The 113,176-nt window shown below is 73.2% G+C and carries 103 protein-coding genes and 2 pseudogenes (1 of these 105 running past the window's edge); 53 read left to right on the forward strand and 52 right to left on the reverse strand.

The features are described 5' to 3' along the window. The 4 genes in view from IE251_RS24970 to IE251_RS24985 are tightly spaced (at most 7 nt apart) and all read right to left on the reverse strand, a layout consistent with a single transcriptional unit that may run on beyond the window. On the reverse strand, positions 1-901 hold the 5' portion of the coding sequence (locus tag IE251_RS24970; protein ID WP_189755242.1) for an alpha/beta fold hydrolase. Its footprint begins 11 nt before the window's first position; the window shows 901 of its 912 coding nt (coding positions 1-901); its start codon is at positions 899-901; its stop codon lies beyond the left edge, outside the window. Continuing rightward, the gene (locus IE251_RS24975; RefSeq protein ID WP_189755243.1) at positions 894-2,546 is read right to left on the reverse strand and encodes an amino acid adenylation domain-containing protein; all 1,653 of its coding nucleotides are present in this window, start codon (positions 2,544-2,546) and stop codon (positions 894-896) included. The genes IE251_RS24970 and IE251_RS24975 overlap by 8 nt, the downstream gene beginning before the upstream one ends. Positions 2,547-2,553: 7 nt before the next feature. After that, positions 2,554-3,021: a GNAT family N-acetyltransferase gene (locus tag IE251_RS24980; RefSeq protein WP_229896919.1), complete on the reverse strand. Its 468-nt coding sequence runs from the start codon at positions 3,019-3,021 to the stop codon at positions 2,554-2,556. Next, positions 3,012-3,491, reverse strand: coding sequence for a hypothetical protein (locus IE251_RS24985; RefSeq protein WP_189755244.1), 480 nt, complete (start codon positions 3,489-3,491; stop codon positions 3,012-3,014). Before IE251_RS24985 ends, IE251_RS24980 begins: the two co-directional genes overlap by 10 nt. A gap of 713 nt (positions 3,492-4,204) precedes the next feature. Here IE251_RS24985 and IE251_RS24990 point away from each other — a divergent pair. From IE251_RS24990 to IE251_RS25015, 6 genes are all read left to right on the forward strand, one after another. After that, a complete protein-coding gene (locus IE251_RS24990) occupies positions 4,205-5,515 on the forward strand; it encodes an MDR family MFS transporter (RefSeq protein ID WP_189755245.1) in 1,311 nt (436 codons plus the stop codon). A gap of 125 nt (positions 5,516-5,640) precedes the next feature. Further along, the gene (locus IE251_RS24995; protein WP_189755246.1) at positions 5,641-6,939 is read left to right on the forward strand and encodes an ATP-grasp domain-containing protein; all 1,299 of its coding nucleotides are present in this window, start codon (positions 5,641-5,643) and stop codon (positions 6,937-6,939) included. A 3-nt stretch (positions 6,940-6,942) separates the two neighbouring features. Further along, on the forward strand, positions 6,943-7,455 hold the full coding sequence (locus IE251_RS25000) for a GNAT family N-acetyltransferase (protein ID WP_189755247.1): 513 nt from the start codon (positions 6,943-6,945) through the stop codon (positions 7,453-7,455). Between the two features lie 34 nt (positions 7,456-7,489). Beyond that, positions 7,490-7,723 (forward strand): hypothetical protein, encoded by a 234-nt coding sequence (locus IE251_RS25005; RefSeq protein ID WP_189755248.1) that lies wholly within the window; start codon positions 7,490-7,492, stop codon positions 7,721-7,723. 51 nt (positions 7,724-7,774) lie between these two features. Beyond that, positions 7,775-8,170: an Imm7 family immunity protein gene (locus IE251_RS25010; protein ID WP_189755249.1), complete on the forward strand. Its 396-nt coding sequence runs from the start codon at positions 7,775-7,777 to the stop codon at positions 8,168-8,170. A gap of 462 nt (positions 8,171-8,632) precedes the next feature. Further along, the gene (locus IE251_RS25015; protein WP_189755250.1) at positions 8,633-9,772 is read left to right on the forward strand and encodes a hypothetical protein; all 1,140 of its coding nucleotides are present in this window, start codon (positions 8,633-8,635) and stop codon (positions 9,770-9,772) included. Between the two features lie 166 nt (positions 9,773-9,938). Here IE251_RS25015 and IE251_RS42170 read toward each other — a convergent pair. Continuing rightward, positions 9,939-10,148: pseudogene (locus IE251_RS42170) on the reverse strand (IS5/IS1182 family transposase); the annotation flags it as partial. Between the two features lie 5 nt (positions 10,149-10,153). Next, complete coding sequence (locus IE251_RS25025) at positions 10,154-10,918, reverse strand: GNAT family N-acetyltransferase (RefSeq protein ID WP_189755251.1); 765 nt, start codon at positions 10,916-10,918, stop codon at positions 10,154-10,156. Between the two features lie 227 nt (positions 10,919-11,145). Between IE251_RS25025 and IE251_RS25030 the strand changes: the two genes are divergently transcribed. The 6 genes from IE251_RS25030 to IE251_RS25055 all read left to right on the forward strand — a co-directional run bounded on the left by IE251_RS25030 (position 11,146) and on the right by IE251_RS25055 (position 17,155). Further along, positions 11,146-11,751, forward strand: a complete 606-nt coding sequence (locus IE251_RS25030; protein ID WP_189755252.1) for a sulfite oxidase-like oxidoreductase — start codon at positions 11,146-11,148, stop codon at positions 11,749-11,751. Further along, entirely contained in the window at positions 11,744-12,499 is a 756-nt protein-coding gene (locus IE251_RS25035; protein ID WP_189755253.1) for a ferredoxin reductase, read from the forward strand. Before IE251_RS25030 ends, IE251_RS25035 begins: the two co-directional genes overlap by 8 nt. 695 nt (positions 12,500-13,194) lie before the next feature. Beyond that, entirely contained in the window at positions 13,195-13,779 is a 585-nt protein-coding gene (locus IE251_RS25040) for an Rv1733c family protein (RefSeq protein WP_189755254.1), read from the forward strand. A 203-nt stretch (positions 13,780-13,982) separates the two neighbouring features. Next, positions 13,983-14,951 carry an acetylxylan esterase gene (locus IE251_RS25045; RefSeq protein WP_189755255.1) on the forward strand — a complete coding sequence of 323 codons (969 nt, stop codon included), beginning with the start codon at positions 13,983-13,985 and terminating at the stop codon, positions 14,949-14,951. 123 nt (positions 14,952-15,074) lie between these two features. Next, a complete protein-coding gene (locus IE251_RS25050) occupies positions 15,075-16,256 on the forward strand; it encodes a serine hydrolase domain-containing protein (RefSeq protein ID WP_189755256.1) in 1,182 nt (393 codons plus the stop codon). Positions 16,257-16,411: 155 nt separating this feature from the next. Further along, complete coding sequence (locus tag IE251_RS25055; protein ID WP_189755257.1) at positions 16,412-17,155, forward strand: GntR family transcriptional regulator; 744 nt, start codon at positions 16,412-16,414, stop codon at positions 17,153-17,155. Between the two features lie 33 nt (positions 17,156-17,188). On the opposite strand, the gene IE251_RS25060 is transcribed toward IE251_RS25055, so the two are convergent. Continuing rightward, complete coding sequence (locus tag IE251_RS25060) at positions 17,189-18,964, reverse strand: FAD-dependent oxidoreductase (RefSeq protein ID WP_229896920.1); 1,776 nt, start codon at positions 18,962-18,964, stop codon at positions 17,189-17,191. 262 nt (positions 18,965-19,226) lie between these two features. On the opposite strand from IE251_RS25060, the gene IE251_RS25065 reads away from it, so the two are divergent. From IE251_RS25065 to IE251_RS25075, 3 genes are all read left to right on the forward strand, one after another. Further along, complete coding sequence (locus tag IE251_RS25065; RefSeq protein WP_189755364.1) at positions 19,227-19,979, forward strand: SDR family NAD(P)-dependent oxidoreductase; 753 nt, start codon at positions 19,227-19,229, stop codon at positions 19,977-19,979. Beyond that, positions 19,976-20,986, forward strand: coding sequence for an alpha/beta hydrolase (locus IE251_RS25070; protein ID WP_229896921.1), 1,011 nt, complete (start codon positions 19,976-19,978; stop codon positions 20,984-20,986). Before IE251_RS25065 ends, IE251_RS25070 begins: the two co-directional genes overlap by 4 nt. Before the next feature lie 80 nt (positions 20,987-21,066). Then, entirely contained in the window at positions 21,067-21,732 is a 666-nt protein-coding gene (locus tag IE251_RS25075; RefSeq protein ID WP_189755258.1) for a TetR/AcrR family transcriptional regulator, read from the forward strand. On the opposite strand, the gene IE251_RS25080 is transcribed toward IE251_RS25075, so the two are convergent. The 11 genes from IE251_RS25080 to IE251_RS25130 form a co-directional block, all read right to left on the reverse strand. After that, positions 21,696-22,679 carry an LLM class flavin-dependent oxidoreductase gene (locus IE251_RS25080; protein ID WP_189755259.1) on the reverse strand — a complete coding sequence of 328 codons (984 nt, stop codon included), beginning with the start codon at positions 22,677-22,679 and terminating at the stop codon, positions 21,696-21,698. The two genes, IE251_RS25075 and IE251_RS25080, sit on opposite strands and share 37 nt — an antisense overlap. 214 nt (positions 22,680-22,893) lie before the next feature. Next, positions 22,894-24,417 carry an MFS transporter gene (locus IE251_RS25085; RefSeq protein ID WP_189755260.1) on the reverse strand — a complete coding sequence of 508 codons (1,524 nt, stop codon included), beginning with the start codon at positions 24,415-24,417 and terminating at the stop codon, positions 22,894-22,896. Positions 24,418-24,585: 168 nt separating this feature from the next. Next, positions 24,586-25,275 carry a TetR/AcrR family transcriptional regulator gene (locus IE251_RS25090; protein WP_189755261.1) on the reverse strand — a complete coding sequence of 230 codons (690 nt, stop codon included), beginning with the start codon at positions 25,273-25,275 and terminating at the stop codon, positions 24,586-24,588. Between the two features lie 91 nt (positions 25,276-25,366). Beyond that, positions 25,367-26,746 carry an LLM class flavin-dependent oxidoreductase gene (locus IE251_RS25095; RefSeq protein WP_189755262.1) on the reverse strand — a complete coding sequence of 460 codons (1,380 nt, stop codon included), beginning with the start codon at positions 26,744-26,746 and terminating at the stop codon, positions 25,367-25,369. A 5-nt stretch (positions 26,747-26,751) separates the two neighbouring features. Beyond that, complete coding sequence (locus tag IE251_RS25100) at positions 26,752-27,876, reverse strand: LLM class flavin-dependent oxidoreductase (protein WP_189755263.1); 1,125 nt, start codon at positions 27,874-27,876, stop codon at positions 26,752-26,754. A 48-nt stretch (positions 27,877-27,924) separates the two neighbouring features. After that, complete coding sequence (locus IE251_RS25105) at positions 27,925-28,410, reverse strand: flavin reductase family protein (RefSeq protein ID WP_189755264.1); 486 nt, start codon at positions 28,408-28,410, stop codon at positions 27,925-27,927. A gap of 62 nt (positions 28,411-28,472) precedes the next feature. Continuing rightward, positions 28,473-29,612 carry a 3-ketosteroid-9-alpha-monooxygenase, oxygenase component gene (locus IE251_RS25110; protein ID WP_189755265.1) on the reverse strand — a complete coding sequence of 380 codons (1,140 nt, stop codon included), beginning with the start codon at positions 29,610-29,612 and terminating at the stop codon, positions 28,473-28,475. A gap of 93 nt (positions 29,613-29,705) precedes the next feature. Continuing rightward, positions 29,706-30,680: an LLM class flavin-dependent oxidoreductase gene (locus tag IE251_RS25115; protein ID WP_229896922.1), complete on the reverse strand. Its 975-nt coding sequence runs from the start codon at positions 30,678-30,680 to the stop codon at positions 29,706-29,708. A gap of 56 nt (positions 30,681-30,736) precedes the next feature. Further along, positions 30,737-31,819 carry a ferredoxin--NADP reductase gene (locus IE251_RS25120; protein WP_189755266.1) on the reverse strand — a complete coding sequence of 361 codons (1,083 nt, stop codon included), beginning with the start codon at positions 31,817-31,819 and terminating at the stop codon, positions 30,737-30,739. Beyond that, complete coding sequence (locus IE251_RS25125; RefSeq protein WP_229896923.1) at positions 31,809-32,024, reverse strand: hypothetical protein; 216 nt, start codon at positions 32,022-32,024, stop codon at positions 31,809-31,811. Before IE251_RS25125 ends, IE251_RS25120 begins: the two co-directional genes overlap by 11 nt. Beyond that, positions 32,021-33,178 (reverse strand): 3-ketosteroid-9-alpha-monooxygenase, oxygenase component, encoded by a 1,158-nt coding sequence (locus tag IE251_RS25130; protein ID WP_189755267.1) that lies wholly within the window; start codon positions 33,176-33,178, stop codon positions 32,021-32,023. Before IE251_RS25130 ends, IE251_RS25125 begins: the two co-directional genes overlap by 4 nt. 370 nt (positions 33,179-33,548) lie before the next feature. Between IE251_RS25130 and IE251_RS25135 the strand changes: the two genes are divergently transcribed. The 3 genes from IE251_RS25135 to IE251_RS25145 all read left to right on the forward strand — a co-directional run bounded on the left by IE251_RS25135 (position 33,549) and on the right by IE251_RS25145 (position 36,108). Beyond that, complete coding sequence (locus IE251_RS25135; RefSeq protein WP_229896931.1) at positions 33,549-34,271, forward strand: IclR family transcriptional regulator; 723 nt, start codon at positions 33,549-33,551, stop codon at positions 34,269-34,271. A gap of 72 nt (positions 34,272-34,343) precedes the next feature. Further along, complete coding sequence (locus IE251_RS25140) at positions 34,344-35,240, forward strand: tyrosine-protein phosphatase (RefSeq protein WP_189755269.1); 897 nt, start codon at positions 34,344-34,346, stop codon at positions 35,238-35,240. Between the two features lie 97 nt (positions 35,241-35,337). After that, positions 35,338-36,108, forward strand: coding sequence for a glucose 1-dehydrogenase (locus IE251_RS25145; protein ID WP_189755270.1), 771 nt, complete (start codon positions 35,338-35,340; stop codon positions 36,106-36,108). 756 nt (positions 36,109-36,864) lie between these two features. Here the strand turns inward: IE251_RS25145 and IE251_RS25150 are convergent. Next, on the reverse strand, positions 36,865-37,326 hold the full coding sequence (locus IE251_RS25150; RefSeq protein WP_229896924.1) for a hypothetical protein: 462 nt from the start codon (positions 37,324-37,326) through the stop codon (positions 36,865-36,867). 504 nt (positions 37,327-37,830) lie between these two features. Between IE251_RS25150 and rho the strand changes: the two genes are divergently transcribed. Both rho and IE251_RS41195 read left to right on the forward strand, forming a co-directional pair. Next, positions 37,831-38,979, forward strand: coding sequence for a transcription termination factor Rho (rho, locus tag IE251_RS25155; RefSeq protein ID WP_189755271.1), 1,149 nt, complete (start codon positions 37,831-37,833; stop codon positions 38,977-38,979). Positions 38,980-39,217: 238 nt separating this feature from the next. After that, positions 39,218-39,913, forward strand: a pseudogene (locus IE251_RS41195) (D-alanyl-D-alanine carboxypeptidase family protein); the annotation flags it as partial. A gap of 59 nt (positions 39,914-39,972) precedes the next feature. Here IE251_RS41195 and IE251_RS41200 read toward each other — a convergent pair. The 15 genes from IE251_RS41200 to IE251_RS25230 form a co-directional block, all read right to left on the reverse strand. Next, complete coding sequence (locus tag IE251_RS41200) at positions 39,973-41,400, reverse strand: glycosyltransferase family 87 protein (protein ID WP_229896925.1); 1,428 nt, start codon at positions 41,398-41,400, stop codon at positions 39,973-39,975. Then, positions 41,397-42,800, reverse strand: a complete 1,404-nt coding sequence (gene mptB, locus IE251_RS25165) for a polyprenol phosphomannose-dependent alpha 1,6 mannosyltransferase MptB (RefSeq protein WP_189755273.1) — start codon at positions 42,798-42,800, stop codon at positions 41,397-41,399. Before mptB ends, IE251_RS41200 begins: the two co-directional genes overlap by 4 nt. A gap of 148 nt (positions 42,801-42,948) precedes the next feature. Beyond that, positions 42,949-43,887, reverse strand: coding sequence for a glutaminase (locus IE251_RS25170; RefSeq protein WP_189755274.1), 939 nt, complete (start codon positions 43,885-43,887; stop codon positions 42,949-42,951). Between the two features lie 50 nt (positions 43,888-43,937). After that, a complete protein-coding gene (gene aspA / locus IE251_RS25175; protein WP_189755275.1) occupies positions 43,938-45,347 on the reverse strand; it encodes an aspartate ammonia-lyase in 1,410 nt (469 codons plus the stop codon). A 41-nt stretch (positions 45,348-45,388) separates the two neighbouring features. After that, positions 45,389-46,405 (reverse strand): asparaginase, encoded by a 1,017-nt coding sequence (locus IE251_RS25180; protein WP_189755276.1) that lies wholly within the window; start codon positions 46,403-46,405, stop codon positions 45,389-45,391. Positions 46,406-46,446: 41 nt separating this feature from the next. Then, positions 46,447-47,886: an amino acid permease gene (locus IE251_RS25185; RefSeq protein ID WP_189755277.1), complete on the reverse strand. Its 1,440-nt coding sequence runs from the start codon at positions 47,884-47,886 to the stop codon at positions 46,447-46,449. Further along, positions 47,883-48,563: a FadR/GntR family transcriptional regulator gene (locus IE251_RS25190; RefSeq protein ID WP_189755369.1), complete on the reverse strand. Its 681-nt coding sequence runs from the start codon at positions 48,561-48,563 to the stop codon at positions 47,883-47,885. The genes IE251_RS25185 and IE251_RS25190 overlap by 4 nt, the downstream gene beginning before the upstream one ends. 172 nt (positions 48,564-48,735) lie before the next feature. Continuing rightward, a complete protein-coding gene (locus IE251_RS25195) occupies positions 48,736-49,572 on the reverse strand; it encodes an undecaprenyl-diphosphate phosphatase (RefSeq protein ID WP_189755278.1) in 837 nt (278 codons plus the stop codon). 76 nt (positions 49,573-49,648) lie between these two features. After that, on the reverse strand, positions 49,649-50,023 hold the full coding sequence (gene crcB, locus IE251_RS25200) for a fluoride efflux transporter CrcB (RefSeq protein WP_189755279.1): 375 nt from the start codon (positions 50,021-50,023) through the stop codon (positions 49,649-49,651). After that, entirely contained in the window at positions 50,020-50,400 is a 381-nt protein-coding gene (locus tag IE251_RS25205) for a DUF190 domain-containing protein (protein WP_189755280.1), read from the reverse strand. The genes crcB (IE251_RS25200) and IE251_RS25205 overlap by 4 nt, the downstream gene beginning before the upstream one ends. Positions 50,401-50,579: 179 nt before the next feature. Next, positions 50,580-51,041, reverse strand: a complete 462-nt coding sequence (gene crcB, locus IE251_RS25210; RefSeq protein WP_189755281.1) for a fluoride efflux transporter CrcB — start codon at positions 51,039-51,041, stop codon at positions 50,580-50,582. Between the two features lie 68 nt (positions 51,042-51,109). Next, entirely contained in the window at positions 51,110-52,069 is a 960-nt protein-coding gene (locus IE251_RS25215) for an SMP-30/gluconolactonase/LRE family protein (protein WP_189755282.1), read from the reverse strand. 49 nt (positions 52,070-52,118) lie between these two features. Then, positions 52,119-52,418 (reverse strand): helix-turn-helix domain-containing protein, encoded by a 300-nt coding sequence (locus tag IE251_RS25220; protein WP_189755283.1) that lies wholly within the window; start codon positions 52,416-52,418, stop codon positions 52,119-52,121. 190 nt (positions 52,419-52,608) lie between these two features. Beyond that, entirely contained in the window at positions 52,609-54,171 is a 1,563-nt protein-coding gene (locus tag IE251_RS25225) for a glycosyl hydrolase 53 family protein (protein ID WP_189755284.1), read from the reverse strand. A gap of 110 nt (positions 54,172-54,281) precedes the next feature. Beyond that, the gene (locus IE251_RS25230; RefSeq protein WP_189755285.1) at positions 54,282-56,303 is read right to left on the reverse strand and encodes a beta-galactosidase; all 2,022 of its coding nucleotides are present in this window, start codon (positions 56,301-56,303) and stop codon (positions 54,282-54,284) included. Between the two features lie 238 nt (positions 56,304-56,541). Here IE251_RS25230 and IE251_RS25235 point away from each other — a divergent pair, with 238 nt between their 5' ends. From IE251_RS25235 to IE251_RS25250, 4 genes are read left to right on the forward strand one after another with little or no spacing between them, the layout of a single operon-like run. Beyond that, on the forward strand, positions 56,542-57,858 hold the full coding sequence (locus tag IE251_RS25235; RefSeq protein WP_189755286.1) for an ABC transporter substrate-binding protein: 1,317 nt from the start codon (positions 56,542-56,544) through the stop codon (positions 57,856-57,858). After that, entirely contained in the window at positions 57,855-58,793 is a 939-nt protein-coding gene (locus IE251_RS25240) for a carbohydrate ABC transporter permease (protein ID WP_189755287.1), read from the forward strand. Before IE251_RS25235 ends, IE251_RS25240 begins: the two co-directional genes overlap by 4 nt. Then, positions 58,790-59,695 carry a carbohydrate ABC transporter permease gene (locus tag IE251_RS25245; protein WP_189755288.1) on the forward strand — a complete coding sequence of 302 codons (906 nt, stop codon included), beginning with the start codon at positions 58,790-58,792 and terminating at the stop codon, positions 59,693-59,695. Before IE251_RS25240 ends, IE251_RS25245 begins: the two co-directional genes overlap by 4 nt. After that, positions 59,692-60,723: a LacI family DNA-binding transcriptional regulator gene (locus IE251_RS25250; RefSeq protein WP_189755289.1), complete on the forward strand. Its 1,032-nt coding sequence runs from the start codon at positions 59,692-59,694 to the stop codon at positions 60,721-60,723. Before IE251_RS25245 ends, IE251_RS25250 begins: the two co-directional genes overlap by 4 nt. Positions 60,724-61,254: 531 nt before the next feature. Here the strand turns inward: IE251_RS25250 and IE251_RS25255 are convergent. Further along, positions 61,255-62,232: a TauD/TfdA dioxygenase family protein gene (locus IE251_RS25255; protein WP_189755290.1), complete on the reverse strand. Its 978-nt coding sequence runs from the start codon at positions 62,230-62,232 to the stop codon at positions 61,255-61,257. Between the two features lie 528 nt (positions 62,233-62,760). Here IE251_RS25255 and IE251_RS25260 point away from each other — a divergent pair. The 10 genes from IE251_RS25260 to IE251_RS25300 all read left to right on the forward strand — a co-directional run bounded on the left by IE251_RS25260 (position 62,761) and on the right by IE251_RS25300 (position 76,247). Continuing rightward, on the forward strand, positions 62,761-64,005 hold the full coding sequence (locus tag IE251_RS25260) for an ROK family transcriptional regulator (RefSeq protein WP_189755291.1): 1,245 nt from the start codon (positions 62,761-62,763) through the stop codon (positions 64,003-64,005). 49 nt (positions 64,006-64,054) lie between these two features. After that, positions 64,055-64,138, forward strand: coding sequence for a putative leader peptide (locus tag IE251_RS42175; RefSeq protein WP_350966838.1), 84 nt, complete (start codon positions 64,055-64,057; stop codon positions 64,136-64,138). A 299-nt stretch (positions 64,139-64,437) separates the two neighbouring features. Beyond that, positions 64,438-66,030, forward strand: coding sequence for an ABC transporter substrate-binding protein (locus IE251_RS25265; RefSeq protein WP_189755292.1), 1,593 nt, complete (start codon positions 64,438-64,440; stop codon positions 66,028-66,030). A 2-nt stretch (positions 66,031-66,032) separates the two neighbouring features. Then, positions 66,033-66,977 (forward strand): ABC transporter permease, encoded by a 945-nt coding sequence (locus IE251_RS25270; RefSeq protein ID WP_189755293.1) that lies wholly within the window; start codon positions 66,033-66,035, stop codon positions 66,975-66,977. A 4-nt stretch (positions 66,978-66,981) separates the two neighbouring features. Beyond that, complete coding sequence (locus IE251_RS25275) at positions 66,982-67,845, forward strand: ABC transporter permease (protein WP_189755294.1); 864 nt, start codon at positions 66,982-66,984, stop codon at positions 67,843-67,845. Continuing rightward, complete coding sequence (locus IE251_RS25280; RefSeq protein WP_189755295.1) at positions 67,842-69,716, forward strand: dipeptide ABC transporter ATP-binding protein; 1,875 nt, start codon at positions 67,842-67,844, stop codon at positions 69,714-69,716. The genes IE251_RS25275 and IE251_RS25280 overlap by 4 nt, the downstream gene beginning before the upstream one ends. Beyond that, positions 69,713-70,642, forward strand: coding sequence for a formylglycine-generating enzyme family protein (locus tag IE251_RS25285; protein WP_373302046.1), 930 nt, complete (start codon positions 69,713-69,715; stop codon positions 70,640-70,642). Before IE251_RS25280 ends, IE251_RS25285 begins: the two co-directional genes overlap by 4 nt. Beyond that, positions 70,639-72,477 (forward strand): sulfatase, encoded by a 1,839-nt coding sequence (locus IE251_RS25290; RefSeq protein WP_189755296.1) that lies wholly within the window; start codon positions 70,639-70,641, stop codon positions 72,475-72,477. The genes IE251_RS25285 and IE251_RS25290 overlap by 4 nt, the downstream gene beginning before the upstream one ends. Next, positions 72,474-74,786 (forward strand): arylsulfatase, encoded by a 2,313-nt coding sequence (locus IE251_RS25295; RefSeq protein WP_189755297.1) that lies wholly within the window; start codon positions 72,474-72,476, stop codon positions 74,784-74,786. Before IE251_RS25290 ends, IE251_RS25295 begins: the two co-directional genes overlap by 4 nt. A 252-nt stretch (positions 74,787-75,038) precedes the next feature. Beyond that, on the forward strand, positions 75,039-76,247 hold the full coding sequence (locus tag IE251_RS25300; protein ID WP_189755298.1) for a S8 family peptidase: 1,209 nt from the start codon (positions 75,039-75,041) through the stop codon (positions 76,245-76,247). A gap of 104 nt (positions 76,248-76,351) precedes the next feature. Here IE251_RS25300 and IE251_RS25305 read toward each other — a convergent pair whose 3' ends face one another. Next, complete coding sequence (locus IE251_RS25305; protein ID WP_189755299.1) at positions 76,352-77,035, reverse strand: response regulator; 684 nt, start codon at positions 77,033-77,035, stop codon at positions 76,352-76,354. Between the two features lie 229 nt (positions 77,036-77,264). Here IE251_RS25305 and IE251_RS25310 point away from each other — a divergent pair, with 229 nt between their 5' ends. Together IE251_RS25310 and IE251_RS25315 are read left to right on the forward strand one after the other, a co-directional pair. Next, a complete protein-coding gene (locus IE251_RS25310; protein WP_189755300.1) occupies positions 77,265-77,615 on the forward strand; it encodes a VOC family protein in 351 nt (116 codons plus the stop codon). Positions 77,616-77,681: 66 nt separating this feature from the next. Next, positions 77,682-78,080: a MarR family winged helix-turn-helix transcriptional regulator gene (locus tag IE251_RS25315; protein WP_189755301.1), complete on the forward strand. Its 399-nt coding sequence runs from the start codon at positions 77,682-77,684 to the stop codon at positions 78,078-78,080. 107 nt (positions 78,081-78,187) lie between these two features. On the opposite strand, the gene IE251_RS25320 is transcribed toward IE251_RS25315, so the two are convergent. The 3 genes from IE251_RS25320 to IE251_RS25330 form a co-directional block, all read right to left on the reverse strand. Continuing rightward, positions 78,188-78,586 carry an SseB family protein gene (locus IE251_RS25320; protein ID WP_189755302.1) on the reverse strand — a complete coding sequence of 133 codons (399 nt, stop codon included), beginning with the start codon at positions 78,584-78,586 and terminating at the stop codon, positions 78,188-78,190. A gap of 228 nt (positions 78,587-78,814) precedes the next feature. Continuing rightward, a complete protein-coding gene (locus IE251_RS25325) occupies positions 78,815-80,320 on the reverse strand; it encodes a purine-cytosine permease family protein (RefSeq protein WP_229896926.1) in 1,506 nt (501 codons plus the stop codon). Between the two features lie 62 nt (positions 80,321-80,382). Next, entirely contained in the window at positions 80,383-81,261 is an 879-nt protein-coding gene (locus tag IE251_RS25330; protein ID WP_189755303.1) for an AraC family transcriptional regulator, read from the reverse strand. Positions 81,262-81,403: 142 nt separating this feature from the next. Between IE251_RS25330 and IE251_RS25335 the strand changes: the two genes are divergently transcribed. Continuing rightward, the gene (locus tag IE251_RS25335) at positions 81,404-82,201 is read left to right on the forward strand and encodes an alpha/beta fold hydrolase (RefSeq protein WP_189755304.1); all 798 of its coding nucleotides are present in this window, start codon (positions 81,404-81,406) and stop codon (positions 82,199-82,201) included. Between the two features lie 222 nt (positions 82,202-82,423). Here IE251_RS25335 and IE251_RS25340 read toward each other — a convergent pair whose 3' ends face one another. Then, on the reverse strand, positions 82,424-82,747 hold the full coding sequence (locus tag IE251_RS25340; RefSeq protein WP_189755305.1) for a DUF2795 domain-containing protein: 324 nt from the start codon (positions 82,745-82,747) through the stop codon (positions 82,424-82,426). 9 nt (positions 82,748-82,756) lie between these two features. Beyond that, positions 82,757-82,900 carry a hypothetical protein gene (locus IE251_RS25345; RefSeq protein ID WP_189755306.1) on the reverse strand — a complete coding sequence of 48 codons (144 nt, stop codon included), beginning with the start codon at positions 82,898-82,900 and terminating at the stop codon, positions 82,757-82,759. A 173-nt stretch (positions 82,901-83,073) separates the two neighbouring features. Between IE251_RS25345 and IE251_RS25350 the strand changes: the two genes are divergently transcribed. Beyond that, on the forward strand, positions 83,074-83,268 hold the full coding sequence (locus IE251_RS25350; protein ID WP_030784217.1) for a DUF2795 domain-containing protein: 195 nt from the start codon (positions 83,074-83,076) through the stop codon (positions 83,266-83,268). A 114-nt stretch (positions 83,269-83,382) separates the two neighbouring features. Here IE251_RS25350 and IE251_RS25355 read toward each other — a convergent pair whose 3' ends face one another. Continuing rightward, complete coding sequence (locus tag IE251_RS25355; RefSeq protein ID WP_189755307.1) at positions 83,383-85,077, reverse strand: purine-cytosine permease family protein; 1,695 nt, start codon at positions 85,075-85,077, stop codon at positions 83,383-83,385. 477 nt (positions 85,078-85,554) lie between these two features. On the opposite strand from IE251_RS25355, the gene IE251_RS25360 reads away from it, so the two are divergent. Next, positions 85,555-86,466 carry a CAP domain-containing protein gene (locus IE251_RS25360; RefSeq protein WP_189755308.1) on the forward strand — a complete coding sequence of 304 codons (912 nt, stop codon included), beginning with the start codon at positions 85,555-85,557 and terminating at the stop codon, positions 86,464-86,466. Positions 86,467-86,556: 90 nt separating this feature from the next. On the opposite strand, the gene IE251_RS25365 is transcribed toward IE251_RS25360, so the two are convergent. After that, the gene (locus IE251_RS25365; RefSeq protein WP_189755309.1) at positions 86,557-88,308 is read right to left on the reverse strand and encodes a sigma-70 family RNA polymerase sigma factor; all 1,752 of its coding nucleotides are present in this window, start codon (positions 88,306-88,308) and stop codon (positions 86,557-86,559) included. Positions 88,309-88,490: 182 nt separating this feature from the next. Next, entirely contained in the window at positions 88,491-88,889 is a 399-nt protein-coding gene (locus IE251_RS25370; protein WP_189755310.1) for a winged helix-turn-helix transcriptional regulator, read from the reverse strand. Positions 88,890-88,999: 110 nt separating this feature from the next. Between IE251_RS25370 and IE251_RS25375 the strand changes: the two genes are divergently transcribed. The 3 genes from IE251_RS25375 (at position 89,000) to IE251_RS25385 (ending at position 92,015) form a co-directional block, all read left to right on the forward strand. Further along, positions 89,000-89,866, forward strand: coding sequence for an alpha/beta fold hydrolase (locus IE251_RS25375; protein WP_189755311.1), 867 nt, complete (start codon positions 89,000-89,002; stop codon positions 89,864-89,866). A gap of 304 nt (positions 89,867-90,170) precedes the next feature. Beyond that, entirely contained in the window at positions 90,171-91,244 is a 1,074-nt protein-coding gene (locus IE251_RS25380) for an NAD(+)/NADH kinase (RefSeq protein ID WP_189755312.1), read from the forward strand. Positions 91,245-91,514: 270 nt separating this feature from the next. Further along, on the forward strand, positions 91,515-92,015 hold the full coding sequence (locus IE251_RS25385) for a peptidylprolyl isomerase (RefSeq protein WP_189755313.1): 501 nt from the start codon (positions 91,515-91,517) through the stop codon (positions 92,013-92,015). Between the two features lie 61 nt (positions 92,016-92,076). Here IE251_RS25385 and IE251_RS25390 read toward each other — a convergent pair whose 3' ends face one another. Further along, entirely contained in the window at positions 92,077-92,856 is a 780-nt protein-coding gene (locus IE251_RS25390) for a thioesterase II family protein (RefSeq protein WP_189755314.1), read from the reverse strand. 161 nt (positions 92,857-93,017) lie between these two features. On the opposite strand from IE251_RS25390, the gene IE251_RS25395 reads away from it, so the two are divergent. The 3 genes from IE251_RS25395 to IE251_RS25405 are packed head-to-tail and all read left to right on the forward strand — an operon-like array spanning position 93,018 to position 95,895. Continuing rightward, positions 93,018-93,695, forward strand: a complete 678-nt coding sequence (locus IE251_RS25395) for a helix-turn-helix transcriptional regulator (protein ID WP_189755315.1) — start codon at positions 93,018-93,020, stop codon at positions 93,693-93,695. Between the two features lie 14 nt (positions 93,696-93,709). After that, the gene (locus IE251_RS25400; protein ID WP_189755316.1) at positions 93,710-94,879 is read left to right on the forward strand and encodes a DSD1 family PLP-dependent enzyme; all 1,170 of its coding nucleotides are present in this window, start codon (positions 93,710-93,712) and stop codon (positions 94,877-94,879) included. Between the two features lie 47 nt (positions 94,880-94,926). Beyond that, entirely contained in the window at positions 94,927-95,895 is a 969-nt protein-coding gene (locus tag IE251_RS25405) for a threo-3-hydroxy-L-aspartate ammonia-lyase (protein WP_189755317.1), read from the forward strand. A 28-nt stretch (positions 95,896-95,923) separates the two neighbouring features. Here IE251_RS25405 and IE251_RS25410 read toward each other — a convergent pair whose 3' ends face one another. The 3 genes from IE251_RS25410 to IE251_RS25420 form a co-directional block, all read right to left on the reverse strand. After that, complete coding sequence (locus tag IE251_RS25410; RefSeq protein WP_189755372.1) at positions 95,924-96,673, reverse strand: PIG-L deacetylase family protein; 750 nt, start codon at positions 96,671-96,673, stop codon at positions 95,924-95,926. 458 nt (positions 96,674-97,131) lie between these two features. Next, the gene (locus tag IE251_RS25415) at positions 97,132-98,229 is read right to left on the reverse strand and encodes an enoyl-CoA hydratase/isomerase family protein (protein WP_189755318.1); all 1,098 of its coding nucleotides are present in this window, start codon (positions 98,227-98,229) and stop codon (positions 97,132-97,134) included. Positions 98,230-98,428: 199 nt separating this feature from the next. After that, positions 98,429-99,166: an SAM-dependent methyltransferase gene (locus IE251_RS25420; RefSeq protein ID WP_189755319.1), complete on the reverse strand. Its 738-nt coding sequence runs from the start codon at positions 99,164-99,166 to the stop codon at positions 98,429-98,431. 297 nt (positions 99,167-99,463) lie between these two features. Between IE251_RS25420 and IE251_RS25425 the strand changes: the two genes are divergently transcribed. The 6 genes from IE251_RS25425 to IE251_RS25450 all read left to right on the forward strand — a co-directional run bounded on the left by IE251_RS25425 (position 99,464) and on the right by IE251_RS25450 (position 106,096). Beyond that, on the forward strand, positions 99,464-99,802 hold the full coding sequence (locus IE251_RS25425) for an antibiotic biosynthesis monooxygenase family protein (protein ID WP_189755320.1): 339 nt from the start codon (positions 99,464-99,466) through the stop codon (positions 99,800-99,802). Further along, the gene (locus IE251_RS25430) at positions 99,799-100,686 is read left to right on the forward strand and encodes an NAD(P)-dependent oxidoreductase (protein ID WP_189755321.1); all 888 of its coding nucleotides are present in this window, start codon (positions 99,799-99,801) and stop codon (positions 100,684-100,686) included. Before IE251_RS25425 ends, IE251_RS25430 begins: the two co-directional genes overlap by 4 nt. Next, the gene (locus IE251_RS25435; RefSeq protein WP_189755322.1) at positions 100,683-101,777 is read left to right on the forward strand and encodes an amidohydrolase family protein; all 1,095 of its coding nucleotides are present in this window, start codon (positions 100,683-100,685) and stop codon (positions 101,775-101,777) included. Before IE251_RS25430 ends, IE251_RS25435 begins: the two co-directional genes overlap by 4 nt. After that, positions 101,774-103,018, forward strand: a complete 1,245-nt coding sequence (locus IE251_RS25440; protein ID WP_189755323.1) for a cytochrome P450 family protein — start codon at positions 101,774-101,776, stop codon at positions 103,016-103,018. Before IE251_RS25435 ends, IE251_RS25440 begins: the two co-directional genes overlap by 4 nt. A 176-nt stretch (positions 103,019-103,194) precedes the next feature. Continuing rightward, positions 103,195-104,775, forward strand: coding sequence for a benzoylformate decarboxylase (gene mdlC / locus IE251_RS25445; RefSeq protein WP_189755324.1), 1,581 nt, complete (start codon positions 103,195-103,197; stop codon positions 104,773-104,775). A 61-nt stretch (positions 104,776-104,836) separates the two neighbouring features. Continuing rightward, positions 104,837-106,096, forward strand: coding sequence for an MFS transporter (locus IE251_RS25450; protein ID WP_189755325.1), 1,260 nt, complete (start codon positions 104,837-104,839; stop codon positions 106,094-106,096). A 30-nt stretch (positions 106,097-106,126) separates the two neighbouring features. Here the strand turns inward: IE251_RS25450 and IE251_RS25455 are convergent, their stop codons facing one another. Continuing rightward, positions 106,127-108,208: a SpoIIE family protein phosphatase gene (locus tag IE251_RS25455; RefSeq protein WP_189755326.1), complete on the reverse strand. Its 2,082-nt coding sequence runs from the start codon at positions 108,206-108,208 to the stop codon at positions 106,127-106,129. Positions 108,209-108,701: 493 nt separating this feature from the next. Between IE251_RS25455 and IE251_RS25460 the strand changes: the two genes are divergently transcribed. After that, positions 108,702-109,757 carry a class I mannose-6-phosphate isomerase gene (locus tag IE251_RS25460; protein ID WP_189755327.1) on the forward strand — a complete coding sequence of 352 codons (1,056 nt, stop codon included), beginning with the start codon at positions 108,702-108,704 and terminating at the stop codon, positions 109,755-109,757. Positions 109,758-109,941: 184 nt separating this feature from the next. On the opposite strand, the gene IE251_RS25465 is transcribed toward IE251_RS25460, so the two are convergent. From IE251_RS25465 to IE251_RS25475, 3 genes are all read right to left on the reverse strand, one after another. Further along, a complete protein-coding gene (locus IE251_RS25465) occupies positions 109,942-110,373 on the reverse strand; it encodes a tetratricopeptide repeat protein (protein WP_189755328.1) in 432 nt (143 codons plus the stop codon). A 156-nt stretch (positions 110,374-110,529) separates the two neighbouring features. Continuing rightward, complete coding sequence (locus IE251_RS25470; RefSeq protein ID WP_189755329.1) at positions 110,530-112,041, reverse strand: glycoside hydrolase family 43 protein; 1,512 nt, start codon at positions 112,039-112,041, stop codon at positions 110,530-110,532. A gap of 81 nt (positions 112,042-112,122) precedes the next feature. Next, positions 112,123-112,329: a hypothetical protein gene (locus IE251_RS25475; RefSeq protein ID WP_194552777.1), complete on the reverse strand. Its 207-nt coding sequence runs from the start codon at positions 112,327-112,329 to the stop codon at positions 112,123-112,125. Positions 112,330-112,500: 171 nt separating this feature from the next. Between IE251_RS25475 and IE251_RS25480 the strand changes: the two genes are divergently transcribed. After that, the gene (locus IE251_RS25480; RefSeq protein ID WP_189755331.1) at positions 112,501-113,151 is read left to right on the forward strand and encodes an NUDIX hydrolase; all 651 of its coding nucleotides are present in this window, start codon (positions 112,501-112,503) and stop codon (positions 113,149-113,151) included. The last annotated feature ends 25 nt before the right edge of the window (positions 113,152-113,176 follow it).

A 113,176-nucleotide genomic window follows, 5' to 3' on the forward strand; every position in this document is an offset into this window, starting at 1 on the left:
CGTCCGAAGGAAACGCGGTCCGCGCGATCTCCGCCACGGCGGTCCTGGCCGACGTCAGCTTCCCGGCGTACAGGCAGAAGTCGTGCGGGAGATCCGGGAAGTGCCGATGGCGTACGTCGGCCCGGCGATCGGTCATCCGCTCCACCCAGGCGAGTCCTTCGTCCCGGAGCACGTCGCAGCCGGCCGTGACGACCGAGCAGGCCGGCAGGCGGGCGATGTCGTCCGGCGGCAGGGCCATCGGGTCGAAGCCGGCCTGCGAGCAGAAGGGGGCCAGCACCGACTTGAACAGCCGCATGCTGTCCCGGTCCAGGAAGTGGCCCTCGCCGAACTGCCGGTAGGAGTCGCGTTCCGTGTGCAGGTCGAGGACGGGATAGATCAGTACGACGCGCGAGAACACCTCGGGCAGGACCCGCAGGGCGAGGTAGAGCGCGAGGAGGCCCCCGACGCTGTCGCCGGCGAGTACGAGGCGACGTCCCACCAGGTCCCGGCAGCGTTCCGCGACCTGCTCGGCGAGTTCCCGCACCGACTCCTCGGCGGTGTGCTCCGGGGCCTTCAGGTAGTCGAACGCCTCGACAGGGGCCCGGAGGTCCTCGGCCAGGGTGCGCAGGAAGGGTCTGAAGACGGCCGTGGAGTAGTAGACCATCCCGCCGCCGTGGACGTACATGACCCACGGGCTGTCCGCCGCCTCCTGCCGCGGCCGGATGATCACCGAGTGGTCACGCGCCTCGACCGCCGCACCGTCCGACGGCTCGGGGGCGCTGCCGAAGCGGGAGATCCAGCGCTCCGCGTTGATCCGGCCCTGGGCCGGTGAGTCCGTGGACACGGGGGCGCCGGCCAGTCTGCGGGCGACGGCCAGGCGGCCGAACTCGGCGTTCAGGGAAGGTACTCGGAGGTCAGACATGCGCGGGCCGGTCCATGGGTGCGACGTCCCCGGCGGGCGTGAAGACGAAATGGGTGGCGTTCGCCTTCCCGGCCGCCTCGGCGAGCCGCCGCATCAGCGCCTTCTCGTCCGTCTTGCCGGTCGAGGACACCGTGAGCTCGGGTGACCAGGCGAGGAGGGCCGGGCGCATGTACGCGGGCAGCAGATCGGTGAGCCGCTTCTCCACGTCGGCCATGACCGAGCGGTCCGCCGCCATCACGACGAGCGCGATCACGTCGTGGCCGTGGCTGGGCACCAGCGCCACGGCCGCCCGCTCGACGCCCGGACAGCTCAGCGCGGTCTGCCGGATCTCTCCGAGGTGGATCCGGCGGCCCGCCAGCTTCACCTCGTCGTCGTCACGGCCGCGGAAGACGATGTCGCCGTCCTCGTCATAGCTGCACAGGTCGCCCGTGCGGTAGTAGCGGACGCCGTCCACCTCGACCACGCGGCGCGCGGTCTCCTCCGGCTGGTCGAAGTAGCCGAGCATCACCTGCTCGCCGCCGATCCACAACTCGCCGACGCGGTCCGGTTCGTGGACCTCGGAGCCGTTCTCGACGATGCGGGCGGCCACGCCGCGCAACGGCCGGCCGATGGGGTAGGCGTTCACCCGTTCCGGTTCGGTCCGCTCGATCTCGTGGGCGACGCAGACGATCGTCGCCTCGGTCGGGCCGTAGACATTGATGACGCGTACCTCGGGAAGGTTGTCCTTCCAGACGTTGATGACGCCGGGGTCGCACACCTCCGCGCCCGTCATCACCATCTCCAGGCACGGGAAGTTCTCCCTGGTGACCTGGCATCCGCCCTCCGTGATCATGGTGAGCAGCGTGGACACCGCGATCAGGTGGGTGATCCGCTCGCGGGCGATGACCGCGCGCATGACGGCACCGGCGTGCACACCGCGGAACTGGTAGACGAAGGCGCCCAGGGAGAGCGGCAGCAGGGTGTCCTCGATCGACACGTCGAAGTGGAAGGGGGACAGGCTGAATCCCCGGGAGTCGGGCGTGAACCGCAGCACCTCGTTGTGGTTGCCGAAGTACGCGACGAGGTTGGCGGTGCTGATCTGCACGCCCTTGGGCTCTCCGGTGGACCCCGACGTGAAGATGATGTACGCCGTGTCCTCGGGCCGGTGCGCCACGGTCGGCCACTCGGGAGCCGGTCGCGACAGGATCTCGTCCACCCGCGTGCGACCCGCCCAGCGGACACCGTCCAGCGCGGGCTCGCGGTCGTCCGGCGCGAGCACGGCAGCGGGCCGCAGCCGGTCGAGCAGGCGGCGCAGCCGCGGGGCGGGCTGGGTGGCGTCGAGCGGGACGTAGACGGCGCCGCACTTCCAGATCCCGATGGCCAGGACGGGCATGAGGGCGGACTTCTCGGCGAGGACCACCACTCGGTCACCGGCGCGCACGCCCTGCCGGGCCAGCCACGCGGCGAGCGACCGGGCCCGCTGTTCCAGCTCGGCGAAGGTGAGGCCGAGGCGTCCGTCGTGGAGGGCCGGGCGGTCGGGCCAGTTGCTCGCCGCCGCGCGGACGAGGTCGCCGAGCGCGGGAGCCGGACCTGTCCGGTCGGCGGGGTCGGTCGACCACGGCGGCAGCGCGACGCGGGCGGCCGTCGGTACGGAGTTCGTCGTCATGAGACGCCTACACCCCCATGTCGTAGTGGAAGCGGATCTTGGGCCTGGCGTCGGCGCCCATACGCCGGTAGAAGCCGATGCCGGGTTCGTTGTCCGGTGGCGTCTGCCACTCGGCCCAGCCGCACCCCTGGTCGGCGGAGAACTCCCGCAACCGCTCGAGGAACAGCCGGCCGATACCCATCCGGCGGTACGGCTCGCGGAGGTAGAGGCAGTCCATGTAGGCGAACCGCTCGGCGCTCCACGTGGCGAAGTCGGTGGTGGCGGTCATGAAGCCGCACGGTTCCCCGTCGACGGTGGCGAGCCATCCGTACAGCGCCGGCGGGTCCGAGAAGAATGCCGAACTCCAGCGCCGCACCTGGCCGTTGTCACGGAAGGCCGCGTTCTCGTACGCGGCGTGTTCCCGGCACAGCTCCAGCAGGGCGTCCAGGTCGCCCGGTTCGACGGTTCGCACCGTGATGTCGTGGGTCATATCCATCCAGAGAAAGTCGTGCCGAGATACGCGTCGACGGCGTCGTTGTCGAGCCGGCCCTTGGTCATCACGGTGGTGACCCAGGCGTCCCGCTCGAACCTGATGACCTCCAGCTCCCAGACGCAGGCGATCAGATCGCGCTGGGCGAGCGGAGCGAACGTCGTGTCGCCGTCGGCACCGGTCACCGCGCCACGAACCCAGTGCTTGAGCATGTCGGCGTCGTACCACTGGCTCACCAGCAGATAGCTGCCTTCGAGACCGTGATGCAGGATCAGGAAGCCGACCGGGTGGTCCCCCTCCTGCGGGGGCTCGGTCAGCACCGAGGCGGCGTGCCGCCGCAGCCACTCCGGTTCCGGGAGGTCCGGGCAGGTTCCCGGGCCGTCCGCGAACATGGCGTAGGCCTTCAGGACGCGGCCGGACACCTCCACGGGTGGCAGCGCCTCGACCCGACGCGGCTTGTAGGTGAGTGAGTTCATCCGGCATCGCCCCTTGTCCTCGGGCCACAGCCCGTTGCTGTCACGACACGTACTCCTGCCTGCGCATCGCCTCAGGCGATCGGGCTGGGGGAATCCATCCGCCGACGACGTGCCGGGGTCCACTGCGCGTACCGCTCATGACCGTGCCCTGGTCGTGCCGTAGAGGCCGGCCGGACGCGCTGGTGCCGCGTTCCCGACGATCGGGCGGAGGCGGTCGGCATCCGTCTCCGCAAGCCCGGAGATCGTCCGAACGGGGAACGCGGTGCGCCATCGGCGACCGGGCGGTTCCTGGCGTCCCTTCGACGACACGGTCATCGTGGTTGCGCTCGCAGGACATCGCCGGTCGCGGCTGCCGACGTAGCGATCTTGCTGGCGCTGCGCGCACATGTCAAGCGGGAGATGCGGTAAACGACAGTAGAGACAGAGTAAAACTTCGAATTCCGTCGCTCAGAGCCCGTCCGACTATCGGAATCAGTACCCGACGATGGGTAACCGGTCTTGACATGCCCGTCCCGGCCCACTGATGATCACTGCGGCCGGACGGGCCGGACCCGGGACATCACACCCGGCGACTCGTGTCCCCCTCGCGCCGGTGCACCGAGCAGCACGAGGGCTTCCGGCGCCGGTACGAACGCGCCGCGACGTTCCCCACCACCACCACGGGAACCGCATGTCCCTGAGGGGAACCAACAGCGTCACGACGGAGGGAACGCATGCGATTCAGCCCACTGGCACGGGCACGGTCATCGGCCGTCGCCACATTCGGCGGCCTGCCGTCCGGCTTCTGGTGGCTGTGGACCGCGCAACTGGTCAACCGGGCCTGCGGCTTCGTCATGCCTCTGCTGGCGTTCTACATCACCGATGAGCTGCACCGCAGCGCCGCGTTCGCCGGCACGGTGGTGGCGGTCATCGGCTTCGGCTCCCTGGTGGCCGGGCCGTTCGGCGGCATCCTCGCCGATCGCCTCGGTCACAAGCCGACGCTGGTCGGCGCGCAGATCGCCACCGCCGTGGGAATGATCGTCCTCGCCTACACGCGTTCGCCCGCGGCCCTGGTGCCGGCGGCCTTCGCGGTCGGTGTGGTCAACAACGCGACGCGTCCGGCGCACAACGCGCTCATCGCCGAGGTGATCCCGCCCCAGGACCACGCCAGGGCCTACTCGCTCAACTTCTGGGCGATCAACATCGGTTACTCGGTGGCGATGCTCTCCGTAGGCCTGGTCTCCGTCACCGGGTACACCGCCCTGTTCTGGCTCAACGGCGCCACCTTCCTGATCGGCGCGCTGCTGATCGCGGCCCGGGTCCCGGGACGAGGTCCGGTCACCGCGCCGGCCGGCACCCCGGGCGGCGAGGGGTTCGGGAGTGTCCTGCGCGACCGCTCCTTCGTGGCGTTCGTCGCCGCCGAGTTCCTGGTGCTCACCATCCTCATGCAGAACGAGAGCGGTCTGCCGATCGCCATGGGCCAGGACGGCTTCTCGCCGAGCACGTTCGGTCAGGTCGCCGCGCTCAACGGAATCCTGATCGCCGCGGTGCAGCTGCCGCTCACCCGGCTCTACAAGCGCTTTCCCGAGTCATGGGCGCTGGCCGGTTCGTCGGCGCTCATCGGGGTGGGCTACTCGGTCCTGCTGTTCGGCCACTCGGCCTGGTTCTACGGTGCGTCCATCGTGGTGTGGACCCTGGGCGAGATCGGCAACACCCCGACCAGTTTCGCCGTGGTGGCGCGCGTCTCGCCGGAACACATGCGCGGCCGCTACCAAGGACTGTTCCAGGTCGCCTGGACGGGATCGGCGGTGGTGGCACCGCTCTTCGGCGGCTGGGTGATCGGCACCTGGGGATCGACCCCGCTGTGGATCGCCTGCCTGGTCGTCACCGTGGCAGCGGCGGCGGCGCAGTGGGGCATCGGCTCCCGGCTGACCCGGCGAGCGACGACCACACCACAGACGGACGGAACACCGTCCCAGGGGCCGGCTCTCGAGGTGTCACACCCCGGCCCGGCGGACCGGCGCCACGACGACCAGGCCGACTGAGCCCCGCCTTCCGGCTCCATCCTCGCGCACCCGGCACGCACCGGACGCCGCGTCACGCCCGCATGCCCACCCCGGCCGCCGTGACACACATCCGCATCGAACGACGTTCCCCTGGAGGGACTGTGTTGAACCGTCAGACCGAGCGACCGCCCGCCCTGATCGTCATGAGCGACCTGGCGGCCCTGGCCCGGCAGCACCGCCTGATCACCGACATCGCGGGGCGCGGGCTGACGCCGCTGGTCATCGTCGGGCCCACGACCGATCTGGCCCGTCTGAACGCGCACATCGAGGACCCCACGCACCCGCTGTCCCGGATCGCGGCCGTCCGCCGGCTGCCGAGCCCGGCCGTCGACGGTGTGTGGGCTTCCGTGCAGGACTGGATCACCGATTTCGACGTGCGCGGCGTGCTCTGCAGTGGCGAGGTGTTCGTCGACCCGGCGGGCGCGCTGGCGGAGGCCCTGGGCCTGCCGGGCCCCGGCTCCTGGGCGGCACGGGTGTGCCGGGACAAGGTCATGCAGCGCGTGGTCCTGGGCGACCACGGGCCGGCGTGGCGCGCCTTCGCGCCGCACGCGCGGGACACCGCGAGGTCCGAGGTATACCCGTGTGTCGTCAAGCCGGCGGGCCGGATGTTCAGCTCGGGTGTCGTCAAGGTCGCGGACGACGCGGAGCTGCGGGCCGCCCTGGCCGCCTACGAGCCGGACGAGACGATCCTGGTGGAAGAACTCGTCACCGGACCGGAGTTCTCGGTCGAGGCCCTGGTCCACCACGGCGAGGTGGTCTGGAGCGGTGTCACCGCCAAGCTCACCAACGAGGACGGCAGCCGGTACTTCACGGAGATCGGGCACACCAGCCCCGCGAGGATCCCGTCGTCCGACGCGGAAGCCCTCATCGCGGCGAACACCGCCATCCTGAAGACTCTGCGGTTCGGCAGCGGCATCACCCACGCCGAGTTCCGGCTCAGCGAGGGCCGGCCGGTGCTGATGGAGATCGCCGCGCGGCTGCCCGGTGACGCGATCACCATGCTGTGGCACCTCGCCACCGGCCGGCCCATCGAACCGGCCATGGTCGACCTCGCGCTCGGCATCGAGCCGCGGTACCCGGAACCCACCCGGCGAGCCGTGCAGCGCTTCGTCGACCACCGTGCGGGCCGGCTCGCGGATGTGCGGTCCGCCGCGCAGACGGTGTCGTGGACCGCGGACGACGGCTACTGGCCGACCGTGTCCGCGACCGACGCGGACGCTCCGGCGCGATGTGCCTCGATCATGGTCGGCCTGTCGCGCGGTGCCGTGCTCGGAGACCTGAACGACTCGAGCGGACGCTCGGCATCCGTGGTCGTCGACCTCCCCCTGGACGCCGACCCCGAGACGGAGACACGTGTCTTCGTGGACCAGGTCGAGCTGGACATCGACGCGGAAGCCCCCTGATCCATGGCCCGTGTCACCGGCACGCGCGGCCTCGTCGCCTACCGCGCCCCCACGCCACGGGACGCGCTGCCGGCCTGGCGGCTGGCCCGGAAGACGCCCCGCTCCGACTCCCCCGGCCCGCACTACTACGCGCGCTGGTTCCGGGACTTCGCCGACACCTCACTCGTCGCGGCCACGGGCCGGGACGTGCTCGGCTTCCTCATCGGATACAGGCGTCCGGACGCACTGGACACCTACTTCGTCCTGCACACCGAAGCCGGCCCGCACCACGGCGCCCCGGCCCTCGGTACCCATCTCCTCCGGGCCGCCGCGGAGCGGGAGGTCGCCAAAGGGGCGCGCTTCGTCGAGGCCGCGGTCCCACCCGGGAACACGGCCGGCACCGAGGCCTGCGAGCAGCTCGCGCGGTGGTACGGCGCGCACACCCACAGGGAGCCTCTGTTTCACGCCTCGTGGTTCCCCGGCGGAGAACACGACGGGATCCTGCACCGGATCGGCCCGCTGCACGGCAGCTCCTGAGCCCCGGGCGGAGGACCTGAGTGAGGTGGTCCTCGTGGGACATGGCTACGCCGGGCTGGTCGTCTGCCGGAGCACGCTGAGACCGCCGTCGACGTGGTACCGGCGGCCGATCGGCCTGGCCGTGCGGTCGGAGAGCGGCCGGCGTGTTCCGCCACCCGCCGAACTCCCCACGCCAGTGGGTCTGTTGTGGCACCTCCCGACCGGACACGACTGCGTGATCACCATGCCGGCGGAACTGAGCGAACTCCTGCTCGGACTCGTCCCGTAGGGGCCCGACGGCCCGAACCCGCGTCCCCGCCCCGGCCGTTAGGATCGTGGCGTGTTCGAGTACCACGGCTGGGTCACGGTCAGGGAGTCAGCGACCGACGACGAGGACGATGCCCGGCTTCGGCGGATCGTCGATGAACTCCGGCTGCGCGTCACCCGCATGGCCAGCCCCTATCTCCTCGACCTGAGGTGGATGAACGGCGAGCCGTTCATCCACCTCGGAGGCCATTCCAACCACCGCTCGCCACCCGATGTGGTGGGGCTGTTCCAAGAGGTGGCGGCGCTCGCCCCCGGTTCCTACGGGCTGCTGCACGTCCGCGACGACGAAGACCAAGGGCACGAGAACGAGTTCCGCGTGTTCAGGCTCGTTCGGGGCACGGTCACGGAGCACACGGAACCGTTGCTGTCCCCGTGCGTCCCGGCACTTGAGGACCCCTTCTCCGGCTAGCCGACGCCACCCGCGCCGACTCCGCAGGTCAGGGAAAAAGCCGCAGGTGGGCAACGAGTGGTGGTACCGCCCACTCGGCCGCCGCAGCCGGCGTCGCACCACCCAACGGTGCCCGGCACTCCCACGCTCCTTGTGCGCCGCACCCGACGTCCCCACCGGACCGGTGCGCGCACAGATCCGCTGATCAGGCGCGGTCGGTGCGCGCGTGGCCCTGCGGCACCGCCCGAGAGGCCGGCCGCTGATGTGCGTCTCGCGGTGTCCCCAGCCGTCGCTGCGCGCGTGCCTTCGACCACGTGGGAGGACAGGGGATCGACTGTACGGCCGAACCTCGCACCGTGACCGAGTGACATGTGTTCGCGCCGTGCCTTCGTGGGCGCGACCTGCGGGATTGCTTCCTGTGTCGGAAACGTGACGGTGCTGCCCCTGGCCTCGGCAAGGCGGCCCGGCATCTCAAGGAGAGTCATGAGACGCACTCTGTACGGCGTGGCCGCCGCGGTCTCGGCCCTGGCCGTCACCGGCTTGCCCGCCGCACCGGCCGTTGCCACGGCCCAGGCCACGGTGGGTTGCAGCACCTCTGCCCTGATCAACGCGATCGCGAAGGCGACGGCAGGGGACACACTGAACCTCGCCCGGCACTGCACCTACCACCTGACTGCCGCCTATGCGGGCGCTGACGGGCTGCCGGTCATCCGTAAGCGACTCACCATCCACGGCCACGGCGCCACCATCGTCCGCGATTCGGTGTCAGCCGGTGCGTTCCGGATCTTTCACGTCGCCTCCGGCGGTGATCTCCGCCTCGACGACGTCACGGTCCGGGGCGGCGACTCCCCAGGGGACGGCGGGGGCATTCTGGTCGAGAACGGGGGCAAGCTGAACCTCGAGGATGTCACGCTTCTCGGCAACACCGCGGCGGTCCGAGGTGGCGGGGTGGCCGTCCTTCAGGGAGCCACGGGCGTCATCACGCGCGGCTGGTTCAAGTTCAACAACGCGGACAGCGGCGGAGGTCTTCAGGCCGACGGCACGGTGCGTGCCGACGGCACCGAGTTCACGCGCAACCACGCGAGGCAGTTCGGTGGCGCGATCGATCACGACTTCGGTGCCTCCGTGTTCAAGCGGACCACCGCCACCGGCAACACCGCCGGCCTCGACGGGGGAGCCGTCGACATCGACCTCGGCACGATCGAGTTCGTCGACAGCAAGATCCGTGACAACACCAGCGCGGGAACCAGGGGCGGAGGCATCTTCAACGGCGCCACGCTGAAGCTGACGAGTACCGAGGTCAGCGGCAACGTCATCGGGGGCGTGAACGGCCGGGGCGGCGGCATCTACAACGCGAGCGGGCCTTCCACGCTCGTACTCAAGGACAGCACCGTGGAGCGCAACAGCGCCAACGGTTCCGGCACGTCGCAAGGCGGCGGCATCTACAACAACGGCGGGACTGTGACGCTTGATCACAGCACGGTCCGGGGCAACGCCTCCACAGTGGCCCCCGGTGGTGTGTTCACTCTCACCCAGTTCACGGTCGTCCGATCGACCATCAAGGAGAACATCCCCACCAACTGCGCGGGCAGTCCGGTCATCGTGACGGGGTGCGTCAACTGATCCGTGCGAAGGCCCCCATCGCTACGCGGTCGCAGCAGCCCCATGACATGGCGGGCTGGACACCCGGCGGTGGCACCACGGCGTCCCGGCCCGGGCCGGGACGCCGTCCCCATGGCCGTACGTGCGGCGTCAGCCCCGGCGCCGAACGGGCGACCAGCCCGCTGGCTCCTGCCTGACCGGCGGTGAGGACGGACACCAGCGGCCGGCACCGGCCGATGGCGTGACCATCCGGCTCGCCGGCCGGGGCCCCTTTTTGCGGGCCCCGGCAGCGTGCTGGTGAGCGCGCTCGATGGCGGAGTCCGCGAACACGGCCCGGCTGACGTCTTCCTCCGCGTCGGCGCTGAGCCACCAGAGCGGTGAACACCCGCACCCACGTGCGCCCTAAGGCACCGGTACCGCCGCGCGGTCGTCCGGCTGGTCCTGCGGTACCCGTGCCTCCAGGAACGTCGTGCGGCGGCGCAGCCGGAAGCCGAGGGACTCGTACAGCCGGATGGCGTTCGTGTTCCGGGCGCTGGTGTGCAGGAACGGCGTCTCCCCGCGCTCCCGGATGCCGTGCGCCACCGCGAGGATCAGCCGGGTGGCCAGGCCCTGGCCGCGGAAGGCGGGGTCGGTGCAGACCGCGCTGATCTCGGTCCAGCCCGGCGGGTGCAGCCGCTCCCCCGCCATGGCGACCAGCGCTCCGTCGCGGCGGATGCCGAGGTAGGTGCCGAGTTCCACGGTGCGCGGCAGGAACGGGCCGGGCTGGGTGCGCGCCACCAGGTCCAGCATCTCCGGCACGTCCGCCGGTCCCAGCCGCACCGCCTCGGCATCCGGCGCGGCGGCCAGTCCGTCGTCCACCAGCTGTACGCCCTCCAGCCGGAAGGTGACCTCCCACCCCGCCGGGAGCCGGCCGCGGAAGCCGGGCAGCGGGACCTCGGCGCCGGGGCCGGCCAGCGCGGCCAGGTCCGCCCAGTCCCGCTCGTCCGGGTCGTCCGGCAGCGCGAGCCACGGCGAGACGTCGACGGGGTAGCGCAGCACCCGGCCGCGCCGCTCGGCGAACCGGGCGTGCGGCCCGGTCAGGGAGGCGAGGGCCGGGTTGTCGAGGACATGCGGGTCGCCGTCGGCGGTCCGGCCGGGGCCGGCGTCCGGGCTGCTCACGACGCTCACGCGGCCCCCTCGATCACGGTGTCGGACACATACGCCTGGGGCATCCTCGGTTCCTCGCTTCTCTCGGCCGGTCGCTGCGTGTGTCACCGGCCCACCGGGGCCGGCACCGATCGGCAAGCAACGGCGCGGGGGGCGGTATTCCCGGGCCCCGGCAGAGTTCATACAGCCGCAACGATGGGGCGCCGGCCAGGAACGGAGCACCCGGAACGACAGCGTACGGTTGAACCATGAACGTCACGCGAGGCTTCACGGGCCGCCCGCGCGTCCACAACCCCGGGCTGCCCCCCGGGCAGTACGACGCGCGCGAGGACTGGCCCGTCCTGTCCGCCGAGGTCACCCCGGACCTCTCGCCCGCCGACTGGTCCTTCCGCGTGGACGGCCTGGTCGAACACCCGCACACCTGGGACTGGGACGCCGCACACGCGTTGCCGGCGTCGGCGTACGAGGGCGACATCCACTGTGTGACCGGCTGGTCGAAGTTCGGCGTGCGGTTCGGCGGCGTCTCGCTGGACGCCTTCCTCAGTGTGGCCCGGCCACATGGGTCCGCCACACATGCCCTCGCCTACTCCCACACCGGCTACACCACCAACCTGCCGCTCGCCGACCTCACCGGCGGGCGGGCCTGGATCGTCTGGGAGTACGACGGCGCGCCGCTGCCGCCCGAGCACGGCGGCCCGGCGCGGCTCGTGGTACCGCACCTGTACTTCTGGAAGAGCGCCAAGTGGATCGCGGGCATCACGCTCCTCGACCACGACGAGCCAGGCTTCTGGGAGCGCAACGGCTACCACGCGCGAGGCAACCCGTGGGAGGAGCAGCGGTACTCCGGTGACTGAGACGACGACTCCCGTGACACGGTTCGCGGTGCCCGGGCGGATCGCCGTGGGCGGCCAGACGGCGTCGCGCTGGCAGACCGCCACGCTGACGGAGATCCGCCGCGAGACACCGCGCGCGGCCACGTTCCGCCTGGCGGTGCCGGGGTGGGCGGGGCATCTGCCGGGCCAGCACCTGATGCTGCGGCTGACCGCCCCGGACGGCTACGCCGCGCAGCGCCACTACTCGATCGCGTCGGCGCCGGACCCGTCCGGGCACATCGAACTGACCCTGGACCGGGTGCCGGACGGCGAGGTCTCCGGCTGGTTCCACACCGTGGCCCGGCCCGGGGACACCGTGGAGGTGCGCGGCCCGCTCAGCGGCTTCTTCGCCTGGCCGGGCGACCGGCCCGCGCTGCTGCTCGGGGCCGGCTCCGGGGTCGTACCGCTGATGTCGATGGTCCGGCACCACCGGGCGCGCGGCCTCACCGTCCCGCTGCGGATGCTGGTGTCGGCGCGCAGCCCCGAGCAGCTCATCTACGCGTCCGAGCTGGGCCCGGAGACGACCCCCGTGTTCACCCGCAGCGCCCCGCCCGGGGTGCCGGTGGGACGTATGGCGGCCGCACATGTGGCGCCGCTCCTGGCCGACCGGCCCGAGGGTGGGTGGGAAGCCTATGTGTGCGGATCCAACGCCTTCGCCGAGCACGCTTCCCGGCTGCTGATCGCGGCGGGCCAGCCGGTGGACCGCATCCGCATCGAGCGCTTCGGCTGACGACGGCCACCGGAGCCCGGGAGCGGCACGCTGGGGCGTACCGGGTCTCCATGTCGAAACGGCTCCGCTCGTCGGCCCGGGAGCGGCACGCGGGGGGGGGACCCCAGGCTGAGCACCGCTACCGTCCGCCGAGCGGCACGCCCGCCGAGCACGCGGACCGCCGGCGAGCGACTGGGCCCTCCGCCGAGCAGCGCGTCCGAGCCGGGCAACGCGTCCGACGGGAGCGCGCGCCTCCTGGAGCGGCGCGCGGCCCCCGGCGCCCGGGCCACGCGGCGGTACGACGACGTGCCGGGGCGTGCGGCCACGGTGTCCGGCGCCCAGGCCGCTCGGCGGTACGCCAACCTGCCCGGGCGGGCGGCCGCGGCACCCGGCCGCCCGGGCCACGGCGATACGACGACCTGCCGGGGTGCGGCAGCAGCACCCGGCGCCCGGATCGCAACACCGCACCCGGCGCCCGAACCGTACCGCAGTACCCGGCGCCCGGGTCGCGCGGCGGCGCTCGGCGCGCGATCGTGGGGCGCGTGGTGTCCGCAGTGCGCCATATGGGCCAGAACTCGCGGTTCGCGGCGTGCGCGAGGTGCGCCGAACGGGGTACGAGACGGGTGTGGGCGTTCGTGCGCGTGAGCGGCGCGGGCGGTGGGCCGGGCATCCGGCCCCGCCGGCTCGGCGGCGCCTGCGGTGGCGAGGAGGTGGACATGCGTACCCGGGTGCGTGGCTGGCGCTGGCGGCGCAATCCGCTGCGGCGCCGGTCGGACGTCGTGGAGGCGTGGACGGTGCTGCTGGTCACCGTCCTGCTGTGCGTGGCCGCCCCCCTGGTCGGGGTGTTCGCCGGCCTGCACGCCCATGACCGGGCCCGGGCACTCGCCGCGGCACAGCGGGCCGAGCGCCACGAGGTGCGCGCCGTCGTGGTGGGCGACCCGGCCGAGCGGCCGTCCGCGCCGCAGGGCGACCGCCGGCAGGCCTACCGCGCCCAGATCCGCTGGACCGAGCCGGGCAAGGGCGTCCGGACGGCATGGGCCCAGGTGCCCGCCGGGGCCCGCGCCGGGGAGCCGGTCTCGGTGTGGTTCGACTCCCGGGGCCGCAGCGTGGCACCGCCGCCGGGCGAGGTGGCGGTGTGGCAGCACGCCGTGACCGTGGGGCTGTGCGCGGCGGGCGGCACGGCGACGGCGGTGTACCTCGGCCGGCTGATCCAGCGCCGGATCGCCCTGCGCCACCGGCTCGCCGAGTGGGAGCGGGAGTGGGAGCGGACGGGGCCGAGGTGGACCCAGCCACGCATGTGACCGGCGGGTGATCCGATCTCTGGAAGCCCGTCGTGTTCCTGCGCACCCCTGGGAACAAGCGCTTACTCAACCCGGGACCTGGCCCCTTGCCCCCTCGGCGGTGCGACGCGAAAGGGCCTGCGCGCCCCTGGATCCCTGGCCAAAGATCCGATCACCCACGTACCGTGAGACCGCATACCCTTCCTTCGCAAAGGCGGTTGTCGATGGCCCTGTTCGATCTCCCCCTGGACGAACTCCGCGCGTACCGCAGCGAGTCCACCGAGCCGGAGGATTTCGACGCCTTCTGGGAGAAGACGCTCCAGCAGGCCCGCGAGCACGACCTGGACGCGCGGTTCGAGCCGGTGGAGACCGGTCTGACCACGGTCGAGGTCTACGACGTGACGTTCGCCGGGTTCGGCGGCCACCCCGTCAAGGGCTGGCTGCGGCTGCCCGCCGGGGCCACCGAACCGCTGCCGCTGGTGGTGGAGTTCCTCGGCTACGGCGGCGGGCGCGGCCTGCCGCACGAGAGCCTGCTCTGGGCGTCGACGGGCCGGGCGCACTTCCTGATGGACACCCGCGGGCAGGGCAGCACCTGGGGCGGCGGAGGCGACACCGCGGACCCGGTGGGCTCGGCCCCGGCCCACCCCGGCTACATGACCCGGGGCATCGACGCGCCCGAGAACTACTACTACCGCCGGGTGATCACCGACGCCGTGCGCGCGGTGGAGGCGGCCCGCTCGCACCCGCTGACCGACGCGACGCGGACCGTGGTGCTCGGCGACAGCCAGGGCGGCGGCCTGTCGATCGCCGTCGGCGGCCTGGTGCCCGACCTGGTCGCGGTCGCCCCGAACGTGCCGTTCCTGTGCGACTTCCCGCGCGCGGTGACGCTGACGGACCGTCACCCGTACCGGGAGATCGGCCTCTTCCTCAAGACGCACCGCGGGCGCGCCGCGGAGGTGCGGCGCACGCTGTCCTATTTCGACGGGGTGCACTTCGCGGCCCGGGGCCGGGCGCCCGCCCTGTTCTCGGCGGCCCTGGAGGACCAGACGTGCCCGCCGTCGACGGTGTTCGCGGCGTTCAACGCCTGGGGGCACGAGGACAAGACCATCGACGTGTACGACTTCAACGACCACGAGGGCGGCGGCCCGTTCCACGAGGCGGCGCGGGTGCGCTGGCTGCGCTCGTACGCCTGAGCGCGGCCGGCGGGCAGGGCGGCCCGGATTCCCCCTTCCCCGCAGACCGGGCAGTCGGTACGTTCGGAGCCCCCCCGGGCCGCGGCCGCGCGGACCCGGGTTCCCGGCGACGACGGAGGCCCTATGTCCACGCAGGAGACACCGCCGACGACCCCGCTGATCCACGGCCACTGCGAGCCGCGGTTCGCCGCGGTACGGGATGCCTTCGAGGAGAACTTCCGCGCGCGTGGGGAACTGGGCGCCGCGGTGGCGGTCACCGTCGCCGGGCGGACGGTCGTGGACCTCTGGGGCGGGTGGGCGAACCCGGCGCTGACCCGGCCCTGGGAGCGGGACACCGTGGTCAACGTATGGTCGACCACCAAGGGGGTCGTGGCCCTGTGCGCCCACCTGCTGGCCGACCGGGGGCTGCTCGACCTGGACGCGCCGGTGGCCGCGTACTGGCCCGAATTCGCCGCCGAGGGCAAGGGGAAGGTGCTCGTACGGCACCTTCTGTCGCACCGCGCCGGACTGCCCGGACTGCGCGAACCCCACACCCTCCAGCAGTTGTACGACTGGGAGTCGACCACCGGCCGGCTCGCCGCCGAGGCACCCTGGTGGGAGCCGGGGACCCGGTCCGGGTACCACGCGCTGACGTACGGCTTCCTGGTCGGGGAGGTGATACGGCGGGTCTCGGGGCTGCGGCCGGGGGCCTTCCTGGAGCGGGAGCTGGCCGGGCCGCTGGGGGTCGGCTTCACGGTGGGCCTGCCGGCGCGGGAGGCCGGCCGGGCTGCCGAACTGGTGCTCGCGCCGGCCCGGCCGGCCGCCGAACAGGCCGCCGCCTTCGGCGCGTTGACGCCGGTCGCGCGGGCCGCTCTGGCCAATCCGGCCACCGGGCCCGCACAGGCGAACAGCGCCGGCTGGCGGGCGGCGGAGATCCCCGCGGCCAACGGGCACGGCACCGCGCGGGCGGTGGCGGCGCTGTACGGCGTCTTCGCCGGGCGCGGCGCGTTCGGCGGCCGGCGGTTCCTGTCACCGCGGGCCGCGGAGCGGGTGCGGGAGAGCGAGGGACCCGGCCGCGACCTGGTGCTCGGCGCGGCCTTGGAGGGGGAGACCGAGATCGGGCTCGGCCTGTGGCTGAGCGGCCCGCAGGGGCTGTACGGCCCGAACCCGCGGGCTTTCGGCCATGACGGCTTCGGCGGCTCCTGCGGGCTCGCCGACCCGGAGGCCGCGGTGTCGCTGGGCTACGTCATGAACCGCATGGGGCACCGCCTCGCCGATGATCCACGGAAGACGGCGCTGGTCGACGCCCTGTACCGCGCCCTGTGAGCGCGCGTCACGGCGCCCGGTGACCGCCGTGGCGGGGCGGGTGGATTTCGGTCGAAACCACCGGCCGCCCTTCCCTCGTGGTTTAGACCAATGCTAATTGTGGTCGCGCAATGAACCCGGACGACTACGTCTTGTCACCGACAGGAGGGCGCGGCATGGCCCGCACCACCCCGAACGATCCCCCGCCCGTCGACGGCCGCCCCCTGTACGGACGCATAGCGGCGCTGTTACTCGGCGAGCTGCGCGACGGCACGATTCCGCCCGGCGAACGGCTGCCGGGCGAACGGCACTTGGCGGCGCACTTCGGGGTCAGCCGGGAGACCGTCCGCCAGGCGCTGGAGGTGCTGCGCCGCAGTGGTGTGGTCGCCACCGACCGGCGGGGCAGCCACGCCATGCTGCCCGGCCGGCCGGTGGAGTCGCCCGACTCGCTCGCCTTCCCGGTGGGCGCCCGCCCGGCGGACCCCTGTGCCCTGGACGAGGCCACGGTGACCTGGGAGGTGCCGCCGCCGGAGCACGCGCGGGAACTGGGCCTGGCCCCGCACCGGCCGACGCTGGTGCACCGCTACCGGTCGGTCACACCGGACGGCCGGTCGCTGCGGACGGCGGTGACATCGTTCTCAGCCGTGGTCCTGGCCGAGGTGGCGGAGCTGGCGCGCTACCGGGACCGGGCCGACGGCGCCACGCCCGCGCAGTTGCGGCGGGCCTACGACTGGATGCGCAAGGCGGGACTGTGCCTGCACCACCGGGATTCCATCAGCCAGGTCTCGCAGGCCGCCTCGGTCCGGGTGACCCGGCGCGTGCACGACCAGTACGCGCGCCCGCTGGAGATCACGGACCTGGTGGTGCACGCCGAACAGGACGCGCTGGTCTACGAGTTCACGCTGCCGGCCGCGGTGTGACCGCCGGGTGCGGCACGCCGTGCTCGGCGTGGCTCACCGCCCTGAGGCGAGATCGTTGACGGCGATGTAGGCGAACGTCATCGCGGGGCCGATGGTGGCGCCCGGGCCCGGGTAGGTCTCGCCCATGACGGACGCGGCGGCGTTGCCCGCGGCGTAGAGGCCCCCGATGGCGGTGCCGTCCTCGCGCAGCACACGGGCGCGGGCGTCCGTCACGAGGCCGCCCTTGGTGCCGAGGTCGCCGGGGAGGACGGGGACCGCGTAGTAGGGGGGCTTGTCCAGGGCGGCCAGGTTGGGGTTGGGGAGGGTGGGGTCGCCGTAGTAGTTGTCGTACGCGCTCTCACCTCGGCCGAAGTCGGGGTCCTTGCCCTCCTGGGCGCCGGTGTTGAAGCGCTCGACGGTACGGGTGAGACGGTCGGCGTCGAGACCGGTGAGACCGGCCAGTTCCCGCAGGGTGCCCGCCTTCTTCACGAGGCCGCTCGTGAGCATCGGACGCGGGAAGGGCTGCCCGGGGAGCAGTCCCATGAAGGGGTAGCGGGCGCGGGACCGGGCGTCGATGACGAGCCAGGACGGAGCCGTCTCGGCGCCCGTCGCCTCGCGATGGGCGTACATCGTGTCCACGAACTCGTGGTACGGGGCGGCCTCGTTGACGAAGCGGTCGCCCCGGCCGTCCACGATGATCATGCCGGGGATGGCGCGCTCGGCGACCAGGAAGAAGGGGGCACCGGAACCGGGCGGGACGACGGAGGGCGCTCCCCACACCTTGTCCATCAGGTCGACGGCCGCGCCGAGCCGCAGTCCCTCGCGCAGCGCGTCACCGTCCTGCCCCTGCGGGGAGGCGGTCCAGTCGGCCGAGGTGGGCGCGGGCAGGTGGCGGTCCCGCAGCGTCTGGTTCCTGGAGAAGCCGCCGGAGGCGAGGACCACGCCCCGGCGCGCACGCACCTCGACCGGGCGTCCCGCACGGTAGGTCCGTACCCCCGTGACGCGGCCGGCGCCCTCGTCGTACAGCAGCTCGTCCAGCGGCGCGTCGAGCCAGAGGTGACCGCCGAGCCGGGCCAGGGAGAGGCGGAGCCGGGCCACCAGTGCCTCTCCCAGGGCGACCGGCTTTCGGCCGAGGGCCAGGTCCCGTACGGCGCGCAGGCCCACCTTGGCCGAGACGCGCCGGCCGGCCCAGGTCCGGGCCGCCATGTTCAGGTGGCGGAAGTCGTAGGAGGTGATGGTGAGGCCGTAGGTGGGCAGATGGGCGCGGCGCATCCGGCGGCGCTCGGCGGCCGGGAGCCGGCGCAGGTCGAAGACCTCGGGCTCGATCGACCGGCCGCGGGCGAAGCCGCCGGGGCGTTCCGGGTAGTAGTCGCTGTATCCGTCGATGTGGACGAAGCGGACGTGGGTGCGGACGTGGAACTCCCGCACCATGCGCGGCCCGTGCTCCAGGTACGCCTCCTTGCGCTCCGCCGGAACGCGGTCGCCCACGGTCGCGTCGAGGTACGCGCGTGCGTGCGCCCGGCTGTCGCCGAGGCCGGCGGCGGTGAGGTGGAAGTTGCCGGGCACCCATATGGCTCCGCCCGAGAGCGCGGTGGTGCCGCCGTAGTGGCCGGTCTTCTCCAGCACCAGGACGCTCAGGCCGCGCAGTCGTGCGGTGAGGGCGGCGGCGAAACCGGCGGCGCCCGATCCGGCCACCACCACGTCGTACTCGGCCGTCGTCCCGGCCTTCCCGCCGCCGGCGGCGCTCGGGAGGACTCCGCGCCCGCCCCGCTCGCCTGGTGTGCCGTGCTCCGCTTCCGTCATGTCAGCCGCCTCTCCACTCGCCGTCATGGCGTGACGGTACGGACGGGGCGTCGCCGGGGGCAGTCCTCGTCCCGCTGAGCGGAATTCCCGGCCCGCCGCCCGCCGAGCACTGTTAGGAAGGCTCCGCCCCGGATCGCCGGGGCCCCGGGCACCCGTCGCGACGCGCGGCGCGGCCGTCCCGTCGAACCCGAGGAACGTCGAACCCGAGGAACCCCGAGGAGATCCGGTGGAGCTCTCGATACCCGAAGACACCCTGCCCGTGGGCGCGACGCCCCCGGGCGCTTTCGATCTGACCGGGCGGGTGGCCCTGGTCACCGGTGCCGCGCGCGGCCAGGGGGCGAGGCACGCGCGTACGCTCGCCGCCGCCGGCGCGTCGGTGGTGCTGACGGATGTGGACGAGCGGGGAGGTGCGGCCGAGGCCGAGGCGATCCGCCGCGGGCCGGGGCGTACGGACGCCGCGCTCTTCGTACGCCACGACGTCTCCTCGGCCGAGGACTGGGCGCGCGTGGTGGCGTACGCCCGAGAACGCCTCGGCCGGCTGGATGTCCTGGTCAACAACGCGGCGCTGTGGAGCACGGCGCACGTGGCAGAGCAGTCCGAGGAAGAGTTCCGCGCGCTGTTCGCGGTGAATCTGCTCGGTCCGTTCCTCGGTATCCGGGCCGTGCTGCCCGCCATGCGTGCCGTGGGCGGCGGGTCGATCGTCAACATCTCCTCCACCGCCGGTTTGAAGGGCATTCCGGGGCACGGCGCGTACGGGGCCACGAAGTTCGGGTTGCGCGGATTGACCAAGTCGGTCGCGCTCGACGTGGCCGCCGAGGGCATCCGCGTCAACTCGGTCCACCCCGGCGTGATCGACACCCCGATGATCGCCACGGTGACCGGTGACGGCGACGCCACCCGAAAGGAGTGGCCGCACATCCCCGCGCGGCGGATCGGTACGCCCGACGACGTCACCGGCCTGGTGCTCTTCCTCGCGTCCGACGCCTCCGCCTATGTGACGGGCGCGGAGTTCGCGGTCGACGGCGGACTGGCGGCGCAGTGAACACCCCGCCCCCGACCCCGTCCCCAGCGGCCTCGGCCCCGGCCGTCCTCACCCCGGCGGCCCGCGCCCTCGCCGACGCCCTCACCGCCGGCTTCCCCGCGCTCGGCCCCGGCACGGACGTCGCCGCCGTGCGGCGCGCCATGGCCCGGCCGCCCGCCGGGCTGCCCGCGCTCGCGTCGGTCACCGACCGGACGATCCCCGGCCCGGCGGGAGCCCCGCCCCTGCCCGTACGGATCTACCGTCCGTACGGGCCGGGGCACGGCCGGGCGCAGGCCGGGCCGGTCCCTTCGCTCCCGCTCGTCCTGTTCTTCCACGGCGGAGGATTCGTGCTGTGCGGGCTCGACAGCCACGACGGGCTCTGCCGTCTGCTGGCGGCCGGAACCGGCGCCGTGGTCGTCTCCGTCGACTACCGGCTGGCCCCCGAGCATCCGGCCCCGGCGGCGGTCCGGGACGCCTACGCCGCGTTCGACTGGGCCGTGCGCCATGCCGCGTCCCTCGGCTGCGACCCCGCGCGCGTCGCCGTGGCGGGCGACAGCTCGGGAGGCGGCCTCGCCGCGTCGGTCTGTCTGACGGCGCGCGACCGGGGCGGCTCCCGGCCCGCCGCCCAGCTGCTCATCTACCCCGCGCTCGACCCGCGTACGGACTCGGCGTCGATGCGGGACTTCGGCGAGGGCCACTTCCTCACCGCCGCGGCGATGCGCTGGTACTGGGAGCAGTACCTCGGCGGCGCCGAGCCCACCGCGGAGGTCGCGCCCGCGCTCGCGGAGGACACCGGCGGGCTTCCCCCCGCGCTGCTGGTGGAGGCGGAGTGCGATCCGCTGCGGGACGAGGGGCAGGCCTACGCGGCCCGGCTCGACCGGGCCGAGATCCACTGCGCCCGGGGGATGTTCCACGGCTTCATCGACTTCGCCGGCGAGCTGCCCGAGGCAGCCGCCGCGCAGGAGCGCGCCGTGGCCTGGCTGCGGGAGCGGCTCGGCATCGACGGCACCGCGCCGCCGGGCACCTGAAACCGCGGGCCGTCGGGACCGCACGCCTCCTGCGGGGGGGTGCGGTCCCGCTCCGGGAACCGCGCGGTTACGCTGCCGCGATGAGTGACAGGGCAGCGCGCAGTACCCCCGTCGCCGTGCCCGCTCCCGTGAGTGGCCCGGCCGGTGATGACGGTTCCCCGGGCGAGGGGTACGTGCACCGGACCATCCTGCGGGGCGCGGCACACGCGTTGCGCACGCACGGGCGCGGCGTGGGCATGGCCGAGATCGCGCGGACCGCCGGTGTCGGCCGGGCCACGCTGTACCGCCATTTCGCCGACCGGGAGGCGCTGTTCGCGGAGCTGACCCAGTTCGCGGCGGACGAATGCGTACGGGCCCTGCGCCGGGCGGACCTCTCCGGTGCGCCCGTCCGGGACGCCGTCCTGGCCGCGACCCGTGCGCTGCTCGCGGTAGGACGCGAGTACTGGGTGATCGGTCTGCCCGGGCCGGCGAGCGAGCCGACGCGGCGCGAACTGGCCGTCGCCCGCCCCCTGTCGGAGCTGGCCGCGCGTGGCCAGCGCGAGGGCGTACTGCGGTGCGACCTCCCGGCGGAGCGGCTCGGCGCGCTGCACGGCGCCCTGATCCAGGGCGCCCTGCTGTACCCGCAGTTCATCGGCGAGGAGTTGGACGACGCCGCGCGGTCCGTCACGTCCCTCTACGTCGACGGGGCGGCTCGGCGGCGGCCGGATCCTCAGCCGGCGGCCATGACCTCGGCCACGAGCGCGTAGGAGCGCAGGCGGGCCCGCTGGTCGTGGACGCAGGTGTTCACCATCAGTTCGTCGGCACCGGTCGACTTCATCAGCCGGCCCAGCTCCTCCCGGACCGTGAACGGGTCGCCGACGACGGCCGAGGCGCCGAACGGGGTGGCGGCGCCACCGAGTCGGGCCACCGCCTCGCCGGCGGGCAGCAGCGCGTCCGGCAGGCCCCGGGCGATCCGCAGCTGGACGAGTTCCTGGGAGGCGGCGTGGCGGCGGGCCTCCGTATCGGTGTCGGCGGCGACCACGGTCACGGTGATGAGGGTACGAGGCCGGTCCAGCGCCTTCGAGGGGCGGAAGGTGTCGCGGTACAGCCGGAGGGTGTGCTCCGCGTCGCCTCCGCCGAAGTGGTGGGCGAAGGCGAAGGGAAGCCCCGCGGCGGCGGCCAGGCGCGCGCCGTACGTGCTCGATCCGAGGACCCACAGGGGCGGGGGCGTGACCGGTTCGGGCACCGTGCGGATGGTGCCGTACGGGTGCCCCGGCGGCCACTGCCGTCCGCCGAGGAACGCCTGCAACTCCGCCACCGCCTGCGGGAAGTCGTGCGCGTCGGCGCGGCGGAGCGCGCGGGCGGCGGCCGGATCGGTGCCCGGCCCGCGCCCCACGCCGAGGTCGATCCGGCCGGGATGGAGCGCGGCGAGCAGGGCGAACTGTTCGGCCACCGCCAGCGGGGCGTGGTTGGGCAGCATGACGCCGCCGGAGCCGATGCGCAGCCGGTTCGTCCGCGCGGCCAGGTGTGCCATCAGGACGGGCGGGGTCCCCATGGCGAGTCCGGGGTGGTTGTGATGCTCCGTCACCCACAGCCGCCGGTAGCCGAGTTCCTCGGCGTGCCGGGCGAGAGCGACGCTCGCGGCGAGGGTGTCCGCGGCCGTGAGACCGCTGGGGATGATGGTGGGGTCGAGGACGGACAGGGCGGTCGTCATGGGTGGGGCTCCAAGCGGTGGGCGGGGCGGACGGGGGGTTAGCTGCGCCGCGGCCGTCGGACGAGGCCCGAGCGCCCCGCCGCCCCGTCGGGTGGGGAACGGCGGGGAGCGGCCGGCGGAGGCGACAGGCGTTACCGACCGCCGGGCGACGCCCCCCCTCGGGCGGCACGGCCCCCTCGACGGACCGGAGCCGACAGCTCCGGCGGCGTGGGCGTCAGACCTGCCGCGCCGGTTCCGCCGTCCCGGACGGGGGCGGGGAGGACGGCTCCGCGTCCTGCGGGCCGGCCTCCGGGCCGCCGGGGGCACGGGCGTCGACCGCGGCGAGGACCACGACGGCCGCGACGAGCAGGATGCCGACCGACCACCGGAAGGCGGTGGTGAAGCCGTCCACCATGCCGGCGGACAGGACCCCCTCCCCGGCGTGGGCGTCGACGTAGGCGGCGGTGACACCGGCGGCGATGGTGTTGAGCAGGGCGGTGCCGATGGCGCCGCCGATCTGCTGGGCGGTGTTCACCATGGCCGAGGCGACACCGGCGTCGCCCGGCCGTACGCCGATGGTGGCCAGGGAGATGGCGGGGATCATGGCGGTACCGAGGCCCAGTCCGAAGAGGAGCTGTCCGGGCAGGACGAACAGGGCGTAGGAGCTGTCCGTTTCGAGCTGGGTGAGCAGCAGCAGCCCGAGGGCGGCGAGGAGGAAGCCGGGGCCCATGATCAGGCGGGGCGGTACGCGGGGCAGCAGGCGGGCGCCGATCTGGGTGGAGCCGGCCATCAGGCCCACCGTCAGGGGCAGGAAGGCGACGCCGGTCAGGACGGCCGAGTAGCCCTTGACGACCTGCAAGTAGTAGGTGAGGAAGAGGAACAGGCCGAACAGGCCGATGATGGCCAGGCCCAGGGAGAGGAAGGCGCCGCCGCGGTTGCGGTCGGTGACGACGCGCAGCGGGAGGAGCGGGGCCTTCACCTTCGCCTGGAGGACGACGAAGAGGACGAGGACGACCACGGCGCCGGCCAGCAGGGCGATGGTGGTGGTGTCGCTCCAGCCGTGGGACTCGGCGCGGGTGACGCCGTAGACCAGGCCGGCGAGGCCGAGGGTGGAGAGCACGGCGCCGGGGAGGTCGAGCGGGGAGCGGTTGCGGGCGCCGGCCGGTTCGCGGACGACGGCCGCCGCGCCGGCGGCGGCGAGGAGCGCGAAGGGGGCCAGGACGTACAGCGTCCAGCGCCAGTCGAGGTACTCGGTGAGGACGCCGCCGAGGAGGAGGCCGATGGCGGCGCCGCTGCCGGAGATGGCGGCGTAGAGGCCGAACGCCTTGCCGCGTTCCTGGTGGTCGGTGAAGAGGACCGCGAGGAGGGAGAGGGCGGCCGGTGCGAGCAGTGCGCCGAAGGCGCCCTGGATCGCGCGTGCGGCGAACAGCAAGATCTGGTCGCCGGCGGCGCCGCCGAGGACGGAGGCGGCGGCGAAGCCGATCAGGCCGGTGAGGAAGGTGCGGCGGCGGCCCCACAGGTCGGCGATCCGGCCGCCGAGCAGCAGCAGACCGCCGAAGGTGAGGGCGTAGGCGGTGACGATCCACTGCCGGTTGCCGTCGGAGATGCCCAGGTCGGCCTGGGCCGAGGGCAGGGCGATATTGACGATGGTGGTGTCCAGGTTGACCAGGAGCTGCGCCATCGCGATGAACGCGAGGGCCTTCCAGCGCCGTGGGTCGGGGGTGGTGGGGGTGACGGGCGATGCCGTCGTTTCGGACATGGCTGTGCTACCTCGGCTCTTCACGAGAGGAACGGCCGACGTCAGAAGCCGGCCGCGCATGACATGGGCATGACAGGTTGACGCATCCGCCGGGCCGGCGGCCCGGGGCGGGATGCGTACGACTTCACGGTGGAGCGCCGCGTCACACGGCGCTCAGGGGACCCGGTTTCAGCGGCGGAGGTCCTCCAGGGTCGCCGGGCGGCCCGGCAGTTCGGCACCCGGCCGCCCGAGCCCGCCGTCCGGCAGCCCATCGCCGCCCGGGAGTTCGAGGCCGGCCAGGAAGAGCCGGACATGACGCTCCGTGAGGCGCTCGATGTCGGCGCCGACGCCCTCGGGGAGCGGCCGGGCGAGCTGACTGAGAGCCACCATCACATCGCCGACCCCGACATCGCGCCGCATACGGCCGGCCCGCTGCGCCCGCCGGACCAGCTCCTCGGCCACCGCGTCGACGCGCCGCCGCGCCGCGTGCAGTTCGGCGTCGTCCACCCACAGGTGGTCGGGGAGCATCAGACACAGCGCGCCGATGCCCTCCTCCACCGCGCCGACGGCGAAGCGGCGCAGCGCCTCGAAGGGGTCGGCCTCCTCGTCGAGGGCGGCTCGGCCCCGCTCGGAGATCCGGTCGGCGACATCGAGACAGACGCCGTGCACCAGGGTGTCCCGGTCGGGGAAGTGGCGGTAGAGCGTGGCGCTGCCGACCCCCGCCGTGCGGGTGATCAGGTCCATCGGGGCGCCCGTCCCCCGGACCGCGAAGACCTCGCGCGCGGCGGCGACGATGCGCTCCCTGTTACGGGCCTGATCGGCCCGCCGTACGGCCTTCGCCTCCCGGGTCCGCACCGCACCGGCGACATCGTCCGCCATCACGCTCACCCCACCCCTCTCGACTCGGCCCCGCACACGGAACCGCGACCTACAAACGGAGAATATCTCTCCTCTTCGCGGAGTCATAGAGCTAAACGGAGAAATTCTCTCTGTTTTTTGTGCGGCGGTACGAGGCCGCGGGGTGCCGCGCCGGGAGCCGGGGCCCCGATCCGGGACGCAGCTTCTCGCGGAGGGTCCCCGGCTCGTACTCGCGGCGCATGAGTCCGCGCTGCTGGAGCACGGGCACCGCGTGGTCGATGAAGTCCTCGAAGGTACCGGGGGTGATCACATAGGTGATGTTGAAGCCGTCGACTCCGGCGGCGGCCCAGGTCTCCAGCTCGTCGGCGATCTGCTCGGGGGTGCCCACGACGCGGGTGGTGGTGATCAGCCGGGCCAGGTCGGCGAACGTCTGCGTCTGGTCGGGAGCGCCTTCGATCAGGCCCCGTACGGCACCGTGCGCGACCTCCGTGCGCAGCTCGCTCAGCGGCTTCTCCGGGTCGATGGCGCTCAGGTCCACCCCGATGTTGCCGCTCATGTGGGTCAGCAGACCCTCGACGCTGATGTGGTCGTCGATCTCGTCGTTCTTGCGCCTGGCCTCCTCCTCCGTGCTGCCCACGACGAACGACAGCCCCTGGAAGAACGCGATGTCGTCGGCCCGGCGGCCGGCGGCGACCGCCCTGGCCCGTACGTCCTCGATGTTGGTCCGGGCCGCCAGCGGGTTGGGGGCGAGGATGAAGGTGCCCTCGGCGTGCCGGGCCGCGAAGGAGCGGCCGGCCTCCGAGGAGCCGGCCTGGAAGAGCACCGGGGTGCGCAGCGGCGAGGGCTCGCACAGGTGCGGTCCCGCGACGCGGTAGCGGACTCCGGCGTGGTCGACCGGGTGGACCCTGGCGGGATCGGCGTAGACGCCGTTCTCCTTGTCGCACAGGACCGCTCCGTCCTCCCAGCTGCCCTCCCACAGCTTGTAGACGACCTCCATGTACTCGTCGGCCCACACATAGCGCTCGTCGTGCGGCACCTGCTCCTCGAAGCCGAAGTTGCGGCCGGCGGAGGACTGGAAGGAGGTGACGACGTTCCAGGCGACCCGCCCCTTGGTGAGGTGGTCGAGCGTCGACACCTTGCGGGCGAAGGTGAAGGGATGCTCCTGGAGTACGGAGCCGGTGAAGGCGAAGCCCAGGTGTTCGGTGGCGTGGGCGAGCGCCGGTATGAGGACGGACGGATCGTTGTTGGGGAACTGGGTGGCCTCACGGACCGCGGTGTCGAGGCCGCCCCGGTAGACGTCGTACGTGCCGATGACATCGGCGAAGAACAGCGTGTCGAAGCGGCCGCGTTCCAGCATGCGGGCCAGCTCGATCCAGGTGTCCAGGTCGGTGTAGTCGGTCTGCCGGGTCGCCGGATGCCGCCACAGGCCGTGGTTGATGAAGGAGACGCAGTTCATGGTGAACGCGTTGAACAGCAGGGGCTTGTCCGTCATGGCGGTCACTCGCCCCCCGCCGCGCGGAAGTGGGGAATGACCTTCTCGCCCCACTGGCGGATGGTCTCCATGCACGCCTCCTGCGGAACGGTGCCCATCTGGATCAGGCACATCACCTCGTCCACGCCGATCCGGCGCAACTCCTCGACGTAGGCGATGGCGTCCTCGGCGGAGCCGTAGGCGTGGTCGGCGTTGTAGGTGCCGGTGTCGCTGGGCGTGACCGGGATCTCCGCCTCGTGGAGCTTGGCGACCAGGCGCTCGCGGCCCCGCTCCAGGGCGGCGGCGTCATCGCCGGCGTCCGGGCGCTGGTCGGGCACGGGGCCGTCGCCGTACCAGTGGGTGATGGACTCGGCGAAGTAGCGCTGGCCGCGCATGCCGATCCGGCGGGCCCGCTCGGCGTCGTCCAGCACGATCGTCGGGCACAGCGCGGAGAAGTGGTCGTTGACCTCGGTGGAGACCAGCCTCTCGCCGGAGCGCCCCGCGATGGCGTCGTCGTAGATCGCGCGCAGGTGCCGGATGTTGTCCGCACCGGCGAAACCGAGGACCAGCGCCCCGATCCCCAACTCGGCGGCCAGGCGCAGGGATTCGTCCTTGGAGCAGGCCATGAACAGGGGAGGGTGCGGGGCCTGCACCGGTCTGGGCAGGATCGCGCCGGGGCCGATGTCGAGCGAGCCGTGCCACTCGAACCGCTCCTCGCGCCAGGCGCTCGCGAAAATGCGCAGGGCCTCCTCCATCTGCGGACGGGTGTCCTCCGGCCGGACGCCGTACATGGACATCTCCTGCCGTGTGGCGCCGCGCCCGGAGCCGATGTCGACCCGGCCGCCGGAGAGCACGTCGAGCATGGCGGCGCGCTCGGCCACCCGTACCGGATGCTGGTAGCCGAAGGGCATGGTGACCACGCCGTGGCCGATACGGATCCGGGAGGTGCGGGCGGCGACCCAGGTGAGGAAGATCTCGGAGGCGCTCATGTGCGCGTACCACTTCAGCGCGTGGTGCTCGACGGCCCAGATCCGGTCGAAGCCCATCTCCTCGGCGAACACGGCCTGTTCCACGCAGTCGTGGAGGACCTGGCGCTCGTGTTCCGGGGTGGGATCGGCCATCTGGGCCTCGAAGATCATGGAGAACTTCACGTTCCTGCTTTCTTCTTCGGGAGGTGGGCGCAGCGGGGCGGGGGCTGCTCAGGCGGGGGTGAGCCGTCGGTACGTCCGGCGGAAGTAGAGGAGGGGATCGGCGTCGCGCAGGGACCGCGCCCGGGTGACCCGGCCGATCACGATCGTGTGGTCGCCACCGGGGAGTTCCTCCGCGATGTCCGCCTCGAAACAGGCGAGGACGCCCTCCAGGACCGGCGCGCCGTTGTGGCCCGGCCGCCACGCGACCCCCGCGAACTTGTCCCCTCCGCTGGTGGCGAAGCACCTGGACAGATCGCACTGGTCGGCCGCGAGCACGTTCACCGCCAGCCGGCCCGCCGCGCGGATCAGCGGCCAGCTGCGGGAGGTACGGGCCGGGGAGAAGGTGATGTACGGCGGGTCCAGCGAGAGCGAGGCGAAGGACTGCACGGCCATGCCCGCCGGGCCGTCCGGGCCCTGGGCGGTGACGACCGCCACGCCGGTGCCGAAGGCCGACGCCGCATCGCGCAGGGCGGATTCCTCGATCAGTGGGGACATGCGGGTTCCTTTCCAGGGCGGTCGGGGGCGTGCGGAGCGTGGGGAGGCGGTTCCGGGGGTGCTCAGGGAGTGCCGGGCGTGCCGGTCCGGGCGAGGTTGGCGGCCATCTCCCGCTCCCACGCCTCACCGGCGCGCCGGGTGTCCACCTCGAACTCGAACCGGTCCGTCATCTCCGGCCGGACCTCGGCGGCGTCCACGTAGAACTGCTCGTACCAGCGGCGGAGTTGGTAGACGGGCCCGTCGCCGTCGGACAGCAGCGGGCTGTCGACGCGCGTCTTGTGCCGCCAGATCTCGATGTCCTGGTCGAAGGCCACCCGCATGCCCCGGGCGGTCCGGGCAGCCATGTCCTCGGCCTGCCGGGCGGTCGTACCCGGGAGCCTGCGGACCCTGACGCCGTACATCAGCACGAAGCTGTCGGCGGTGACCGGGTAGTGGCAGTTGACGAGGACGGTCTCCGCCTCCGTGCCGTCGCCCAGGGGCTGCCAGATGCGGTCGATCATGTAGGAGGGGCCGTAGTACGCGGCGTCCGAGCGCAGACTCAGATCGGCGCCGATCAGCTCCATGCCGGAGTCCCGGCGCGGGGTGCTCTCCACGTACATCGCGGCGACATGGCCCTCGAAGACGTTGGTGAACCGGGTCGGCACCGAGTGGTGCACATAGAAGAAGTGCGCCATGTCGACGATGTTGTCGACGAGTTCACGGCAGTGCGCGCCTTCGACCAGGACGCTGTCCCAGGTCCAGTCCGACCACTCGGACGCCTCGGGGCCGTCGGACGGCTCGTCGTCGATCCAGTCCATGCGCGGGATGGTCACGCCGGGACCGGGAGGGTTCCCCTCCGGGTCGTGCCAGACGAAGAGCTGCCCGTTCTCCTCCAGCGTGGTCCACGCGCGGGTCCTGGCGCGCAGCGGGACCCGCTGCGCGTAGGGGATCGCGGCGCACTTGCCGTCGCCGCCCCACCGCCAGTCGTGGAAGGGGCAGGCGAGGGTGTCGCCCTTGACGGTGCCGTGGGCGAGATTGCCGCCCATGTGCCGGCAGTACGCGTCCAGGACATGCAGACGTCCGTCGTCCCGGCCCCGGAAGACGGCCAGTTTCGTGCCGAACGCCTCGATCTCGTGCGGCCGGCCGTCCGTGAACTGCCGGGCGAGGCCCAGGCAGTGCCAGCCACGGGCGAACCGGGCGGGGGTCTGACGGGGTGTGTTCATGAGGGACTCCTCCTCGAAGGCGGGCCGGTCCCGGCGGAAGGGGGCCGGGCGGGACCGGCCGGGGGATGGCCCGGCCAGGGCCTGTCTTCCGGGTCAGGTGCGCACGGCTTCGGCGATCAGCTCGTAGGAGCGCAGCCGTGCCTCCTGGTCGTGGACGCAGGTGACGATCATCAGTTCGTCCGCGCCGGTGGACTCGGCGAGCCGCTCCAGCTCCTCGGCGACCGCGTGCGGCTCGCCGACCGCGGACCTGGCGCCGAAGGGGGTGGTCGCGCCGCCGAGCAGCGCGTGGGCCTGATCGGCCGGCAGCAGGGCGTCCGGCAGACCGCGCGAGATCTTCAGCTGGGCCAGTTCCTGGGACGCGGCGTGGTACCGCGCCTCGGCTTCCGTCTCCGCGGCCATCGCGGTCAGGCTGATGACGGCGTAGGGCTCGGCGAGTACGGCGGACGGCCGGAAGCGGTCCCGGTAGAGGCGGATCGCGGCGGCGGTGTCACCGCCGAAGTGGTGGGCGAAGGCGAACGGCAGTCCGCGTTCGGCGGCGAGGCGCGCGCCGTACGGGCTGGAGCCGAGGATCCACAGCGGCGGGGCGGGCACCGCGTCGGGAACGGTACGGACCTGACGGTACGGGTGCGCCGACGGCCACGCGTCGGTGCCGAGGAACGCGGCGAGCTCCCCGACCTGGCCGGCGAAGTCCGGGGTGTCCGAGCGGCGCAGGGCGTGGGAGGTGGCCGGGTCGGTGCCCGCCCCGCGTCCCACGCCGAGGTCGATCCGGCCCGGGTGGAGCGCGGCGAGCAGCGCGAACTGCTCGGCGACGGTCAGCGGGGCGTGGTGGGGCAGCAGGACCCCGCCGGACCCGAGGCGTATCGCCTCGGTGTGCGCGGCGAGGTGGGCGATCAGGACCGCCGGGGTGGCGGCGGCCAGCGTCGGGTGGCTGTGGTGCTCGGTCACCCACATGCGCGCGAGGCCGAGCCGCTCGGCGAGCCGGGCGAGAGCGACGCTCCCGGCCAGGGCTTCGGCGACGGTGGAGCCGACGGGGACGAAGGTGGTGTCCAGGACGGACAGACGGGGCACGGAAGGGGTCTCCCAAGCAGACGGAGGGGCAGGAGGACGGCGGGCCAGGAGGGTGGTCAGTCGTAGCTGACGTGGACGGGCGACCGGCCGTCCGCGGGCCGGGCCCGGCAGGCCAGGACGTAGCCCTCCGCCCGGTCCTCCGGTGTCAGTACTCCGCCCGTGCCGTGGTCCACCTCTCCGCGTACGACGCGGCAGGCGCAGGCGCCGCACGAGCCCTCACGGCAGGAGAAGGGGGCTTCCACCCCGGCGGCGAGCAGGGTGTCGAGGAGGGTGGTCCCGGCGGACCAGGTCAGGGCGTGGGACCGCTCGTCGATGTCGACGACCAGGTCCACGCCGCTGCCGGAGGGAGCCGGGGCGGACCCGGCCGTCCCGGCCGTGGGCGGCGGCGCGGGTGCCTCGGCGAAGACGTCGCCGGAGAGCGAGACGAACACCTCGCGGCGCACCCGCCCGCGCACGGCCCCCTGGGCGCGCAGGGCGTCGTCCGCGGCGGCCATGAAGCCCTCGGGGCCGCAGAGGAACGCCTCGCGCCCGGCGTACGGGGCGACGAGCTGGGCGAGTTGCTCCGTACGCGGCCGGCCCTGGACGGACGACAGGAGGTGGTGGACGAGCAGGCGCGCGGGGTGGGCGGCGGCGAGCCGGCGCAGTTCGTCGCGGAAGATGACGGAGCCGGGGTCCCGGTTGGCGTAGAGGAGCACGACCCGGCCCGTGCCCTGCTCCAGTGCCGACCGGGCCATGGGGAGGAGGGGGGTGATGCCGCTGCCCGCCGCGAGAAGCAGCAGGTCGGCGTCCGGGGAGGACGGTGTGAAGGACCCGGCGGGCGGCAGCACGGTCAGCCGCGTCCCCGCCGTGGCCGTGTCGCACAGCCAGTTGGAGCCGATCCCTCCGGGGACGCGTTTGACGGTGATCGCCGGCTCGGGCCCGGTACGGGAGAAGGAGTAGCAGCGGGCGTGTCCGCCCGGCACCCGCACGGTCAGGAACTGGCCGGGCAGGGGCGCCAGTCGGCGGCCGGCCTCGGGCCGGAGCACCAGGCTCACCGCGTCCGCGGTCTCCCGGACCACCCGCTGGACCGTCACCGTCATCGCCGCCGTCACGGTCTGCCCGTGGTCCCGGCCCCGGGCCCGGGGCTGTTCAGTCGTCATGGGCAACCGTCAGCCTTCCCTCGCGCACCTCCCGCTCGATGGACGCGCGCAGCCGGGTGCACCCCTCGATCCGCGCGCCGCCTCCGGCCAGTTGCGGGCAGCGGTCGGTCGGCCCGGTCCACTGGACGCTGGTGTGCGGAAGGCTGCGCTTCTCCACGAGGACCCCGGTGCCGCACTCCTCGCAGGTCACCGGCCGCATGCTCACGCCTCACCCCGCGCGGCTCGCGCCCGCCGGGCGAGGTTCGCGTCGACCTCGGCCTGCCACACCTTGACGGCCCGCTCGGTGTCGATCTCGAACTCGAACCGGTCCGTCATCTCCGGCCGCACATCGGCGACGTCCACGTAGAACTGCTCGTACCAGCGGCGGAGCTGGTACACCGGCCCGTCCTGGTCACAGAGCAGCGGGTTGTCGATCCTGGTCTTGTTCTTCCAGATCTCGATGTCCTGCTCGAACCCGGCCGCCAGGCCCTGCGCGGCCATGGCCGCCGACTCGGCCGCCATCTCGTCCGTCATGCCGGGGAGCTTCTTCACCAGCGCCCCGTACATCAGGACGAAGGAATCGGCGCTGACCGGGTAGTGACAGTTGATCATCGCTGTTTCGACGGTCGTGCCGTCCACGTCCATGTCCAGGTACACGACCATGTACGACGGTCCGTGGTACGAGGCCACCGACCGGGTGTCGCCCTGGGCGGAGACCGTCTCGGCGGCGGTCATGTCACCGCGCGGCGCGGTCGCCTGGTACTGGGTGGCGATGTGTCCCTCGAAGACGTTCTTGAAGTACGTCGGGAAGGAGTTGTGGACGTAGAAGAAGTGCGCCATGTCCACGACGTTGTCGACGATCTCGCGGCAGTGGGAGCCGTCGATGCGCAGCGAGTGCCAGGTCCAGTCGCTCCACTCGTCGCTGAACGCGCCCTCGATGCGCGGGATCGTGACGCCCTCCGGCGGGGGCGCGCCCTCGGGGTCGTACCAGACGAAGAGCTGCTTGTTCTCCTCCAGCGTGGTCCAGGCCCGCGTTCTGGCGCGGGGCGGGACCCGGTGGGCGTACGGAATGCCGGCGCACCTCCCGTCGCCCTTCCACAGCCAGCCGTGGAAGGGGCAGACGACCGTGTCGCCCTTGACCGTGCCGCGCGCCAGGTTTCCGCCCATGTGCGGGCAGTAGGCGTCCAGGACGTGCAGCCGCCCGGTGTCCTGGGCCTGGAAGACCACGAGCTTGGTGCCGAACGCCTCGATCTCGTGGGGCGCACCGTCCTTGAACGACTCGGCGAGGCCCAGGCAGTGCCAGCCCCGCGCGAAACGCTCCGGGGGGCTGCCCGCCTCGATGGTTCTGACCTGGTGCTCCGTGGTGCTGGGCGCACTCATGGGACGTCCTCTCCAGACTCCGCGCCGTCGGCCGGCCGTCAGCCGCGGCGCCGGCTCGGATGCCGGTGCGCCAGAGTCTTGGCCGGTGCCGCGCGGCTCACCAGAGGGGCTCCCGCTGAGCGGGACACCCGCGGCGGCGGGACCGTCCGCACCGGTCGGCCGAAACGTTTGACACTGGCGCCGGGTGCGTGACTTGAGTTACACATAGGGCCCCGACGTACGAGACACATGTGTCTCGCCGGTATCGCCGAGGAGTCCCATGTCCCCTTCCGTGCCCTCTCCGGCGCCCTGTCCGCGGCCTTCCGCGCCGCCGCCCGCGTCGTCCTCCGCGTTACCTTCCGCGGCGGAGCGGACGCACTCCCCCGTGTCGATGATCGACCGGGTGGTGTCCATCTTCGACGTCCTGGAGCAGGCGGACGGTCTGACGCTGTCGCAGGTGGTACGGCGCACGGGACTGCCTCGTTCCTCCGCGCACCGCATCCTCGAGCAGCTCGTGGAAGTCCGTTTCCTGCGCCGGGACGACAACGACTACCGGCTCGGCATGCGGATCATGGAGCTCGGTTCCGTGATGTACCACCAGGACCGGGTCCGGGCCGCCGCGGTGGGCCACCTCCACCAGCTGCACGCCTGGACCGGGCTGGCCGCGCAACTCGCGGTCCTCGACGAGGGGAAGGTCGTCTACCTCGTCCAGGTCGGCGGCCGCTCCGGCATCCCCTCGCGGTCACTGGTGAACGGACGGCCGCAGGCCCACCGGACCGTGGTGGGGAAGGCGCTCATGGCCCACTCCCCCGCCGCGTGCTGCGAGGTGGAGCTCGCCCCGCACCGCTTCCGGGCCGAGCTCGCCGACATCCGGGAGCGTGGTGTCGCCTACGGCCACGAGGAGACCATGCCGGGCGTCGGCTGCGTCGCCGCGCCGGTCATCGGGGCGGGCGACACCGCGGCGCTCGCCGCCGTGTCGGTCAGCGGCCCGCTCGACCACATGCGCTTCCCGAAGCTCGCGGCCATGGTGCGGCGCACGGCGGCGAGCGTACGGCGCGGAGCCGCGGCGTCCGGCCGCGGTGACAGCGACGGCGAGGGACCGGCCGCCTCCTGACGTACGCCCACGCGGGGCCCTGCCCCGAAGTCCCGTCGCCCCCTGTCCACTTGTTCCTGTAGCGGAGTTCCCATGGACGTCCCCAGACGCACCTTCCTCGGCGCCGCGGCGGCCGTGGCCGTCACCACCGGCACGGCCGTCACCGCCGCTCCCCCGGTCGCGTCCGCCTCGCCGACCACCATCCGCCACTTTCCGCTCCGGGGCGCGGCCAACCTCCGTGACCTGGGCGGCTGTCCCACGCGGAGCGGCCGGCAGGTCGGTTACGGCCGGGTCTACCGCTCCGACGCGCCGAACAGGCTCACCCCAGACGACCTGGTGACCCTCGACGGCCTCGGCCTGCGCACGGTCCTCGACTACCGGATCCCCCTGGAGGTCGACTCCGACGGCGCGGACATCCTCTGCCCGGGCCTCGGCTCCACCTCCCACAGCATCACCGACTCCGGGCTGTACGCCTACACGAAGGACGCCCTCTCGTGCGCGGACCCGGTCAGACAGCGGCAGCTGCTCGGTGACGGCAAGGCAGCCGAGTTCCTGACCGGGGTCTACCGCGCCTTCGTCACCGTCGCCGGCAACCGCGCGCGGTTCGCCGAGGTCCTGCGCGCCCTCGCGAGCGGCGACGGCCTCCCGCTCCTCTACCACTGCACGTCCGGCAAGGACCGCACGGGCTGGGCGGCCTACCTCGTCCTGCTGGCCCTCGGCGTGCCGGAGGCCACGGCACGCGAGGACTACCTGGCGTCGAACACCTTCCGGGCCGCCGCGGACGCGAGGACCCGCGAGGGGATCAAGGCGGCCGGGATGATGGAGAACCCGGATCCGCTGATCCCGCTCCGGGAAGTACGCGCGGAGTACCTGGACGCCGCGCCGGCCGAGGTCAGGAAGGGCTACGGCTGCCTGCGCGCCCACTTCACCGACGGCCTCGGCCTGGACTCCCGCACCGTGGACGGGCTCCGCGAGCGGATGCTTCTGTGACGGCCCGGCCGTTCACGCGCGGGCATGACCACCTCGACCCTGTGTACCGACAACACCGCCCCGCGTTCCCAGCGGCGGCGCACGGCACGGAGGAACCATGACGAACGATCTGTCCGGCAAGACCGTCATCATCACCGGCGCGGCCCGCGGCCTGGGCGCGGAGGCGGCCCGGCAGGCCGTCGCGGCCGGCGCGCGGGTCGTCCTCACCGACGTACGGGAGGAGGAGGGCAGGGCGACGGCCTCCGCGCTCGGGGAGCGGGCGGCGCGATTCCTCGCGCACGACGTGACGTCCGAGGAGGACTGGGAGCGGGTGGTGGCCTACGCGGTGGCGGAATTCGGCGCCGTGCACGGGCTGGTGAACAACGCCGGCATAGCCACCGGGGCGTTGCTGGAAGCGGAGTCGGTGGAGGGCTTCCGCAAGGTCGTCGACATCAATCTCACCGGCGTCTTCATCGGCATGAAGGCCGTCATCCCGGTGATGAAGGAGAACGGCGGCGGCTCCATCGTCAACATCTCGTCGGCCGCCGGCCTGATGGGCCTGGCGCTGACCGCCGGCTACGGCGCGTCCAAGTGGGCGGTGCGGGGACTGACCAAGATCGGCGCGGTGGAGCTGGGAACGGCCGGGATCCGCGTCAATTCCGTCCACCCCGGCATGACCTACACCCCGATGACCGCCTCGGTCGGCATCGAGCGGGGCCCGGGCAACTACCCGAACACCCCCATGGGGCGGGTCGGCGAGGCGGCGGAGGTCGCGGGCGCGGTGGTCTTCCTGCTGTCGGACGCGGCGGCCTACGTCACGGGCGCCGAACTCGCGGTGGACGGCGGCTGGACGGCCGGCCCGACGGTCCGGTACGCGATGGGCGACTGACGGCGGGGGCGCGCGGGCCGGGGGAAGGACCGGCTCAAGGGCGCGCCCCCCTCCGGCGATCCCCGGCACGGCCGGAAACCGTCGGGCGGCCGCGGTCCGGCATTCCCCAGCCACAGACGCCGGGGCCGCCGCTCGTCCGATCGGCGCCGGGCGGCACGGACTTCGCGCCACGCGTCTCGCGCTGGGCGGCCTTCGGGAGCAAGCCGCCTCCCGTACTGCCGGCCCTGGCGGTGCGGGAGGTCCGGATGGCGGGAGCAGGCCGGGCCGGACGACCCCGACGCCGGTCGCGGGACCGAAGGCGTCGGTGAACGGCAGGGCCCGGGCGCCGCCGCGCACCCAGGCGACCCGGGCGGCATCCGCCGCAGGGCGAAGTCGAGCATGCCGGCGCCGAAGCCGACCCCGGTGACGCTGAGGCGGCACGGCCGGGCGAGCGGCCGTGTCCCGGCGCCGGTGCCGCGGCACAGGCCGAGCCCGTCCGCGAACGGTCCGAGCGGCGCGAGCGCCTCGGCCGCGGCGTCCAGCACGTGGTCGGAGGTGGGATCGAACTCCGGTGCGAGCATGCCGTATCCGCGTTTGACCGACGACGGGTCCTGTACGGCGAGTTCGCGGAGCGCTGGGCACTCGGGACCGCACATGCCGGCAGCCTACGGCGCCACGGCGGACCGCCGTCGCAGACCCCGGTGCCGCCCTGGGCCGAGCACGGCGGAGCCGCGTGCTTCGGAGTTCATGCCGGGCCCCGCCCACGGCCGGTCCGGCTCAGCCGTAGGTCTCGCGGCAGAGGCGGACGATCTCGGGGGCCGCCACGCCGTCCGCCCTGCGGCACAGGGCGCGCATCACGGCGGCGGGCGGGCGGGAGACCGTACGGGGCCGGGGGGCCTGGTGCCGCACGGGCGGGCGGCGCTTCGCGCGCGGCTGAGGGGCCGGTGCGGCGGGGGTGGTCCGGGGCGCGGCGGGCGCCGGACCACCGCCGGACGCGGGCCCTCGGGTCCGGGCCGCCGGGCCCGGCCGGTCGGGGTGCCTGTCGCCGGTGCGCACGAGCGCCGCCCCGGCGGCCGGCTCGCTCACCGGGGACCGCAGGAGCGACGGTCTCGTCTCGGCGTCCGGCGGGAGGGCGCGCCGGGAGCCGGCGGCTCCGGGCTGGGGGGCGGGGTTGACGGTGGTGCAGCCGGCGACGCTCACCAGAGCGGCGACCACCAGCGGAAGAAGTCGGCGAGGCACGCGCTCACTGTGCCGCACCGCCCGCGGCGACGGTCCGCTCCACGCCGGATCACCACCCCCACGAGCGACCGGCCGGGGTGACGGGCCCGGCACGATGATCGGGTGTCCGCACCGGTCGTCGGCAACTTCCCGCCGGACGCTCGCCGTTGCGTGGTGCGGTCGGCGGGCCCGGCGGGCGCCTCCGGCCCTGCGGGAATGCCACGATCCGGTGGTTTGTTGTCCGAGTCACGGACGCAGCACCCCATCCAGTGGTAGCGTGCTATCAGCACTCGTGCACGCCCACAGTGGCCGCCGGTGCCAGTCTCTCCTTCTCAGTTGATCGGTTCGCCGCTGTCCCGGATTCCCCGGTCCCCGGCGCGTCAGCTTCCCGGTACCGCCTCGTGACGGGCCTTCTCCGCCGCGCCCGAGGCACCGTCTCCGCCGCCCGGAGGCAGTCGCAGACGCCTCCCGCTCGCGGCCTCACCCCGCTCCTCCTCCCTGTTCCGTCCGCGAAAGGACACCCGCATGACCACCACACTCGCACCCCCTTCCGAGGCCCCGCAGGCACCGGCCGCCCCGCTCGTCACCGGCGTCCTGGACATCGACGCGCACGGGAAGGGACATCTCAGGGCCGCGAGCCTGCTGCCCTCCCCCGCCGACCCGCAGGTCGCACCAGCCCTCGTGCGCCGCCACGGACTGCGCAAGGGCGATCTGATCGAGGGTGTCCGGGGCGACCGGCGGACCCTGACCGAGATCGCGCGCGTCAACGGACGCGCCCCCGGGGAACCCCGCGCGCGCCGCCGCTTCCACGAGCTCACCCCGCTCCATCCGCACCGTCGCCTGCGCCTGGAACACCCCGGCGCCGGACTGACCGGGCGCCTCGCCGATCTGCTCGCGCCGGTCGGCAAGGGGCAGCGCGGCCTCATCGTGGCACCGCCCAAGAGCGGCAAGACCGTGCTGCTCCAGCAGCTCGCCGCCGCCGTGGCCGGCAACCACCCCGAGTGCCGGCTGATCGTCCTGCTGCTCGACGAGCGGCCCGAGGAGGTCACCGAGATGCGCCGCTCGGTGCGCGGCGAGGTGTACGCCTCCACCTTCGACCGCTCGCCCAAGGACCACATCGCCCTCGCCGAACTGGTCGTGGAACGGGCGAAACGGCTGGTCGAGGCCGGTGAGGACGTCGTCGTGCTGCTGGACTCGCTGACCCGGCTGTGCCGCGCGTACAACAACGCCTCCGCCGTCGGCGGCCGCACCCTGAGCGGCGGCGTCGACGCGGGCGCGCTGATCGGCCCCAAGCGGTTCTTCGGCGCCGCGCGCCAGGCCGAGGAGGGCGGCTCCCTGACCATCCTCGCCTCGGCGCTGGTGGACACCGGCTCCCGGGCCGACGGGTACTTCTTCGAGGAGCTGAAGAGCACCGGCAACATGGAGCTGCGCCTGGACCGGGAGCTGGCCGCCCGGCGGGTCTTCCCGGCCGTGGACATCGACGCCAGCGGCACCCGCCGCGAGGAACTGCTGCTCACCCCGGCCGAGTTGACCGCCGTACGCGGACTGCGCCGGGCCCTGCGCTCCCGGGAGGGCGGCCCGTCCGCCGTGGAGACCCTGCTCGAACGGCTGCGTGCCACCCCGGACAACGCCGCGTTCCTGCGGCAGATCCGGCCCACCCTCCCGGCCGGCTGACCCCGGCCCCGGGCGCCCCGGGTGCGGCATCCGGGTTGCCCGGCGCCCCGAACGGCCCCGGCGGGGTGAGGGACCCGCACCCTGTTCGTAGGTTGATCGTATGATCACCGGATTCTCGTATCGCGCGGCAGTGTCGGCCTGCTCCCTCTGTGTGGCGGGCCTGCTGGTGCTCACACCGGCCGCTGCCGCCGCCGGACCCCCGGCCGGGGAACCCGCCCCGCCCCGCCCCCCGGCGGTGATGCCCGGGCCGTCCCTGCTGTACAGGTCCGGCACCCAGGTCCGGCCGCACCGGGACGCCCCCGAGCTGCCCGACGTCTCGGCGCTCTCCTGGCTCATCGCCGACGCGGGCAGCGGCGAGGTGCTGGCCGCGCACGACGCCCACCGCGAACTGCCCCCCGCCAGCACCCTGAAGACCCTGTTCGCGCTCACCGTCCTGCCCACGCTCCCCGGCGGGCTCCAGCACACCGTGGACTACGACGAACTGGCCGACGTCGGCGAGGGCAGCAGCCTGGTCGGCGTCGAGGAGGGGCACACCTACCGGGTGGCCGACCTGTGGCGGGGGGTGTTCCTCAGCTCCGGGAACGACGCCGTGCACGTCCTCGCCCGGCTCGGCGGCGGCTGGGAGGCCACCGCCGCCCGGATGCAGGACAAGGCCCGCTCGCTCGGCGCGCTGGACACCCATGTCGTCTCCCCGGACGGCTACGACGCCCCCGGCCAGGTGTCCTCCGCCTTCGACCTCGCGGTGTTCGGCCGGGCGGGCCTGCGCGACCCCGACTTCGCCCGGTACTGCGGCACCGCCGAGGCCGACTTCCCCGGTGACGGCTCGTCGTACCCCATCGAGAACACCAACCGGCTGCTGACCGGCGAGGACGGCGTGGCGCCGTACCCCGGGCTGATCGGGATCAAGAACGGCTACACCAGCAACGCGGGCAACACGCTCGTGGCCGCGGCGCGCCGCGACGGGCACACCCTCGTGGTGAGTGTCCTCAACCCTCAGGCCGACGGCGGGTTGACCGTGTACGAGGAGGCCCGCGCGCTGCTCGACTGGGGCTTCGCGGCGGCCGGACAGGTGGACCCGGTGGGCTCGCTGGACGGACTGCGCCCGCCCTCCCGCACGGAGCCGTCGGCCGCGCCGGTGGCGGCGGCCGGGGCGCCGGCCTCGGACGACGACTCGGACTGGTCCCCCGCCGCCGTCGTGGCGGGACTCACCGGGCTCGGCGCGGGGGCCGTGGCGCTGGCGCTGCGGGCCAAGGGCGGCCGGACGGCCCGCGGCTGACCCGCCGGCAGGCCGAGCAGCAGACCCAGCGAGACCCAGACGTAGGCGTTGGCGCCGAGGAACCCGTCGAGGCCCGAGGCGTCACCGGCCCACAGCCAGACCACGCTGGTGCACAGCACCGCGTACAGGGCGGCCGCGATCCGCGGACGCCCGGCGCGGACCAGGACCGCGAAGGACGGCAGCAGCCACACCAGATGGTGCACCCAGGTGATCGGGCTGACCAGGCAGGCCGTGATGCCGGTGAGGGCGAACGCCGCCGGCCAGTCGCCGGCCGCGGCCGCCCGGCGCGCCCGCCACGCCCAGACGCACAGGGTCAGCAGGACCGCCGACGCCCACAGTGGGCGGCCGGTCTCGCCGAGGCGGGCCAGCACCCCTTGCAGCGACTGGTTCGACACATAGTCGAGCCGCCCCACCCGGCCGGTGTCCCACAGCGCCTCGGTCCAGTAGAACCGGGAGGCCGCCGGGTCGGCCCAGGCGGCCAGCGCGGTCGCACCGGCGGCGACCGCCGTCGCGACGGCCGCCGCCCGGCGCCGCCCGGCGAGCAGCAGCAGCCCGATGAACAGGACGGGCGTCAGCTTCACCGCGGCGGCCAGCCCGGTCCCGGCGCCCGCCCAGCGGCCCCGGCCGGTCGTCAGCAGCAGGCAGTCGGCGAGGACGAGGGCCAGCAGCACCAGGTTCACCTGGCCGAAGCTGAAGGTGTCCCGCAACGGCTCGAACAGGGCCAGCAGGCACAGGCACAGCGCCCACCGGTACCAGCCGCGGCGCCGCCGGCCGGGCCCGGCCAGCACCCACAGCACCGCCGCGAGCGCGGCCAGGTTCACCAGCAGGGACACGACGACCGCCGCGGTCCGGCCGAGCAGGGCCAGCGGCAGCATGGCCACGGCGGCGAACGGCGGATAGGTGAAGCCGTACACCGTGCCCGGCACCCGGTAGTCGTAGATCCGGCCGCCGTGGTGCGCCCAGGTGTGCACGGTGCCGTAGTACACGCGCAGGTCGAAGAAGCCCCGCAGCAGCGGCACGGTCGCCGTGAACGCGGTGACGGCCGCCACCAGCAGCAGGACCAGCAGCAGCCGGCCCCCGTCCGTGCGCGGCCCCGAGTGTTCCGGTCGTACGCGCGTTCCCCCGGATCGGCTCGGGCCCGTCATGCCGGGCGTCCCGGGACCGGGGCCTGGGCGGCCAGGAGGGCCTGCCACAGGACGACGACACCGAGGACCCCGCCGGAGACCGCCAGCACCAGCTGCCCCGGGTCGGCGGGCCCGCCGCCGGGCAGCACGGCGAGGGCGAGCACCCCGGCCAGGACGGCCGACCGGTGCCGTACCGGGGTGCCGGGCGCGGCGGCGGCCACGAGGAACAGGCCCCACAGCGCGTACCAGGGCCGGATCGCCGGGCCGAGCACCGCGACCGCGAGCAGGGACAGGCCGAGCGCGTACACCGGCCGGGCGCGCAGTCTGCGCGCGGTCAGCAGCACGGCGACGGCGGCGGCCGCGAGCCCGAGCAGGTGCCAGGCGGGGACGGCCAGCGGTGCCAGTCCGCTGTCGAGGCGGGTCAGCAGGGCGCCGGTCGCCCGGCCGAGCAGGCTGGTCAGCGCCCAGTTGTGCGGGGAGACCGGGGTGCCCAGGGCGCCGATCCAGCCGTAGCCGGTGCCGGCCAGGGCCGTCGCGGCGACCGTGGTCGCGGCCGAGGCCGCCGCCGTGGTCAGGACGGCCGGCAGCGGGCGGTCCCCGGAGCGGATCCGCAGGGCGACGACGACCGGCAGGCCGAGCGCCGCCGGTACCTTCACCAGGGCGGCGAGGGTGACGAGGACGGCGCCGGCGGCGCCGGCGGCGGGCCGGGGGCCGTGCGCGGCGACCAGGCCGAGCCCGAGCAGGCCGAGCATCAGGGCGTCGTTGTGGGCGCCCGCGACCAGGTGGAGCAGCACCAGCGGGTTGAGCGCGCCGAGCCAGAGCGCGGCGGCCGGGTCGGCGCCGCTGTGCCGGGCGAGCCGGGGCAGCGCCACCGCCATGAGCGCCACGCCGGCCAGCGCGGCCAGGCGCATGCCGAGCAGGCCGGCGGGGATCTCGCCGTGGGTCAGCCCGGACAGCGCGGAGGCCAGGGCCAGGAAAGCGGGGCCGTAGGGGGCGGCGGTGTGCCGCCACATCGGGGCGACCTCCTCGGCGAGCGGGCCGCCGAGCCGGTCCGGGCCGTGGGCGTAGACGTCCATGTGGGCGTCGGCCATGGCGCCCTGCGCGAGGTAGCTGTAGACGTCCCTGCTGAACAGCGGGGGTGCGAGCAGCAGTGGGGCCGCCCAGAGGGCCAGGACGAGCAGCAGGGCGCGCGGGGTGGGCGGACGCGGGCCGCGTACCAGTCGGCCCAGGAACAGCCAGGCCGCCGTCAGCAGGACGATGCCGAAGTACACCCCGACCAGGCCGAGGGCCGCGTGCACCGAGGCGGGCGCCCACAGCTCCCGGACCGGCAGGGCGCCGGCCGTCTCGCCGCCGAGCGCGAGGAAGGCGGTGCCGGCCAGGCCCAGGGCCTGGCAGTGGCGGAGTTCGACGGGGAATGCCATGGCCAACACCGGGGCAGCGTGGCAACGCCGGGTGGCCGGTGGGCGACGCCGGTCCTGCCGGGCGGGAGCGGATGCGTGACCGGCAGGGGACGGGGCGGGGCCGTCGGCGGCGGGTGCGTCCCGCAGGTGCCGGAGACGTTCCCCGGGTTCAGAAGATCGACAGGCCCGTGAGCGTGGTGAAGCGGTCCAGGGCCGCGACGCCGGCGACCGAGTTGCCGCGTTCGTCCAGGCCCGGGCTCCATACGCACAGCGTGCAGCGGCCGGGGACGACGGCGATGATGCCGCCGCCGACCCCGCTCTTGCCGGGCAGGCCCACCCGGTAGGCGAAGTTGCCGGCCGCGTCGTACGTGCCGCAGGTCAGCATGATCGCGTTGACCTGCTTGGCCTGGCTGCGGCTGAGCAGCCGGCTGCCGTCGGCGCGGATGCCGTGCCGGGCGAGGAAACCGGTGGCGAGGGCCAGGTCGGCGCAGGAGGCGGCGATGGAGCACTGCCGGAAGTACTGGTCGAGCAGGACCGGTATGTCGTTGTCGATGTTGCCGTAGGACGCCATGAAGTGGGCGAGGGCGGCGTTGCGGTCGCCGTGCGCGGTCTCGGAGGCGGCCACCTCCGTGTCGAAGTCGAGGGCGGGGTTGCCGCTCTCGGCGCGCAGGAAGTCCAGCAGCTCGCCGGCCGCGTCCCCGGTACGGGTCTGCAGCCGGTCGGTGACGACGAGGGCGCCCGCGTTGATGAACGGGTTGCGCGGGATGCCGTTCTCGTACTCCAGCTGGACCAGCGAGTTGAACGGGTTGCCGGAGGGTTCGCGGCCCACGTGCTCCCAGAGCTCGTCGCCCTCGCGGGCCAGGTCCAGGGCGAGCGTGAAGACCTTGGTGATCGACTGCGCGGAGAACGGCTCCCGCCAGTCCCCCACCCCGTACACCGTGCCGTCCGGCTCGGCGACGGCCATGCCGAAGCTGCGCGGGTCGCGGGCCGCGAGGGCCGGGATGTAGTCGGCGGGGCGGCCGCGCCCGGGCGTGTGGCTGATCTCCTCGGCGATGCGCTCCAGGACCGGCAGGAAGGTGGCGGACGACGTCGTTGTCATGATCACCATTGTGCCTCCCGGCCGGTTCCCGGAGCTTGTCGAGGTGGCCTTGCCGCAGGTCAGGCGGCTGGTGCGCCGCTGCCCGCGACGATCTCCGGGCGCAGCAGCTCGGCCAGCCGGCCGGCCGGCAGCAGGCCCTTCTCCAGCACCAGTTCGGCCACGCCGCGGCCGGTGGCGAGGGCCTCCTTGGCGATGTCGGTCGCGGCCGTGTAGCCGATGTGCGGATTGAGCGCGGTGACCAGGCCGATGGAGTTCTCCACGGTCGCGCGCAGCCGCTCGGTGTTGGCGGTGATGCCGGAGACACAGCGCTCGGCCAGCGTGCGGCAGGCGCTCTCCAGGTGCGTGATCGACTTCGACAGGGAGTGCAGGATGATCGGCTCGAAGGCGTTGAGCTGGAGCTGTCCGGCCTCGGCGGCCATGGTGATCGCGACGTCGTTGCCGATCACCTCGAACGCGACCTGGTTGACCACCTCGGGGATGACCGGGTTGACCTTGCCCGGCATGATCGACGACCCGGCCTGCACCGGCGGCAGGTTGATCTCGCCGAGGCCCGCGCGCGGACCGGAGGACAGCAGGCGCAGGTCGTTGCAGCTCTTGGAGAGCTTGACCGCGATCCGCTTCAGGACGCCGGACATCTGGACGAAGGCGCCGCAGTCCTGGGTGGCCTCGACCAGGTTGGCGGCGGTGACCAGCGGAAGGCCGGTGATGGCGGACAGATGGCGGCGGGCGGCCTCGGCGTACCCGGCGGGTGCGTTGAGACCGGTGCCGATGGCCGTGGCGCCGAGGTTGATCTCGTGGATCAGCTCGACGGCCTCGGCGAGACGGCTGCGGTCCTCCTCGATCATGACGGCGAACGCGGAGAACTCCTGACCCAGCGTCATGGGTACCGCGTCCTGCAACTGTGTACGGCCCATCTTGAGCACGTCACGGAACTCGACGGCCTTGCGGGCGAAGGCGTCCTGGAGTACGGACATCGCCTTGAGCAGTCCACGTACCGCGAAGACCGTCGCTACCTTGACAGCGGTCGGGTAGACGTCATTGGTTGACTGGCTCAGGTTGACATCCTCGTTGGGATGCAGATGTGTGTACTGCCCCTTGCTGTGGCCGAGCAGTTCCAGCGCGCGGTTGGCCACGACCTCGTTGGCGTTCATGTTGGTGGACGTGCCGGCGCCGCCCTGGACGACGTCCACCACGAACTGGTCGTGCAGCCTCCCGGCGCGGATCTCGCGGCAGGCGGCGACGATCGCGGCGGCCTTCCCGGGCGCCAGCAGACCGAGTTCCTCGTTGGCGAGGGCGGCGGCCTCCTTGACGGCGGCCAGGGCGTCGATCAGGTGCGGGTAGGCGGAGATCGGGGTGCCGGTGATGGGGAAGTTCTCCGTCGCGCGCAGGGTGTGGATGCCCCAGTACGCGTCGGCGGGAACGTCACGGTCGCCAAGCAGGTCGTGCTCGCGGCGGGTGGCGGCGGTCATGAGGGTGCGGGCCTCTTTCTGGGGTGCGGAATCCGGCGGTACTAAGCGCGGGCGGTGGCCGGGGCGGGGTCGAGGGCGCGCACGGGCCGCACGCTCCCCACCGGCTCGCCGCCGCCGAGCAGCGGCTCCCCCGCGAACTCGGTGAGCAGCGCGGGATCGACGCCGGCGCGGGCGAGCGCCGCCGCGGCGACGGGGATCCGCGCGCGGTTCGCCCCGTCCGCGATCTTCACGGCGACGGCCCTGCCGTCGGGCAGCGCCGCGACCTGGACGCCCTCGAAGCCGTCCTTGGCGAGCAGTCCGGGCACGGCCCGCATGAGCGCGGCGACGTCCCGGCCGGAGCCGGAGGCCATCTCGGCGTGCTCGCGCATGGCGTCGGCGACCCGGGCCTCGGGGGTGCCGGGGGCGGCCGTGGTGATCCGGGCGAGGGCGCGGGCGAGGCCGTGCAGGGAGATGGCGAACAGCGGGGCGCCGCAGCCGTCCACGGTGACGCGGGCGGCCCGCTGGCCGGTCAGGTCCTCGACGGTGGCGGCGATCTTCCGCTGGAGCGGGTGCTCCGGGTCCAGGTAGTCGTCCAGGGACCAGCCGTTGAGCTTGGCCGTCCACAGCATGGCGGCGTGCTTGCCGGAGCAGTTCTGGGCGAGCCGCGAGGGCATGCGGCCCTCGCGCACCCAGGCGTCCCGGACGACCGGGTCGAACGGCATGTCGGGCACGTTGCGCAGGTCGTCCTCGGCGAGGCCGGCGAGTTCCAGGATGCGCCGGGTGCCGGCCAGGTGCCGCTCCTCGCCGGAGTGGCTGGCGGCGGCCAGCGACAGCAGTTCGCCGTCGAGCGGCAGCCCGGCCCGCAGCATGGCCACGGCCTGGACGGGCTTGAGGGCCGAGCGCGGGTAGAAGGCCGCCTCGATGTCGCCGAGCTGGAAGCGCACCCGGCCGTCGGCGTCGAGGACGACGACGGATCCGTAGTGGATGCCCTCGACGACCCCGCCGCGGACGAGGTGGGCGACGGGGGCGTGGAGGGGTTCGCGGACGAAGGGGGCGTCGGCGGGGGAACTGCTGTACATCACTGCCTGTATCAAGGGGTCGGGGCCGTCCGGGACGCGGGTCACGCGCCGGCGCCGGTGGAGGTGCGGCTGACGCGGGCGCGGACGGCGTACCAGCCCGCGACCAGCGCCGCGACGATCAGCGGCAGACAGAGCACGGTGGTGCGTCCGGCGCCGCCGTCGGCGTACATGAGGACCACGACGGAGGCGAGGAACGCCAGCGTCACGAGTTCGGTCCAGGGGGAGCCCGGCAGCCGGTAGGCCGGCCGGGTCAGGTCGCCCTGCCGGGTCTTCCGCCAGAAGAGCAGGTGACAGACCATGATCATGGCCCAGGTGGCGAGGATGCCGATCGCCGCGAAGTTCAGGACGATCTCGAACGCCTCGGCGGGGACCACGTAGTTCAGGCCGACGCCGAGGACGCAGATCCCGCTGGTGAGCAGGATGCCGCCGTAGGGGACCTGGCTGCGGCTCATCCGGGAGGTGAAGGCGGGGGCGGAGCCGCTCATCGCCATGGAGCGCAGGATGCGGCCGGTGGAGTAGAGGCCGGAGTTCAGCGACGACAGGGCCGCCGTCAGGACGACCAGGTTCATCACGCCGCCGGCCGCCGGGACGCCGATGTTCGACAGGACCGTGACGAAGGGGCTCTGGCCTGCGGAGTACTTGTTCCACGGCAGGAGCATCGACAGCAGGACGACCGAGCCGACGTAGAACACGCCCACTCGCCACATGATCGAGTTGATCGCCTTCGGCATGATCTTCTCGGGGTTCTCGGTCTCGCCGGCGGCGACGCCGACCAGCTCGACGGAGGCGTAGGCGAAGACGACACCCTGGATGATCAGCAGCATGGGCAGCAGGCCGTGCGGGAAGATGCCGCCGTTGCCGGTGATCAGGGCCGGGCCGGGGTGGTGGCCGTCGACCGGGTGCTGGGTGACCAGCAGGTAGATGCCGATGCACATGAACACGAGGAGCGCGCCGACCTTGACGATCGCGAACCAGAACTCCAGTTCGCCGAAAATCTTGACCGATATCAGATTGACGGTCAACACGACCGCGAGGGCGATCAATGCGATCAACCATTGCGGGATGTCGGAGAACATCCCCCAGTAGTGGGTGTAGGTGGCGACCGCCGTGATGTCGGCGATACCGGTCGTCGCCCAGTTGAGGAAGTACATCCAGCCCGCGGTGTAGGCGCCCTTCTCGCCCAGGAACTCCCGGGCGTACGAGACGAAGGCGCCGGAGGACGGGCGGTAGAGCACGAGTTCGCCGAGGGCGCGGACGACCAGGAAGGCGAAGAGGCCGCAGACGGCGTACGCGATGAAGAGGGAGGGCCCGGCGTCGGCGAGCCGGCCGCCCGCGCCGAGGAAGAGGCCGGTGCCGATGGCACCGCCGATGGCGATCATGTTGACGTGCCGGTGCTTCAGGCCCTTGCTGTAGCCGGCGTCCCCGGCGTCGACATGGCCGGTCGAGGGGCGCGTCTCGTCTTTGAGGTGCTGTTCGCTCACGCCTCGGCTCCGCCTTCTTCCGTGAGGGGATGCGTCCGCTGGGGGCGGACGATGTCGGTGAGGGTCGTCTCGACGCGGTCCAGGTGGTGGCTCATGGCCTGCACGGCGTCGTGTTCGCTGCCGTCGACCAGCGCCTCGACGATCGCCCGGTGCTCGCGGTTGGACTGCTCGCGGCGCCCGCCCAGCTCGTTGAGGAAGGCCGACTGACGCGCCAGTGCGTCGCGGATCTCCTCGATGACCCGGCGGAAGACCGGGTTCTGGGCGGCCTCGGCCACGGCGAGGTGGAAGAGGGTGTCCATCGCGACCCAGGCGGTGGTGTCCGTCTCCCGCTCCATGCGGTCGAGCAGATGGGCCAGGTGGTCCAGGTTCTCCGGGGTGCGGCGCACGGCCGCGTAACCGGCGACCGGGATCTCGATGTGGCGGCGCACCTCCAGCAGGTCGCTGGCCGCGTAGTCGCCGAAGGTGGGGTCCTCGACGGTGTTCGCGATCACGAAGGTGCCCTTGCCGGTGCGGGAGACCGTCAGGCCCATGGTCTGCAGCGCGCGCAGCGCTTCGCGGAGCACGGGCCGGGACACCTCGAGGGTGCGGCACAGCTCGGCTTCGGAGGGGAGCTTGTCGCCGATGGCGTACCGGCCGCTCTCGATGGCGCCGCGAAGGTGGTCGAGTACCGCTTCCATCGCGCTGACGCGCCGGGGGACGAGACCACCTGTCTGGCTGTCTGACAGGTTCACGGGAGCGATCCTGCGGGCTGCGGGCAGACACTGTCAAGGCGTCCGGTAAGAAAAGATTCACGGGGTGCGGCGCCTGAATGCAGGCATCCGCACCCCGTGGGTGAACAGCGGCGGCGGTTCAGCCGCCGAGCGTGCCGGTGGCGAGCAGGCCGAGCAGGAGCACGCCGACGACGATCCGGTAGATCACGAAGGCGTTGAAGGAGTGCTTGGCGACGAACTTCAGCAGCCAGGCGATGGAGGCGTAGGCGACCACGAACGACACCACCGTGCCGACGGCGAGCGGGGCCGCCCCGACCCCCGCGCCGAGGGCGTCCTTCAGCTCGTACAGGCCGGCGCCGGTCAGGGCCGGGATGCCGAGGAAGAAGGACAGCCGGGTGGCGGCGACGCGGTCCAGATCCAGGATGAGCGCCGTGGACATGGTGGCGCCGGAGCGCGAGAAGCCCGGGAAGAGCAGGGCGAGGATCTGCGAGCAGCCGACCCACATCGCGTCCTTGAAGGAGGTGTCGTCCTCGCCGCGCTTGTGCCGGCCCATCTGGTCGGCGGCCCACATCACGCCGGAGCCGAGGATCAGCGAGCCGGCGACCACCCACAGGGAGGCGAGCGGGCCGTCGATCAGCGGCTTGGCGGCGAGGCCCACCACCACGATCGGGACGGTGGCGGCGATCACCCACCAGGCGAACTTGTAGTCGTGGTGGTAACGCTCCTCGCGGTCGGCCAGACCGCGGAACCAGGCGGTGACGATGCGCCGGATGTCCTTGAAGAAGTACACGAGCACGGCGGCGATGGCACCGACCTGGATGACGGCGGAGAACCCCACGACGGACGAGTCGTCGACGGGGATGTCCATGAGCCCCTCGGCGATCTTGAGGTGTCCGGTGGAGGACACCGGGAGGAACTCGGTCACCCCCTCGACTACTCCGAGGACGACGGCCTGACCGACGGAGATGGCGCTCATGGGATCCAGTTCTGGGGAAGAGTGGGTCGACAGTGCCGTAGACAGTACTCACTGGTCCGGGCCGCGCGGCACACGCTCAGGCCCACAGGAGCCCGGCGAGTGAGACTCCGGTGAAAGCCGCGGCGAGCCCCGCCGCCACACTCGCCACGACGTTCCCGGCGGCGTAGAGTCCGGAGCCGGCCTCGGACAGCCGGAGGGTCTCGTAGGAGAAGGTCGAGTACGTCGTCAGCGCGCCGCACAGCCCGGTACCCAGCAGAAGCCGCAGGTGGGGGCCGGCGGCCCCGGCGGAGGCGGCGCCCGTGACCAGGCCGAGGACCAGGCAGCCGACGACGTTCACCACGAAGGTGCCCCACGGGAAGAGCGAGTCGTGCCGGGCCTGCACGGCGCGGTCGGTGAGGTAGCGCAGGGGCGCGCCGACCATGGCGCCCACGACGACCAGCAGCCAGTTCACAACGACTTCTTACCCTCCGGGTCCGTTTCCTCCGGGCCGTCGCAGGCCCCTGTCCACCGGACGACCTCGCACGCGTCCAGGGTCACCAGGCCCCGGCCGGCCAGCTCGCCGAGCCGGGGCAGGAAGGCCCGGATCCGCTCCTCGGTGTCCACCACGACCACCGCGACCGGCAGGTCCTCGCTCAGGGACAGCAGCCGGGAGGTGTGGATGCGGGAGGAGGCGCCGTACCCCTCGATGCCCCGGAAGACGCTGGCGCCGGCGAGTCCGGCGGCGTGCGCGCGGTGCACAATCTCGGAGTAGAGGGGCCGGTGGTGCCAGGTGGCGTTCTCGCCGACGTAGACGGTCAGCCGCAGGGCGCGGCCGGTGCGGGGGATCATCGCCGCCTCCGCGCTCACCGCCGCCTCCGGGGTCTCGTGCCTGTCTCCGGGCTCATGGCTGCCTCCGGACTCCACGCCGTCTGCCGGCTCATCGCCGCCACCCGGCTCGTGGCTGCCTCCCCGCCTCATGGGTGTCTCGCGGGTCATCGCTGTCTTCCGGCTCATCGCTGTCTCGCGGGTCATCGCTGTCTTCCGACGAAGACCCGGCGGGCGGCGGCCGAGGCCAGCCACACCGCGGCGAGGGCGGCGCACAGCGTCGCGGCCAGATAGGCGAGCGCCGGGCCGGGGCGGCCGGCGTCGGCGAGCCCGCGGATGTCGACCGCGTAGGTGGAGAAGGTGGTGTAGCCGCCGAGCACGCCGGTGCCGAGGAACGGCCGCAGCAGGCGGTGGGCGGCCCACACGTCGGTGACGAGCACCATGAGGACGCCCATGGCGGCGCAGCCGGAGACATTGGTCCAGAAGGTCGCCCAGGGGAAGCCGCCGGGGGGTGTGGGCCAGGCGAGCGTGAGGGCGTAGCGGGCCGTCGCGCCGAGCGCGCCGCCGGCCGCCACGACCGCGACGACGGGCGCCTGCGCACGCCATTCGGACCGCCGGGGTGGGGCGGGGCGGACGCGACGGGTCCGCGTCTGCGGGGCTGTCATCGGTACGTCTCCTCTTTCGGCCCTGCCCCCGTCGGGCGATCAAGGCCGGAACCCAGCGTACCGCCGGGTCAGCGGGCGGCGGGCCGGGCGCAGACCGCCACCCCGGGCTCCCACAGGCTGCCCAGCACCAGGTGGTCACCGGTGACGCAGACGCTGGTGACCATGCGGAAACCGGACCGGTGGCGGGCGAGGTGGTGGACGACGCGCCCCGCGTCGTCCACGGCCACGACGCCGGCGGTCCCGCTCGGGCGGTACGGCAGGTGTACGGCCGCCCGGGCGGCGGCGCGGCGGACGGCCGGCGAAGCGCGGTGCAGCAGGTCCAGCGGGGGGACCCGGGGACTGGCCAGGGCGACCCAGACCGGGCCGCCGGGACCCTCGCGCCAGAGGTTGTCCGGCATGCCGGGCAGGTCGGCGAAGGGCTCCGCGTGACCGGCGCGGGGGCCGGTGAGCCGGTAGCGGACCAGGCGGCAGGCGCCGGTCTCGGCGAGCACCAGGGAGGAGCCGTCGGCCGCGACGGCGAGGCCGTTGGCGAAGCGCAGCCCCTCCAGCAGGACCTCGGGCTCGCCGCCCTCGGGGGGCAGCCGAAGCAGGCGTCCGGTGCCGGTGTGCTCGACGATGTCGCCGATCCACCGGTCCAGGGGGTGGCGGCGGCTGGAGACGGTGAAGTACAGGGTGCCGTCGGGCAGGGCGACGGCGTTGCTGCAGAAGCGGAGCCGCTCCCCCGCCACCGAGTCCGCGAGAACCCGGACGGTGCCGTCGTCCGTGCCCACCCGCAGCAGGCCGCGTTCGGCGTCGCAGACCACCACGTCGCCGTCCGGGAGGAGCTCCAGCCCGAGGGGGCGGCCGCCGGTGCGGGCCAGCACCTCGGTGCGGGCCGTGCGCGGGTCGCCGAGGTGGTGGACGCGGAGGATGCGCCCGTCGGCCACTCCGGTCAGCACCCGCCCGTGCGGGTCGGGGACGACGTCCTCGGGGCCGCGCGCGCCCAGGGAGACGTAGTGCAGGGACACGAGTTCCGCGGGTCGGTTCACGGGCGTCGCCTCACGCCCGCCGACGACCGTCCGGGACGATGAGAACACGTCACCAGCCCTTCTCGAAGATCCTGGTCACCTCGGCGATGCGGATCTCGTCGCGCCGGTAGTGGGTGCGGCAGCGGATCCGGCGGGTGCGCAGCATGCCGAGGCGGGCGAGGAAGTCCAGGTGGGCGCGGACGGTCCGCGGGGGCAGGCCCAGCTTGGCGGCGACGGCCCGCGCGGTGACGCCCGTGGCGGCGAGATCGCGGCGGCGCCCGGCCGGGAAGTGGGCCGCCGGGTCCTTGAGCCACTCCAGGATGGTCCCCCGGATCCGGCCCGTGGGAGTCCCCGGGGAAGTCACCGTCATCCGTCCGCCTCCCGTCCCCGGCCTCCTCGTACGCAGTGTTCCCACTGTGGCCCGGGCGACGCCGCCGCGTCCGGGACTCGGCGTCCGTTGTCCGGTAAGGAACGGCCCCGTTCCCGGGGAGAGGCATAACGCCCCAGGCCCGTGGCGGGGGCCCGGTCGCGGTGCCGCGGCCGGGCCCCGTGCCGACGGCTCAGCGGTGGCTGAACCACGTCATGGAGGAGAGCGCCTTGTCGTCGTAGCCGAAGAGGGCCTGGTTCTCCCAGCCGTTGCCGGAGCCGGCGTCCGCCGGGTCCCAGCCGTTGCCGGGGACGGCGGTCCAGGTGGCCTCCCAGTAGAAGACGCCGAGACCGCGGCCGTCCGGGACGGCCTCCACGATGCTCGCCACGTCGTTCAGCCACTTGGTCTGGCCGGCCACGGTCGCCGGGTAGCCGGGGACGAGTTCGCCGGTGGTGTCGATCTGGTTGGTGAGCGCGTCGTCACTGTCGAGACGGAAGGGGTAGGCCGTCTCGGCGACGAACACCGGCTTGCCGTAGCGGACGGCCGCGTCGTCCAGGGTGGTCTGGAAGTCGGAGAGCGCACCGTGCCAGTAGCCGTAGTACGACAGGCCGATCACGTCGAACTTGACGCCGTTGGCCACCGCGTTGTCGAACCACCACTCGGTGCCGGCCTTGTCCCCGCCCTTGGCGAGGTGCAGCGCGACGGAGGTGGACGGGTTGACCGCCTTGACGGCGCTGTAGCCGGAGTTGATCAACCCGGCGAGCTGGGTCCAGTTGTCCGTCGACCCCTCGGACCACAGCATGCCGCCATTGATCTCATTGCCCACCTGGACCATGTCGGCGGTGGTGCCTTGAGCCTTCAAGGCGTTCAACACGTCGTACGTGTGGTTGTACACGTCGGTCTTCAGTTGACTGTATGTGTGGCCCGACCACGCGGCCGGCTTCTTCTGGGCGCCCGGGTCGGCCCAGGTGTCCGAGTAGTGGAAGTCGACCAGCAGCTTCATGCCCTGCGCCTTGACCCGTTTGGCCATCGCCAGGACGTGCGCCTTGTCGTTGAAGCCGTCGGCGGGGTTCACCCACACCTTCAGGCGCGCGTAGTTCATGCCGTACGACCTGAGGATGGGCAGGGCGTCGCCGGCGGTGCCCGAACTCGTCCGGTAGACGCCGCCCTTGGCCTCGCTCTTGGCGAGGGAGGAGATGTCGGCGCCATGGATGGAGGTGCTCGTGGCGCCGGGTGCGAAGGTCAGATCGTCAACATTGATCCAGTTGCCCGCGTTCGCGTCACTGTTGACGCTGATGGTGCACTGGTTGTTGGTCACATTGACCGGCGTGACGATCCGGATCCATCCACTGGACGAGACCGGCAGATCGGTGCGCTGTTCGGAACCCCCGCAGTTCTTGAGCGCTATGTACGCGGCCTTCTGTCCGCCGCTGGACCGCACCCACGCGGTCAGCTTGTAGTTCCCGTTGGCCAGCCCGGACAGGTACTGGTAGGTCTCCACCTTGTAGGCGGAGGCCGAGTAGTGGCTGAGGCGGTAGCTCCCGGCGTGGCCGCCGGCCTCGGTGTAGGAGGCGCCGGCGTCGCCGTACTCCGACCAGCCGGCGGGCACGGCCGCGCCCGTGCCGTCGGACTCGAAGCCGCCGTTGGTCAGCGTGCTCGCGGCCTGGGCGGTCTGGGCGGGCAGGGCGGTGAGGGCGAGCCCGGCCGCGAGCGGCGGCAGCAGGGCGGTGATGGTGCGTCTGGGATGGAACTTCATCGTCCGTCGTCCCTTCGACGTAACTGGGGAGAGGCTCCTCCCGCGGTGGGCCGGAGGAGGCCCCCTCCGCCCGCGGCTCCCACGGCTCACGCGGGCGGAGGGGAGTCGGCTCAGCCGTCGAGTCGCACGACCCGGACGGCTCCCGCCGGGACCGCCAGGCGGCCCGCGGCGCGTTCGCCCGTCAGCAGCTCGGTGCCGGGCGAGTCCAGCGGCACCTTGGTGTCGCCGGCGGTGTGGTTGATGACGAACAGGAAGGTGCCCGACTCGCCGCCGCGGCGCACGACCTCGACGTCGCGGGGCAGTTCGGCGCGCGGGGCGAGACCGGCGTCGTCGGCCGCCCGGGCGAGGAGCGCGTCCAGGCCCTGGGTGTCGAGACGGGTGGACACGTACCAGGCGGTGCCCCGGCCGAGCCGGTGCCGGGTGACGGCCGGGTGGCCCGCGGTGAGCCCGTCGGCGTACCGCCACACGGTCTCGGCGCCGCGCGGGACGACGAACTCCGTCCACACGTCACCGGTCGGCCCGGGCCCGTCCGGGCCGGTCAGCCGGACCCGCTGGTCCTTCAGCAGCGGCGAGAACTCCTCCACGGTCAGTCCGAGGACATCGCGCAGCACGCCCGGGCAGGCGCCCTCGTGGACGGCGTCGTGTTCGTCCACGATCCCGGAGAAGTACGACACCACGAGCGTGCCGCCGTTCTCGACGTAACCGCGGACGTTGCGCCCGGCGGCCTCGGTCATCAGGTACAGGGCCGGCACCACGACCAGGGGGTAGGCGGACAGGTCGGCTTCCGGGTGGGCGAAGTCGACGGTGAGGTGGCGGTCGTAGAGGGCCTCGTAGAAGGAGTCGGCACGCTCGCGCGCGTCGTGGTCCTCGCTGGGCCGCCAGTCGAGGCCCTGCGCCCACCAGGACTGCCAGTCCCACAGCATGGCCACGTCGGCCTCGGTGCGGGTGCCCCGGATGCCGCTCAACGCGTCCACCGACGCGCCGAGTTCGACGACCTCGCGCCAGACACGGGTGTCGGTGCCGCCGTGCGGGACCATCGCGGAGTGGAACTTCTCGGCGCCGCGCCGGGACTGGCGCCACTGGAAGAACATCGCGCCCTCGGAGCCGCGGGCGACATGGGCGAGGGAGTTGCGGGCCATCTGCCCGGGCGCCTTGGCGGGGTTGCGGGGCTGCCAGTTGACGCCCGAGGTGGAGTGCTCCAGCAGCAGCCAGGGGGCGCCGCCGGCGACCGAGCGGGTGAGGTCGGCGGCCATCGCGAGGTTGACGTGGGTGCGGCGGCCGTCGGTGATCAGGTAGTGGTCGTTGGTGACCAGGTCGACCTCGCGGCCCCAGGCCCAGTAGTCCATGGAGTCGCACTGGCTGAGGGCGGTCATGAAGTTGGTGGTGACCGGGACGCCGGGAGACAGGCGGTGCAGGATGTCGCGCTCGGCCCGGAAGTTCTCCCGGATCAGGGCGTCGGCGAACCGCTTGTAGTCCAGGGCCTGGCCCGGGTTGCCGGCGGTCGGGGTGGCGCGGGGCGGGTTGATCTGCGCGAGGTCCGTGTAGCGCTGGCCCCAGAAGGCTGTTCCCCAGGCCTCGTTGACCGCGTCCACGCCGCCGTAGGTGTCCGCGAGCCAGCGGCGGAAACGGGCCGCGCAGGAGTCGCAGTAACAGGCGGAGACAGGGACGCCGTACTCGTTGTGGACGTGCCACATCGCGAGCGCGGGATGGTCGCCGTAGCGCTCGGCGAGCCGGGTGGTGATGTTCGCGGCGGCGGCGCGGTAGTCGGCGTTGCTGTGGCAGATCGCGCCGCGGGAGCCGAATTCGTAGCGCACGCCGTCGGCGGTGACCGGCAGGGCCTCCGGGTGGGCCCGGTAGAACCAGACGGGCGGCACCACCGTGGGCGTGCCGAGGTCGACGCGGATGCCGCCCTCGTGCAGCAGGCCGAGGATCCGGTCGAGCCAGCCGAAGTCGTACTCCCCCGGCGCCGGTTCCAGCAGGGCCCAGGAGAAGATGCCGACGCTCACCATCGTCACGCCGGCCTCCCGCATCAGCCGGATGTCCTCCAGCCAGACGGATTCCGGCCACTGCTCGGGGTTGTAGTCCCCGCCGAAGGCGAGCCGCGTTAGACCCCTGGGGGCGGTGTCCGGCATGGATCTCTCCCGGAAAATCGATCAGATGGGAACGTGCACACACAGCCGCTGCGGTGCGGGCCCAACATAACCGCACAGCAACAACCATTGACAAGTGTCCGGGATGTTTCTCTACTGTGAACGCTCACAGAAGCATGGCAGGGGCTCCCGGCAGGCGGGCGTCCGCGTCATGTGAGCGTGCACACAACTGCATGACGGGGCCCCGCAGCGGGCGGGGACCCGGGTCAGGGGAGAAACCATGCCGCACACGAAGCGCCGTCGCCTCGTGACAACCGCCGTCGCCGTGTCGCTCGGCGCCACCGCCCTCGCCGCCTGTGGGTCCGGGGACGACAGCAAGGCCGAGTCGGGTCCCGTGTCGCTGACGTACTGGACCTGGACACCCGGCATGGACAAGGTCGTCGACCTGTGGAACAAGGGGCCGGGGAAGAAGGAGCAGATCACCGTCACGGTGAAGAAGCAGGCGTCCGGCGACACGCTGGTCACCAAGATCCTCACCGCGCACAAGGCGAAGAAGGCCCCCGACCTGGTGCAGGCCGAGTACCAGGCGCTGCCGACCCTGGTCAGCAACGACGCCCTGGCCGATGTGTCCGAGGACGTCGACGACGTCAAGGACAAGTTCGCCGAGGGTGTCTGGCAGCAGACCACGCTCGGCACCGAGGCCGTCTACGCGGTGCCGCAGGACATCGGCCCGATGATGTTCTACTACCGCGAGGACCTCTTCAAGCAGTACGGCCTCAAGGTCCCCACCACCTGGGAGCAGTTCGCCGAGACCGCCCGGCAGCTGAAGAAGAAGGCCCCCGACAAGGACCTGACCACCTTCTCCGCCAACGACTCCGGTCTCTTCGCGGGCCTCGCCCAGCAGGCCGGCGCCAAGTGGTGGAGCACCTCCGGCGACAAGTGGAAGGTCGGCATCGACGACGCGGCCACCCGGAAGGTCGCCGAGTTCTGGGGCGGCCTGGTCGAGGAGGGCGCCATCGACAACCAGCCGATGTACACCCCGTCCTGGAACAAGGCGTTGAACACGGGCAAGCAGATCGCCTGGGTGAGCGCCGTGTGGGCGCCCGGCACGCTGACCACGGCGGCACCGGACACCAAGGGCAAGTGGGCCATGGCCCCGCTCCCCCAGTGGTCGGCGGACAAGGACGTCACCGGCAGCTGGGGCGGCTCCTCCACGGCCGTCACCACCGACTCCGCGCACAAGGAGGCCGCCGCGAAGTTCGCGGTCTGGCTGAACACCGACCACGACGCCCTGAACGCGCTGGCCAAGGAGGGCGGCATCTACCCGGCGTCCACCTCCGCCCAGCTCAGCGGCGCCTTCTCCAACCCGCCGGCGTACTTCTCCAACCAGCCGGACTTCTACACCAAGGCCGCTGGCATAGCGAAGACCACCGCGCCCGCCTCCTGGGGCCCGAACGTGAACGTCGCCTACACGTCCTTCAAGGACGCCTTCGGCGCCGCCGCCAAGAACAAGTCGGACTTCACCGCCGCCCTGAGGAAGATGCAGGACGACACGGTCGCCGACATGAAGAAGCAGGGCTTCGGGGTCTCCCGGTGAGCAGCCCGACCAGCCGGAGGGGGTACGGGGTCAAGGCGGCCCCCTACACCTTCCTCCTCCCCGCCACGGTCCTGTTCGCCCTCTTCTTCGCGCTGCCCATCGGCTACGCGGTGTGGCTCAGCTTCCGCAAGGTGCACGTCTCCGGGCTCGGCCTGGGCTCGGGCGCCCGGCGGGAGGTCTGGGCCGGCTTCGAGAACTACCGCGCTGCCCTCCAGGACAGCGAGCTGCTGCACGGCGCGCTGCGCGTGCTCGGCTACGGCTGCATCGTCGTCCCGGTGATGCTCGGCCTCGCCCTGCTGTTCGCGCTGATGCTGGACTCCGAAAAGGTGCGGCTCGCCCCGTTCACCCGGCTCGCGATCTTCCTGCCGTACGCCATCCCCGGTGTGGTGGCCGCGCTGCTGTGGGGCTTTCTGTACCTGCCGGACGTCAGCCCGTTCTACTTCGTGCTCGACAAGCTGGGTCTGCCGCAGCCGGACCTGCTGGACGGCGGTCCGCTCTATCTCGCCCTGTCGAACATCGCGGTCTGGGGCGGCACCGGCTTCAACATGATCGTCATCTACACCTCGCTCAGGTCGATCCCGGCCGAGGTGTACGAGGCGGCGCGGCTGGACGGCGCCACCCCGCTGCAGATCGCGCTGCGGATCAAGATCCCGATGGTGGCGCCCTCGCTGGTGCTGACCTTCTTCTTCTCGATCATCGCGACGCTCCAGGTGTTCAACGAGCCGACCACCCTGAAGCCGCTCACCAACTCGGTCAACACGACCTGGAGTCCGCTGATGAAGGTGTACCAGGACGCCTTCGGCCGCAACGACATGTACTCGGCGGCGGCCGAGGCGACGCTGATCGCCGTGGTCACGCTGCTGCTGTCGTTCGGGTTCCTGCGGGCCTCCAACCGCCGCGACAAGCGGGAAGCCAGTCAAGGAGGGGCGCGATGAGTGCTCTTGCCGTCCACGATGCGGCCCCGGCCGCCGGCACCACTCCGGGTACGGCGCGGCGCCCTCCGCTGCGGCGCCGGATCGCGCTGGTGCCGACGCTCACGCTGCTGCTCGGCGCGGTCTACACGCTGCTGCCGGTCGCCTGGGTGGTGATCGCGTCCACCAAGTCCGGGCACGAGCTGTTCTCCACGTTCACCTTCCTGCCCGGCACCGGTTTCGCCGACAACATCAGGGATCTCGACGCCTACCGGGGCGGGGTCTACTGGACCTGGATGGGCAACTCCGCGCTGTACGCCGGTCTGGGCGCCCTGCTGTCCACCGCAGTGTCGGCGTTCAGCGGCTACGCGCTCGCCACGTACCGCTTCCGGGGCCGCGAGACGATGTTCAACGTGCTGCTCGCGGGCGTGCTGATGCCGCCGGTGATCCTCGCGATCCCGCAGTACCTGCTGCTGGCGAAGGCCGACCTCACGGACTCCTACCTGTCCGTGCTGCTGCCGCAGATCCTCTCCCCGTACGGGGTCTACCTGGCCCGGATCTACGCGTCCGCCGCCGTGCCGGCCGACGTGGTGGAGGCCGGGCGGATGGACGGGGCGAGCGAGTGGCGGATCTTCACCCGGATCGCGCTGCCGATGATGATCCCCGGCATGGTGACGGTGTTCCTGTTCCAGTTCGTCGCGGTCTGGAACAACTTCCTGCTGCCGTACATCATGCTCAGCGACGACGAGAAGTTCCCGCTGACGCTGGGCCTTTACACGCTGCTGGAGCAGGGGGCGAACACACCCGCGCTGTACACGCTGGTGATCACCGGCGCGTTCCTCGCGGTGCTTCCGCTGATCGCGCTGTTCCTGGTCATCCAGCGGTTCTGGAGCCTGGATCTGCTGTCCGGGGCCGTAAAGTCATGACCATGAGCAATACGGGGGGCCGGCGCAGGGCACCGACGATCCACGACGTGGCGCGCGAGGCCGGGGTCTCGCGCGGCACCGTCTCGCGGGTGCTCAACGGCGGGCACTATGTGAGCCCCGCCGCCCAGGAGGCGGTCAACGCCGCGATCCGCAAGACCGGGTACGTCGTGAACCGGCACGCCCGTTCGCTGATAACGGGGCGTTCGGACTCGGTCGGCTTCCTGCTGACCGAGCCGCAGGAGCGGTTCTTCGAGGACCCGAACTTCAACGTCCTGCTGCGCGGCTGCACCCAGGCGCTGGCCGCGCACGACATCCCGCTGCTGCTGATGCTGGCGGGCACGCGGGACGAACGGCGCCGGATCACGCGGTACATCACCGCCGGGCACGTCGACGGGGTGCTGCTGGTCTCCAGCCACTCCGGCGACCCGGTCGCCGAGGAGCTGCGCGCGGCGGGGGTGCCGCTGGTCGCCTGCGGCAAGCCGATCGGCCTCGGCTCGAAGGTGAGTTACGTCGCCGCCGACGACCGGGACGGCGCCCGGGACATGGTGCGGCACCTGCTGTCGCTGGGGCGGCGCCGGATCGGTGTGGTCACCGGTCCGCCGGACACCCCGGGTGGTGTGGAGCGGCTCGCCGGGTACCGGGAGGTGCTCGCCGAGGCGGGCCTGCCGGCCGACGAGCGGCTCGTCGTCTCCGGCGACTACAGCCGTGCGAGCGGTGAGGCGGGCGCGGAGCGGCTGCTGGAGCGGGCGCCGGACATGGACGCCGTGTTCGTCGCCTCCGATCTGATGGCGCAGGGCGTGCTGGCGGCGCTGCACCGGGCCGGGAAGCGGGTGCCGGAGGACATCGCCGTAGGCGGTTTCGACGACTCCCCGGCGGCGACCGCCGCCACTCCGGCGCTCACCACCATCCGGCAGCCGTGGGACCGGATCAGCAACGAGATGGTGCGGGTGCTGCTCGCCCAGCTGGGCGGTGAGGATCCGGCGGCGGTGATCCTGCCCACGGAACTGGTGCGGCGCGAGTCCGCTTAGAGGTCCTGACCAAGGCGTCGGACATCGCGGAAGACGCCCGGGCCGTTGCCGTGCCCCCCCGCCTCGTGCGGCCATGACCGTCGGATCCCGCGCTGCCGCGGCAGGCGGCGGTGCGCCGGGCCACGGGGCGGGCGATGGGACAGGCTCGCCCCGAGGACGGATGCGGGTGGCGGAGCGCCGGGGGCCGCCGGAGCCCGGAAGCGGACTGTACGACGGGCCGGCGTCGCCGCGGCGTCGGCGTCAGAGCCGCTGGTGGCCGCACCGTATCCCCCCTCCCACGGCACCGAGCGGGGCAGGGTGCCGGGGCTGCGCTGCGGGACGGGCGGGGCCGGTGCGATCTCCGGGCTGGCCCCCTCCACCAGGGCCGGCGCACACACCGGGTCGGGGGTGGTCGCGTGCTCGACGAGCGTGCCCTCGCGGGCCAGCCGGTCGAACCCGGGAGCCCCCCCCGCCCGGTTGCCGTGCGCGCCCGTGGTGTCCCAGCGCTGCCGGCCGGTGAGGACCACGATCACGTGGGGACGACGGGCACGGTCATGCGGTGGCGGCCCCCGCGGTCGGGACGCCCGACGCGTCCGACGTGCTCGACGCACCCGACGCGACGCCGAACGCCGGGTCCGGCACCGACTCCGGGGACAGCAGCACGGAGGACCGGCCGTCGACGCCGACCGGGACGTCACCGTCGATGGTGACCCGGCGCAGTTTGCGCTCGTGGTCGTCGGAGTCGTCCACCCCGTAGTGCTGCGTCGCCCGGTTGTCCCAGATGGCGACGTCGCCGGCCTGCCACTGCCAGCGGACGGTGTTCTCGGGCCGCTCGACGTGGGACTGGAAGAGCTGGAACAGGGCACGCGAGTCCGGCGCGGTCAGCCCCTTGATGCGCTGGACGAAGTTGCCGAGCAGCAGGACCCGCTCCCCGGTCTCCGGGTGGACGCGCACGACGGGATGCTCCGTGAGGAACTTCGTCGAGGTGAACACCTCGCGGAACCGGGCCAACTGCTCGGGCAGCGCGTCGGGGCGCAGCGCGGCGTAGTCGTAGTCGTTGGAGTGCACGGCGCGCAGTTCGTCGGCGAGGCGGCGCAGCGGCTGAGGCAGCCCGGCGTACGCGGTCGCGGTGTTGGCCCACAGGGTGTTGCCGCCGTACGGGGGCACGACCAGGGCGCGCAGGATGGAGAAGGCCGGGTACGCGGGGACGAAGGTCACGTCGCTGTGCCACTGGTTGGCGCGGCCGCCGTGGTCGGAGTCGATCGGGAAGGAGTAGCGGCCGTCGGCGGAGGGAACGGTCGGGTGGGCGACCGGCGTGCCGAGCAGACGGCCGAAGGCCTCGTGCTGCTCCTCGTCCAGGTGGTCCTGGCCGCGGAAGAAGACGACCTTGTGCTCGAGCAGGGCCGCGCGGATCTGCGCCACGGTGTCCGCGGGCAGGTCGCCGCCGAGACGGACGCCGGTGAGGACCGCGCCGAGGCGGCCGCCGACCTTCTGCACGGTGACGGCGGGGGCCGGGGCTGTGGTGGTCATGTGTGCTTCCTTCCGTGGACACAAGCAACGCACTCGGCTTGTGTGGGGTTAATTCCTGAGGGGAAGTAATTGAGGTGAGGCAGGGACCGGGCCCGGAAACCGCGCGGCCGAGGCGGATGCCGGACGACGTGAGGATCGGGGGCGCGCGGTTGCCATGACGACGGTGGCGGCGGCGCGAACCCGCGGCGCGGGACGCTCGGTTCAGGCGCCGGCGGCAGCCCGGCAAAGGCCCGGACAGAGCGCCGGGGCGGCGGTGCCGAGCCGCGACTGGCAAGCGGCCGAGGTGAGCATGTCCCGGAGACTGGCAGGGCCCCGCGAGGCTCGTCAAGGACGGGGACCGAGCCCCGGACCCTGTCCCGGGGTGCTTCAATTCCCCCTGCACGGCATCTGGCCGTCGGCCCGGAAACCCGTTCTGACCAGGAGAGTTGAGGCGCCGAACGGCAGGGACCGGCGCCTTGGCACCCGCTCCGCGGGACGGCCCGTGATCGGCTTCGGGATTTCATGTCCCCGCAACGTGGAGAGGCAACGATGACGTCCACCCCCCACCCGCACAGAATGGTCGGCGACGGCCGGCGCGAGGCGAACGCGGCTCTCGTGCTGCGCACGGTCCTCGATCACGGCCCGGTCGCCCGCAGCGCCGTCGCCCGGCTCTCGGGACTCAGCCCGGCCGCCGTGTCCCGGCAGGCCACCGACTTGACACGCGCGGGGCTGCTGCGCGAACTGCCCGACCTCGTCGAGGGCCGGGGGGTAGGACGCCCGCAGATCCCGATGGACCTGCACCTCGGTGCGGTCGGCGGGCCGGTGGCCGGCGGCGTGCACCTGGGCGTGCCCGCGTCGACGCTGGGCTTGGTCGATCTGCGGGGCAGGGTGATCGCCCGGCGCTTGGTCCGACACGACGGACTGGACCGGGAGCTGCTACCGGCCACCATCACCGCCGAGCTGCGCGCCTTCCTCGCCGAACACGTCGGCCCGCGGCCCCTGCTGGGAGTCGGCGCGGCGCTGGGCGGCTGGATCGACCCGGTGCGGGGATCGGTCGTCCGGCACGAGGCGCTCGGGTGGCGGCGCCGCCCGCTAGCCGGGGAACTCGCCGAGGGCCTGGGCGGTGTGCCCGTGCGGATCGACAACCACGCGCGTGCCATCGCCCAGTCGGAGATCCTGTTCGGCAGGCCGGCCGCACGGCGCAGTCTCGTCCACCTCTTCGTCGGCAACGTCGTGGACGCGGCCCTGGGCATCGCGGGCGTGGTGCACCAAGGGCCGGGTTCGGCGGCGGGCGACGTCGCGCACCTGCCCGTGCCCGACTCCACCGCCCCGTGCCCGTGCGGCCGTTCGGGTTGTCTGGAGGCGACCGCGTCGAACACCGCCGTCGCGGCGACCGCGGCGCGCCGGGGAATCGTGCCGGAACCCGACATCTTCCTGGTCGTGGACGCGGCGGCGGCCGGTGACCGGCGCGCGGACCGGCTGCTGCGGGAACGGGCCCGGGCGGTGGGCAGGGCGGTCGCCCTCCTGCTCGACGTCGTCAACCCGGACCTGGTGGTCGTCACCGAGCACGCCAGCGTCCTAAACGCCGAGTACCTGGAGGAGATCCGGGGCGCCGCCGTCGATCTCTCGTCCGTCTGCGACGACCCGGAGCGCATTGTCAGCCCCCACGCGGGCCCGGCCACGCTGCCCGTCGCGGCCGGCACCGTCCTGCTGAATCCGCTGTTCAGGGCCCCGCTGAGGACGATGGAAGAGCGGGCGGGGGGCGAAGCGGAAGGACTGACACCGTCTCACTGAACGGACAGCGCCGTTGACCGCCGGACGACGCCACTGTCATATTGCTGGCGTGCATCCGGACAAGCGCCTCGTCTCCCGCAGGCATGTCGACTTGTGTCGACAGGCCAGCGCGGTCTGTGCCGTTCTCGTCTGATCACCTCGCCCGCGAGCGGACCAGGTCTCTCCACCGATGCCTCCGCCTCGCCCACGCATCTCCCTCTTGATACGCGCCGACAAACGCTGACCACGCCGATACGCGCCGACAACGCGGCTCCGCGCTGACAGCGAGGACGTGCGCGCTCTCGCGCCGAACCGTCAGCCGCTTGCACGGCCTCGCGGCCATGAATTCCGATCGCAGCGGAAGTAATGGCCCGCGACGTCGGGCGCGCGGCGCCGTTCTCCGCGTCCCGTCGTCACCTCATCGTCCCTCGAATCGTCACAGGCAGGCATCCGATGACCGAGTCGTACCCTTCCCCGGCCGCCCCACCCTCCCGGCGGACCGCCCTGCGTGCCGCCGGCGGTGGCACCCTGCTCCTCGGGCTGGGACTGGCGGGCTGCCGCTCGGCCGTCTCCGCGTCGGAGTCCGCAGAGAAGGGGGGCGCCGCCGAGCCGAGGCGGGGCGGCACGGTGAGCGTCGCCATCAACAGCGACTTCACCCCCAGCCTCCTGTTCGCCCAGAGCGGCCAGTCCCTCCAGCACCGCCTCGTCTACAACACGCTGACCCGCTACGACGACGAGCTGACACCGCGGCCCGAACTGGCGACCTCCTGGCACTACGCGGAGGACGGCCGCAGCATCACCCTCGAACTGCGCTCCGGTGTGACCTTCCACGACGGCCGGCCGTTCACCGCCGACGATGTCATCTTCGCCGTGAAGAACCTCCAGAACCCCGCCAGGGCGGCCCAGTTGAGGGCGACGGCGGGCGTGATCACCGGTTTCGAGAAGCAGGGCGACCACAGGCTGGTGCTCAAGCTGGCCCACCGCGTCAACAATCTCTTCGACCTCTTCGAGTTCATGATCATCACTGATCGGAACTCCGTCGAGGAGGCGCTGAAGGGAACCAGGCTCAACGGCACCGGGCCGTTCCGGCTGACCAAGTGGAGCCCGGGCTCCGGACTGAGCTTCACCCGCAACGACGCCTACTGGCAGCCGGGCCGCCCCTACCTCGACGCCGTCGAGTTCCGCGTGATCCCGCAGGCCGACGCCCTCGTCTCCTCCTTGCGCACGGGTCAGTCGCAGCTCACGTTCCAGGTTCCGGGCAGGAACCTCGCCGTCGTCAAGAGCAGTCCCGGCCTCACCGTCACCGAGTACGACACGGGCGGCGGAGCCCAGTACCTCGGCGTCAACACCACGGTCGCCCCGCTCGACGACCGCACCGTCCGGCAGGCCCTCGCCCTCGCCGTCGACCGCGACCGCATCCTGAAGCAGACCCTCGGCGGCTACGGACTCGCCTCGGCGGCCCCCTGGCCGAAGTCGTCGCCCGCCTTCACCGAGGCCGGCCGCACCCACTACGGGCACGACCCCGCGAAGGCGCGCGAACTGCTGCGGTCCGCCGGACACACCCGCCTCGACCTTCCCCTGCTGCACCTCGGTCTGCCCGGGGACACCGCCGTCGCCGAGTCCCTCCAGTACGACCTGAAGCAGGTGGGCGTCCACGTGACCCTCCGGCCCACCGACCCGGCCACGGCGCAGAAGGACCTCATCTCCCAGAAGATGCCCGCGCTGTGGACGATGAGCCACGGGTTCGCCCAGGTCCAGCCGTCGACCCTCGCGGTCAGCGCCTATCCCTTCAACGAGGCCAAGAACACCTCGAAATACCGGTCGGCGAAGTACACCCGGGTCGTCCGCGAGGCGTGGACGAGTCCCGCCACAGGCGCCGCGGCGAACGCGCTGCACCGCGAGATCTCCGACATCCTCCTCGACGAGGCGTTCATCATCGACCTCGTCATCCGCGGCAACGTCCAGGTCGCCGCCAAGGACCTGCACGGCGTCACGCTCAACAAGTTCGCCTACCTCAACCTCGACAACGCCTACCTGGCGGCCTGAGCATGGGCATCCGACTGCTGCGGCGGCTCCCGTCCGCCCTCCTCGTCCTCCTCGTCGCCTCCTTCGTGATCTTCTCGATCCTCCGCCTGGTGCCGGGTGATCCCGCGACCTCCCTCGCCGGACCGGACGCCGGTCCCGAGACCGTCGCCGCCATCCGGGACCGCCTCGGCCTGGACGAACCCCTGCCCCTCCAGTACGTCCACTGGATCGGCGGCCTCCTCACCGGCGACCTCGGCCCCTCGTACGCAATCGGCGGCCAGACCGCCGACCTCATCGGCGACGGCCTCGGTGCGACGGTCGAACTCACCCTGGGCGCCCTGCTGTTCGTCGTCGTCCTCGGCACCGCGTTCGGGGTGCTCGGTGCCACCGCACGCCGCGGCTGGGTACGCGCCACGGTCCGGGTCCTGACGACCGGGGCGCTGGCCGTGCCGCCGTTCGTCACCGGCGTCCTTCTCGTGCTGCTGTTCGCGGTGGTGCTGAAGGTCCTGCCGTCCGGCGGCCGGGTCTCCGTCCTGACCGCCCCCGACCTGGGCGTGCAGTACCTGCTGCTGCCCGCGCTGTGCCTGGCGCTGCCCAGCGCCGCGATCCTCGGCCGCTACCTGAAGGACGGCATCGAGCGCGCCCTCGCCGAGGACTACGTGCGCACGGCCACCGCGGCGGGCGTCCATCCGCGCCGGCTGCTGTGGCGCCACGCCCTGCCCAACGCGCTCCCGCCCGTCGTCACCCTGCTCGGCATGCAGACCGGCCACCTGCTGGGCGGCGCCGTGCTCGTCGAGGCCATCTTCGCCTGGCCCGGCCTCGGCCAGCTCGCCGAACAGGGCCTCACCCGCCGGGACTACCCGGTCGTCCAGGACCTGCTGCTGCTCCTGGTGACCGTCTTCGTCCTCGTCCAGTTGATCACCGATCTCGTCCATGCCTGGCTCGACCCCCGGATCAGGTGGGAGTGACCCCATGACCGCCATCACCCTCCCGGCCCCCGGGAAACCCGCCCGCAGGAGCCCGCGCCACCCCTACCGGGCCGCGCTGGCCTCCGCCAGGGGCCGCGTCGGCCTCGCCCTGGTCCTGCCCGTCGTGCTCGCCGGGGTCCTCGCCCCGCTGCTCGCCGGGCACAGTCCGACCGACCAGTCCGACCTGTCCCTGGCGGCCCCCGGCACCCCGGGGCACCTCCTGGGCACCGACGACCTCGGCCGCGACCTGCTCGCCCGCCTGGTCTACGGCATCCGCGCCGACCTGGGCATCATCGCCCTCGCGGTGCCCCTCGGGGCGCTTCTGGGCTGCCTGTTCGCGCTGCTCGCCGCGACCCACCCGGCCGTGGACACCGCCGTCCAGCGGGCCTTCGACCTCGTCCTCGCCTTCCCCGGGCTGATCCTCGCCCTCGCCGTCACCGCCATCCTCGGCCCCGGCCGCCTGCCCGTCGTCCTGGTCATCGCCCTCGCCGAGATCCCCGCCTTCGGACGGCTTCTGCGCACCGGCATCCTGGTCGAGCGGGAACGCGAGTACGCCACGGCCGCCCGGGTCGGCGGCGCCTCCCCGGCCCGTGTCCTGACCCGGCACATCCTGCCCAACGCCGTGGACCCGCTCGTCGTGCAGATCGCCGTCTCGCTGACCGTCGCGGTCTTCATCGAGGGCGCGATGAGCTTCCTCGGCGTCGGTGTCCGCCCCCCGCAGCCCACCCTGGGCGCCGTGCTGAGCCAGTCGATGCCCTACCTCGCCGACGCGCCGCACTTCGCCGCCGGCCCTCTGATCACCGTGACCGCGCTCGTCCTCGGCCTGTCCCTGATCGCCGAGGCACTGAACCGGGAGATACGCCGATGACCGCCTCCGCGCTGCTCGAAGTACGCGGCCTGGACGTCGAGTTCACCGCACCCGACGGCACTCTCACCCGCGCCGTGCGGGACGTGTCCTTCACCCTGGACCGGGGCGAGACCCTGGCCGTCGTCGGGGAGTCCGGCTCCGGCAAGTCCACCACCGCCCTCGCCCTGCTGCGGATGCTGCCCGGCACCGGCCGCGTCGCCCGCGGCTCCGTCCTGCTGGACGGACAGGACCTCGCGGCCGCCGACGAGGCCGAGCTCCGGCGGGTCCGGGGCGCCCGCATCGGCATGGTCTTCCAGGACCCGATGACGGCCCTGAACCCGGTACTCACCGCGGGCGCCCACCTGGACGAGGTGCTGCGCGCCCACGGCGGCCGCGACAAGGCGGCCCGCCTCGCCCGAGCCGTGGAACTCCTCGACCTGGTCGGCATCCCGGATCCGGAACGCCGCCTGGACGACCATCCGCACCGCTTCTCCGGCGGGCAGCGCCAGCGCATCCTGATCGCCATGGCCCTGGCAGGCGAACCGGACGTCCTGGTCGCCGACGAGCCCACCACCGCCCTCGACGCCACCGTCCAGGACCAGATCCTCACCCTGCTCGGCGACCTCAACCGCCGCACCGGCACCGCCCTGGTCCTCATCACCCACAACATGGGCGTCGTGGCCCGCGCCTGCGAACGGGTCCTCGTGATGTACGGCGGCACCGTCGTCGAGGACGGTCCCACCGCCGAGGTCCTCACCCGCCCGCGGCACCCCTACACCGCCGGCCTGCTCGCCGCGGTGCCCCGCCTCTCCGCACCGTCCGGCACGCGCCTGGCCGGCATCCCCGGTGCCCCGCCCGACCTCTCGGTCCTCACCGACGGCTGCGCCTTCGCCGACCGCTGCGCCTTCACCGAAGACCGCTGCCGCACCGTCACCCCACCGCTGGTCACCCTCACGACGCGGGCCGCGTCCGGAGAGGGCACGGTACGGGTGGCCTGCCCACCCGCGACGAGCCGGTCCGCGCCGCTGCCCGCCGCGCCCCCGCCCGCCCGGATCGACCGGCCCCGCCCCGGCGCCGTGGTCCTGGAGGCCGTGGGACTGCGCAAGACCTACCGGGGCCGCGGTCTGCGCGGCCGTCCGCTGACCGCGCTGGACGACGTCTCCCTGACCCTGGCCGCCGGCGAGACCCTCGGCATCGTCGGCGAATCCGGCTCCGGCAAGTCCACCCTCGCCCGCGTGCTCGCCCACGCGCACCCGAGCGACTCGGGCACCCTGCGCCTGGACGGCGTGGACATCAGCCGCCCCTCCCGCCGCGAACTGCACACCGTACGGCGCCGCATCCAGATGGTCTTCCAGGACCCGTACGCCTCCCTCAACCCCCGCATGACCGCCGGCCAGATCATCGCCGAGCCGCTGCACGCCTTCGGCATCGGCGACCGGAGCCGGCGCGCACAGCGGGTCGAGGAACTCCTGCTGCTCGTCGGACTCGACCCGTCCGCGGCCGACCGCCGCCCGCGGTCCTTCTCCGGCGGCCAGCGCCAGCGCATCGGCATCGCGCGCGCCCTCGCCCCCGAACCGTCCGTCCTCATCTGCGACGAGCCCGTCTCCGCGCTCGACGTCTCCGTCCAGGCCCAGATCGTGGGCCTGCTCACCGACCTGCAACGCGATCTCGGGCTCTCCCTCGTCTTCATCGCCCACGACCTCGCCGTGGTACGGCAGGTCAGTCACCGCATCGCCGTCATGCACCGGGGGCGCATAGTGGAGACCGGCAGCGCCGACGAGGTGTGCGAGAACCCGGCCGACCCCTACACCCGCGCCCTGCTCGCCGCCGCCCCCGACCCCGTCCCGCCGGCGCGCCACCGCGAGCCCCGCTCCACGCAGGTGCCCGCGTGAGTGGCTGCTGCGCCCCCGGCCGCCCTTGCGGCGGCGGAGCGGGACCGTTCACCGGGCTGCTTCCTCTGCCGCGGGCGCGCCGCGCCGCGCACCCCGCCCTGGTGGAGCTGCCCGGCGGCACCTTCCTGCGCGGCGACGCCTTCGGCGAGGGCTACCACGCCGACCGCGAGGGCCCGGTCCGCGAAGTGAGCGTCGCACCGTTCGCCATCGACGCCACCGCCGTCACCAACGCCCAGTACGCGGCCTTCGTCGAGGCCACCGGCCACCGCACCGACGCCGAGCGCTTCGGGTCGTCGTACGTCTTCCATCTCCTGCTCCACCCCGCCGCCGAGCGCCACGTCCTCGGCCGTGTCCCGGGAGCACCCTGGTGGCTCGGCGTCACGGGAGCGTCCTGGCACGCCCCCGAGGGCCCCGGCTCCGACCTCGACGGCCGCGCCGACCACCCGGTGGTGCACGTCTCCCACCACGACGCCCTGGCGTACTGCGCCTGGGCGGGGCTGCGGCTGCCCACGGAGGACGAGTGGGAGTACGCCGCGCGCGGCGGCCTGCAAGGCGCCCGCTATCCGTGGGGGAACGACTTCACGCCGGGCGGGCGGGAAATGTGCAACACCTGGCGAGGACACTTTCCCCACCGCTCCGACCGGCCCGGCGGCAGCACCGGCACCATGCCCGTCACCGCCTACGAACCCAACGGGTTCGGCCTGTACAACACCTCCGGCAACGTGTGGGAGTGGGTCCAGGACACCCACGGCACCGGCGAACGGGTCATCCGCGGCGGCTCCTACCTCTGCCACGCCTCCTACTGCAACCGCTACCGGGTCGCCGCCCGCTCCCACAACACCCCCGACTCCTCCACCGGCCACGGCGGCTTCCGCTGCGCCCGCGACACGGAGCCGGCCGCACCGGAAGGACGTACCAGCCCGTGAAGGCCGTCATGGTGATGTTCGACAGCCTCAACCGGCACATGCTGCCGCCCTACGGTGGGCCCGAGTGGGTCCACGCCCCGAACTTCGCCCGCCTCGCCGCCCGCACCGTCACCTACGACACCTGCTACGCCGGCTCGATGCCCTGCATGCCCGCCCGCCGCGAACTGCACACCGGCCGCCACAACTTCCTGCACCGCGGCTGGGGCCCGCTCGAACCGTTCGACGACTCCATGCCCGAACTGCTGAAACAGAACGGCGTCCACACCCACCTGGTCAGCGACCACCAGCACTACTGGGAAGACGGCGGCGCCACCTACCACGGCCGCTACAGCACCTGGGAGTTCTTCCGCGGCCAGGAGGGCGACCCGTGGAAGGGCCACGTCGCCGACCCGCGCCCGCCCGAGGACCTGCGCGCCGGCCGGGGCGAGCTGTGGCGCCAGGACTGGGTCAACCGGCAGTACCTCGGCAGCGAGGCCGAGCAGCCGCAGACCCTCACCTTCGACGCGGGACTGGAGTTCCTGAGCGTCAACCACGCCGAGGACGACTGGTTCCTGCAGATCGAGACGTTCGACCCGCACGAGCCCTTCTTCACCCAGGCCCACTACAAGGACCTCTACCCCCACGACTACGACGGCCCCCACTTCGACTGGCCCGACTACAACCGGGTCACCGAGACACCGGAACAGGTCGAGCACGCCCGCTACGAGTACGCGGCGCTGCTGTCCATGTGCGACCACTCGCTCGGCCGGGTCCTGGACGCCATGGACACCCACGGCCTGTGGGACGACACCCTGCTGATCGTCTGCACCGACCACGGCTTCCTGCTGGGTGAGAAGGGCTGGTGGGCGAAGGTGGTCCAGCCCTGGTACGAGGAGCTGGTCCACACCCCGCTCTTCGTGCACGACCCGCGCCGCCCGGACCGCGCCGGCACCCACGACGCCACCCTCGTCCAGACCATCGACATCGCACCGACCCTGCTGGAGTACTTCGGCGTCGACCGCACGCCCGACATGCAGGGGCGTCCCCTGGGCGGGACGGACGGGACGGTCGGCGCCGGTACCGGCCGGACCTCCGCCCTGTTCGGCATGTTCGGCGGCCATGTGAACATCACCGACGGCCGCTACGTCTACATGCGCGCCTGCCACGACGACACCAACCTGCCCCTCAACGAGCACACCCTGATGCCCACCCGCATCCGCGGCCGCTTCACCCCGCAGGAACTCGCCGGCATCTCCCTCGCGGAACCCTTCTCCTTCACCAAAGGGGTGCGGACCGTCCGGGTCCCCGCGCCCGCGCCGGCGCTCCTCGGCCCGCAGCGGTTCGGCACCCTGCTCTTCGACCTCGCGACCGACCCGCACCAGGAACGGCCGATCGTGGACGGCGCCGTCGAACTGCGCATGATCCGGCTCCTGGTCGAGCAGTTGCGCGCCAATGACGCCCCGCGCGACCAGTACGAACGCCTCGGTCTTCCGCACGAGCCGGACTCCGTCGACGAGGGGCACCTGCTGGTGGCGGCACAACGCGAGCGGGCGGATGCCGCGCGCGAACCGGCCGCCCGCGCCGACGAGTTCCCCGAGGGCATCCTGAACCTGCGCACCCCGCTCGCCCGGCTGCTGGCCGAACCGGCGGCGGCCGACGCCGTGCGCCGCATCGTGCCGGGACTGCTCGACACCGAGCTGCTCACCCTGCGCGGCGGCGGCACCCTCCTGCACATCGCCGCGTTCACCGGCCGGCCGGGCCGCGCACAACTCACCGAGCTGGCCGGAGAACTGGCACGCCTCTTCCCGGCCCCCCACACCGACAGCACCGCCGACGACGCGGAGGTCCCCGCATGAGCAGCGCCACCCGACGCGACCCGTACGAGGGTTTCCCCGGCCACGTCGGCCGGACCTTCGCCGAGTCCGAACCGGCCTGGCCCGCACCCGCCCGCACCGGGAAGGCACCGAACATCGTCGTCGTCCTCGTCGACGACATGGGGTACAGCGACATAGGCCCGTTCGGCTCGGAGATCCCCACGCCCGTCCTCGACCGCCTCGCCGACGGCGGAGTACGGCTGACCAACTACCACACCATGCCGCTGTGCTCCCCGGCACGAGCGGCGCTGCTCACGGGCCTCAACCCGCACCGCGTCGGCTACGCCATGGTCGCCAACTCCGACCCGGGCTTCCCCGGATACGGCATGCAGATCGCCGACGACATCCCCACCCTCGCCGAACTGCTCCACGACGCCGGATACGCCACCTACGCCGTCGGCAAGTGGCACCTGGTGCGCGACTCCGCGTCCAACGCGGCGAACGACCGCGCCGGCTGGCCCCTCCAGAAGGGCTTCGACCAGTACTACGGCGTACTGGAGGGCTTGACCAGCCTCTTCCACCCGCACCAACTCGTCCGGGACAACAGCCCGCTCGACATCGACGAGTTCCCCGACGACTACTACTACACCGACGACATCACGGACCAGGCGATCGCCATGGTCAAGTCACTGCGCGCCCACGACCAGGACAAGCCCTTCCTCCTGTACCTCGCCCACAACGCCGTCCACGGGCCGCTCCAGGCCAAGGCCGAGGACATCGACCGCCACCGCGGACGCTACGACGACGGCTGGGACGCGTTGCGCGAACGGCGCTTCGCCGCCCAGAAGGCCGCCGGCCTCTTCCCGCCCGGCACGGAACTGCCCGCCCGCAACAGCGAGGCCGGCCTCGACGTACCGGCCTGGGAAGACCTCACCGAGGAGCAGCGCCGGCTCTACGCCCGTTACATGGAGGTGTACGCGGCGCTCGTCGACAACATCGACCAGAACCTCGGCCGCCTCACCGACACTCTCGACGCGCTCGGGGAACTCGACAACACCATCATCGTCTTCACCTCCGACAACGGTGGGACCGGAGAGGGCGGCGCCGAGGGCACCCGCTCCTACTTCAGCCGCTTCGTCCACCACCCGGGGCTGCCGGACGACTGGACGCCCGACGTCGACCGCGACCCGGAGCTGATCGGCGGCCCCCGCAGCCTCGTCCACTACCCGCGAGGCTGGGGCATGGCCTCCAACACGCCGTTCCGCCTCTACAAGGGCCACACCTACGCCGGCGGCGTACGCGTCCCGTTCCTGCTGTCCTGGCCCGACGGGGCCCGGGAAGGACGGCTCGCACCGGGCCTGCGCCCGCAGTACCAGTACGTCACCGACATCGCACCCACTCTCCTGGAACTGGCCGGACTGCGACGCCCGGACACCCGGCGCGGCCTCACCCTCCAGGAACCGGACGGCACGAGCTTCGCCCCCGTCCTGTCCGACGCCGCCCACGACTCCACCCACCACGAGCAGTACTGCGAGATGAGCGGCAACCGCAGCCACTACCGCGACGGCCACAAACTCGTCACGCTGCACCGGCCCGGCACGCCTTACGACGACTCCGAATGGGCGCTGTACGACATCCGCACCGACCCCACCGAGATCCACGACCTCGCCGCCGAGCGCCCGGACCTCGTCAAGGAACTGTCGGCGGCCTGGGAGGAGGCGGCCTGGCGCAACGGCGTCTTCCCGCTGCCGGACGGCAGTGGGGCCCTCGCCCGCCGCAACCCCGCCGAACAAGGGCTCGCCCGGCCGCTCACCCTGCTGCCCGGCACGCCGGAACTGGAGCGCTACCGCTCCTCCCGGCTGATCTCCCTGCGGTCCTTCGACATCGAGGTCCTGCTCGACGAGACCGGCGAAGGCGTCCTCGTCTCCCACGGCGACCAGGGCGGCGGCTACAGCCTGTACGTCGAGGAAGGACGGCTGCGCCTCGCCTACAACGAGTATGGCGTCCTGCACGAGACGGACGCCGGTCCCCTGGCGACGGGTGCGCACCACGTCCTGCTGAGCGCCACCGCCGAGGAGGGCCTGCGCTGGCGGTTCACGCTGGTCGTCGACGGGACCGAACGGGCCGTGTCCGACAGCGTGCACCAGCTCATCGGCATGGCCCCCTTCCAGGGCATCAGCATCGGCGTCGACCGCAAGTCGCCCGTCTCCTGGCCCCTGTACGAACGCCACCGCACGTTCCGTTTCACCGGGCGGCTGAGGTCGGTGACGTACCGGCCCGGACCGCCGGGCCCCGACTCCCCGGAAGCGGTGGCCACCGCGCTCCGCGAGGCGGCGTCCGCGTTCGAGTGAGCAGGGCGGCAACCGGGAAGAGCGTGCTCGACCCCTCCCTGCCACACCCGATGGTTATGTCGTGAGCATGGCAAGTATGTTGATGGTTCGTCAACTGCCTTGTGAGCGGCGCCTGTTGTCGGCGACTCTTGATCACGGCCCGAGCGGGACGCCACGCCCCCGTCTCGGCAGGGGTGCGCGATCACGCGCACCCGCCCCCACAGACGCGCGCCCCACCCGTGCGCGCGCCGCCAAGAGGAGGAATCCCTCGTAATGGCACAACTGCGGAGCAAGAGAATACGGTTCGTCGCGACCGCCGCGATCGCGGCGACCACCTTGGCCGGCGGCCTCGCCGCCGTCCCCGCCCAGGCCGCTCCCGCCGTGGGCAAGGTGATCGGTGCCGGCTCGCCCACGGCGGTCCGGGACAGTTACATCGTGACGCTCCGGAAGGACGCCGGATTCAAGGCCTCCTCGATCACGGGCAGGAATCTGGTCAAGGAGTACGGCGGCAGCGTGACCAGGACGTTCGGCAGCGCGCTGAACGGCTACACCGCCACCCTCTCCACGACGGAGGCCGAGCGCCTGGCCGCCGACCCGGCGGTGGCCGCCGTCGAGCAGAACCAGCGGGTCGGCGTCACCGACACCACGCAGTCCAGCGCGCCGTGGGGCCTCGACCGCATCGACCAGACCTCCCTGCCCCTGTCCGGCACCTACACCTACCCGGACAGCGCCGGCAGCGGTGTGACCGCCTACGTCATCGACACCGGCGTACGCATCACGCACCAGCAGATCAGCGGCCGTGCCTCCTACGGTTACGACGCCGTCGACGGTGACACCGACGCCGCGGACGGCAACGGCCACGGGACCCATGTGGCCACCACCATCGCCGGCTCCACCTACGGCGTGGCCAAGAAGGCGAAGATCGTCGCCGTGCGGGTACTGGACAACAACGGATCCGGGACCACCGCCGGAGTCATCGCCGGCATCGACTGGGTGACCCGGAACCACTCCGGCCCCTCCGTCGCCAACCTGTCGCTCGGCGGCGGTGCCTCCGCCACGCTGGACGCGGCCGTGCGCAACTCCATCGCGAGCGGCGTGACGTACGCGGTGGCCGCCGGCAACAGCAACGCCAACGCCTCCTCGTACTCCCCGGCCCGGGTCGCCGAGGCTATCACCGTCGGCGCGACGACCAGCACCGACGCCCGGGCGAGCTACTCCAACTACGGCTCCGTGCTGGACGTCTTCGCCCCGGGATCCTCCATCACGGCCGGCTGGAACACCGGCGACACCGCGACCAACACGATCTCCGGCACCTCCATGGCGACCCCGCACGTCGCCGGAGCCGCGGCGGTCTACCTGGCCGGCCACACCTCCGCCACACCGGCCCAGGTCGCCACGGCCCTGGTGAACGGGGCGACGACAGGCAAGGTCACCAGCGCCGGCTCGGGCTCGCCCAACCGCCTGCTGAAGCTCGTACCGTGACCCCTTCGCCGGCGGCCCGGCCGTCATGAGCACCGTGCCTCGGAGGCCGTCCCGCCTCCGAGGCACACCTGACCCCGCCCCGTCCCGCCCCTACGGGGCGCTCGTCACCGTGTGCCCGGTCTCACCAGGCCCGTCTCGTACGCGATGACCACCGCCTGGGCGCGGTCGCGCAGGCCGAGTTTGGCGAAGACACGGGCCACGTGGGACTTGACCGTGGCCTCGCTGAGGGTCAGTTCGGTGGCGATCTCCGTGTTGGACAGGCCCCGGCCCATCAGGCTGAGCACCTCCCGCTCGCGCGGGGTGAGCGCGGCCAGATCGGCGGGGACGGCCGTGGCCGTCCGGTCGGCCTCGGCCGCGTACCGCTCCACCAGGCGCCGGGTGATCTGCGGGGCCAGCAGGGCGTCACCGGTACCGACGAGCCGGACGGCCGCCGCCAGGTGCTCCGGGGTGACGTCCTTGAGCAGGAAGCCGCCGGCCCCGAGGGACAGGGCGGTGTACACATACCGGTCCAGGTCGAAGGTGGTCAGCATGAGCACCCGGCAGCCGGGTGCCTCGGCCAGGATGCGCCGGGTGGCCTCCAGGCCGTCCATGACCGGCATGCGGATGTCCATGAGGACGACGTCCGGCTCGAGTTCACGGACGGCGGCGACCGCCTCGGCCCCGTCGGCGGCCTCGCCCGCCACCTCGATGCCCCGGGCGGTGAGGATCAGCCGGAAGCCGGTCCGGATCAGCGTCTGGTCGTCGGCGATCAGGACACGCGGCGCCCGCTCGGACCCGTCCGGCGTCACGGCCGGTCCAGGGGTATCCGGGCACGCACCCGGAAGCCGCCGCCGAGTCTGCGCCGGGCGGTCCGGCTCACCGTCGCCGAGGTGCTGCGCAACGAGTGAACACGGCAACCGGTCAGGATCGGAGAAGCCGTCGTGGGCTCGCCCGTCCTAGCGTGGGGGCACCGACGAGGAAACCGTCGGTGCCCCGGCCCCGTGAAGCCGGGCACCACTGTGCGAAGGAGTGAGCATCATGGCCGCAGGCCTGCAGACGATCATCTACCCGGTGAAGGACCTGGACCGCGCCAAGGCCCTGTTCGGCGCGCTGCTGGGCGTGGAGCCGTACGCGGACGAGCCGTACTACGTGGGCTACAAGGCCGCCGGCCAGGACGTCGGGCTGGACCCCAGCGGGCACGCCAAGGGCATGACCGGGCCGGTGCCGTACTGGCATGTGACGGATCTGCGGGAGCGGCTCGCGGCGCTGCTGGCGGCGGGTGCCGAGCTGCTCCAGGACGCGCAGGACGTCGGCGGCGGCCGGCTGATCGCCTTCGTGAAGGACCCCGACGGCAACCACCTGGGGCTGCTCCAGGACCCGTCGGTCTGAGTCGGGAGCACCCCCCGGACTAGTTGCACGCTCAACGAGTGGTCGTGGCGGTGCTACCGTGCGGTTATGGCAGTCAAGACGGCCGAGACCCGGCTGGAGGAACGCTGGCGGGACATCCTCGCCGTGCACGCGCGCACGATGTGCGAGATCGACCGCGTCCTGCACCCGTACGGGCTGGGCGCCAGCGACTTCGAGGTGCTGGACCTGCTGGCCACCGAGCCGCCCGAGCAGGGCGAGCAGTGCCGGGTGCAGAACCTGGTCGGCCGCGTGCACCTCAGCCAGAGCGCGCTGTCCCGGCTGATCGGCCGGCTGGAGAAGGACGGCCTGGTGGAACGCTCGGTGTGCGCGGAGGACCGACGCGGGGTGTGGGTCGCCCTCACCCCCAAGGGCCGCATCCTGCACGCCGAGGTGCTCCCGCTTCAGCGGGCGGTACTGCGGCGCATGCTGACCGGGCAGGAACTCTAGAGCGACCGGCCCTGCCGGAGGACCGGTCGAGTACCGCCGCGGTCGCCGCCGGGGCGGTGCCCGGCGGCGACCGCGGGAGGTGGTCCGCGGGTCGGCGGGTTCGTCGCTCAGCGGGCCAGCAGCGTGCGGACTCCCTGTGACGTGAGCGTCAGGGCGTGGGAGGAGCTGCCGTCGATGGCGAGGGACAGGTTCTCGTCGGGCCACTGCGCGGCGAGCGCGCCGAGCGGGATCAGACGGTAGCGCGAGACGAAGGGCAGCAGATCGGCCATCTCGCCCTCCGTGGTGAACACCGGGACGACCGCGTCGCCACCGGGCTGTTCCAGGACGGGCAGCGCCACCGTCGTGGCGTCGGCGCCCTCTCCGTCCAGCGCGTCGTCCGGCACCGGGACGAGTACGTCACTGTGGGCGAGGGTGTCCAGGGCGGCCTGGTCCTCGGCGTTCACGGTCAGCGCGTCCAGCGCCTGCTGGGCCGGCGTCGGCGGGTCGGCGTGTGCGGGTGTCTCCATGGCTGGTCCCCAGGTTCGACGGTCGTACGGGCTGCCGGGACGGCTCGGCGCCCCGGGCGTGCTCCCGCCTCGCGTACCCGGTGGGGTGCGGGGCATGCGTACGCGGCACATGTGGATCCCCGGCACATGGATTGCCCGCACATGGGTCGCGGGTCGTGGGATGTGTGTGGGCCGAGCACCGGGCACGGGCCGTCTCCGTCGGGGGGAGTCGTCGGCAAGGCCCGGGGCTCACGGGCGTGGGAGTTCCTCGCGGGCCGGGCCGGCTGCCCCCGCCTCCTGGTGCCGTATCCGGGTCCTGGTCGTCGACAGCGTGCCGAGGAAGGCGAGGACCAGGGCGACGAGGACGCCCAGGTTGGCGTACGCCCAGGGGCCGGTGCGGCCGCCGAGGCCGAGCGGCGTCAGTAGATAGCCCTGCCAGGTCAGCCAGTGCGCGGCGGTGTTGGTGACCAGGCCCCAGCCGACGGCGGTGGCGGCGACGGTGACGCACAGCGGGAGGAGGGGTACGTCGCCGTAGCGGCCGTGCGGGCGGTACAGGTCGGCTTCGTCGTAGTCGCGGCGGCGCAGCGCCAGATCGGCGAGCATGACGCCGGCCCAGGCCGCGATGGGCACGCCGAGTGTGGTGAGGAAACCCATGAACTGGCCGAGGAAGTTGTCGGCGTAGAACACGATGTAGACCGAGCCGGCGATCATCAGAACGCCGTCGAGGAGGGCGGCCAGGTAGCGGGGTGCCCGCAGACCGGCCGAGAGGAGGGCCAGGCCGGAGGAGTAGATGTCGAGGACGGCGCCGCCGACCAGGCCGAGGACGGCGACCACGGCGAACGGCACCAGGAACCAGGCCGGCAGGAGGGTGGCCAGCGCCCCGATCGGGTCGGCCGCGATCGCCCGGTTCAGCTCCGGGGCGGACCCGGCCAGCAGCAGGCCGAAGACCAGCAGCACCAGCGGGGCCAGACAGGCGCCGAACGTGGTCCAGCCGATGACTCCCCGGCTGGAGGAGTCCCGGGGCAGATAGCGGGAGTAGTCGGCGGCGGCGTTGACCCAGCCGAGGCCGAAGCCGGTCATCATGAACACCAGCGCGCCGATGAACCGCTGGGCGGAACCGGCCGGGAGGGCGTCGACCGCGCTCCAGTGGATCCGGTCGGCGACGAGAACGACGTAGACGATCGTGAGGACGCCCGTGACCAGGGTGATCCAGGTCTGCAGCCGCATGATCAGGTCGAAGCCCAGGACTCCGCCGGCGACGGTCAGCGCGGCCACCACCATCAGGGCGGCGGCCTTGGTGCCGGTGCCGCCGCCCCAGCCGAGGGCGCCGAGGACGGTGGCGGTGGCCATCGTCGCGAGCGCGGTGAGGACGGTCTCCCAGCCGACGGTGAGCATCCAGGAGACGACGGCCGGCAGCCGGTTGCCGCGCACGCCGTACGCGGCCCTGCTGAGCACCATGGTCGGGGCCGAGCCGCGCTTGCCGGCGACCGCGACGAAGCCGCACAGCAGGAACGACACGACGATGCCGAGCGCGCCGGCGGCGAGGGCCTGCGGGAAGGAGATGCCGAAGCCGAACGCGAACGCGCCGTAGCCGAGGCCGAGGACGGAGACGTTGGCCCCGAACCAGGGCCAGAACAGGGTGCGCGGGGTGCCCTTGCGTTCCGCGTCCTCGATCACGTCGAGGCCGCGCGTCTCCACCCGCAGGGGGTGGCCGGCGGACGCCCCGTCCGGGGCGTCGTGCGGATGGGCCGTCACCGAGCCTCCTGCCCTGCCTGCCCTGATGTGTGCGTCACGCTAGGTCGCGGCGCGGAGAGCGGTCAAGGTTCCTGGTGGAGTGCCGCTGCCCAGGCGGTGGGGGCGAGGCCGGTCTGGCGTCGGAAGAAGGTGGTGAAGTTGCCGGCGTCGGGGAAGCCGAGGCGGTGTGCGCAGGTGCCGGCCGGCAGCCCGCTGTGGGCGAGCAGCCGTTTCGCTTCGAGCAGGATGCGCTGGTCGAGGAAGGCCTTGGCGCCGTGTCCGGTGGCGGCGCGGGTGGCGCGGGTCAGGGTCCGCACGTCGTAGCCGAGTGCCCGCGCGTAGTCGGCCACGCGGTGCCGGTGGGGGAAGTGTTCCTCGACCTCGGCCCGGTAGGCGTGGAACACCTCGAGGTGCCGGCTGACGGGCGCGCCGGGGGCGGGCGGTGCGGATGTCCCGGGCAGGACGCGCAGGAGCAGGGCCGCCAGCAGATGGGAGAGCACCGCGGAGGAGGCCAGGCGCGGGCGGCGCACCGCCGCCCGGTACTCGTCACCGAGGTGGCCGGCGGCCGGCACCGCGAGCCGGAGGATCTCGGGCGGCAGGCGCCAGCAGGTGGATGAGGTGGCCTCGCGGGCTTCGAGCGCGGGGTCGGGCAGGAAGCCGGGCTGGAAGAGGATCAGGGGGCCGTCGAGGCGCTCGACGTCGCTCCAGCGGTGCACCGTGCCGGGCCTGATCCACACGACGCTGCCCTCGCGCAGTTCGTGGTGGCGGAAGTCCGCTTCGTGCGCGCCGCTTCCCTCGGTGATCAGGGCGAGGACGTGGAAGTCGGGGCGTTGGAGCCGGGTGCGTCGTCGTTCGGTGTCGGTCTCGCGCAGCCCGGCGAAGCTGAGGACCTCCACGCCGTAGGCGGCTCCGACCGGCGGGAGGTAGCGCAGTTGCCGCACGGCGGGGTGTCCGTTTTCCACAAGGGGTCGGTCTCTTTTCACGAAGACGGAGTCTGCCACCGGCCTAGCGTTTCTCCCGTGCCCGGAGGCGGGTGCACGGCATGACCCGGCGCGTGTGCCACCGGAGCGCCGACGCCTGCCGCGATACGGAGGAGACGTGGAAATGCCGGAAAGTACAAGGGCCGTGGCCGTCGCGGGCGGATCGGTGACGGTCCGGACCGGGGGCGGGGGCGGCGGGCCCGCGCTGGTGTTCGCGCACTACTGGGGCGGTTCCGCCGCCACGTGGGACGCGGTGGTCCGGCGGCTGCCGCCCGGGCAGACGGTCCGGTTCGATCAGCGCGGCTGGGGCACCTCGCGGGAGCTGCCGGGACCGTACGACCTGGAGCGGCTCGCCGACGATCTCGCGCGGGTGGCCGAGGAGTGCGTCACGGGCCCGTTCGTCCTCGTGGGCCACTCGATGGGCGGCAAGGTCGCCCAGCTGGTCGCGGCCCGGCGTCCGGCGGGGCTGGCCGGCGTGTTCCTGGTCGCGCCCGCTCCCCCACGGCCGCCGGCGGCCGTCACGGAGGCATACCGGGAGGCCCTGTCCCACGCCTACGACTCGCCCGAGTCCGTCGGCCACGCCGTGGACCGGGTCCTGACGGCCGGGCCGCTGCCCGGGCCGGCGCGGGAGGCGGTCGTACGGGACAGCCTGGCGGCGTCCGCCGGGGCCCGCACGGAGTGGCCGCTGCGGGGCATCGCCCAGGACATCACCGAGGCGGCCCGGCGCATCGAGGTCCCGGTGGCCGTGCTGGCGGGCAGGCAGGACAGGGTGGAGCCGCCCGCCGTACTGCGCGCGTGCCTGCTGCCCTGCGTTCCGCACGCCACGCTGACCACCGTTCCGGGCGGGCACCTGCTGCCACTGGAGGCTCCGGAGGCGGTCGCCGGGGCCTTGGCCGGCTTCCTCGCGGGCCTGCGCGGCTGAGAACGGCCGCAGGCCGCTCTGCTGGGGACGGCCGCGATCCTGCCCAGATGAGGACGCCGCGGGCCCGCTCGGCCGAGAACGGCCGCGAGCCTGCTCCGCTGAGAACGGCCGCGGGCCCGCTCCGCCGGGAACGGCCGCGGGCCTGCTGGGCTGAGGACGACCGCGGACCCGATCCGCTGAGGACGGCCGCCGCACGTCCCGTACAGCCGTCCCCGGGCCGGTTCAGCGGTCGAACTCCTCGTGGATGGGTGTCTTGGGCTCTTCCCGCAGGTGCTGGGAGAGGCCCGGCTTGCCGCCGCGCCGCGCCTGTCCGGCCCGTTGGCCGGCGTCGAGTCCGAGATCGGAGTCCGGGTCCACCCGGACCGACCTCGCGACCTCGGCGCGGCCGGTGTATTCCTCGGCGGGCATGCCACGCAGGGCCTTGACGACCTCCTCCGTGGCTCCGGCCTGCCGGGCGGCCGAGATCAGCTGCTCCTTGCCGGCCGGGTAGGTCACGTCCTTCAGGGCGTCCAGCACCTCCGGGACGCTGGTGTGTGCCGTGCTCATGACGCCTCCCTACGCGTCGTCCTCCTCGTCCGGGGTCTCCTCGGCGGTGTTCTCCCCCTCCGCCTGGGAGGGGGTGGTGCGGGCCGGCTGCTCCGTGTCCGGGGCGTCCGTCTCGCGCTCGCCCTCGGCCTGCGATGGGGTGTTCTCGCTCATCGGGTCCTCTCATCCGCGGTCCCGTACCTGCTTCCGGAACCGTCGGGTACCCGCGCGCGGCTCGGCCCACCACCAACCGGAATCTTTGAATCCGCTTCCGTGGGATGGGTACCTGAGCAGTCCCGGCGCTCCCTTCGCGCCGGTCGATCACCGACTCACTGCCAGGAGGAACCATGGCGGGCATCACCCCACCTGACCTGCAGAAAGCGCTGCACGGCGTGGAGTACCCGGCCGGTACCGACGACCTTCGGAAGGCGGCCGAGAAGAACCACGCGCCGAAGGAGATCACGGAGCGGATCTCCCACCTCGGGAAGAAGAAGTTCGAGAACCCCGCCGAGGTCAGCAAGGCCGTCTTCCGGAACGAGTGACGGCGCACGGCCCGGCGGTGCCGGAACACGGTGCGCGACGGCCGGCCGTCCGGGCCCGGCCGCCGCGCACGCCGTCACGGGGTCACGTGACGAGCAGGGCGTCCGGTCACTCGGTCACCGCCGGACGGTGGGCAGGCCGAGGGCGACCGGCCCCGGGGCGCCGGCTCCGCGCTTGCAGGAGTCGTGGCAGTCCTTCTCCAGGCTGCAGCACAGCGAACAGACCGGGCCCTGGTGGAAGGGGCAGCCGGCCATGTCGGGGCGTTCGAAGCCGGTCGCGCAGACCGAGCAGGTCAGTACGGCGGCCGAGGGCAGCCCGTCCGCGCCGAGCAGCGGCTCGTCCAGGAGGTCGGGGCGGGCGAGGTAGTAGCGGCCCTTGGTGAGCACCGCGAACAGCGGTGAGAGCGCCATGGCGAGGAACAGCGCGATGAACGGTGAGAACGCCTTGCCATAGGCGCCGAACGCCTCGAAGTAGGCGGCGATGGAGACTGCGGAGGCGATCAGCATCGAGCCGAAGCCCACCGGGTTGAAGTGGTGCAGATGGGCCCGTTTGAACTCGATGTACGACGGACTGAGCCCGAGCGGCTTGTTGACGATCAGGTCGGCGACGACCGCGCCGATCCAGGCGATGGCCACGTTGGAGTAGAAGCCGAGCACGGTGTTGAGGAAGCCGAAGACCCCGCCCTCCATCAACGCGAGCGCTATGCCGACATTGAGGAAGATGTAGACGACGCGGCCCGGGTGACGGTGTGTCAGACGGGAGAAGAAGTTCGACCAGGACAGCGAACCGGAGTACGCGTTGGTCGAGTTGATCTTTATCTGGGAGAGGATGACGAAGAAGGTCGCCAGGCCCAGGGCGACCGGCGCCGCGAACGTGCCGAACCCGTGGACGTACTGCCGGATCGGCTCGTCGGCCTTGCCGAGTCCCGCGCCGCCGGCGACGCAGAAGGCCAGGAAGGCGCCCCCGATCTGCTTCAGCGCCCCGAGGACCACCCAGCCCGGTCCGGCACCCAGCACGGCGGTCCACCAACGCCTGCCGTTCCGCTGGGTCTTGTCCGGCATGAACCGCAGATAGTCGACCTGCTCGCCGATCTGCGCGATGAGCGACAGCGCGACGCCCGCGCCCGCCCCTACCCCGAGCGCACTGAGGGTAGAGCCCGTGGGTGAGTTGCCCGCGAAGTGGGTGAACTCCGAGAACTTCCCCGGGTCCTGGATCGCGATGGACACGAACGGGGCGACCATCAGCACCAGCCAGACCGGCTGCGTCCACACCTGCATCTTCGACAGCGCGGTCATGCCGTAGACCACCAGCGGAAGGATGACCAGTGAGCAGACGACGTACCCGATGGCGAGCGGGATGTGCAGGCCGAGTTCCAGCGCCTGCGCCATGATGGAGCCTTCGAGGGCGAAGAAGATGAAGGTGAAGCTCGCGTAGATCACCGAGGTGAGCGTCGACCCGAGGTATCCGAATCCCGCGCCCCGGGTCAGCAGGTCCATGTCGATGGAGTACTTCGCCGAGTAGTACGCGATGGGAACACCGGTCAGGAAGATGACCACCGCGGCGGTCAGGATCGCCACCAGGGCGCTGGAGAAGCCGTGCGCGACGGCGATCGAGCCGCCGATGGCGAAGTCCGCGAGGTAGGCGATGCCGCCGAGGGCGGTGGTGGCGACGACGTACGGCGTCCAGCGGCGGAAGGACTTGGGCGCGTAGCGCAGCGAGTAGTCCTCCAGCGTGTCGTTCCGCGTCCAGCCGTTGTACGTACGGCTGCCGGGCTGGGCCGGTGGCGCTTGGCTGTCGACGATGTCCGTCACGGCGCTCCCCTCGTCCTGCGCTGCGCCCGGACGCGCCGGGCCGGTTGCAGGGAAGGTTCGTGCCGCCGTGTTGCCCCGCGGTTTCCCCGTCTTTAAGAACAGCGACCCGGCCGGAGGAAGGACAGCGTCGCGGCCGGAGGTGACAACCGTCACAGGGCTGTCGGCGACTAAGGGTGCCGGATAGTAGATGCCACTCCCACGACATATGGGATTTGTCCGTCTTGCCAGGGGCGTGAGGCAGGGCCGGCTCAATGCCGGGACAGCCCGCGGGCAGCTCGCCGTATCCCTCGTCCACGCCGGGTTCCTGAGGGACCGACAACACCGTGCAAACGTCGCGGTCGCAATCTTCTGCATCTCCCGGCATGGCTGGCAAGGCCCGGAAGCGGCTACGAGGTGAGGTAGTAGTCGGTCTCTTTGCGTCCCGCGTGAAGCCGTCCCAAGAATGGGCGCTCCGCGATCACCGAGTGAGGTTGACGTATGGGACAGCACCGCAAGACCAAGCACTACCGGCGCATAGTCATCACCGCCGTCGCCGTCGGCGCCGTGGGCGTGCCATCCGTCGCCCTGGCCTGTACCGACTGGCCGTACGGCACGGACCAGCGGCCGCGGGCCGACGCGACGAGCACGCCCGTGACGCAGGGACAGCACCTTCACAGGCATCACCACCGCAACGGAGTGGACGCGGCCGCCGGGCAGACCACCGCGCCGCGCACCACGGAGCCGGTCACCACCACGCCGCCCCCGTCCGCTCCGTCGTCATCCACGCCGGTCACGTCCACGCCGTCGTCGTCCGCGCCGGTCACGTCCCCGGCCGAGGCGCGGACCGCGCACGCGCGTCCGGCCGTACGGCCCAAGACGCGTCCGGTGGTGGCCCGGCCCATCACCCAGCGGCCCCGACCCACCGCCGCGCCCGGCACCCCCGAGGCCACCGTCACGACCCCCACGCTCCCCGCGACCTCCACCGCCCCGACGACCGCCGCGCCCACCACCCCGGCGCCCGCCGCCCCGGCGTCCGGAGTCGCCGCCGAGATCCTGCGGCTGGTGAACGCCGAGCGGAACAAGGTCGGTTGCCAGCCGCTGACCCTCGACCCGGCGCTCACCAAGGCCGCGCAGGAGCACAGCGCGGACATGGCCGCCCACCAGAACATGTCGCACACCGGATCGGACGGCTCGGACCCGGGCCTGCGCATCACGCAGGCCGGCTACACCTGGAGCAGCTACGGCGAGAACGTCGCCTACGGCTACACCACGGCGGAGCAGGTCATGGCGGGCTGGATGGCCAGCCCCGGCCACCGGGCCAACATCCTCGACTGCGGATTCCAGGAGATCGGCGTCGGTCTGGCGCAGCCCGGCAGCTACTGGACGCAGGACTTCGGCACGGCCCGCTGAGCCGGGCCGGCCGGCGGCGCCGCCCGCCGGCCGGGTCCCGCGGGGCGTCGGCCCTGAACGCGCGTGCCCGCACCCGGAGTTGTCGGCCGTTCAGAGTTTCGCGCCGAAGTTCTGGGTCCACCAAGGGCCGCCCGAGCCCTTGTGAACGCCCACGCCGATGTTCTTGAACGAGCAGTTGAGGATGTTGGCGCGGTGGCCGGGGCTGTGCATCCAGGAGTCCATCACCGCCCGCGGGGTCTGCTGGCCCCGGGCGATGTTCTCGCCGTAGGTGGACCAGCGGTAGCCCGCGGCGGTGACGCGCTCGCCGGGGCCGGCGCCGTCCGGGTTCGTGTGGTCGAAGAAGCCGCGCGCGGCCATGTCGTCGGAGTGTCCCTGGGCGGCCCGTTCCAGTTGCGGGTCCTCGGTGACCGGGCCGCATCCGGCGGCCGCCCGCTCCTTGTTCACCAGCGCGACCACCTGGGCCACGGTGCCGGCGGGCGCCGGACGCGCCTGCGGGGTCGTCCGGGAGGGGCTGGGCGTGGCGGACGCGGGCGCCGGCGGCTGGGCCTTCGGTGTGCCGGTCGTGCGTGCCGGGCGGGGGCTCTTGGCGGGGCTCGGCTTCTTCGACCGCGAGGGCGACGGCGACGGGGAGGCCGAGGGCCGTGCCGAGGTCCGTACGGGGCTGGGTGCGGACAGGTCCGCCACGACGGCGTCGGCGGTCGGTGCGGCGGTCGCCTCCTTGGTCTCCGGCCCGGAGCCGGTGCCGAAGTACCACAGGCCGCCGCCCGCCACGCAGGCCGCCACCACGGCCCCGCCGACGGCCCGGCGCCGGATCCGCCGCCGTCGCCGGGCCTCACCGCGGGCGGTCGTACGACGCCGGGAGGCCCGCACACCGACGGGGCCCGCCTGCTCGCTCCGGCGGTGCGGAAGGCCGTCGCCGGCCTGCTCGGTCCGGGAGTCCGAAAGGCCGTCGCCCGCCCGCCCGGTCCCGACAGGGGCGGCATCCGGCCCGGTGACCCCCGTGTCCGGCGCGGCGGGGCCGGCGTACGCGGTCGGGTGGAGGCCGGCCGCCACGGCTGACCGTGTCGCCGCCGTCAGCGCCGAGGACACCGCGACGAGCGCGAGCCCGGCGAGCAGCCCCTCAGCCGGGAGCAGACCGCTCCACAGGCCGCCGCAGCGCGCGCACTCGCGGGCGTGCCGGGCTATCCGCTTGCGCCACAGGGCGGAGGGCACCCCGTCCCAGGAGGCCAGCACGCCACCCAGTTCCGCGCAGGCGGGCCGGGTGTCGAGCGCCCGGACCACCACACGGGCCGACTCCAGGCGCGCCTTCATCCGCTGCACCCGGACCGCCGTGTGCTGCGGTGACACCCCGAGGGCCGTGGCGACCTCGGCACGGGTCAGTTCGCCGGCGCACTCCAGCCACCACAGCGAGAGCACCTCGCGGTCCTCCGGCTCCAGCCAGCGGGTGGCGCGCGCGGTCTCCTGGCGCTGGCCGGACAACTGGAGCCGGACGATGGTCAGGTCGACGAAGTCGGCGCCGGGGTCGGCCACGCCGGCGGCCTCCTCCACGGTGCCGGGGGCGAGTTGGCGGTCCCGCCAGTGCGCGCGGACCCGGTTCATCGCTATGGCCACGAGCCAGGAGCGGAAGTTCTCCGGGGAGCGCAGGTCGCCGAGCGAGCCGAGGGCCCGGAGCATGGTCTCCTGGACCACGTCGTCCACGTCGACCGAACCGTTCAGGGCCCGCCCCACGATGTTGTAGACCAGCGGGAGGTACGCGCCGACCAGGGCGTCCTGGGCCGCCGGGTCTCCCGCTCGGGCGGCGTCGACCAGTGCCGCCGTGTCCACCGTGTGCTGTGTCCTCATCAAAGCTTCCCTGTCCTCGGCGCCGAACGATGCTGTGCGTCACCTGGGAGACCGTCCGGCGCGGTGCCGATAACGGTTCTTCGCAGGAAAGTTCTTCGGAGAATCGTTCGAGGGGAGGTTCACAGGGTGGTGCGGCGGCCGCAAGGAGGGAGATCACACCGGACGGACCGGAGCGTCGTGACTCACTGCTCCTGCCGGTCGTTCAGCGAGTTGGCCCGGTCGACCTCGGCCATGTGCTCCTCGGCCCAGTCCCGTACGGCGGCGAGCACGGTGTCGAGCGACAGGCCGAGCGGGGTGAGCCGGTAGTGCACGGCGGGCGGTACGCAGGGCTCCACCCGGCGTTCGGCCAGGCCGTCGCGGACCAGGCTCCGCAGGGTCGCCGAGAGCATCTTCTGCGAGACGCCCGGCATCCGGCGCAGCAGTTCGGCGAAGCGCACCTCTCCCGGTGCGGCCTGGGCCAGCACCTTCACCGCCATCGACGTCCATTTCGTACCGATCCGGTCGAGCAGCCGGCGGGTCGGGCACGCGGGGTCGAACAGGTCACCGCGCGCGGCGGGCGCGTCCTTGGCCTGGGAAGTCACCTGAAGCTCACCAACTGACGGGAAAGTGCGGTCTGTTGCCCCCGAGCCTAGTTACCTAGCGTCTCCTTGTCACTGTTTGTTACCTCAAGCAGCTTTCAGGGGATTCGCTCATGACTGTCACCTCCCTGCCCGGTGTGCGGCTGCGCCGGGTCACCGTCGACGGGACCGTACTCAACGTCGCCACGGCCGGCGCGGGTCCGGCCGTGCTGCTGCTGCACGGCTTCCCGCACACCTGGCGGCTGTGGACCGACGTCATCGGGCCGCTGGCCCGCCGGTACCGGGTGATCGCGCCGGACCTGCGCGGGTTCGGCGACAGCGACCGGCCGGCGGACGGCTACGACGCCGGAACCCTCGCCGCCGACGCCGCGGGCCTGCTGGAGGCGCTCGGCGCGGGACCGGCCGCCGTGGTCGGCATCGACCTCGGCACCCCGCCCGCGTTCCTGCTGGCCATGCGGCGGCCCGGCCTGGTACGGCGGCTGGTGCTGATGGAGTCCCTGCTGGGTGACCTGCCGGGCGCCGAGGAGTTCCTCGCGGCCGGACCGCCGTGGTGGTTCGGGTTCCACGCGGCGCCGGGACTGGCCGAGTCGGTGCTGGCGGGGCACGAGGAGGCGTACGTCGACTGGTTCCTCCGGCGCGGCACGCTGGGCCGGGGCGTACGGCCGGACGTCCGCGCCGAGTTCGTCCGCGCCTACACCGGCACCGAGGCGCTGCGCGCGGCGTTCGGTCCCTACCGGGCGCTGCCCGCCGGTGCCCGGCAGATCCGGGAGGCGGTGTCCGGGGCGCGTCTCACCGTGCCCGCGCTCACCCTCGGCGCCCACCCGGTGGGCCGGTCGCTGGAACGGCAACTGCGGCCGTACGCCGAACGGTTGACCGGCCATGTCATCCCGGACTGCGGCCACATCATCCCGCTGGACCGCCCGGAGGCGCTGCTGGCCGTGCTGGAGCCGTTCCTCGCGGCGGACGACGACCGGGGGTGAGAGCCGCGGCGGGCACCCGGCGGCGGCTCACCGCACGGCCTGCCCCTGCGACGGCGACCCTCGCCACGGCTCGCCCCGGGACGACGCCCCCTCCGCAGGGCACATCCCCGCAGAGGGTGGCCCTCCGCACAGCACACCCCGGAGACGGTGACCCTCCGCCCGCCACGTCCCGCAGGCAGTGGACCTCCGCCCGCCGCGCCCCGGACGACAGTGCCGCCCGGCGGCGTGGCACGCGCCGGGTCGGTGCCGTGCGCGGCGAGGATGGCGCCGGGCAGGAAACCGGCTGGGAGGCAGGTGTACGGGTATGACGGTGAACCGTGTCGGCCTGGTCGTGCACGGCGGGCGCGCCGAGGCGGTGGCCGCCGCGCGCGAGGTGCGCGCGTGGTGCGCCGGGCACGGGGTGGGCTGCGCGGACATCGACGTGTGGCGGGCGGGCGCGCGGCACAGTGCCCGTGAGGAGCTGGACAGCGCGGGCGATCCCGACCTCATCGTCACCCTGGGCGGCGACGGCACGTTCCTGCGCGGTGCCCGGCTGGCGGCCGAGAACGACGCCCTGGTGCTTGGTGTCGACCTGGGCCGGGTCGGCTTCCTGACCGAGGTGCCCGCCCCCGCGGTCCGGGCCGCGCTGGACGCCGTACGGGAGGGCCGGATCCACGTGGAGCACCGGATGCTGCTCACCCTGCGCGCGTCCTGCCGGCTGGAGGTACCCGCGCAGATGGAGGCGCTGCTGGATTACGGGCGCGGGCCCTTGCTGCCCCCGCCACCTGTACGCACCGAGTGCGAGGCGGGCGGGGACTGGGGGGTCGCCCTGGACGTGACGGCGCTGAACGACGTGGTCCTGGAGAAGCTCTCCCGGGACCGGCAGGTGTCGGTCGGGGTCTATCTGGCGGGCCGGCTGCTGGCCTCGTACTCGGCGGACGCGCTGCTGGTGGCCACGCCCACGGGGTCCACGGCGTACAGCTTCGCCGCGGGCGGCCCGGTGGTCTCGCCCCGCGCGGAGGGCCTGGTGTTCACGCCGGTCGCGCCGCACATGGTGTTCAACCGGTCGGTGGTGGCCGCGCCGGACGAGCCCGTCGCGCTGCGGGTGCTCGAGGGGTCGGGGCGGGCCGCGGTCAGCATCGACGGCCAGTTGCGGGGGGTGCTCGGCCCCGGGGACTGGATCGGGGTGTACGCCGCTCCGCGCCGGCTGAAGGCGGTCCGGCTCGGTCCGATGGACTTCTACGGCCGGCTGCGGGAGCGGATGAACCTCACCGACGCCCCGGCCGCGCTCGCCGACGGGGAGGCCGCCCCGCTGTGGCCGGTGACCACGCCGCCGCCGGGCGACCTCGCCCATCTGGCGCTGCCCCCAGCCCCCGGCGACGCGCACCGGCCGTCCTGACGCCCGCCGAAGGCGCGGTGCCGCGACCGGACCCGGCAGGCCGGGGCCGTACCGGAGAGAAGGTCCACAGGGCCGGCCGGGGGCCTCGCCTTGACCCGGATGGCCGTTCGGGACCCGGGGCGCCGCAGCACCGTGCGCCTGCCCTGTGGTCGTATATTCCATGGTGCGCTCGGGCTGTCGATCGGCAGCACGCCGGTCGCACCGGAGAACGGCCGGCCGGGCCGTACCTGTAGCGTGGGCGAGTCCCACCGGAATGAGGAGATTTTTTCAATGTCGACAGTCGAGCTGAACACCAGCGCCGGCCGGATCGTGCTGGAGCTGAACGACGCCGAGGCGCCCAAGACGGTCGAGAACTTCCTGGCGTATGTGCGCAGCGGCCACTACGACGGCACGATTTTCCACCGGGTCATCAACAACTTCATGATCCAGGGCGGTGGCTTCACGCCGGACATGAAGCAGAAGTCCACCCTGGCGCCGATCCAGAACGAGGCCGACAACGGCCTGAAGAACGACAACTACACCGTGGCGATGGCGCGGACGAACGACCCGCACTCCGCGACGGCCCAGTTCTTCATCAACGTTTCGGACAACGCGTTCCTGAACCACACCTCGAAGAGCCCGAACGGCTGGGGCTACGCCGTGTTCGGCCGGGTCACCGAGGGCCAGGACGTCGTCGACGCCATCAAGGGCGTGAAGACGGGCAGCCGCCAGGGCCACCAGGACGTCCCCACCGAGCCGGTGGTCATCGAGTCCGCCAAGATCCTGGGCTGACACCCTCCCGCCGGGCGGCACCGTCTCGACCGGTGCCGCCCGTCGCATGCGCCCGGCGCGTTCAGAGGGCCGCCCCGGCGCCGGGCGCGAACCGCCGTAGCGCGGTCTCGATCCCGGCCAGGACGTCCTGCTGCCGCGCGACCAGGTAGAAGTGGCCCCCGGGGTGGACGTGGCACTCGAACGGGCCGTCGGTCTCCCGGGCCCAGGCGCGGGCCTCGTCGGGGGTGACCCTGGGGTCGGCGTCGCCCGTCAGGACGACGAGGGGGCAGCCCAGCCGCGGTCCGGGGGTGGGCCGGTAGGTGTCCACGACGCGGTAGTCGGCCCGCAGCACGGGCAGGATCAGCCGGCGCAGTTCCTCGTCCTGGAAGACGGCCGCGTCGGTGCCGTCGAGCCGGACGACGTCCTCGATGAGCCGCGCGTCGTCGTCCGGGTGGAGGCTTTCGGTCCGCTGGGCGGACGGGCCCGCGCGGCCGGAGAGGAAGACCACCGCGGGGGGCCGGCCGGCGTTCTCCAGCAGCCGGGCCAGTTCGAAGCCGACCAGCGCGCCCATGCTGTGCCCGAACAGTGCCAGCGGCGTCCGGTCCCGCTCGTCCAGCGCGTCGAACACCCCCTGGGCGAGTTCCCGCACGGAGTGCGCGAAGGGTTCCCCGGCGCGGTCCTGGCGGCCGGGGTACTGCGCCACCCGCACGTCCACCGCGGGCGACAGCGCCTTGGAGACGGGGAAGTAGAAGCTCGCGGAGCCGCCGGCGTGCGGCAGGCACAGCAGCCGCGGCACGCCCGGGCCCGGCTCGTGGAAGCGGCGCAGCCACTTCGATGGCCCCGCACTGGACCGGTCTGCCATGCGTCCCCCTCGACGGTACGTACCGTGTGCGAAAGCTGCCGGTACGGAGGGTAGTTGACGCCCGGCGGCGATGCGATCGGGATCCCCTGGACAGCGGACACCAGGCAACTTAGACTCTCCGTCCAGAAGTAGACCGCATGTCGAGGCGAGCGGGGAGGCCCATGGACCACCGGGTGGACGCCACGGGCGAGGACGGCGCGGACGAGCACCTCCTGAAGGAAGCGGATGAGCACCTCCTGAGGGAGGCGGAGAAGATCGCGGTCGCGCTGGGCCGTATGTTCCCCGGCCTGTGCGAGGTCGTGCTGCACGACCTGCGCGACCCGGAGCACGCGATCCGCGCCATCGAGAACAACCTGTCGGGCCGTCAGGTCGGCGATTCCGCCACGGAGTTGGGCCTGGCCCGCATCGCCGACCCGGACTACCCGGGCGTCGTGCAGAACTACCCGAACCGGTTCCCCGACGGCCGCCCGGCCAAGAGCACGTCCATCGGCATCAAGAACGCGGCGGGCGAGTACGTCGCCGCCCTGTGCCTGAATCTCGACGTGTCCGTGCTCTCCCCCGTCACCCTCGCCCTGTCCAACCTCGTGGCGACGGACTCCGAGCACCGCGAGCGTCCCCTGGAGACCCTGCGCGACCGCACCGCGCGGGAGCTGCGCGAGGTGGTGGAGGCCCGCGCCGCCGAGCGTGCCGCCACCCCGCGCTCGCTGAGCCGGGAGGAGAAGAAGGCGCTCGTACGGCAGTTGCAGCGCGACGGCTACTTCGACTCGCGCGACGCCGCGCAGACCATCGCGGACCTGCTCGGCGTGTCCCGGGCGACGGTCTACAACTACGCGAAGTGAGGGGTCACCCGCCCATGAGCACCGCCTTCTCCCCGGCCGCCGTGCGGACGCTGGCCGATCCCGACACGCCGTTCGCCGTGGTGGACGCGCACCGGGCACGGCGCAACATCGCCCGTCTGCGGGCCCGGGCGGACCGCCTCGGGGTCGGCCTGCGCCCGCATGTGAAGACGGCCAAGAGCCTGGACGCCGCCGCCCTCCTGCACGACGGCGCGCCCGGCCCGGTCACCGTCTCCACCCTCGCCGAGGCCGGGGCGTTCGCCGACGCGGGCTACCGCGACCTCACCTACGCCGTCGGCATCGAACCGCGCAAACTCCCGCGCGTGACCGCCCTGGTGCGGCGCGGTGTCACCCTGCGCGTCCTGCTGGACAGCAGCGAGCAGGCGGAGTTCGTCGCCGCGGCGGCCCGGGAGACCGGCCTCGCCCTGCCCGCGCTGATCGAGATCGACTGCGACGGCCACCGCGGCGGCCTCAGGCCCGACGCGCTGGGACTCACCGGGATCGGCCGTGTCCTGCACGACGCGGGCTGCCTGGACGGCGTGCTGACCCACGCGGGCGAGTCGTACTCCGCCTTCACCGCCGAGGAGCGGCGCGCGGCGGCGCGGAACGAACGCGACGCGGTGGTCACGGCGGCGCGGCGGCTGCGCGCGGCCGGCCTGCCCGTGCGCACCGTCAGCGTGGGCTCCACCCCCACCGCGCACGCCGCCGACGACCTCACCGGGGTCACCGAACTGCGCGCCGGGAACTACGTCTTCTTCGACCTGGTGATGGCCGGTCTCGGCGTCTGCGCGCCGGCCGACATCGCCCTGTCGGTGGTGGTCACCGTCATCGGGCACCGCCCGGAGTACGGGTGGATCGTCACCGACGGCGGCTGGATGGCCCTGTCCCGCGACCGCGGCACCGCCGGCCAGCCGCGGGACCAGGGCTACGGTCTGGTCACCGACCTGTCCGGCCCCCTGATCCCGGGCCTGGTCATGACCGCCGCCAGTCAGGAGCACGGCACCCTCACCGCCCGGGACGGCGCGGCCCTGCCCGAGCTGCCCATCGGCACCCGGCTGCGCGTCCTGCCCAACCACGCCTGCGCCACCGCCGCCCAGCACCACGGCTACCACGTCGTCGACAGCGGCCGCGGCACATCGGCGTCCCCCGCGATCGAGGCGTACTGGCCGCGCGTCTCCGGCTGGTGACCGCCCCGCTCCCCCCTTCCCCGTCCCGTCACCCGAAGGACCAGTCCATGGCCGCCGCACCGCCCCTCACGCTCGCCGACGTCCGCGAGGCCGCCGCCCGCCTCGAGGGCGTCGCCCACCGCACCCCCGTCCTCACCTCCCGCACCCTGAACTCCCTTGTCGGGGCGGAGGTGTTCATCAAGGCCGAGAACTTCCAGCGGATCGGCGCCTTCAAGTTCCGCGGCGCCTACAACGCCGTCGCCCAACTCCCCCCGGAGCAGCTGGCGAAGGGCGTCGCGGCCTACTCCTCCGGCAACCACGCCCAGGCCACCGCGCTGGCCGCTCGCGAACTGGGCACCAGTGCGGTCATCCTGATGCCCGAGGACGCTCCCCGCTCCAAGCGGGAGGCGACGGCCGGGTACGGGGCGGAGATCGTCACCTACGACCGCTACACCGAGGACCGCACCGCGCTCGGCCACGCCCTGGCCGAGGACCGCGGTCTGGCCCTGATCCCGCCGTACGACCACCCGCACGTCATGGCCGGCCAGGGCACCGCCGCCCTCGAACTGCTGGAGGAGACCGGCCCGTTGGACGCGCTGGTGGTGCCGGTGGGAGGCGGCGGCCTCATCGCCGGCAGCGCCACCGCCGCCACCGCGCTGCATCCCGGCATCCGGGTGGTCGGCGTCGAGCCGGAGGCGGGCGACGACACCAGGCGTTCCCTGGCGGCCGGCGCGCGCGTCACCGTCCCGGTGCCCCGCACCATCGCCGACGGGCAGGCGCTGGCCACTCCCGGCGAACTCACCTTCCCCGTCAACCAGCGCCTGGTCGACGCCATCGCCCTGGTCACCGACGCCGAGATCGTCACCGCGATGCGGTTCGCCTTCGAGCGCCTGAGGATCGTCCTGGAACCGAGCGGTGCCACGCCGCTGGCCGCGCTGCTGGCCGGGCGCGTCGACCGCCTCCCGCGGCGGATCGGCGTCATCGCCTCCGGCGGCAACATCGACGCCGCCCGCTTCACCGCCCTCGTCGGCGGGTGAGCCGCCCGTCCGGCCGAGGATCAGGCCGTCACACCAGGTAGGCGCCGTCGGTGAGGCCGACGCGGGTATAGTACTCGGTGCCCAGGAGGCGGTCGCGGGTCTCCTGGGGGAGACGGGCGAGGAGCCCGGGCAGCGCCCGGTCCCGCGCCACCTCGCTGCGGTGGGCCTGGATCGCCGCCCACTTCCGCTCCCGCCACGGCCGTACGTCCACGGTGTCGGTGACGTGCGAGTCGGGCACGCTCAGCACGGACTTGCCCACGCCGTCCAGGAGTTCACCCAGATCGGTCACGGCCGAGTGGGGGTGGGTCGCCAGGTACAGGGCGCCGGGCCGCCAGGGCTCGCCCGCCTCGGGGTAGAGCCGCCCCAGCCCGGCGGCGGTCACCGCGAGCAGGGTCGTCCGGTGGGTGTGCCGGTGGTCGGGGTGGCCGGTCAGCTGCCCGTAGGCGTCATGGGTGAGGACGATGCCGGGCCGGACCTCCCGGATGTGGGCGACCAGCCGTCCGACGGCCTCGTCCACCGGGGCGTCGCACCAGCGCGGCCGGCCGGGGGCGGAGTCGGGGACCCGGTGGTCGGCGTAGCCGAGCAGGCGCGGCGGTCCGGGGACGCCGAGGGCCGCGAGGGAATCGGCGAGTTCACCGGCGCGCGGGCTGCCGGGCGCCCAGGTCGCCGTGACGACGGCCGTACGGGCGCCCTCGGCGGCGTACCGGGCGAGGATTCCGCCGGCGAGGAGCGCCTCGTCGTCGGGGTGGGCGAACACGGCGAGCAGACTGGGCGGCACGGCTTCCTCCACGGCGTCCGGGTACCTCTCGGCGACCCCGGCCGGCTCCGCCGCCGGGACCGGGTCCATGGTCACATCCGGAGCCGGTGCCAGGTGGGGAAGTACCCGGCCACACCGGTGCGGCGAGCCTGCGTCCGGCGGCCCCGGCCGCACGAGCCCCGGTCCGGCGGCACGCGCGCCTCTTCGTGTTCCTCCGGGTCCGAGCCGCTCGGCCGTACTCCCCGGACGGCGGCGATACGGTCACCGACGGCCGCTGACGACGCGGCCTTTCTTGTCGGTGCGGCCGAAGTGCGCTCGCGTCGGCGGGAGTCGGTGGTGGCCACCGCCGCCCGCCCTGGCGCGGAGACGACAGCCCCACGGCGTCGCCGGTTCCGCCGGTTCCGCGCACCGCCGCGGGTGGACCGGGCGGGCCGCGTCCGAACGTTCGCCCGCCGGGTGTGGTCGGCTCGCCGGTGTGTTCAGCGCGGGCCGGCTGCGGCCGCGTCGTCGCCGAGTCCCAACTCCTTGTCGCCCAGCGGGGCGAAGAAGCGTTCCACGTCGGCGTCGGTGACCTCGGCGAGGGTCGCGGGGGACCAGCGCGGACGGCGGTCCTTGTCGATGATCTGCGCCCGGACGCCCTCGACCAGGTCGGGGCTGTCCAGGGCGGCGCAGGAGACGCGGTACTCCTGGTCGAGGACCCGCTCCAGCGAGCCGAGGCGCCGGGCGCGGCGGATCGCGGCCAGGGTGACCTTGAGCGAGGTGGGCGACTTGGCGAGCAGGGTCTCGGCCGCCTCCTTCGCCTCCGGGCCGCCGTGGGCGAACAGCCGCGCGACGATCTCCTCGACGGTGCCGGCGGTGTAGCAGGCGTCGATCCAGGCGCGCTGGTCGGTCAACGTCCCGTGCGGCGGCCGCTGTTCGTGGCGCGCCAGGGCGTCGGCCACGGGGCGGGCGGCGAGGTCCGCCAGGAAGGCGGGGACGGCCTCGTACGGCAGGTAGTGGTCGGCGAGTCCGCAGAGCAGGGCGTCCCCGGCGCCGATCCGCGTGCCCGTCAGCGCGAGGTGGGTGCCCAGTTCGCCGGGGGCGCGGCCGAGCAGGTGGGTGCCGCCGACGTCGGGGACGAAACCGATGCCGGTCTCGGGCATGGCGATCCGCGAGCGTTCCGTGACGACGCGGACGTCGCCGTGCGCGGAGACACCGACGCCGCCGCCCATGACGATGCCGTCCATGACGGCGACGTACGGCTTGGGGTAGCGGGCGATGCGGGCGTTGAGGCGGTACTCGTCGCGCCAGAACGCGGCGGAGGCGGTGCCGTCGCCGTCGCGGGCGTCGTCGTGGACGGCGCGGATGTCGCCGCCCGCGCACAGGCCGCGCTCCCCCGCGCCGGTGATGACGACGGTCTCCACGGCCGGGTCGCGTTCCCAGGCGGTCAGGGCCTCGTCGATCCGGCGGACCATGGCATGGTTCAGGGCGTTGAGCGCCTCGGGCCGGTTGAGCGTGAGGTACGCGGCCCGTCCCTCCGTGCGCAGCAGGACGGGTTCGGCGGTGCCGGGCGCGGCGGTCCGCGCGCTGCCGGTCATCCGGACACCTCCATCAGGCCACCGGCCACGATGACACGCATGATCTCGTCGCTTCCTTCCGGTCGGGTGCACCCACGGTCACGGACGATCTTCTCAGTGCCGTGCCCGCCGGGGTGGCGGCAGCCCCCCCCTCTGTCGCGCCGACGAGGCGTCGCGGGCGTCCCCTGCGGGATACCCGTGTCCGCGACGGCCCCGGCGTTCAGTCCGCCGTCGGCCGCAGCACGAGGCAGACGAAGCCGAAGACGTCCCGGTAGACGCGCAGCCACTCGTCGCGGTGGGCCGTGGCCGTCGCGAGCGCCTCGGCGCTGTCCGGGTGGCCGGGGTGGTCCAGCGCCCAGGAGGCGAGCGTCCCCGTCCACGCCCACTCGTAGTCGTCCAGTTCCCGGCGGGTGCTGATGTGCCCGTGGACCGGTGTCCAGCCGTCCGCGGCGACCCGGTCCAGCGTGGTCGGCAGGTCGTCCAGGTCACCGAGGAGCGCGGCGGCCTCGGCGGAGGGCTCGCGGTCCCAGTACCCCTCGCCGGCCAGGACCCGTCCGCCGGGCGCGAGGTGCCCGCGGGCCGCCGCCAGGGCCGGGAGCAGGCCGCCGAACGCGTGCGTGGCCCCCACGCACAGCACCAGGTCGAAGGAGTGCGGGGCGGTGAACCGGGCGGCGTCCTGCCGGTGGAGGACCAGGCGGTCCTCGACGCCGAGCCGGCGCGCGGCCCGGCGGGCGTCCGCCAGCGCGCGCTCGGAGAGGTCGACGCCCTCGGCACGCAGTCCGGGACGCGCGGTCAGGGCCCGCAGCAGCCATTCGCCGCCGCCGCAGCCGAGGTCGAGCACGCGTCCGCCGCCGTGCGGCAGGGCCCGTTCCAGCAGCCCGCGCACCGCGTCGTCGTCGAGCGGCGCGGCTATCGGATGATCCGCGTGAGCGCGCCTGGAGATCTCCTCACGGTCCACCGGCGGAGCCTGACACGACCGGCGGCACCCTCGCACCCGGATTTCCGCCGGGCCGCGCGCGGGGAGCCGATCGAAACCGTGGCCACTCGAAAGGGGCACGCGCCGCGCCCCGTCCGGACCCGTCCCCGGCAGCCCCGCGCCCGGGCCCCCGGCCGGGCCCCGACTCACCCGAAACGACTAATGACGCAGCGTGCACCCCTTGTGCCCACTGGGGCCTCCCCCGTTCGGAGTTGCGGCCGTACGGGCGACATGAGTCCGTGGGTGTCGTGTCCCACCGGATCTCACCCAGGAGGAGACATGGGCACCAACCACCAGGGCCGATCGGCCGACAAGCTGGGCGTCGTCTTCGCGGTCCGCGTCATCGAAGGCCGCGAACAAGGCTTTCTGGACCTGTACGAGCAGCTCCGGAAGTCGGTGGCCGGCACCCCCGGCCACATCGTGGAAAGGCTCGGCCGGCCCGCCGACGACTCCCGTCAGTGGGTGATCACCAGCGAGTGGGAGTCGGCCGAGCAGTTCTTCGCCTGGCAGCAGAGCGAGGAGCACCGTGAACTGGTCGCGCCGCTGCGCGAGTTCGTCGACCAGCGGCAGTCGCTGCGCTACCGGGTCATCAAGGAGACGCGGGGGGTGCGGTCGTGACGCGCACCACCCACGGCCCCGTCGCCGTGCTCGGCCTCGGCGCGATGGGCGCCGGGCTGGCCCACCGCCTGCTCGACCAGGGCATACCGGTCCGGGTCTGGAACCGTACCCCGGAGCGGACCGCGCCGCTCGCCCAGGCCGGCGCGCACGTCGCCGCCCACCCCGCCGAGGCGGTCGCGGGCACGAGCGCCGCCATCTGCGTCGTGGCCGACGGCCAGGCCCTCGGCACCGTGCTGCGCGGGCCGGACGGCGTGCTGGCCCACGGCCCCTACCCGGGCACGCTGCTGTGCGCCAGCACCGTCGCCCCCGAGGAGATCGTCCAGATCGCCGGGGACCTGCCCGCGACGCTGGACGTGGGCATGCTCGGCAACCGCGACCACGCCCGCGACGGCGAGCTGCGGTTGTTCGTCGGCGGCACGAAGGAGGCGTTCGATGCCGCCGGTCCGCTGCTGCGGGCGCTGGGCAAGGACGTCGTCCATCTGGGCGCACTCGGTTCCGGCATGCGGATGAAACTGCTCCTCAACCTGCTGATGGGCATCGAGGTGCAGGCGCTGGCCGAGGCCACCGAACTGGCGGAGGCCTCCGGGCTGGACCGGCAGCTGGTCCTGAAGACCGTCGCGGGCAGCGGTTTCGCCTCGCCGGTCATGGCGTTCAAGTCCCGGCGGCTGGCGGCGGGCCGCTTCGACGAGCCGGACTTCCGGCTGCGGCTGATGGCGAAAGACCTCATGCTCGCTACCAAGCAGGCGGCAGCCGCCGGCCTGAGCCTGCCGCTGGCGACCGCCGCGGCGGAGACCCACGTCCGCGCCACCGAGCAAGGGCTGGGCGACCAGGACTGTGCCGCGATCACCCGCGCACTGAGACCGAAACCGGGAACCGACACGTGATCATCGACATCCACGGGCACCTATCCCCACCGGAAGCCGCCGAACGCTTCCCCATGCCCCCGGCCCTGACCGACGTCGACGGCATGCTCGCCGCCCGCGCCGAGGCCGGCATCGACCTGACCATCATCGGCAGCCCCGTCGGGGCCGGGGCGATGGCGCGGGTGCCGGGCGTGGACAACTACGCGCAGCCACGTGACCGGCTGCGCGCCTTCCACGCGTGGATGTCGGACCTGATCCGCCGGTTCCCGGACCAGTTGCGCGGCTATGTGTACGCCAACCCGTTCGGGGACGACGATCACCTGGAAGGGGTGCGGGAGACCCTGGCGGACCCCGCGTTCGTCGGCCTGATCACCACCTCCAGCGTCCACGGCGAGCTGCTCGGCTCGCCGCGCGCGGACCCGTTCTTCGCGCTGGCCGCGGAGGCGGGGGTGCCGGTCCTGGTGCACGCCCCGGCGGAGCCGGCCGGCACCGAACGGGTCGAACAGACGCCCTTCGTGGAGCAGATCGGCCGCTTCGGCGACGTCACCCTGGGCATGGCGATGATCGCGTTCGCCGGGTGGCTGGACAAGTACCCCGGTCTGCGGCTGATCGGCGCGACCGGCGGCGGCGCGCTGGCGCTGCTGCCCGAGCGCCTGCAGACCGCGGCGCGCCCCCGGCACTGGGCCGGGGGCGCGCCCGCCGCCGGCCGGCCCGGGAAGCCCAAGGCCCCCGGTGCGGCCGGTGCCCCCGGTTCCGCGCACGCGCCCACCGCGCCCACCGCGTCCGCCGCATCCGGCACGCGCCAAGCACCCGCCGCTCCCCCGGCGTCCGGGCCCGCCCCGGCCCCCGGCCTCACCCCGTCCCCCGACCCCGCCGCCGCCCTGCGGCGCATGTACGTCGACACCAGTCCGTTCAGCGCGGCGCACCTGAGCCTGAACGCGGAGGTGCTGGGGCCGGAACGGATGCTGTTCGGCACCGACTCGCCGCCGATGGCCGCGCCGCTGGAGGACTTCGTCCACATGGTCGAGAAGCTGCCGCTCGACAAGGCGTCCCAGCAGCTCATCCTCGGCGGAAACGCCCAAGCTCTCTTCGACCTCAGGAGCCGTCCGTGACCACCACGCAGGAGGCCGTCGCCGCTGCCGAGCGGTGCACCCCCGAGTTCCGCCGCGACCCCCACGCCGTGTACGCCCGGCTGCGCGCCGAGGCGCCGGTGTGCCCCATGAGACCGCCGCACGGCAACGAGACGTATCTGATCACCCGGTACGAGGACGCGCGGGCCGCGCTGTCGGACCCGCGTCTGAGCAAGGACATGTACGGGGCCATGGACGCCTACCGGAGGATCTTCGGGGACTCGTCCATCGCGCTGGACGACAACATGCTCAACTCGGACGCGCCCAAGCACACCCGGCTGCGCAGGCTGGTCAACTCGGCTTTCACCCCGCGGCGGGTGCAGGCGCTGCGGCCGCGCATCGAGCAGATCGTCCGCGAGCTGCTCGACGCGTGCCCGCCTGGGGAGCCCGTCGACCTGCTGCCCGCGTTCGCGTTCCCGTTGCCGATCACCGTGATCTGTGATCTGCTCGGTGTGCCCGCCGAGGACCGGTCGCGGATGCAGCGGTTGTCCACCACGGTGGCGCAGACCGGTTTCGGCGAGGAGTTCAAGCGGGCCCAGCAGCAGGCGGAGGAGGACCTGCACGGCTACTTCACCGAGCTGATCGACGCGAAGCGGAACCGACCGGGCGACGACCTGCTGAGCGCGCTCATCGCGGTGCGGGACGGCGCTGACGGCTCGCTCACCCAGAACGAACTGGTCTCCACGGCCTTCCTGTTGATGTTCGCGGGCCACAAGACGACCGCGTACCTCATCGGCAACGCCGTGTACCACCTGCTGCGCCACCCCGAACAGTGGAACGCCGTACGGGAGAACCCGGAGCTGATCCGCGCGGCGGTCGAGGAACTGGTGCGCTACGACGGCTCGGTGGAGACCGCGACGTTCCGCTACGCCACCGAGGACGTGGAGTACGGCGGAACCCTGATCCCCAAGGGCGCCCTGGTCCAGATCGCGCTCAGTTCGGCCAACCGCGACCCGGCCAAGTTCGACTCCCCCGACACACTGGACATGCGGCGGCCCGGCAACGCGCAGGACGCCCACCTCGGCTTCGGGCACGGCAGCCACTACTGCCTGGGCGCCCCGCTGGCCCGGCTGGAGACCCAGCTGGCCCTGACGCTGCTGTTCGACCGCTTCCCCCGGATGGCCCTGGCCGACCCGGCCGCCGGGCCACGGTGGCTGGAAGTGCCCTTCCCCGCCTTCCGCGGCCTGGCGGAGCTGCCGGTCGTCCTGGAGCCCGCCGGGTAGGCGCGCGGGGAACGCGCCGGAAACCAGGGGCGACCGGCGTATGGCGGCCGGGGCGCGCGCTCCCTACTGTGTGCCGCGTCATCATGTGGCGCGGCACCATGTGGCACGGCACCATGTGCCGGTCATCGTGTGGCGCCTCGCCTCGAAAGGGACCGCCCGTCCGGAAGGGGCCGCCCGTGCCGTCCGTGCGCCGCATCGCCCACGAGTTCCTGGAGCGCCAGGGGCTCACCACCATCTTCGGCAACCCGGGCTCCAACGAACTGCCCTTCCTCGCCGGGCTCCCCGACGGGTTCCGCTACGTGCTGGGTCTGCACGAGGGCGCGGTCGTGGGCATGGCCGACGGCTACGCGCAGGCGTCGGGCCGTCCGGCGCTGGTCAGCCTGCACTCGGCCGCGGGGTCCGGCAACGCGCTGGGCGCGCTGACGAACGCGGTGGCCTCCCGCACCCCGCTGGTCGTCCTGGCCGGTCAGCAGGTACGGCCGGCGATCGGGCCGGAGGCCTACCTCACCAACGTCGACGCCCCGGCCCTGATGCGGCCGCTCGTCCGCTGGGCCGCCGAGCCGGCGTGCGCCCGGGATGTGCCGCGCGCGCTCGCCCAGGCCGTCTTCGAGGCGCGGTTACGGCGCGGGCCGGCCTTCCTGTCCGTGCCGTACGACGACTGGACGGCCGAGGCGGACGAGAACGCGCCGGCCGTGCTGGAGCGCCGGGTCGAGCGGGCCGGGGCGCCCGGCGCGGAGCAGGGGCGCCGGCTGGCCGAGGCGGTGGCCGCGGCCCGGCGGCCCGCCCTGGTGCTGGGCGGTGACATCGACACGGACGGGCTCTTCCACGACACGGTACGGCTGGCCGAGCGGCTCGGCGGCCCGGTGTGGGCGGCGCCCTCGGTCTTCCGGCTGCCGTTCCCCAACCGCCATCCGCTGTTCCGCGGTGTGCTGCCCGCCGGCATCGAGCCCGTCTGCCGGGCCCTGACCGGCCACGATCTCGTCCTGGTCCTCGGCGCCCCGGTGTTCCGGTACCACGAGCACCTGCCCGGCCGGTACCTGCCGGAGGGGACCCGGCTGATCCAGGTCACCGAGGACGTGTCCGCCGCCGCGCGGGCCCCGGTCGGCGAGGCGCTGGTCGCCGACCCCGCCGCGGTGACCGGCCTGCTGCTGACCGCGCTCGGCGCGCCGGGCCCGCCCGTGGGCGACTATCGGCCCGTGCCGGCGCCGGCCGGTACGGAGGGGCCTCGCCTGCATCCGGAGGAGGTCTTCGCGGCCCTGCGGGAGGAACAGCCCGCCGACACGGCGTACGTCGTGGAGTCGACCTCGACCAACTCCTCCTGGTGGCGTCAGATGGATCTGCGCCGCCCGGGCTCGTACTACTTCCCGGCGGCCGGCGGCCTCGGCTTCGGGCTGCCCGGTGCGGTCGGCGTGGCCCTGGCCCGGCCCGGCCGGCCGGTCGTGGGCGTGATCGGGGACGGCTCGGCGAACTACGGCATCACCGCCCTGTGGACGGCCGCCCGGCTCCACGTCCCCCTCACCGTGGTGCTGCTGCGCAACGGGACGTACGGGGCCCTGCGCTGGTTCGGGGAGCTGCTCGGGGTGCCGGACGCGCCGGGACTGGACATCCCCGGCCTGGACTTCACCCGTATCGCCGAGGGCTACGGGGTGCCCGCCCGGCAGATCGGCGGCGTGGCGGAGCTGCGGGCCGCGCTGTCCGAACCGGTCGACGGGCCCCGCCTGCTCCAGGTCGACACCGCGCTCACCACGCCCGCCTAGCCGCCCGCCGCCGGTCCGGTCCCGCCCACCCGTCCCGCAGCCGCTCAGGGGGTACGTCGCCATGTCAGTCGCCTCGTCCGGCGCGTCCGGCACCTCGGCGGAAGCCGGCGGCGCCGGGCGCGCCGTCCGGACGGTGATCCTGTGCTGGACCACCGTCCTGCTGGAGGGCTACGACCTCGTCGTCCTCGGCGCCATCATCCCGACCCTGCTGAAGACCCGTCACCTCGGCATGACGGCGGGGGACGCCACCACCATCGCCACGCTGTCGCTCGTCGGCGTGGCCGTCGGCGCGCTGCTGGCCGGCCCGCTGGCGGACCGGCTCGGCCGGCGGCCGCTGCTCATCGCCTCGGTGGTGGAGTTCTCCGTGTTCACCCTGCTGGTGCCGTCGTCCGGTTCGGTGGCGGTGTTCGCCGCGCTGCGCCTCGCGGCCGGGGTGGGCCTCGGCGCGTGCATGCCCGTGTCGCTGACGATGACGGCCGAGCGGCTGCCTGCCGAGCGGCGGGCGCGCGCCGGCACGCTGACCATGACCGGCTACCACACCGGTGCCGTGATCACCTCGCTGCTGGCGCTCTGGGTGAGCGGCGACTGGCAGGTGCTCTTCTACGTCCTCGGCGCCGCCGGGCTGGCCGTCGCGGCCGTCCAGTGGTTCCTGCTGCCGGAGTCGGCGGCGTTCCTGCGCGCCAGGGCGGCGTCCGGGTCCCCGCGGGTGCCCTTCGCCGAGCTGCTCAGACCGCCGTACCTGCGTGCGGGCATCGGGGTCTGGGTGGCCTCGTTCATGGGGCTGCTGCTGGTGTACGGCCTGAACACCTGGCTGCCCAAGCTGATGAACGACGCCGGGTATCCCGTGCCGACGGCCGTGACCCAGCTGCTGGTGCTCAACGCCGGCGGGGTGGCCGGGCTGGTGCTGGGCGGCTTCGTGGCCGACCGGCGCGGCATCAAACCGACCACGCTGGGCTGGTTCGCCGGCTCGGCGGTCCTGCTGGCCTGCCTCGGCGTCAGGATGGACAGCGACCTGCTGCTCGGCACGGTCGTCTTCCTCACCGGCGTGTTCGTCTTCTCCGCGCAGGTGCTCGTCTACGCGTACGTCACCCACTTCTACCCGGCCGCCGTCCGGGGCACCGCCCTCGGCTCGGCGTCCGGCATCGGACGCGCCGGTTCCCTCGTCGGCCCGTCGGTCACGGGCGCCCTGGTGACCGCCGGGATCGGCCATCCCTGGGGTTTCTGTTTCTTCGCCGCCGTGGCCGTCTGCGCCGTCCTGGCCGTCCTCACCCTGCCGGGCCGTCCCCCCGGCCGGGGCGCCGAGGACGGTCCGGGCGCCTGACGGCTTTCCGGCCGGGCGGCGCCGGGGTGCTCAGGCGGGCGCGAGGGGTTGCGCGCAGGCGATGAGAAGGGCCACGTCGTCGTGGTCGGCCGGGTGCCGCAGCAGGCGCAGGAGCCGGTCGCAGGTCTCCTCCGTGGACTGGTCCGACGGTGCCAGGAGACGCAGCAGGGCCTCCAGGCGCTCGTCGATGGGGTCGTCACGGGTCTCCACCAGCCCGTCGGTGTAGAGCACGAGGCGGTCGCCGGGCTTCAGCTCGACGGTGGTGCTCTCGAAGGGCACGCCGCCCACCCCGAGCGGCGTGCCGGTGGGCAGGTCCAGCAGCCGCGGCTGCTCGCCGGTGCGCACCAGGGCCGGGGGCAGATGGCCGGCGGACGCCACGTGCAGCCGGGCCCGGTGGGGGTCGTAGACCGCGTACACGCAGGTGGCGATGTACGGGTCCAGCTCGCGGGTGATCTTGTCGAGGTGGGTGAGGATCCGGGCCGGGTCGAGGTCGAGGTCGGCCAGGGTGGCGGTCGCGGTGCGCAGCCGGCCCATGGCGGTGGCGGCCTGGATGCCGCTGCCCATGACGTCGCCCACCGCGAGCGCCGTGCGGTCGCCGTCGAGCGGGATCACGTCGTACCAGTCGCCGCCGACCTCGTCACGGGCCTGGGCGGGACGGTAGCGGACGGCGATCTCCAGGCCGGGGCGCCGGGGCGGGGGCTGCGGCAGGAGGCTGCGCTGGAGGGTCTCGACGGCACTGCGGATGTGCTGGTGCAGCACGGCGTTGTCGATGCTCAGCGCGGCGGAGGAGGCCAGCTCGCAGGCGAGGGTGAGGTCGTCCTCGTCGAAGGGCAGCGGGTTCCGGGCCCGGGCCAGGCCCATGACCCCGATGATCTTCCCGCGGGCGATGAGCGGGACGGTCATGTCGGTGTGGACGCCGGCCCGGGCGAGCAGGGCGGCGGCCTCGGAGTCGGCGGCGATGCGGGAGTGCTCGCCCCCGCCCAGGTGGGTGATCAGCAGGGGGCGGCGGCTGCGGATGCAGTGCGACGCGGGGTGTTCGGCGTGGTAGGTGGTGAGGCGGCCGGGCGGCACCATGGCCCGGCCGGCGTCGGTGGGGTAGGCGGTCTTCACCGCCACGACGCGGAACAGCGCGGGTCCGTCGCCGAGGGCGGTACGGCCGGTCTGCAGGACCGAGTCGAGGAGGTCCACCGTCACCATGTCGGCGAGGCCCGGCACCAGCACGTCGGCCAGTTCCCGCGCGGTGCGTTCCACCTCCAGGGTGGTGCCGATCCGGGCCGAGCCGTCGACGATCAGCCGCAGCCGCCGCTGGGCCTGGTCGGCCTTGCGTGCCGCCCGGTACCGGTCGGTGACGTCGACCACCACGTTGGCGATGCCGAGGACCCGGCCGCGGTGGTCCTCCAGCCGGTACACGGACACCGCCCAGGCGTGGTTCTGCTCCCGGTCGGCGGCCGTACGGCCCACCACCTGCTCCTCCACCACGGGGGTGCCGGTCTCCAGGACCCGCCGCATGACGGCCTCGGCGCGCTCGAAGTCCGGGCCGGAGAGGATCTCGCGGAACGAGCGGCCGACGTGGTCGGCCTCGGGGACGCCGTGCATGGCCGCGAGGGCGGGGTTGACGGCCAGGTAGCGCAGCTCGGTGTCCATGACGGCCAGCCCGATCGGCGCCTGGCTGACCAGCCGGTCGGACAGGGCCAGCTTGTGTTCCATCTGCCGCAGGGCGACTCGGTCGACCGCCAGCCCGAGGGCGTAGTGGTCCCCGAGGCTGTCCGTCAGCCGGACGTTGCGGAACTCGACCATCCGGGTGCTGCCGTCCTTGTGCCGGACGGGGAAGGCCCCCGCCCAGCGCCGGCCGGTCTCCATCACGTCGGCGAACAGGGTGACCGCCGCGTCCTGGTGCTCGGGGTGGAGGAGCAGCGGCGCCGCGTACTGCCCGACCGCCTCGCCGCGGGTGTAACCGAACAGTTCCTCGGCCTGGGGGCTCCACATGTCGATCTTGCCGTCGGCCTCCAGCAGCACCGCGGCGACGCCCAGCAGGTCCAGCAGCCCGCTGGGGTCGGCCGCGGCGCCCGGCAGAGGCTCGGCCCGCTCCGGGCGCGGCTTCTGTCGTCCCATCGAAACGCGCTCCTTCCCTCGGCCGCGCCACCGGTACCACCGGTCACCGCCGGTGCGGCCGGCTCGCCCCGCGGTTCGGAGAAGACGACGTCCTCCCCGCGGATCACCAGCCCCCTCCACGATGCGCCACACCGCCGGGGACGGCCACGGCGGCGGGCTGGGGGGTGGCTATGGCGGGGGCCGGGGGTGGCTGTAGCTATGGGCTGGGGAGAGCTGCGAGGGGGGCCTGAACCGGCCACGACGGCGCGCCGGGGGCGCCCCCGGCAACAGGCCGGAGACCGCTACGACGGCAGGCTGAAGGCCGCTACGACGGCGGTGCGGGGACGGCCACGGCGACGGGCCGGAGACCGCTACGACGGCGGTGCGCGGAGGACCACGGAGACGGGCGTTCACCGGCGCTTCGCCCCGGTTTGCGCCCAGGGGCGGCGGGAACCCCCGCAGCGGAGAACCCCCGGACCGAAGAACGCCCGAGCGAACGCGGGAGGCGCAGCCCATGGACTGGTACCCGTTGCGCCTGACCACGCCCGTCAAGCAGCACGTCTTCGGCGGGCGTGTGCTGGCCGACCGGTGGGGCCGCGCCGGACTGCCGGACGGCCCGGTCGCCGAGACCTGGGAGGTCAGCGACGTGGACGGCGAGGGCGCGGTGGTGACCGCCGGTCCGCTGGCCGGGCGCGCCCTGCGCGATCTGGTGCGGGAGCACCCCGAGGGCCTGCTCGGGCGCGGTCCGTACGGCGAACGCTTCCCCGTGCTGACGAAGTTCATCGACGCCACCGGTCCGCTCCCGGTCCATCTGCACGCCGACGACGAGACCGCCCGCCGTGTCGAGGGCGAACCCAATGGCAAGACCGAGGCGTGGCACGTCCTGGAAGCGGCGCCCGGGGCCACCGCCCTGGCCGGCGTCCGGCGCGGGGTCGACCGCGACCGGCTGCACCGGGCGCTGCTGGCGCAGGACTTCGACGCCGTCCTGCGCCGCCTGCCGGTACGCGCCGGGCAGACCCTCTACGTCCCCGGCGGCACCCTGCACAGTTTCGGCCCGGGCACGCTCGTCTACGAGATCGAGCAGACCTCCGACATCCAGCAGCACGCCATGCGCCACCGGATGGAGGACGGCGCCCCGATCCCCGACCGGGAGTGGCACGCCGCCGTCGAACGGCTCCTGGAGGAGTGGCGGCCCGAGCCGCGCCCCGACTTCCGCTCCGGTCTGAGCGTGCCGGTGGACGACGGTGTGGAGCGAACCGTGCTGTGCGCCGGGCGCTATTTCGCGCTGGAGCGGTGGCGGGCCGGGACCGCGGCACCGCTGGTGCACGCCTTCTCCACGGCGATGGTCCTGAGCAACGCGGGGGCGCCGGTCACCGTGACCACCCCGGGGGGACGGGAGCGGCTGGCCCGGGCGGAGAGCCTGCTGCTGCCCGCCGCGCTGGGCCGGTTGCGGATCGAGGGCCCGGCCGATGTCCTGCTCGGTTATCTGCCCGACCTCGACGCCGACATCCGCGCCCCTCTGCTCGCCGCGGGCCACGGCCCGGCCGCGATCACCGCGCTCGGCTCCTGAGGGAGCCGTCGGTCTGAAGGGCGGTAGCGCGGATTCGTACTCCGGGGCCGCAGGCCGCAGCAGGGCGAGCAGCGCGGTGCGAGGCGGCCCGGAGCCGGTGGGTGGGCGACGCGCCGCCCACCCGCACCGTCGCCCCCGGCACCGCACCGCACACCGCCCCACCTCGGCCCCGGGGGGGCGCCCGTCAGTCGTCGGCGGGCAGCTCGCCCACGAAGGCACCGGCCATGCGCAGCCAGGGCGTGGCCTCCTCGTGACGGCCCTGCCGCTCCAGGGTGCGGCCCAGCATCAGGTGGGCGTAGTGCTCCACCGGATCCCGGTCGATGATCCGCCGCAGCTGCTCCTCGGCCCGCCGCAGCTGTGCCGAGTGGTAGTAGGCGCGGGCGAGCAGCAGCCGGGGCCCGGTCTGCTCGGGGGCCTCCTCGACCACGGCGGTGAGCAGCCTGGCCGCCCCGGCGTAGTCCTTGGCGTCGAACAGCAGCCGGGCGCGTTCCCAGCGCTCGGCGGTGGTCTCCTCGTGCGGGACGCCGGGGCCGTTGTCGAACAGGTGCAGGGCGCTCGCCCAGCGGTCCGGCGCGACTCCGCCCGTCGCCGGGTAGTCGTGGAAGGTGTCGCTCATCAGTCCTCCCTCGGGTACTGAGCGGCCCGTTGATTGATATCTCAACCAACGACTGCCCGAACCGGCGCGGGACGGCGGGTATTCCCGGGCGCGACCGGCCGGCCCGGAGCCCCGGCCCCGGCCCCGGCCCAGGGGTGCGACCCCGCCCGCCCCGCGTCAGTCCTCGTAGGGCTCGTAGTCGAACCAGTCGAAGTGGACGGTCCCGGTGGAGGCGTACAGGCCGATCACACGGCCGGTGAAGCCGCCGGCGACCTCGGTGGACAGGTACCGGCCGTCGAGCCTGGCGAGTTCGGTGAACGTGCCGTCCGCTTCCCGCACGCCGAGCGCTACGGTGTCGGGACCCTCCCGCGGGTCGGTGACCTCCCACGCGGGGGTCGTCTCGACGCCGAGCACCACCGGGCCGCCGGCCGACGGGCGGGAGGCCACCACGGACCGCAGCGGGCCGATCCGGGCGATCACCCGCACCTCGTCCGCCGTGGCCTCGATCTCGTAGTGGTGCCGCTCGTCCAGGCGGACGGCCAGGCCGCCGCTGCCCCCGGCCGGGTCGACCAGGGTCCGCGCGCGGCAGGCCGGGTGCTGCTGGCGTCGGCCGGCGAAGGTGACGTCGCTGTCGTCCAGCGAGGCCCCGCGGGCGCGCAGGGTTAGCCAGCCGGCGCGTTCCTTGGTGGTGCAGTCCTCCTCGTGGCGGAAGCGCGGCGAGATCCAGCCCGGGGCGAGGCCGCCGCCTTCGAAGTCGTCCCGGACCGGCGCGGCGGCGGGCCGCCGGAGCGGCCACGGCGGCGGGGCCGGGGAGGTCGTCACCTCGCCGACGACCGGCCAGCCGTCGGCCCAGGTCACCGGGGCCAGGAACGTCTCCCGGCCCAGCACGTGCCAGCCGGGGGTCCCGCCGTGCGGCCGGACCCCGAGGAACACCATCCACCACGAACCGTCGGGCCCCTGCACCAGGTCGCCGTGGCCGGTGTTCTGGATGGGGTGGTCGGTGCCGCGATGGGTCAGGACGGGGTTGGCCGGGCACGGCTCGAAGGGGCCGTCGGGGGCGCGGCCACGGGCGACCGAGACGGCGTGGCACCGCTCGGTGCCGCCTTCGGCGATGAGCAGGTACCAGTACTCGCCGATGTGGTACAGGTGCGGCGCCTCGGGGGCCTTGGCGCCGGGCGTGCCGGACCACACGCGCCGCGGCTCGCCGAGGGTCTCCCCCGTGTGCGGGTCGATGCGGACCTGGCTGACTCCCGCCACGGTGCACCAGCAGGTGCCCTCGTCGTCCCAGGCCAGGTCGGGGTCGATGCCCCGCACCCCGGGCAGCCGGACCGGATCGGACCAGGGACCGGCCGCGTCGGTGGCGGTGAACAGGAGGTTCCCGTCGCCGCTGACGTTGGTCACGATCAGCCAGAAGCGGCCGTCGTGGTGGCGCAGCGTGGGGGCGTAGAGGCCGCCGGAGGAGGGGGCGCCGGGCGGCAGCCGCAGTTGCTCCGGCCGGTCCAGGGCGTTGCCGATCTGGGTCCAGTGCACCAGGTCGCGGCTGTGGAAGACGGGGATGCCGGGGTAGTACTCGAAGCTGGAGCAGGCCAGGTAGTAGTCCTCCCCGGCCCGGCAGACGCTCGGATCGGGGTGGAATCCCGGGATCACGGGGTTGCTGAGGCTGATGCCGCTCTCGGGCGCGCTCGGCACATCGAGTCCTTTCCGGGATGACCCGCACCTACCGCGTGGAACGAAAGTTTCGCTCGGAGGTTCGAATGATTCCCGGGGAGGCTATCGACAGCTGTTGGAGCGGTCAACGGGTGTGTCCCGGCGCGGTGGCATGCACGCGGGGTGGTCGCGGATCAGTTTGCGGATCGGGGTCTCCACGACCTCGACGGCGCCGGCCCGCTCCTCCGGGGCGGCGCAGACTCCCTGGAGGACCAGTCCCCTGCTCGCCGCGCGGGACGAGTCGGCCGGAGAGGACCATCCGCCGGGCATCGCGAACGGCCGTACCATCGCCACCGCCGCGCTCGCCGAACGGCAGGGGGCTGGGACGACAGACCCCGGTCGCCACCCTGTTCACGACCCGCAGGCTCGCCCGGCCCACCTTCGACCGGGTCCGGGCCGGCCGCCCGGCCCGGCTCGCGCCCCGTCACTAGGATTCCGCGCATGGCCACAGCCCCTCACGCAGTCCTCGATCTCCTTGCCCGCTACGAGCCGAAGAGCACCGCCGAACGCGCGGACGTGGAGCGGGTGCGCGCCCTCGTCGCGTCGGGCGACCCGTGGCGGCGGTCGACTCCGCTGCACGTCACCGGGTCCGCGCTGATCGTGCACCAGGACAGCGGCCGGGTCCTGCTGCGCTGGCACCAGCGCCACGGGACCTGGCTGCTGGTCGGCGGGCACGCCGACCCCGAGGAGTCCGACCCGCTCGCCATCGCCCTGCGGGAGGGACGGGAGGAGACGGGACTGACCGATCTCACGCCCTGGCCGGACGCCGAGGTGCGGCACCTGGTGATCGTGCCGGTGCCGGCCAACACCCGGGAGGAGGCGCACGAACACGCCGACATCCGCTTCGTCCTGGCCACCCGGACCCCCGAGGCGGTCCACCCGGAGAACCCGCAGGCGCCGCTGCGCTGGCTGACGCCGCGGGAGGCGCGCCGGGTGATCACCGAGGAGAACGTCCGGGAGACCCTGTCCCGCGTGGAGCCACTGCTCGCGGGCCGACCGGCCGGAGGCCCCCGGGACGCGGCTCCCGGCCGGCCGGTGCCCCGCGAAAACCTGCCGCGCACCAGGCCGGTACTCCGCGAAGACCTGCTGTGAACCCCGTCGCCACCCGAACGGCGGG

Origin of the sequence: Streptomyces eurythermus, from assembly GCF_014649115.1 — a bacterium.
GTDB classification, from domain to species: domain Bacteria; phylum Actinomycetota; class Actinomycetes; order Streptomycetales; family Streptomycetaceae; genus Streptomyces; species Streptomyces eurythermus.

What these genes read in the sequence shown, in the direction of transcription:
- IE251_RS24975 (WP_189755243.1), bottom strand. Translation starts at nt 2,546, where the DNA reads ATGACGACGAACTCCGTACCGACGGCCGCCCGCGTCGCGCTGCCGCCG.
- IE251_RS24980 (WP_229896919.1), bottom strand. Translation starts at nt 3,021, where the DNA reads ATGGATATGACCCACGACATCACGGTGCGAACCGTCGAACCGGGCGAC.
- IE251_RS24985 (WP_189755244.1), bottom strand. Translation starts at nt 3,491, where the DNA reads ATGAACTCACTCACCTACAAGCCGCGTCGGGTCGAGGCGCTGCCACCC.
- IE251_RS24990 (WP_189755245.1), top strand. Translation starts at nt 4,205, where the DNA reads ATGCGATTCAGCCCACTGGCACGGGCACGGTCATCGGCCGTCGCCACA.
- IE251_RS25000 (WP_189755247.1), top strand. Translation starts at nt 6,943, where the DNA reads ATGGCCCGTGTCACCGGCACGCGCGGCCTCGTCGCCTACCGCGCCCCC.
- IE251_RS25015 (WP_189755250.1), top strand. Translation starts at nt 8,633, where the DNA reads ATGAGACGCACTCTGTACGGCGTGGCCGCCGCGGTCTCGGCCCTGGCC.
- IE251_RS25030 (WP_189755252.1), top strand. Translation starts at nt 11,146, where the DNA reads ATGAACGTCACGCGAGGCTTCACGGGCCGCCCGCGCGTCCACAACCCC.
- IE251_RS25040 (WP_189755254.1), top strand. Translation starts at nt 13,195, where the DNA reads ATGCGTACCCGGGTGCGTGGCTGGCGCTGGCGGCGCAATCCGCTGCGG.
- IE251_RS25045 (WP_189755255.1), top strand. Translation starts at nt 13,983, where the DNA reads ATGGCCCTGTTCGATCTCCCCCTGGACGAACTCCGCGCGTACCGCAGC.
- IE251_RS25050 (WP_189755256.1), top strand. Translation starts at nt 15,075, where the DNA reads ATGTCCACGCAGGAGACACCGCCGACGACCCCGCTGATCCACGGCCAC.
- IE251_RS25055 (WP_189755257.1), top strand. Translation starts at nt 16,412, where the DNA reads ATGGCCCGCACCACCCCGAACGATCCCCCGCCCGTCGACGGCCGCCCC.
- IE251_RS25060 (WP_229896920.1), bottom strand. Translation starts at nt 18,964, where the DNA reads ATGACGGCGAGTGGAGAGGCGGCTGACATGACGGAAGCGGAGCACGGC.
- IE251_RS25075 (WP_189755258.1), top strand. Translation starts at nt 21,067, where the DNA reads ATGAGTGACAGGGCAGCGCGCAGTACCCCCGTCGCCGTGCCCGCTCCC.
- IE251_RS25080 (WP_189755259.1), bottom strand. Translation starts at nt 22,679, where the DNA reads ATGACGACCGCCCTGTCCGTCCTCGACCCCACCATCATCCCCAGCGGT.
- IE251_RS25085 (WP_189755260.1), bottom strand. Translation starts at nt 24,417, where the DNA reads ATGTCCGAAACGACGGCATCGCCCGTCACCCCCACCACCCCCGACCCA.
- IE251_RS25090 (WP_189755261.1), bottom strand. Translation starts at nt 25,275, where the DNA reads ATGGCGGACGATGTCGCCGGTGCGGTGCGGACCCGGGAGGCGAAGGCC.
- IE251_RS25095 (WP_189755262.1), bottom strand. Translation starts at nt 26,746, where the DNA reads ATGACGGACAAGCCCCTGCTGTTCAACGCGTTCACCATGAACTGCGTC.
- IE251_RS25105 (WP_189755264.1), bottom strand. Translation starts at nt 28,410, where the DNA reads ATGTCCCCACTGATCGAGGAATCCGCCCTGCGCGATGCGGCGTCGGCC.
- IE251_RS25110 (WP_189755265.1), bottom strand. Translation starts at nt 29,612, where the DNA reads ATGAACACACCCCGTCAGACCCCCGCCCGGTTCGCCCGTGGCTGGCAC.
- IE251_RS25120 (WP_189755266.1), bottom strand. Translation starts at nt 31,819, where the DNA reads ATGACGACTGAACAGCCCCGGGCCCGGGGCCGGGACCACGGGCAGACC.
- IE251_RS25130 (WP_189755267.1), bottom strand. Translation starts at nt 33,178, where the DNA reads ATGAGTGCGCCCAGCACCACGGAGCACCAGGTCAGAACCATCGAGGCG.
- IE251_RS25135 (WP_229896931.1), top strand. Translation starts at nt 33,549, where the DNA reads ATGATCGACCGGGTGGTGTCCATCTTCGACGTCCTGGAGCAGGCGGAC.
- IE251_RS25140 (WP_189755269.1), top strand. Translation starts at nt 34,344, where the DNA reads ATGGACGTCCCCAGACGCACCTTCCTCGGCGCCGCGGCGGCCGTGGCC.
- IE251_RS25145 (WP_189755270.1), top strand. Translation starts at nt 35,338, where the DNA reads ATGACGAACGATCTGTCCGGCAAGACCGTCATCATCACCGGCGCGGCC.
- rho (WP_189755271.1), top strand. Translation starts at nt 37,831, where the DNA reads ATGACCACCACACTCGCACCCCCTTCCGAGGCCCCGCAGGCACCGGCC.
- IE251_RS41200 (WP_229896925.1), bottom strand. Translation starts at nt 41,400, where the DNA reads ATGACGGGCCCGAGCCGATCCGGGGGAACGCGCGTACGACCGGAACAC.
- mptB (WP_189755273.1), bottom strand. Translation starts at nt 42,800, where the DNA reads ATGGCATTCCCCGTCGAACTCCGCCACTGCCAGGCCCTGGGCCTGGCC.
- IE251_RS25170 (WP_189755274.1), bottom strand. Translation starts at nt 43,887, where the DNA reads ATGGTGATCATGACAACGACGTCGTCCGCCACCTTCCTGCCGGTCCTG.
- aspA (WP_189755275.1), bottom strand. Translation starts at nt 45,347, where the DNA reads ATGACCGCCGCCACCCGCCGCGAGCACGACCTGCTTGGCGACCGTGAC.
- IE251_RS25180 (WP_189755276.1), bottom strand. Translation starts at nt 46,405, where the DNA reads ATGTACAGCAGTTCCCCCGCCGACGCCCCCTTCGTCCGCGAACCCCTC.
- IE251_RS25190 (WP_189755369.1), bottom strand. Translation starts at nt 48,563, where the DNA reads ATGGAAGCGGTACTCGACCACCTTCGCGGCGCCATCGAGAGCGGCCGG.
- IE251_RS25195 (WP_189755278.1), bottom strand. Translation starts at nt 49,572, where the DNA reads ATGAGCGCCATCTCCGTCGGTCAGGCCGTCGTCCTCGGAGTAGTCGAG.
- IE251_RS25205 (WP_189755280.1), bottom strand. Translation starts at nt 50,400, where the DNA reads ATGATCCCCCGCACCGGCCGCGCCCTGCGGCTGACCGTCTACGTCGGC.
- crcB (WP_189755281.1), bottom strand. Translation starts at nt 51,041, where the DNA reads ATGACAGCCCCGCAGACGCGGACCCGTCGCGTCCGCCCCGCCCCACCC.
- IE251_RS25220 (WP_189755283.1), bottom strand. Translation starts at nt 52,418, where the DNA reads ATGACGGTGACTTCCCCGGGGACTCCCACGGGCCGGATCCGGGGGACC.
- IE251_RS25225 (WP_189755284.1), bottom strand. Translation starts at nt 54,171, where the DNA reads ATGAAGTTCCATCCCAGACGCACCATCACCGCCCTGCTGCCGCCGCTC.
- IE251_RS25230 (WP_189755285.1), bottom strand. Translation starts at nt 56,303, where the DNA reads ATGCCGGACACCGCCCCCAGGGGTCTAACGCGGCTCGCCTTCGGCGGG.
- IE251_RS25235 (WP_189755286.1), top strand. Translation starts at nt 56,542, where the DNA reads ATGCCGCACACGAAGCGCCGTCGCCTCGTGACAACCGCCGTCGCCGTG.
- IE251_RS25245 (WP_189755288.1), top strand. Translation starts at nt 58,790, where the DNA reads ATGAGTGCTCTTGCCGTCCACGATGCGGCCCCGGCCGCCGGCACCACT.
- IE251_RS25250 (WP_189755289.1), top strand. Translation starts at nt 59,692, where the DNA reads ATGACCATGAGCAATACGGGGGGCCGGCGCAGGGCACCGACGATCCAC.
- IE251_RS25255 (WP_189755290.1), bottom strand. Translation starts at nt 62,232, where the DNA reads ATGACCACCACAGCCCCGGCCCCCGCCGTCACCGTGCAGAAGGTCGGC.
- IE251_RS25260 (WP_189755291.1), top strand. Translation starts at nt 62,761, where the DNA reads ATGACGTCCACCCCCCACCCGCACAGAATGGTCGGCGACGGCCGGCGC.
- IE251_RS25265 (WP_189755292.1), top strand. Translation starts at nt 64,438, where the DNA reads ATGACCGAGTCGTACCCTTCCCCGGCCGCCCCACCCTCCCGGCGGACC.
- IE251_RS25270 (WP_189755293.1), top strand. Translation starts at nt 66,033, where the DNA reads ATGGGCATCCGACTGCTGCGGCGGCTCCCGTCCGCCCTCCTCGTCCTC.
- IE251_RS25275 (WP_189755294.1), top strand. Translation starts at nt 66,982, where the DNA reads ATGACCGCCATCACCCTCCCGGCCCCCGGGAAACCCGCCCGCAGGAGC.
- IE251_RS25280 (WP_189755295.1), top strand. Translation starts at nt 67,842, where the DNA reads ATGACCGCCTCCGCGCTGCTCGAAGTACGCGGCCTGGACGTCGAGTTC.
- IE251_RS25295 (WP_189755297.1), top strand. Translation starts at nt 72,474, where the DNA reads ATGAGCAGCGCCACCCGACGCGACCCGTACGAGGGTTTCCCCGGCCAC.
- IE251_RS25300 (WP_189755298.1), top strand. Translation starts at nt 75,039, where the DNA reads ATGGCACAACTGCGGAGCAAGAGAATACGGTTCGTCGCGACCGCCGCG.
- IE251_RS25310 (WP_189755300.1), top strand. Translation starts at nt 77,265, where the DNA reads ATGGCCGCAGGCCTGCAGACGATCATCTACCCGGTGAAGGACCTGGAC.
- IE251_RS25315 (WP_189755301.1), top strand. Translation starts at nt 77,682, where the DNA reads ATGGCAGTCAAGACGGCCGAGACCCGGCTGGAGGAACGCTGGCGGGAC.
- IE251_RS25320 (WP_189755302.1), bottom strand. Translation starts at nt 78,586, where the DNA reads ATGGAGACACCCGCACACGCCGACCCGCCGACGCCGGCCCAGCAGGCG.
- IE251_RS25335 (WP_189755304.1), top strand. Translation starts at nt 81,404, where the DNA reads ATGCCGGAAAGTACAAGGGCCGTGGCCGTCGCGGGCGGATCGGTGACG.
- IE251_RS25340 (WP_189755305.1), bottom strand. Translation starts at nt 82,747, where the DNA reads ATGAGCACGGCACACACCAGCGTCCCGGAGGTGCTGGACGCCCTGAAG.
- IE251_RS25345 (WP_189755306.1), bottom strand. Translation starts at nt 82,900, where the DNA reads ATGAGCGAGAACACCCCATCGCAGGCCGAGGGCGAGCGCGAGACGGAC.
- IE251_RS25350 (WP_030784217.1), top strand. Translation starts at nt 83,074, where the DNA reads ATGGCGGGCATCACCCCACCTGACCTGCAGAAAGCGCTGCACGGCGTG.
- IE251_RS25360 (WP_189755308.1), top strand. Translation starts at nt 85,555, where the DNA reads ATGGGACAGCACCGCAAGACCAAGCACTACCGGCGCATAGTCATCACC.
- IE251_RS25365 (WP_189755309.1), bottom strand. Translation starts at nt 88,308, where the DNA reads ATGAGGACACAGCACACGGTGGACACGGCGGCACTGGTCGACGCCGCC.
- IE251_RS25375 (WP_189755311.1), top strand. Translation starts at nt 89,000, where the DNA reads ATGACTGTCACCTCCCTGCCCGGTGTGCGGCTGCGCCGGGTCACCGTC.
- IE251_RS25380 (WP_189755312.1), top strand. Translation starts at nt 90,171, where the DNA reads ATGACGGTGAACCGTGTCGGCCTGGTCGTGCACGGCGGGCGCGCCGAG.
- IE251_RS25385 (WP_189755313.1), top strand. Translation starts at nt 91,515, where the DNA reads ATGTCGACAGTCGAGCTGAACACCAGCGCCGGCCGGATCGTGCTGGAG.
- IE251_RS25390 (WP_189755314.1), bottom strand. Translation starts at nt 92,856, where the DNA reads ATGGCAGACCGGTCCAGTGCGGGGCCATCGAAGTGGCTGCGCCGCTTC.
- IE251_RS25395 (WP_189755315.1), top strand. Translation starts at nt 93,018, where the DNA reads ATGGACCACCGGGTGGACGCCACGGGCGAGGACGGCGCGGACGAGCAC.
- IE251_RS25400 (WP_189755316.1), top strand. Translation starts at nt 93,710, where the DNA reads ATGAGCACCGCCTTCTCCCCGGCCGCCGTGCGGACGCTGGCCGATCCC.
- IE251_RS25405 (WP_189755317.1), top strand. Translation starts at nt 94,927, where the DNA reads ATGGCCGCCGCACCGCCCCTCACGCTCGCCGACGTCCGCGAGGCCGCC.
- IE251_RS25415 (WP_189755318.1), bottom strand. Translation starts at nt 98,229, where the DNA reads ATGACCGGCAGCGCGCGGACCGCCGCGCCCGGCACCGCCGAACCCGTC.
- IE251_RS25425 (WP_189755320.1), top strand. Translation starts at nt 99,464, where the DNA reads ATGGGCACCAACCACCAGGGCCGATCGGCCGACAAGCTGGGCGTCGTC.
- IE251_RS25450 (WP_189755325.1), top strand. Translation starts at nt 104,837, where the DNA reads ATGTCAGTCGCCTCGTCCGGCGCGTCCGGCACCTCGGCGGAAGCCGGC.
- IE251_RS25455 (WP_189755326.1), bottom strand. Translation starts at nt 108,208, where the DNA reads ATGGGACGACAGAAGCCGCGCCCGGAGCGGGCCGAGCCTCTGCCGGGC.
- IE251_RS25460 (WP_189755327.1), top strand. Translation starts at nt 108,702, where the DNA reads ATGGACTGGTACCCGTTGCGCCTGACCACGCCCGTCAAGCAGCACGTC.
- IE251_RS25465 (WP_189755328.1), bottom strand. Translation starts at nt 110,373, where the DNA reads ATGAGCGACACCTTCCACGACTACCCGGCGACGGGCGGAGTCGCGCCG.
- IE251_RS25475 (WP_194552777.1), bottom strand. Translation starts at nt 112,329, where the DNA reads ATGCCCGGCGGATGGTCCTCTCCGGCCGACTCGTCCCGCGCGGCGAGC.
- IE251_RS25480 (WP_189755331.1), top strand. Translation starts at nt 112,501, where the DNA reads ATGGCCACAGCCCCTCACGCAGTCCTCGATCTCCTTGCCCGCTACGAG.